General features: G+C 71.7%; 107 protein-coding genes and 1 pseudogene (2 of these 108 cut by a window edge). 49 read left to right on the forward strand and 59 right to left on the reverse strand.

The annotated features are described in order from the left end of the window. Positions 1-75: the 3' end of a TetR/AcrR family transcriptional regulator gene (locus tag JYK18_RS24875; RefSeq protein ID WP_206805407.1), read on the forward strand. It extends 534 nt beyond the left edge of the window; 75 of the gene's 609 nt are visible here — the last part of the coding sequence; the start codon falls outside the window, past its left edge; it ends in the stop codon at positions 73-75. Positions 76-78: 3 nt separating this feature from the next. Here JYK18_RS24875 and JYK18_RS24880 read toward each other — a convergent pair whose 3' ends face one another. After that, entirely contained in the window at positions 79-912 is an 834-nt protein-coding gene (locus tag JYK18_RS24880) for a metalloregulator ArsR/SmtB family transcription factor (protein WP_206805417.1), read from the reverse strand. A gap of 101 nt (positions 913-1,013) precedes the next feature. On the opposite strand from JYK18_RS24880, the gene JYK18_RS24885 reads away from it, so the two are divergent. Then, on the forward strand, positions 1,014-2,390 hold the full coding sequence (locus JYK18_RS24885; protein WP_206805428.1) for an FAD-dependent oxidoreductase: 1,377 nt from the start codon (positions 1,014-1,016) through the stop codon (positions 2,388-2,390). Here the strand turns inward: JYK18_RS24885 and JYK18_RS24890 are convergent. Together JYK18_RS24890 and JYK18_RS24895 are read right to left on the reverse strand one after the other, a co-directional pair. Further along, entirely contained in the window at positions 2,273-2,668 is a 396-nt protein-coding gene (locus JYK18_RS24890; RefSeq protein WP_206805430.1) for a low molecular weight phosphatase family protein, read from the reverse strand. The two genes, JYK18_RS24885 and JYK18_RS24890, sit on opposite strands and share 118 nt — an antisense overlap. Before the next feature lie 13 nt (positions 2,669-2,681). Continuing rightward, positions 2,682-3,560, reverse strand: coding sequence for a LysR family transcriptional regulator (locus tag JYK18_RS24895; RefSeq protein WP_206805431.1), 879 nt, complete (start codon positions 3,558-3,560; stop codon positions 2,682-2,684). A 145-nt stretch (positions 3,561-3,705) separates the two neighbouring features. Here JYK18_RS24895 and JYK18_RS24900 point away from each other — a divergent pair, with 145 nt between their 5' ends. Then, a complete protein-coding gene (locus tag JYK18_RS24900) occupies positions 3,706-4,581 on the forward strand; it encodes a DMT family transporter (protein ID WP_242582699.1) in 876 nt (291 codons plus the stop codon). Here JYK18_RS24900 and JYK18_RS24905 read toward each other — a convergent pair. Further along, complete coding sequence (locus JYK18_RS24905) at positions 4,562-5,587, reverse strand: helix-turn-helix transcriptional regulator (RefSeq protein ID WP_307796044.1); 1,026 nt, start codon at positions 5,585-5,587, stop codon at positions 4,562-4,564. The two genes, JYK18_RS24900 and JYK18_RS24905, sit on opposite strands and share 20 nt — an antisense overlap. A gap of 138 nt (positions 5,588-5,725) precedes the next feature. Between JYK18_RS24905 and JYK18_RS24910 the strand changes: the two genes are divergently transcribed. Then, positions 5,726-6,208 carry an RICIN domain-containing protein gene (locus JYK18_RS24910; protein WP_206805438.1) on the forward strand — a complete coding sequence of 161 codons (483 nt, stop codon included), beginning with the start codon at positions 5,726-5,728 and terminating at the stop codon, positions 6,206-6,208. Between the two features lie 105 nt (positions 6,209-6,313). Here JYK18_RS24910 and JYK18_RS24915 read toward each other — a convergent pair whose 3' ends face one another. Together JYK18_RS24915 and JYK18_RS24920 are read right to left on the reverse strand one after the other, a co-directional pair. After that, on the reverse strand, positions 6,314-7,291 hold the full coding sequence (locus JYK18_RS24915) for a patatin family protein (protein WP_206805449.1): 978 nt from the start codon (positions 7,289-7,291) through the stop codon (positions 6,314-6,316). Between the two features lie 12 nt (positions 7,292-7,303). Then, on the reverse strand, positions 7,304-7,888 hold the full coding sequence (locus JYK18_RS24920; RefSeq protein ID WP_206805450.1) for a TetR/AcrR family transcriptional regulator: 585 nt from the start codon (positions 7,886-7,888) through the stop codon (positions 7,304-7,306). A 92-nt stretch (positions 7,889-7,980) separates the two neighbouring features. On the opposite strand from JYK18_RS24920, the gene JYK18_RS24925 reads away from it, so the two are divergent. Then, complete coding sequence (locus JYK18_RS24925; protein WP_206805452.1) at positions 7,981-8,148, forward strand: hypothetical protein; 168 nt, start codon at positions 7,981-7,983, stop codon at positions 8,146-8,148. Next, the gene (locus JYK18_RS24930; RefSeq protein WP_206805459.1) at positions 8,141-9,163 is read left to right on the forward strand and encodes a zinc-binding dehydrogenase; all 1,023 of its coding nucleotides are present in this window, start codon (positions 8,141-8,143) and stop codon (positions 9,161-9,163) included. The genes JYK18_RS24925 and JYK18_RS24930 overlap by 8 nt, the downstream gene beginning before the upstream one ends. Here JYK18_RS24930 and JYK18_RS24935 read toward each other — a convergent pair. Both JYK18_RS24935 and JYK18_RS24940 read right to left on the reverse strand, forming a co-directional pair. Next, a complete protein-coding gene (locus JYK18_RS24935) occupies positions 9,140-10,276 on the reverse strand; it encodes an FAD-dependent monooxygenase (protein WP_206805469.1) in 1,137 nt (378 codons plus the stop codon). The genes JYK18_RS24930 and JYK18_RS24935 overlap by 24 nt on opposite strands. Before the next feature lie 40 nt (positions 10,277-10,316). Next, positions 10,317-10,913: a TetR/AcrR family transcriptional regulator gene (locus JYK18_RS24940; RefSeq protein ID WP_206805471.1), complete on the reverse strand. Its 597-nt coding sequence runs from the start codon at positions 10,911-10,913 to the stop codon at positions 10,317-10,319. A 101-nt stretch (positions 10,914-11,014) separates the two neighbouring features. Between JYK18_RS24940 and JYK18_RS24945 the strand changes: the two genes are divergently transcribed. Further along, a complete protein-coding gene (locus tag JYK18_RS24945; RefSeq protein ID WP_307796045.1) occupies positions 11,015-12,166 on the forward strand; it encodes an FAD-dependent oxidoreductase in 1,152 nt (383 codons plus the stop codon). A 12-nt stretch (positions 12,167-12,178) separates the two neighbouring features. Here JYK18_RS24945 and JYK18_RS24950 read toward each other — a convergent pair whose 3' ends face one another. Continuing rightward, positions 12,179-14,818, reverse strand: a complete 2,640-nt coding sequence (locus JYK18_RS24950; protein ID WP_206805475.1) for an FtsK/SpoIIIE domain-containing protein — start codon at positions 14,816-14,818, stop codon at positions 12,179-12,181. A 90-nt stretch (positions 14,819-14,908) separates the two neighbouring features. Between JYK18_RS24950 and JYK18_RS24955 the strand changes: the two genes are divergently transcribed. Continuing rightward, complete coding sequence (locus tag JYK18_RS24955) at positions 14,909-17,272, forward strand: cation-translocating P-type ATPase (protein ID WP_206805477.1); 2,364 nt, start codon at positions 14,909-14,911, stop codon at positions 17,270-17,272. Here the strand turns inward: JYK18_RS24955 and JYK18_RS24960 are convergent. The 4 genes from JYK18_RS24960 to JYK18_RS24975 are packed head-to-tail and all read right to left on the reverse strand — an operon-like array spanning position 17,256 to position 22,619. Next, entirely contained in the window at positions 17,256-17,645 is a 390-nt protein-coding gene (locus JYK18_RS24960) for a VOC family protein (protein WP_206805488.1), read from the reverse strand. The two genes, JYK18_RS24955 and JYK18_RS24960, sit on opposite strands and share 17 nt — an antisense overlap. 47 nt (positions 17,646-17,692) lie before the next feature. Next, on the reverse strand, positions 17,693-19,435 hold the full coding sequence (locus tag JYK18_RS24965; protein WP_206805489.1) for an ABC transporter ATP-binding protein: 1,743 nt from the start codon (positions 19,433-19,435) through the stop codon (positions 17,693-17,695). Beyond that, positions 19,432-21,939 carry an ABC transporter ATP-binding protein/permease gene (locus JYK18_RS24970; protein WP_206805499.1) on the reverse strand — a complete coding sequence of 836 codons (2,508 nt, stop codon included), beginning with the start codon at positions 21,937-21,939 and terminating at the stop codon, positions 19,432-19,434. The genes JYK18_RS24965 and JYK18_RS24970 overlap by 4 nt, the downstream gene beginning before the upstream one ends. Next, on the reverse strand, positions 21,939-22,619 hold the full coding sequence (locus JYK18_RS24975) for a TetR/AcrR family transcriptional regulator (protein ID WP_206805501.1): 681 nt from the start codon (positions 22,617-22,619) through the stop codon (positions 21,939-21,941). Before JYK18_RS24975 ends, JYK18_RS24970 begins: the two co-directional genes overlap by 1 nt. Before the next feature lie 139 nt (positions 22,620-22,758). On the opposite strand from JYK18_RS24975, the gene JYK18_RS24980 reads away from it, so the two are divergent. Next, positions 22,759-23,037: a hypothetical protein gene (locus JYK18_RS24980; RefSeq protein ID WP_206805503.1), complete on the forward strand. Its 279-nt coding sequence runs from the start codon at positions 22,759-22,761 to the stop codon at positions 23,035-23,037. Positions 23,038-23,042: 5 nt separating this feature from the next. Here the strand turns inward: JYK18_RS24980 and JYK18_RS24985 are convergent, their stop codons facing one another. The 3 genes from JYK18_RS24985 to JYK18_RS24995 are packed head-to-tail and all read right to left on the reverse strand — an operon-like array spanning position 23,043 to position 24,984. Continuing rightward, complete coding sequence (locus JYK18_RS24985; protein WP_206805505.1) at positions 23,043-23,789, reverse strand: SDR family oxidoreductase; 747 nt, start codon at positions 23,787-23,789, stop codon at positions 23,043-23,045. After that, positions 23,786-24,469 (reverse strand): TetR/AcrR family transcriptional regulator, encoded by a 684-nt coding sequence (locus tag JYK18_RS24990; protein WP_206805507.1) that lies wholly within the window; start codon positions 24,467-24,469, stop codon positions 23,786-23,788. Before JYK18_RS24990 ends, JYK18_RS24985 begins: the two co-directional genes overlap by 4 nt. Before the next feature lie 32 nt (positions 24,470-24,501). Beyond that, on the reverse strand, positions 24,502-24,984 hold the full coding sequence (locus JYK18_RS24995) for a transcriptional regulator (RefSeq protein ID WP_206805509.1): 483 nt from the start codon (positions 24,982-24,984) through the stop codon (positions 24,502-24,504). A gap of 56 nt (positions 24,985-25,040) precedes the next feature. On the opposite strand from JYK18_RS24995, the gene JYK18_RS25000 reads away from it, so the two are divergent. Beyond that, positions 25,041-25,898, forward strand: a complete 858-nt coding sequence (locus JYK18_RS25000) for a S41 family peptidase (RefSeq protein ID WP_206805511.1) — start codon at positions 25,041-25,043, stop codon at positions 25,896-25,898. Here the strand turns inward: JYK18_RS25000 and JYK18_RS25005 are convergent. The 3 genes from JYK18_RS25005 to JYK18_RS25015 are packed head-to-tail and all read right to left on the reverse strand — an operon-like array spanning position 25,835 to position 30,113. Then, on the reverse strand, positions 25,835-27,565 hold the full coding sequence (locus JYK18_RS25005; protein ID WP_206805513.1) for an ABC transporter ATP-binding protein: 1,731 nt from the start codon (positions 27,563-27,565) through the stop codon (positions 25,835-25,837). The genes JYK18_RS25000 and JYK18_RS25005 overlap by 64 nt on opposite strands. Then, positions 27,562-29,217 carry an ABC transporter ATP-binding protein gene (locus tag JYK18_RS25010; protein WP_206805515.1) on the reverse strand — a complete coding sequence of 552 codons (1,656 nt, stop codon included), beginning with the start codon at positions 29,215-29,217 and terminating at the stop codon, positions 27,562-27,564. The genes JYK18_RS25005 and JYK18_RS25010 overlap by 4 nt, the downstream gene beginning before the upstream one ends. Further along, complete coding sequence (locus tag JYK18_RS25015) at positions 29,217-30,113, reverse strand: alpha/beta hydrolase (RefSeq protein ID WP_206808105.1); 897 nt, start codon at positions 30,111-30,113, stop codon at positions 29,217-29,219. Before JYK18_RS25015 ends, JYK18_RS25010 begins: the two co-directional genes overlap by 1 nt. A 95-nt stretch (positions 30,114-30,208) precedes the next feature. On the opposite strand from JYK18_RS25015, the gene JYK18_RS25020 reads away from it, so the two are divergent. Next, positions 30,209-31,246 (forward strand): helix-turn-helix domain-containing protein, encoded by a 1,038-nt coding sequence (locus tag JYK18_RS25020; protein ID WP_206805523.1) that lies wholly within the window; start codon positions 30,209-30,211, stop codon positions 31,244-31,246. Between the two features lie 175 nt (positions 31,247-31,421). After that, positions 31,422-32,618: a lipase family protein gene (locus JYK18_RS25025; protein ID WP_206805525.1), complete on the forward strand. Its 1,197-nt coding sequence runs from the start codon at positions 31,422-31,424 to the stop codon at positions 32,616-32,618. A 4-nt stretch (positions 32,619-32,622) separates the two neighbouring features. On the opposite strand, the gene JYK18_RS25030 is transcribed toward JYK18_RS25025, so the two are convergent. The 4 genes from JYK18_RS25030 to JYK18_RS25045 are packed head-to-tail and all read right to left on the reverse strand — an operon-like array spanning position 32,623 to position 37,810. Continuing rightward, entirely contained in the window at positions 32,623-33,090 is a 468-nt protein-coding gene (locus tag JYK18_RS25030; RefSeq protein ID WP_206805527.1) for a (2Fe-2S)-binding protein, read from the reverse strand. Continuing rightward, on the reverse strand, positions 33,083-35,344 hold the full coding sequence (locus JYK18_RS25035; RefSeq protein WP_206805533.1) for a molybdopterin cofactor-binding domain-containing protein: 2,262 nt from the start codon (positions 35,342-35,344) through the stop codon (positions 33,083-33,085). The genes JYK18_RS25030 and JYK18_RS25035 overlap by 8 nt, the downstream gene beginning before the upstream one ends. Then, positions 35,344-36,564, reverse strand: coding sequence for an oxygenase MpaB family protein (locus tag JYK18_RS25040; protein ID WP_206805534.1), 1,221 nt, complete (start codon positions 36,562-36,564; stop codon positions 35,344-35,346). Before JYK18_RS25040 ends, JYK18_RS25035 begins: the two co-directional genes overlap by 1 nt. 22 nt (positions 36,565-36,586) lie before the next feature. Beyond that, on the reverse strand, positions 36,587-37,810 hold the full coding sequence (locus JYK18_RS25045) for an oxygenase MpaB family protein (RefSeq protein WP_206805535.1): 1,224 nt from the start codon (positions 37,808-37,810) through the stop codon (positions 36,587-36,589). A gap of 173 nt (positions 37,811-37,983) precedes the next feature. Here JYK18_RS25045 and JYK18_RS25050 point away from each other — a divergent pair, with 173 nt between their 5' ends. The 3 genes from JYK18_RS25050 (at position 37,984) to JYK18_RS25060 (ending at position 41,183) form a co-directional block, all read left to right on the forward strand. Next, positions 37,984-38,652, forward strand: a complete 669-nt coding sequence (locus tag JYK18_RS25050) for a TetR/AcrR family transcriptional regulator (protein ID WP_206805536.1) — start codon at positions 37,984-37,986, stop codon at positions 38,650-38,652. A gap of 73 nt (positions 38,653-38,725) precedes the next feature. Then, the gene (locus JYK18_RS25055) at positions 38,726-39,919 is read left to right on the forward strand and encodes a DUF1800 family protein (protein WP_206805537.1); all 1,194 of its coding nucleotides are present in this window, start codon (positions 38,726-38,728) and stop codon (positions 39,917-39,919) included. A 10-nt stretch (positions 39,920-39,929) separates the two neighbouring features. Beyond that, positions 39,930-41,183, forward strand: coding sequence for a DUF1501 domain-containing protein (locus JYK18_RS25060; RefSeq protein ID WP_206805545.1), 1,254 nt, complete (start codon positions 39,930-39,932; stop codon positions 41,181-41,183). Here JYK18_RS25060 and JYK18_RS25065 read toward each other — a convergent pair. From JYK18_RS25065 to JYK18_RS25100, 8 genes are all read right to left on the reverse strand, one after another. Then, positions 41,164-42,438: a HAMP domain-containing sensor histidine kinase gene (locus JYK18_RS25065; protein ID WP_206805548.1), complete on the reverse strand. Its 1,275-nt coding sequence runs from the start codon at positions 42,436-42,438 to the stop codon at positions 41,164-41,166. The two genes, JYK18_RS25060 and JYK18_RS25065, sit on opposite strands and share 20 nt — an antisense overlap. After that, the gene (locus tag JYK18_RS25070; protein ID WP_206805549.1) at positions 42,435-43,109 is read right to left on the reverse strand and encodes a response regulator transcription factor; all 675 of its coding nucleotides are present in this window, start codon (positions 43,107-43,109) and stop codon (positions 42,435-42,437) included. Before JYK18_RS25070 ends, JYK18_RS25065 begins: the two co-directional genes overlap by 4 nt. A gap of 4 nt (positions 43,110-43,113) precedes the next feature. Next, the gene (locus JYK18_RS25075; protein WP_206805551.1) at positions 43,114-44,478 is read right to left on the reverse strand and encodes an amino acid permease; all 1,365 of its coding nucleotides are present in this window, start codon (positions 44,476-44,478) and stop codon (positions 43,114-43,116) included. Between the two features lie 58 nt (positions 44,479-44,536). After that, a complete protein-coding gene (locus JYK18_RS25080; protein ID WP_206805558.1) occupies positions 44,537-45,604 on the reverse strand; it encodes a hypothetical protein in 1,068 nt (355 codons plus the stop codon). Next, positions 45,601-45,939 carry a PadR family transcriptional regulator gene (locus tag JYK18_RS25085; RefSeq protein ID WP_206805560.1) on the reverse strand — a complete coding sequence of 113 codons (339 nt, stop codon included), beginning with the start codon at positions 45,937-45,939 and terminating at the stop codon, positions 45,601-45,603. The genes JYK18_RS25080 and JYK18_RS25085 overlap by 4 nt, the downstream gene beginning before the upstream one ends. Positions 45,940-46,138: 199 nt before the next feature. After that, a complete protein-coding gene (locus JYK18_RS25090; RefSeq protein ID WP_206805570.1) occupies positions 46,139-48,040 on the reverse strand; it encodes a Calx-beta domain-containing protein in 1,902 nt (633 codons plus the stop codon). A 104-nt stretch (positions 48,041-48,144) separates the two neighbouring features. Next, entirely contained in the window at positions 48,145-48,483 is a 339-nt protein-coding gene (locus tag JYK18_RS25095) for a hypothetical protein (RefSeq protein WP_206805572.1), read from the reverse strand. A 29-nt stretch (positions 48,484-48,512) separates the two neighbouring features. Then, positions 48,513-49,118: an SRPBCC family protein gene (locus JYK18_RS25100; RefSeq protein WP_206805580.1), complete on the reverse strand. Its 606-nt coding sequence runs from the start codon at positions 49,116-49,118 to the stop codon at positions 48,513-48,515. Between the two features lie 95 nt (positions 49,119-49,213). Here JYK18_RS25100 and JYK18_RS25105 point away from each other — a divergent pair, with 95 nt between their 5' ends. Beyond that, on the forward strand, positions 49,214-49,867 hold the full coding sequence (locus JYK18_RS25105) for a TetR/AcrR family transcriptional regulator (protein ID WP_206805582.1): 654 nt from the start codon (positions 49,214-49,216) through the stop codon (positions 49,865-49,867). Here JYK18_RS25105 and JYK18_RS25110 read toward each other — a convergent pair. Then, positions 49,856-51,151 carry an aspartate aminotransferase family protein gene (locus JYK18_RS25110; RefSeq protein ID WP_206805584.1) on the reverse strand — a complete coding sequence of 432 codons (1,296 nt, stop codon included), beginning with the start codon at positions 51,149-51,151 and terminating at the stop codon, positions 49,856-49,858. The genes JYK18_RS25105 and JYK18_RS25110 overlap by 12 nt on opposite strands. A gap of 80 nt (positions 51,152-51,231) precedes the next feature. Here JYK18_RS25110 and JYK18_RS25115 point away from each other — a divergent pair, with 80 nt between their 5' ends. Then, the gene (locus JYK18_RS25115; protein WP_307796046.1) at positions 51,232-52,176 is read left to right on the forward strand and encodes a GntR family transcriptional regulator; all 945 of its coding nucleotides are present in this window, start codon (positions 51,232-51,234) and stop codon (positions 52,174-52,176) included. A 194-nt stretch (positions 52,177-52,370) separates the two neighbouring features. Here the strand turns inward: JYK18_RS25115 and JYK18_RS25120 are convergent, their stop codons facing one another. Next, positions 52,371-53,102, reverse strand: coding sequence for a MerR family transcriptional regulator (locus JYK18_RS25120; RefSeq protein WP_206805586.1), 732 nt, complete (start codon positions 53,100-53,102; stop codon positions 52,371-52,373). A gap of 233 nt (positions 53,103-53,335) precedes the next feature. Here JYK18_RS25120 and JYK18_RS25125 point away from each other — a divergent pair, with 233 nt between their 5' ends. Continuing rightward, positions 53,336-54,133: a CPBP family intramembrane glutamic endopeptidase gene (locus JYK18_RS25125; protein WP_206805588.1), complete on the forward strand. Its 798-nt coding sequence runs from the start codon at positions 53,336-53,338 to the stop codon at positions 54,131-54,133. 4 nt (positions 54,134-54,137) lie between these two features. Here the strand turns inward: JYK18_RS25125 and JYK18_RS25130 are convergent, their stop codons facing one another. Both JYK18_RS25130 and JYK18_RS25135 read right to left on the reverse strand, forming a co-directional pair. Beyond that, positions 54,138-55,946, reverse strand: coding sequence for a sialidase (locus JYK18_RS25130; protein WP_242582055.1), 1,809 nt, complete (start codon positions 55,944-55,946; stop codon positions 54,138-54,140). Positions 55,947-56,152: 206 nt separating this feature from the next. Beyond that, on the reverse strand, positions 56,153-57,364 hold the full coding sequence (locus JYK18_RS25135) for a sodium:proton exchanger (RefSeq protein ID WP_307796047.1): 1,212 nt from the start codon (positions 57,362-57,364) through the stop codon (positions 56,153-56,155). 260 nt (positions 57,365-57,624) lie between these two features. Between JYK18_RS25135 and JYK18_RS25140 the strand changes: the two genes are divergently transcribed. Then, a complete protein-coding gene (locus tag JYK18_RS25140) occupies positions 57,625-57,990 on the forward strand; it encodes a helix-turn-helix transcriptional regulator (protein WP_206805590.1) in 366 nt (121 codons plus the stop codon). 74 nt (positions 57,991-58,064) lie between these two features. Here JYK18_RS25140 and JYK18_RS25145 read toward each other — a convergent pair whose 3' ends face one another. Together JYK18_RS25145 and JYK18_RS25150 are read right to left on the reverse strand one after the other, a co-directional pair. Continuing rightward, a complete protein-coding gene (locus JYK18_RS25145; protein ID WP_206805591.1) occupies positions 58,065-60,971 on the reverse strand; it encodes a CARDB domain-containing protein in 2,907 nt (968 codons plus the stop codon). 123 nt (positions 60,972-61,094) lie between these two features. After that, positions 61,095-62,801 carry a sodium:proton antiporter gene (locus JYK18_RS25150; RefSeq protein WP_206805592.1) on the reverse strand — a complete coding sequence of 569 codons (1,707 nt, stop codon included), beginning with the start codon at positions 62,799-62,801 and terminating at the stop codon, positions 61,095-61,097. Positions 62,802-63,004: 203 nt separating this feature from the next. Here JYK18_RS25150 and JYK18_RS25155 point away from each other — a divergent pair, with 203 nt between their 5' ends. Continuing rightward, the gene (locus JYK18_RS25155) at positions 63,005-64,228 is read left to right on the forward strand and encodes an MFS transporter (protein ID WP_206805593.1); all 1,224 of its coding nucleotides are present in this window, start codon (positions 63,005-63,007) and stop codon (positions 64,226-64,228) included. On the opposite strand, the gene JYK18_RS25160 is transcribed toward JYK18_RS25155, so the two are convergent. After that, on the reverse strand, positions 64,219-65,088 hold the full coding sequence (locus JYK18_RS25160) for an RNA polymerase sigma-70 factor (protein ID WP_206805594.1): 870 nt from the start codon (positions 65,086-65,088) through the stop codon (positions 64,219-64,221). The two genes, JYK18_RS25155 and JYK18_RS25160, sit on opposite strands and share 10 nt — an antisense overlap. 171 nt (positions 65,089-65,259) lie before the next feature. On the opposite strand from JYK18_RS25160, the gene JYK18_RS25165 reads away from it, so the two are divergent. The 8 genes from JYK18_RS25165 (at position 65,260) to JYK18_RS25200 (ending at position 70,761) form a co-directional block, all read left to right on the forward strand. Beyond that, on the forward strand, positions 65,260-65,730 hold the full coding sequence (locus JYK18_RS25165) for a carboxymuconolactone decarboxylase family protein (RefSeq protein ID WP_206805595.1): 471 nt from the start codon (positions 65,260-65,262) through the stop codon (positions 65,728-65,730). Between the two features lie 93 nt (positions 65,731-65,823). Next, positions 65,824-66,270: a hypothetical protein gene (locus JYK18_RS25170; protein ID WP_206805596.1), complete on the forward strand. Its 447-nt coding sequence runs from the start codon at positions 65,824-65,826 to the stop codon at positions 66,268-66,270. Continuing rightward, on the forward strand, positions 66,267-66,554 hold the full coding sequence (locus JYK18_RS25175; RefSeq protein WP_206805597.1) for a transcriptional regulator: 288 nt from the start codon (positions 66,267-66,269) through the stop codon (positions 66,552-66,554). Before JYK18_RS25170 ends, JYK18_RS25175 begins: the two co-directional genes overlap by 4 nt. A 20-nt stretch (positions 66,555-66,574) precedes the next feature. Further along, a complete protein-coding gene (locus tag JYK18_RS25180; protein ID WP_206805599.1) occupies positions 66,575-67,489 on the forward strand; it encodes a VOC family protein in 915 nt (304 codons plus the stop codon). 216 nt (positions 67,490-67,705) lie between these two features. Further along, positions 67,706-68,143, forward strand: coding sequence for a DUF1778 domain-containing protein (locus JYK18_RS25185; RefSeq protein WP_206805608.1), 438 nt, complete (start codon positions 67,706-67,708; stop codon positions 68,141-68,143). Positions 68,144-68,180: 37 nt separating this feature from the next. After that, positions 68,181-68,963 carry a DUF4097 family beta strand repeat-containing protein gene (locus tag JYK18_RS25190; protein ID WP_206805611.1) on the forward strand — a complete coding sequence of 261 codons (783 nt, stop codon included), beginning with the start codon at positions 68,181-68,183 and terminating at the stop codon, positions 68,961-68,963. 35 nt (positions 68,964-68,998) lie between these two features. Further along, positions 68,999-69,949, forward strand: coding sequence for an ATP-binding cassette domain-containing protein (locus tag JYK18_RS25195; protein ID WP_206805620.1), 951 nt, complete (start codon positions 68,999-69,001; stop codon positions 69,947-69,949). After that, positions 69,946-70,761, forward strand: a complete 816-nt coding sequence (locus tag JYK18_RS25200; protein ID WP_206805631.1) for an ABC transporter permease — start codon at positions 69,946-69,948, stop codon at positions 70,759-70,761. Before JYK18_RS25195 ends, JYK18_RS25200 begins: the two co-directional genes overlap by 4 nt. Positions 70,762-70,773: 12 nt before the next feature. On the opposite strand, the gene JYK18_RS25205 is transcribed toward JYK18_RS25200, so the two are convergent. Further along, positions 70,774-71,385, reverse strand: coding sequence for a helix-turn-helix domain-containing protein (locus JYK18_RS25205; RefSeq protein ID WP_307796048.1), 612 nt, complete (start codon positions 71,383-71,385; stop codon positions 70,774-70,776). A 61-nt stretch (positions 71,386-71,446) separates the two neighbouring features. Here JYK18_RS25205 and JYK18_RS25210 point away from each other — a divergent pair, with 61 nt between their 5' ends. Then, entirely contained in the window at positions 71,447-72,361 is a 915-nt protein-coding gene (locus JYK18_RS25210) for an NADP-dependent oxidoreductase (RefSeq protein ID WP_206805633.1), read from the forward strand. 158 nt (positions 72,362-72,519) lie between these two features. Here JYK18_RS25210 and JYK18_RS25215 read toward each other — a convergent pair whose 3' ends face one another. After that, positions 72,520-73,332, reverse strand: a complete 813-nt coding sequence (locus JYK18_RS25215) for a VOC family protein (RefSeq protein ID WP_206805635.1) — start codon at positions 73,330-73,332, stop codon at positions 72,520-72,522. 68 nt (positions 73,333-73,400) lie between these two features. Between JYK18_RS25215 and JYK18_RS25220 the strand changes: the two genes are divergently transcribed. Together JYK18_RS25220 and JYK18_RS25225 are read left to right on the forward strand one after the other, a co-directional pair. Next, complete coding sequence (locus JYK18_RS25220; RefSeq protein WP_206805645.1) at positions 73,401-73,826, forward strand: pyridoxamine 5'-phosphate oxidase family protein; 426 nt, start codon at positions 73,401-73,403, stop codon at positions 73,824-73,826. Positions 73,827-73,901: 75 nt separating this feature from the next. Next, on the forward strand, positions 73,902-74,693 hold the full coding sequence (locus JYK18_RS25225) for an alpha/beta hydrolase (RefSeq protein ID WP_206805648.1): 792 nt from the start codon (positions 73,902-73,904) through the stop codon (positions 74,691-74,693). Here JYK18_RS25225 and JYK18_RS25230 read toward each other — a convergent pair whose 3' ends face one another. The 3 genes from JYK18_RS25230 to JYK18_RS25240 form a co-directional block, all read right to left on the reverse strand. Then, the gene (locus JYK18_RS25230; protein ID WP_206805650.1) at positions 74,694-77,657 is read right to left on the reverse strand and encodes a family 16 glycoside hydrolase; all 2,964 of its coding nucleotides are present in this window, start codon (positions 77,655-77,657) and stop codon (positions 74,694-74,696) included. It lies immediately after the preceding gene. A gap of 121 nt (positions 77,658-77,778) precedes the next feature. Continuing rightward, positions 77,779-79,230, reverse strand: a complete 1,452-nt coding sequence (locus JYK18_RS25235) for a glycosyltransferase family 39 protein (RefSeq protein ID WP_206805652.1) — start codon at positions 79,228-79,230, stop codon at positions 77,779-77,781. 33 nt (positions 79,231-79,263) lie between these two features. Beyond that, complete coding sequence (locus JYK18_RS25240; protein ID WP_242582057.1) at positions 79,264-80,097, reverse strand: LysR family transcriptional regulator; 834 nt, start codon at positions 80,095-80,097, stop codon at positions 79,264-79,266. A gap of 70 nt (positions 80,098-80,167) precedes the next feature. On the opposite strand from JYK18_RS25240, the gene JYK18_RS25245 reads away from it, so the two are divergent. The 4 genes and pseudogenes from JYK18_RS25245 (at position 80,168) to JYK18_RS25260 (ending at position 83,892) form a co-directional block, all read left to right on the forward strand. Then, positions 80,168-80,869: an SDR family NAD(P)-dependent oxidoreductase gene (locus JYK18_RS25245; protein ID WP_206805668.1), complete on the forward strand. Its 702-nt coding sequence runs from the start codon at positions 80,168-80,170 to the stop codon at positions 80,867-80,869. 142 nt (positions 80,870-81,011) lie between these two features. Then, positions 81,012-82,082, forward strand: coding sequence for an SGNH/GDSL hydrolase family protein (locus JYK18_RS25250; protein WP_206805669.1), 1,071 nt, complete (start codon positions 81,012-81,014; stop codon positions 82,080-82,082). Positions 82,083-82,223: 141 nt separating this feature from the next. Then, positions 82,224-83,255: pseudogene (locus JYK18_RS25255) on the forward strand (PHB depolymerase family esterase); the annotation flags it as partial. Positions 83,256-83,352: 97 nt separating this feature from the next. Continuing rightward, entirely contained in the window at positions 83,353-83,892 is a 540-nt protein-coding gene (locus tag JYK18_RS25260; RefSeq protein ID WP_206805673.1) for a hypothetical protein, read from the forward strand. A 577-nt stretch (positions 83,893-84,469) separates the two neighbouring features. Here JYK18_RS25260 and JYK18_RS25265 read toward each other — a convergent pair. Together JYK18_RS25265 and JYK18_RS25270 are read right to left on the reverse strand one after the other, a co-directional pair. Then, positions 84,470-85,759, reverse strand: a complete 1,290-nt coding sequence (locus JYK18_RS25265) for an MFS transporter (protein ID WP_206805675.1) — start codon at positions 85,757-85,759, stop codon at positions 84,470-84,472. Further along, positions 85,756-87,444 carry an amidohydrolase gene (locus tag JYK18_RS25270; protein WP_206805677.1) on the reverse strand — a complete coding sequence of 563 codons (1,689 nt, stop codon included), beginning with the start codon at positions 87,442-87,444 and terminating at the stop codon, positions 85,756-85,758. The genes JYK18_RS25265 and JYK18_RS25270 overlap by 4 nt, the downstream gene beginning before the upstream one ends. Before the next feature lie 208 nt (positions 87,445-87,652). Between JYK18_RS25270 and JYK18_RS25275 the strand changes: the two genes are divergently transcribed. Further along, complete coding sequence (locus tag JYK18_RS25275) at positions 87,653-88,549, forward strand: Lrp/AsnC family transcriptional regulator (RefSeq protein WP_242582059.1); 897 nt, start codon at positions 87,653-87,655, stop codon at positions 88,547-88,549. On the opposite strand, the gene JYK18_RS25280 is transcribed toward JYK18_RS25275, so the two are convergent. Further along, positions 88,542-89,477 (reverse strand): GlxA family transcriptional regulator, encoded by a 936-nt coding sequence (locus tag JYK18_RS25280; protein ID WP_206805679.1) that lies wholly within the window; start codon positions 89,475-89,477, stop codon positions 88,542-88,544. The two genes, JYK18_RS25275 and JYK18_RS25280, sit on opposite strands and share 8 nt — an antisense overlap. 70 nt (positions 89,478-89,547) lie before the next feature. Here JYK18_RS25280 and JYK18_RS25285 point away from each other — a divergent pair, with 70 nt between their 5' ends. Then, positions 89,548-89,883 (forward strand): cupin domain-containing protein, encoded by a 336-nt coding sequence (locus JYK18_RS25285; protein ID WP_206805681.1) that lies wholly within the window; start codon positions 89,548-89,550, stop codon positions 89,881-89,883. On the opposite strand, the gene JYK18_RS25290 is transcribed toward JYK18_RS25285, so the two are convergent. Both JYK18_RS25290 and JYK18_RS25295 read right to left on the reverse strand, forming a co-directional pair. Further along, positions 89,880-91,013, reverse strand: coding sequence for a serine hydrolase (locus tag JYK18_RS25290; protein ID WP_206805682.1), 1,134 nt, complete (start codon positions 91,011-91,013; stop codon positions 89,880-89,882). The genes JYK18_RS25285 and JYK18_RS25290 overlap by 4 nt on opposite strands. Before the next feature lie 75 nt (positions 91,014-91,088). Continuing rightward, a complete protein-coding gene (locus tag JYK18_RS25295) occupies positions 91,089-91,436 on the reverse strand; it encodes a VOC family protein (protein ID WP_206805691.1) in 348 nt (115 codons plus the stop codon). Positions 91,437-91,527: 91 nt separating this feature from the next. Here JYK18_RS25295 and JYK18_RS25300 point away from each other — a divergent pair, with 91 nt between their 5' ends. Beyond that, entirely contained in the window at positions 91,528-92,460 is a 933-nt protein-coding gene (locus tag JYK18_RS25300; RefSeq protein WP_206805693.1) for a YafY family protein, read from the forward strand. Here the strand turns inward: JYK18_RS25300 and JYK18_RS25305 are convergent. Next, positions 92,457-93,044, reverse strand: a complete 588-nt coding sequence (locus JYK18_RS25305) for a hypothetical protein (protein WP_206805695.1) — start codon at positions 93,042-93,044, stop codon at positions 92,457-92,459. The genes JYK18_RS25300 and JYK18_RS25305 overlap by 4 nt on opposite strands. Positions 93,045-93,190: 146 nt before the next feature. Between JYK18_RS25305 and JYK18_RS25310 the strand changes: the two genes are divergently transcribed. Continuing rightward, entirely contained in the window at positions 93,191-93,838 is a 648-nt protein-coding gene (locus JYK18_RS25310) for a dihydrofolate reductase family protein (RefSeq protein ID WP_206805704.1), read from the forward strand. 18 nt (positions 93,839-93,856) lie between these two features. Further along, positions 93,857-94,300, forward strand: coding sequence for a VOC family protein (locus JYK18_RS25315; protein WP_206805720.1), 444 nt, complete (start codon positions 93,857-93,859; stop codon positions 94,298-94,300). 4 nt (positions 94,301-94,304) lie between these two features. Here the strand turns inward: JYK18_RS25315 and JYK18_RS25320 are convergent, their stop codons facing one another. Continuing rightward, positions 94,305-95,120 (reverse strand): LLM class flavin-dependent oxidoreductase, encoded by an 816-nt coding sequence (locus JYK18_RS25320; RefSeq protein ID WP_206805722.1) that lies wholly within the window; start codon positions 95,118-95,120, stop codon positions 94,305-94,307. A gap of 18 nt (positions 95,121-95,138) precedes the next feature. On the opposite strand from JYK18_RS25320, the gene JYK18_RS25325 reads away from it, so the two are divergent. The 3 genes from JYK18_RS25325 to JYK18_RS25335 all read left to right on the forward strand — a co-directional run bounded on the left by JYK18_RS25325 (position 95,139) and on the right by JYK18_RS25335 (position 96,658). After that, on the forward strand, positions 95,139-95,447 hold the full coding sequence (locus JYK18_RS25325) for a helix-turn-helix domain-containing protein (protein ID WP_307796049.1): 309 nt from the start codon (positions 95,139-95,141) through the stop codon (positions 95,445-95,447). 54 nt (positions 95,448-95,501) lie between these two features. Then, positions 95,502-96,284 carry an NAD(P)-dependent oxidoreductase gene (locus JYK18_RS25330; protein ID WP_206805724.1) on the forward strand — a complete coding sequence of 261 codons (783 nt, stop codon included), beginning with the start codon at positions 95,502-95,504 and terminating at the stop codon, positions 96,282-96,284. Between the two features lie 68 nt (positions 96,285-96,352). Further along, positions 96,353-96,658 carry a DUF3040 domain-containing protein gene (locus JYK18_RS25335; protein WP_206805726.1) on the forward strand — a complete coding sequence of 102 codons (306 nt, stop codon included), beginning with the start codon at positions 96,353-96,355 and terminating at the stop codon, positions 96,656-96,658. Between the two features lie 315 nt (positions 96,659-96,973). On the opposite strand, the gene JYK18_RS25340 is transcribed toward JYK18_RS25335, so the two are convergent. Both JYK18_RS25340 and JYK18_RS25345 read right to left on the reverse strand, forming a co-directional pair. After that, positions 96,974-97,564: a TetR/AcrR family transcriptional regulator gene (locus JYK18_RS25340; protein ID WP_206805728.1), complete on the reverse strand. Its 591-nt coding sequence runs from the start codon at positions 97,562-97,564 to the stop codon at positions 96,974-96,976. Next, the gene (locus tag JYK18_RS25345) at positions 97,561-99,048 is read right to left on the reverse strand and encodes an FAD-dependent monooxygenase (RefSeq protein WP_206805730.1); all 1,488 of its coding nucleotides are present in this window, start codon (positions 99,046-99,048) and stop codon (positions 97,561-97,563) included. The genes JYK18_RS25340 and JYK18_RS25345 overlap by 4 nt, the downstream gene beginning before the upstream one ends. A gap of 62 nt (positions 99,049-99,110) precedes the next feature. Here JYK18_RS25345 and JYK18_RS25350 point away from each other — a divergent pair, with 62 nt between their 5' ends. The 6 genes from JYK18_RS25350 to JYK18_RS25375 all read left to right on the forward strand — a co-directional run bounded on the left by JYK18_RS25350 (position 99,111) and on the right by JYK18_RS25375 (position 103,801). After that, entirely contained in the window at positions 99,111-99,965 is an 855-nt protein-coding gene (locus tag JYK18_RS25350; RefSeq protein ID WP_206805732.1) for a helix-turn-helix domain-containing protein, read from the forward strand. Between the two features lie 59 nt (positions 99,966-100,024). Further along, a complete protein-coding gene (locus JYK18_RS25355) occupies positions 100,025-100,471 on the forward strand; it encodes an SRPBCC family protein (protein ID WP_206805734.1) in 447 nt (148 codons plus the stop codon). A 66-nt stretch (positions 100,472-100,537) separates the two neighbouring features. Then, complete coding sequence (locus tag JYK18_RS25360; protein ID WP_242582061.1) at positions 100,538-101,272, forward strand: SGNH/GDSL hydrolase family protein; 735 nt, start codon at positions 100,538-100,540, stop codon at positions 101,270-101,272. 14 nt (positions 101,273-101,286) lie between these two features. Next, complete coding sequence (locus tag JYK18_RS25365; RefSeq protein ID WP_206805743.1) at positions 101,287-101,961, forward strand: response regulator transcription factor; 675 nt, start codon at positions 101,287-101,289, stop codon at positions 101,959-101,961. Then, positions 101,958-103,322, forward strand: a complete 1,365-nt coding sequence (locus JYK18_RS25370) for a HAMP domain-containing sensor histidine kinase (protein ID WP_206805746.1) — start codon at positions 101,958-101,960, stop codon at positions 103,320-103,322. Before JYK18_RS25365 ends, JYK18_RS25370 begins: the two co-directional genes overlap by 4 nt. Continuing rightward, complete coding sequence (locus tag JYK18_RS25375; protein ID WP_206805747.1) at positions 103,319-103,801, forward strand: hypothetical protein; 483 nt, start codon at positions 103,319-103,321, stop codon at positions 103,799-103,801. The genes JYK18_RS25370 and JYK18_RS25375 overlap by 4 nt, the downstream gene beginning before the upstream one ends. Here JYK18_RS25375 and JYK18_RS25380 read toward each other — a convergent pair. From JYK18_RS25380 to JYK18_RS25410, 7 genes are all read right to left on the reverse strand, one after another. Next, the gene (locus tag JYK18_RS25380) at positions 103,740-104,930 is read right to left on the reverse strand and encodes an acyltransferase (protein ID WP_307796050.1); all 1,191 of its coding nucleotides are present in this window, start codon (positions 104,928-104,930) and stop codon (positions 103,740-103,742) included. The genes JYK18_RS25375 and JYK18_RS25380 overlap by 62 nt on opposite strands. A 67-nt stretch (positions 104,931-104,997) precedes the next feature. Continuing rightward, positions 104,998-105,963 carry a serine hydrolase gene (locus tag JYK18_RS25385; RefSeq protein WP_242582063.1) on the reverse strand — a complete coding sequence of 322 codons (966 nt, stop codon included), beginning with the start codon at positions 105,961-105,963 and terminating at the stop codon, positions 104,998-105,000. A 10-nt stretch (positions 105,964-105,973) separates the two neighbouring features. After that, positions 105,974-107,449: an MFS transporter gene (locus JYK18_RS25390; protein ID WP_206805758.1), complete on the reverse strand. Its 1,476-nt coding sequence runs from the start codon at positions 107,447-107,449 to the stop codon at positions 105,974-105,976. Positions 107,450-107,542: 93 nt separating this feature from the next. Next, positions 107,543-108,463 carry an NAD(P)-dependent oxidoreductase gene (locus JYK18_RS25395; protein WP_206805759.1) on the reverse strand — a complete coding sequence of 307 codons (921 nt, stop codon included), beginning with the start codon at positions 108,461-108,463 and terminating at the stop codon, positions 107,543-107,545. Then, positions 108,460-109,065 (reverse strand): dihydrofolate reductase family protein, encoded by a 606-nt coding sequence (locus tag JYK18_RS25400; protein ID WP_206805761.1) that lies wholly within the window; start codon positions 109,063-109,065, stop codon positions 108,460-108,462. The genes JYK18_RS25395 and JYK18_RS25400 overlap by 4 nt, the downstream gene beginning before the upstream one ends. After that, positions 109,062-110,234, reverse strand: a complete 1,173-nt coding sequence (locus tag JYK18_RS25405; protein ID WP_307796051.1) for an FAD-binding protein — start codon at positions 110,232-110,234, stop codon at positions 109,062-109,064. The genes JYK18_RS25400 and JYK18_RS25405 overlap by 4 nt, the downstream gene beginning before the upstream one ends. Positions 110,235-110,244: 10 nt before the next feature. After that, positions 110,245-111,087, reverse strand: the 3' portion of a protein-coding gene (locus JYK18_RS25410; RefSeq protein WP_206805772.1) for a DUF6597 domain-containing transcriptional factor. The gene runs 30 nt beyond the window's last position; only the last 843 of its 873 coding nucleotides appear in the window; its start codon lies off the right edge, out of view; the stop codon is at positions 110,245-110,247.

The raw sequence follows: 111,087 nt of genomic DNA on the forward strand, positions 1-111,087 counted from the left end.
GCGCTGTACGTCAGCCTGGGCGACGACCCCGCCGCCTGCCGCGCCTCGATCGAGCGCGGCTGGGCGTTGCCGTAGGCCCTACCGCGAGTTCCGGCGTTCGAGGAGCAGGGTGTCGTGCCAGACGCCGTCGCGTTCGGCGATGCGTTCGCGGACGCCGACGGTCCGGTACCCGGCGGACTGGTGCAGCCCGATGCTGGTGCGGTTCTCGGTGAAGACGGCGGTTTGCAGGGTCCAGAGGCCGTCGCGGTCGGCGGCGGTGACCTGCTTGTGCAGCAAGGCTTTCCCGACACCGCGGCCGCGGAACCGGGCGTCGACGTAGACTGAGGTCTCGGCGACGCCGGTGTAGCAGTCCCTTGTGGACACCGGCGCGGCGGCGGTCCAGCCGACCACCTCGCTGTCGAGCAGGGCGACCCAGCGGTGGTTCGGCAGCCAGTGCGCGTCCAGCGATTTCCGGCTGGGCACGGTGGTTTCGAAGGTGGCGATGCCGGTCTCGATGCCTTCACCGTAGATGCGCCGCACGGCGTCCCAGTCGTCGTCGGTCATGGCGCGCACGGTGATGTCGGCGGGCAGGTCGCTCGGGCAGCACGGGCGCGGCGGGAGCAGGCCCATCACCGCGTCGGCGGCCTGGGGGAAGCCGGTGCAGCAGGCGGGGTTGACCGTGACGACGGTGGCGGTGCGCTCCCGGCGCAGCCGCACGAACCCGATATCGGCGAGCTTGCGGACGTGGTGCGAGCAGGTCGACTGGCTGATGCCGAGCGCCTCGGTCAGCTCGCCGACGGTGACCCCGTCCGGTGCCGCGGCCACCGTGTGCAGCAGGCGCACGCGGGTCGGCTCGGCCAGGCAGGAGAACCACTCCGCGTAGGTGGTGGCTTCGGTGGCCGGCAGCACCGGCAGGTCGGGGGCGAGCGTCATGCCGGACATTATCGACGTGCATCGATGGTTGCGTCAATCGATGGCCGTCGATACTGTGCTCGGCATTGCATCGACGAGCATCGATAGAAGGGTGACCGGGCATGGGCGAAGAGCCGGTGGTGGTGGTCGGAGCGGGGCCGGTGGGCTTGGCGGCTGCGGCGGAACTGCTCGAACGCGGGCTCGAGCCGCTGGTGTTCGAGCGCGGGGAGCAGGCGGGCGCGGCGGTGGCGCAGTGGCACCACGTGCGGTTGTTCTCGCCGTGGTCCGAACTGGTGGCCCCGGCCGCCGAGCGGTTGCTGGCGCCGACCGGCTGGTCGCGCCCCGAGGGCGGGGTGTACCCGACCGGTGCCCAGTGGGCGGCGGAGTACCTGCGGCCACTGGCGGCGGCGCTGGGCGAACGAGTCCACTGTGGAGTCGAGGTGGTCGGCGCCGCCCGCCGCGGCCGGGATCGAGTCGTCGACGCCGGGCGCGACAGCGAGCCGCTGACCGTGCACCTCCGCGAGGCCGACGGCGCCGAGCGGCGGGTCACCGCCCGGGCGCTGATCGACGCGTCGGGCACGTGGACCGGCCCGAACCCGCTGGGTGGGGACGGCTTGCCCGCACTCGGTGAACGGGCCGCCGCCGACCGGATCGCTTACCGGGTCCCGGATCTGGACGACCCGGAGGTGCGTGCGCGGTACGCGGGCAAGCACGTGGCCATCGCCGGGAGCGGGCATTCGGCGTTGACCGCGCTGGTCGCGCTCGTGCAGCTGGAGGACACGAGGATCAGCTGGATCCTGCGCCGCGGCGAGGTCGGCAACGTCTTCGGCGGCGGTGAGGCGGACGAACTCCCGGCACGGGGAGCGCTCGGCCTGCGCGCGAAGCAGGCGGCCCGCGACGGCCGGGTGCGGGCGATCACCGGCTTCCGGGTCGAAGCCGTCGAACCCGGGCTCACTTTGGTTTCAGGTCAGGGGGAACGCGTCGAGGGGATCGACGAAGTGCTGGCGCTGACCGGGTTCCGGCCGGACCTGTCGTGGCTCTCCGAGCTGCGCCTCGAACTGGATGCCCGGTTGCAGGCGCCGGTGCGGCTCGCCCCGCTGATCGATCCGAACGTGCATTCGTGCGGCACGGTGTACCCGCACGGGGTCAAGGAGCTGGCGCAGCCGGAGCCGGGCGTGTTCCTGGCCGGGATGAAGAGCTACGGCCGGGCGCCGACGTTCCTGGCGATGACCGGGTACGAGCAGGTGCGCAGCATCGCCGCCGCGCTGGCCGGGGATCAGGACGCCGCCGAACGCGTCGAGCTGGTGCTGCCGGAAACCGGGGTGTGCGGCGGATCCGGGGTGTTCGACGCCGAACCCGACGGCGGTGGCTGTTGCGGGGCTCAGCCGTCGAGCAGTTCGGCCAGCAACCCGCGCACCCTCCTGTCGATCTCGTCGCGGATGGGGCGTACGTCCTCGACCGACCGGCCCGCCGGATCCGCCAGCTCCCAGTCCAGGTAGCGCTTGCCGGGGAACACCGGGCAGGTGTCGCCGCAGCCCATGGTGATCACCACGTCCGCGGCTTCGACGTCCTCTGTGGACAGTTTCATCGGCACCCCGTCGGTGATGTCCAGTCCCCACTCGGCCAGCGCCTCGGCCGCGGCGGGATTGACCGAAGCCGCGGGCGCGGAACCCGCCGAACGCACGGCGACCCGGCCGAGCGCGTGGTGCCGCAGGAGCGCGGCCGCCATCTGCGACCGTCCGGCGTTGTGCACGCAGACAAAAAGGACTTCGGGCATGGGGTTCCTCCGGTCAGCCTTCGTCGATCAGGGACTTCAGCAGCGCGACGGTGCGTTCGGCGGCCGGGTGCGCCACCGCCGACTTCTTCACCGCGACGCTGATGTGCCGCACCGGCCGTGGTGCGACCACCGGGACCGTGGTCAGCCCGGCGGGCAGCTCGCGGATGCCCAGCTCCGGGATCACCGTGATGCCGATTCCCGTGACCACGAACGAGATCGCGGTCCGGTAGTCGTGGGTCTCCACGGTGAACCGCGGGGCGAACCCGGCCTGGGCGCAGGCGGTGACCAGGATCTGGCGGCAGGCGCCCTGCCGCAGGTCGTTGTCCACCCAGGAGCGTTCGGCCAGGTCGGCGAGCGGGACCTCGGCCGCGCCGGCCAGCGGGTCGTCGGTGCGGACCACGGCCAGGTACGGGTCGTCGACCAGCCGGTGCACCTCGACGTGGGCGGCCCGCTCGACGGCGCTGTCCTCGACGAAGATGTCCACGTCGGGATCGCCGCCGCTGAACTCGGTCAGCCGCAGGTCCAACCGCAGTTCGGGGAACTCGGCGCGCAGCGTGGCCACCACCGGCGCGAGCCAGGTCTCGCCCGCCGAGCCGAAGTAGCCGATGGACAGGCTGCCCACCCGTCCGGCCCGCAGGTCGCCGACCACCTGCTCGACCTGGCTCAGCGCCTCGAACAGCGTCTCCGCCTCGGCGGCGAGCGTGCGGCCCGCCGTGGTCGGCTCGATGCCGCGACCGGCCTTTTCGAACAGTCGCAGGCCGGTTTCCCGTTGCAGCGCGGCGAGTTGCTGGCTCACCGCGGACGGGGTGTAGCCGAGCGCGGTGGCGCTCGCCCGGATCGAGCCGGTGGCGATGACGGCCCGCAGGACGCGGAGCCGGAGGACGTCCAGCATGCCGCCGACTGTACAGTGTGACTTAACGATTGTGTAGAACTAATCGCTTGTGCTGTCGAAACCCGCTGGCGACGATAGCGGGGTGACCGAACTCCAGACCGCCCCCGTCGCCGCCGAAACCCAAGCCGGCCGATCTCCCGGCAACCTGAGGACCGCCGCCGCGGTGGTGCTCACCGTGGTGCTGTGGGCCTCGGCGTTCGTGGCCATCCGTGACGTCGGGCACACGCTTTCGCCCGCGCCGATGGCGCTGGCCCGGCTCGCCGTCGCGGCCGTCGCGCTCTCGGTGCTGGTGGCCTTCCGGCACCGCCGCTCGCGCATCGTGCTGCCCCAGCGCAAATCGCTGCTGCTGATCTCCGTGTACGCGGTGCTGTGGCTGGCCGGGTACACCGTGGCGCTCAACGCCGCCGAGCGCCACGTCGACGCGGGCACCGCGGCGCTGCTGGTGAACATCGCGCCGCTGCTGGTCGCCGTGGCGGCCGGGAAGCTGCTCGGGGAGGGCTATTCGCGGCCGCTGCTCATCGGTTCGGTGGTGGCGATGGGCGGGGTCGCGGTGATCGCGGCGGGCGCGGACTCGCAGCGCGACTGGCTCGGCGTTGTCCTTTGTGTACTGGCGGCGCTGCTGTACGCCGCCGGGGTGCTGGTGCAGAAGCTGACCCTGCGCTCGGTGGACGGGCTGACCGCGATCTGGCTCGGCTGCGTGATCGCCACGGTTTCCCTGCTGCCGTGGGCACCGCAGTTGATCGGCGAACTGCGTGCCGCGCCCGCCGGTGCCGTGCTCGGAGTGGTGTACCTCGGCCTGTTCCCGACCGCGATCGGGTTCACCGCGTGGGCCTACGCGCTGCGCCGGATGGACGCCGGTCGCCTCAGCGCCACGACCTACGCGGTGCCCGCGGTGTCGGTGCTGCTGTCGTGGGTCGTGCTGGCCGAGGTGCCGACGATCTACGGCCTGCTCGGCGGGGTCATCTGCTTGGCAGGCGTGGCCATCTCACGCCGCCGCACGGTCAGCCACTCAGTGCGGTGATCAGCTCGTCCCGGCCGTGCACGCCGGTTTTCCGGAAGACGGCCCGGAGGTGGTCGTTGACGGTGTGCACGGACAGGTCGAGCCGCCGGGCGATCTGCTTGGGGGCCGCCGCGTCGCAGAGCTGTTCGACGACCTGCCGTTCGCGGGCGGTGAGCCCGTACCAGGAGCACAGCACGGGCAGCAGCTGCGCGGCGGTCGCCGCCTGGATGATCACGGACACGTCCTCGCCGAGGCGTTCGGCCTGGCAGGCGATCCACCGGCCGTAGAAGGCAGGCGGGCCGACCACCAGCGGGGTGGCCCCGGCGCGGGTCGCGGCGGACAGGCCGCCGAAGAAGGCCTTGCCGGTCCACGCCGGTGCGGCCTGCCGGTCGGCCAGGCACGCCCGCCATTCGACGGCGTTCGCCGTGGCCGCGCGGACGTCGTGGTCCGGCCCGACGAGGAGCACCCCCGGCGACGGGCTCGGCGAGGCCGGGCACAGCGGGACGGCGGTGACGTACTCGCGCAGGAACGCGACCAGCGCCGGCGTCAGCCGCGCCGCCGCGGTGATGTCGTCCGCATCGAATTGCCTGCCGCCTTCGGCTCGAAGCAGGCCGAGCGTGCCCCACACGCCACGCGCGTCCCGGAGCAGCAGGCGCAGCTCGCTGCCGACGCCGTGCCCGGTGAACAACTGCCTCGCCGCCAGATGCCGCCGATCCCGCCCCGGGTTCAGCCCGACCACGGCGGCGGGGACCTGGCGAGAGGCGAGATCCGCCCACTGGTACGGATCGTTCCCGGTGTGGCAGCCGCGCAGCAGGGCCCGGCTGAAGTCGGCTTCGTAGCCGTGCCAGAAGGAGAACGAGCAGATGGCCAGGTCGGGCCGCGGATCGGCGCCGGCCAGCCGCATGGCGTCGTGCGGCACCGCGGCCGCGAGTGCCTGTGAAAGCGCCGCGCCCGTCTCGACCCAAGTAGCCCCGCCCCCGGCTGCCGCGACCAGTTCCCGCAGCGGCCGTCCCCCCGATCGGCTCACGTGCTCGAGCATGGCCCGTTCGCGCTCGTGAGCGCAAGACCGCTTTAGGGGCAACCCCGAGCTTTGGGGATGTGCGGCCGGTGACGCCGTGACCATCGTGGGAGTGGACAGAGCAGAACAGCTGGAGAGGGGATGGACATGCGTGGATTCACGGCGAAGCGCGTCGGTGCGAGCCTGGGTGCGCTGGTGCTGGCGGGGGCCGGCCTCGGCACGGCGTCGGCGGCCGGGCAGACCGAGCAGGCCGGGGTGCTGCTCGTGTCGAAGATGAGCAACCAGTGCCTCGAGGTCCGCGGCGGCAACCTGGGCGACGGTGGCGCGGTGGCGATGTGGTCGTGCACCGGCAATCCCAACCAGCGGTGGTCCAGATCCGGTTTGGACTACCGCAACGACAACAGCGGGAAGTGCCTCGACGTCAACGACGGGAACGGGGCCACCGGCGCCGGGCTCAACCAGTGGGTGTGCCACGGCGGCTCGCCGCAGCAGTGGACGTTCCACGGCAGCGAGCTGCGCAACGCCAACAACCTGTGCCTGACCATCCCGGCCGGGAACCGGTACAACGGGGCGGCGGTGGTGATGTGGGAGTGCGTCGGCGGCGCCGACCAGCAGTGGCAGATCGGGTGACGCCCGGGACCGATCCCCGGCGGGCACCTTCGGGATCGCCCCGGAGGTGCCCGCCGAGCGCCTCACCCGCGCCGACCGGGACGAGGAACGCCGACTACGCGGCGACTAGGTACTGGGCAGGGGGCCCAGCAAACCGGTGCGCAGCACGGCTTCCCGTCCCGCTTCGAAGGCGGTGCGCAGCACACCGCCGTTGGATTCGAGGCGGCTGATCCACGGTGACGCGTCGGACGGCCGGATCGACAGCAGGGCCGGACCCTCGTGGTCCTCGTCCGCGTCGTACCGGGCGAGCAGCAGGTCGGCGGCGGCGAGCTGGGCGTCCCCGGTGAGGAACACGGCCTTCAGCTCGCGGTAGCGGCGCATGCCGAACCGGGCCACCAGCCGGTACGCGAGCGACGGCCGTTCCCGTTCGGGCGCCCGGTCCACCCGGCGCCGCGACCGCAGCACCAGCACGTGCGTGGCCCCGTCGCGCAGCGCCTGCCGGAACGGGATCGACTCGGCCACCCCGGCGTCGTAGTAGAGCGCGGAGCCGATCGCCACCGGCCGTCCCGCGAGCACCGGCATCGCCGCGCTCGCCCGCAGCGCGAGCCGCAGGTCGCGTTCCTCGGTGAGCCGGTCGTGCAGGTCCACCGGAGCGCCGTCGGCCACGTCGGTGGCCAGCGGGTGGAACTCGATCGGGTTCGCCAGCACCGAGCTGTAGTCGAGCGGGAACTGCTGGGTGTACACCACTTCGACGAGCTGCTCGACGTCGACCACCGGCCGGGCGCGCAGCAGGTTGCGCTTGCGGATCAGCGCCCGCGCGAAGGTCGGGTCGGTCCAGCCGTGCAATCCTTCCGGCCGGCTGGACAGCAGCCACGCCCCGGAGATCGCGCCCGCCGACGAGCCGTAGACCGCGTCGAACGCCGGCAGCAGCCCGAGTTCCTGGAGCGCCAGCGCCATGCCCGCCGACACCGTGCCGCGCATGCCGCCGCCCTCGATGGCCAGCGCCACGCGGTACCCGTCCCGGCGGGCACCCGGTCTGCTGCCCCCGGCCACCCGTTCGGCGAGCACCGACAGCAGCCGGTGCCCGGATTTCCTGTTCGTCACCCCAGTGTCCCCTCAACCGTCGATCGCCTTCCCCACCAGTATTTCGAGTTCGGCGGCCACGCGGTCGAGCGGACGGGTGTGGTGCTGGGCACGGCACATGGCCACCGCGCCCTCGGCCGCGGCGACGATGAGGGTGGCCACACTCCCGGCCGCGTCGGCGTCGGCCCCGTGGTGGCGCATCGAGTCGGCGAGCTGCGTTTCCCAGCCGGTGAACGCGGCGGTCGCGGCGTCGAGGACCTCGGGGCGTTCCCCGTCCGGTGGCGCCTCGACGGCGGCGGCGAGCACCGGGCAGCCCGCCTGGAAGTCGGTGCTGGTGAGGATTTCGCGCCACAGCTGGAAAAAGGCGCGCAGCCCGGCGACGGGTCCGGCTTCGAGCTTCGCGGCGAGGATCCCGGCCACGCTGTCCCCGGCGAAGCGGACCGCTTCGGTGGCCAGCTGCTGCTTGCCGCCGGGGAAGTAGTGGTAGGTCGAGCCCTGCGGTGTCCGTGAGTGCTTGGCGACCTCGCGGACGCTGGTCGCGTTGAGCCCGCGGCGGCGCATCATGTCGGCCGCTCCGGCGACGAGCTGGTGCCGGGTGGGCGAGGTCGACTCGGTCATGCGGGCCCTTCCTTGATTATAGCGACCGTCATAGAGTACCGTCAGCTGACGTTATAGCGATCGCTATAACGTGCCGACGAGCGGAGGCCCCGATGCCGATGATCCAGTTGACCGCCCCGGGCGGGCTGACCGACACCGACGCCTCGCGGGTGTGGGTCCTCGTCCACGAGCAGCCCGAAGGCACCTGGGGCGCCGGTGGGGCCCTCCTCCGCTACGCCGATCTGGTCACGCCGGCCCAGGGGGCCCGGGCCGATGCGTGAACTGACCTACGTCGCCAAGCGGACCGTCGAGTGGCGCGAGGTGCCCGACCCGGTGCTCCGGTCGGACCGCGACGCCGTGGTGGCGCCGGTCGCGGCGACCCCGTGCGATGTCGATTCGGCGATCCTGGCCGGGCACGGGCCGATCGCGCCGCCCTTCGCCATCGGGCACGAATGCGTGGCGCGGGTGGTGGAGACCGGCGACGCGATCACGCACGTGGCACCCGGTGACCTGGTCGTCGTGCCGTGGGCGATCAGCTGCGGTGCCTGCGACCGCTGCCGCGCCGGGCTGACCGCGCACTGCACCGCGGTCCCGCACATGGCGATGTTCGGCGCCCCCATCGGCGGGAGCTGGGGCGGGTTGTTCTCGGACCTGGTCCGGGTGCCCTGGGCGGACGCGATGCTGGTGCCGCTGCCCGCCGGGCTCGACCCGGTGGCGATGGCCTCGGCGAGCGACAACTGGTCGCTGGCGTGGCGGCTGGTCGCCCCGCACCTGCGCGAGAAGCCGGGCGCGCGGGTGCTGGTCGTCGCCCGCGGCAGCATCGGGCTCTACGTCTGCGACATCGCCCGCGCGCTGGGCGCGGGGGACGTGCTCTACGTCGACCCGGACCCGGCGCACCGCGCGCTCGCCGAGACCTACGGCGCGCGCACCGCCGAGGCGATCGAACCGATTCACCACGGCTTCGAGCTGGCCGTCGAGTCCACCGGCCGGGTCGACCAGCTCGCGCTGGCGCTGCGATCACTGGTGCCGGAAGGGTTCTGCGAAAGCGCGGGCAACCACTTCCGGCCGGGCGAGTTGCCGCTGCTGGAGATGTACCTGACCGGGGTCTCGCTGCGCATCGCCCGCGACAACGTCCGGACGCACCTGCCGCGGGCGCTCGACCTCGCCCGGTCCGGCGAGGTCGACCCGCGCCGGGTGGTGTCCGACGTGCTGGACTGGGAACAACTGCCCGAAGCCCTGCCCGAGCGCCACCTGAAACCGGTGTTCGTCCGGTCAGGTCCGCAGGGCGGGGGGTGACCACGCCGCGTACCGCATGACCGCGCGTGCGCTCAATCCCGGTGGCACCAGGCGCAAAGCAGTGTTGCGCAGGGCTACCCCCACCGGGTGCGTCAGTTGCTGGCCCATCCGGCTCGCCTGCCTCGCGGCGCGGGCGATGGCCTGGCTGCGGGGACGGCGTTCCGCGTCGTAACGGTCCAATGCGGCGTCGACGTCCGGGGATTCGGCGAGCGCGGCGGCGAGCACGACCGCGTCCTCCAAGGCCTGGCACGCGCCCTGACCCAGGTTCGGCACCATCGCGTGGGCGGCGTCGCCGAGCAGGACCACACGACCGGCCCGGTAGCTCGGCAACGGCGTGCTGATCTCGTGGATGTCGTGGTGCAGCACGGTTTCCGGGTCGGTCGCGGCCAGGAACGCGGAGATCGGCTCGTGCCAGCCGTCGAACCGCCGCCGCAGTTCGGCGATCGGGTCGGTGAAACGGGTCCCGGCGGGTTCGGTGAGCACGGCGTGCCACTCGGTCAGGCCGTCGGCGAACACGATGTGGCCGAACTCCGCGCCGCGGCCCCAGGTCAGTTCGAAGTCGCTGGCCAGCTCGACGGGCTGTGCGGTGATCGCGCGCAACACGGTCGAGCCGCTGTAGACCGCGCCCGGGTGGCCGGGGAACAACTGCGCGCGCAGGCGGCTGTGCACCCCGTCGGCGGCAACGATCACATCGGCGTCGAGGACTTCGTCGGCCAGCTTCACCGAACCGGATGTGTCCACAGAGGACACCTCGGCGCCGATGCGCAGTGCGTCGGCGGGAAGCGCGTCCCGAAGCGCGCGATGCAATGCGGCGCGGGGAAGGCCGAGCGGCATGTAGTCCGGATCGGTCACGGTCAGGCGTGCGAGCACCTTCCCGGCAGGGGTGAGCGTGGATGTGGCGCGCTGCTGCCAGCCCGCCGCCCGCACCGCCGCGCCGGCGCCGAGCTCGTCCAGCGCGCGCAACCCGTTGAGGTGCAAGGAGATTCCAGCGCCCACGTCGGCCAGTTCGGCGGCGCGCTCGACGACGGTCACGTCCCAGCCCACGCGCCGGAGCCCGAGCGCGGCGGCCATGCCGCCGATTCCCCCGCCGACGACAACAGCTTTCCCGGTCATGTGCCCGGTGTCCCTCCGTTCACTCCCGCCGGAGCCGACTCTAACCGAGCGGGGTGGCGGTGGTGACCGGATCCAGCAAGGCGGTGACGGTCGCGCGGACTCGGGCTTCGGTGTCCGTGGCGGCGTCGAGCGTGATGCGTTGCAGCACACCGACCGCCGCGAGCGCCAGTGCGCCCGGGTCCGCCCCCGCGGTGAGCCTGCCGAGGCGTTGTTCCTCGGCGAGATAGGCACCCGCGGCGTTCTCGACGGCTTCGAGTCCCGCCGTCCGGTCACCGAGGACCGCGCGGACGAGGTCCGGCAGCTGCGGCCGGGCCACGATGAGCCGGGTCAGGGCGAGCAGGGTCGTCGGCGGGGTCGACAGCAGGGCGTCGGCCACGTTCCCCGAGACCGAGCCCGTGCCGGCCCGCTCGGGCAGCGCGGCCGCCGCGGCGGAAATCAGGAAGCTCCGGTCGACGGCGTAGGCGGCCAGGAAACCGTCGAAGTCGGTGAAGTGCGCGTACAGCAGGCCGGTGGCCACCCCGGCCTCGCCGGTGATCGCCCGGCCGCTGAGCTTGCCCGGGCCGTCGCGGACCACCACCTGCTCGACCACGGCGAACAGCTGCTGCCTGACCTCGGGAATGGCAACGCCTCTGGGCACGCGGACCAGTCTAACCACCGGGGTTGCGCCCACAATGAGCAAGTGCTCATACTGCGTTTGAGCACATGCTCATACCTCGGACGGCATGCGGGAGAACAGTGGTGGAGAACGGGCGAGTGGTGGTCGTCGGAGCGGGGATCGCCGGGCTGGCGGCGGCGTTGAGGCTGCACCGGGACGGCCGGGACGTGCTCGTGGTGGAGCGCGCCCCCGGCCGCCGCAGCAGCGGGTACATGGTGAACCTGGCGGGCATCGGCTACGACGCGGCCGAGGCACTGGGGCTGGGGCCCGCGCTGGCCGAGCGCGACCTCGGCGCGTTCACCTCGATCCTGGTCAAGGCGGACGGGCGCAAGAAGTTCACCGTGCCGGCCGCGGTGGCGCAGGCCGCGGTGGGGCCGCGGATGCTCACGGTGTTCCGCGGCGACCTGGAATCCGTGCTGTACGAGCAGGTCCGCGACACCGTCGAGATCCGGTTCGGCACCACGGTCACCGGGATCACCCAGGACGAGCACCAGGTGCGGGTGTCGCTGAGCGACGGCACGACCGAATCGGCGGACCTGCTCGTCGGCGCGGACGGCCTGCACTCCCGGGTTCGCGAACTCGTCTTCGGCACGGACTTCGAGGTGGATCTGGGGCACGTGGTCGGCGCGTTCCCGCTGGCCGAGGTGCCGGTGGACGTGCCGCCCGGCGCGGGGACCACGTTCATCGGCCCTGGTCGCACGGCGGCGGTGCTGAACCTCGGGCCGGACCGGTCGTCGGCCTTCTTCACCTACCGCGCCGAGGATTCCGAGGCCGAGCTGGCGCTGGGACCGGCGGCCGCGCTGTCCCGCGCGTTCGGCGACCTGGGCGGCGGTGTGCCCGGCGCGCTCCGGCAGCTCGACGAGAACGCCTACTTCGATTCCGTGTGCCAGGTGGTGATGGACCAGTGGCACCGCGGGCGGGTCGTGCTGCTCGGTGATTCCGCCTGGTGCGTGACCTTGTTCGCCGGTTACGGCGCTGCGCTCGCCCTCGCCGGCGCCGACCGGCTGGGGTCCACTTTGGATGAACACGCCGAGGTGCCCGCCGCGCTGGCCGCGTGGGAGGCGGGCCTGCGCGCCGAGGTCACCAAGCGGCAGGCACTGGCGCGCAAGGGGATCAGCCAGTTCGTCCCGTCCGGCAAGGCGGAGATCTGGGGCCGCGACCTGATGATGCGGGCGATCCGGCTCCCCGGCGTCAGCACCCTGATCCGGCGGTCGATCGAACGGGCGAACCGCTGAAGGCGAGTTCGTCTACCGCGTCCAAGGCAGGCGGACGGGCTGCTTCCACGGCAGCAGCTCACCGCGGCCGACCGCTGGGATCGGGGGCAGTTCGCCGACGGCCGTGCCGGGGTGGGGGGCCTCGTCCAGGAACAGGCGTGGTGCCCCCAGGTCCATCAGGTCGGCGACCTCGGGGCGCATGACGATGCCACCGCTCCCGGCGACGAGGAGGTGCAGGCCGACTTCCCGGGCGTGCGGCAGCACCTCGCGCATCGCGGCCAGCGGGTCCTCCTGGGCGGAATACCGGTCCAGGTCGTCGATGACCACGAACAACCGCGGCCCGCTCCAGGCGTTCCCGATCCGGCGCCGCAGGCCGCCGAGTAGGTCGGTGACCACTTCGCCGGGATCTTCGAAGCAGGTCGACCCGGCGACGTACTCGGCTGGGAGCACATCGCGGGTTTCCAGGTCCCGCAACAGCACGACCAAGCAGTCCGAAGCGGTGTACCGCCGCGCGATGCCGCGCAACAGGGTGCGCAGCACCGTCGACCGCCCGGTGCGGGGTTCGCCCAGGACCAGGAGGTGTTGGTGCTGCTCGATGTCCACGCCCACCGGCCCGCTGCCCGACGTCCCGAGCGGCAGGCCGGCGCAGTCGCCCTGCCGCTCGAGTTCGTCGTAGCCGAACACGCCCGGCGGCGGGCTCAGCGGCAGGGCGCGCACCGCCGGACCGCGCACCCGTGACGCGGCTTCGGCGAACTCGTCGGGGGACACCGGCTGGAAGCGGAACAGCCGCGGCTCCCCCTCACCGACGCGCAGGTAGGCCTGGCCGTAGATCGTGTACGCCATCCTCGGCGGCGTCGATACATGCAGGTAGCGCGCGAGTTGCTCCTCGCTCAGCGCCTGCAGCGCGATGCGCGTGGTGATCGCCTGCTCCAGCGCGGCGAAGTCGGGTTCGCCGGAGCCGTCGAACCGGTCGGTCACCACCAGCGACATGCCGAGTCGCTTGCCCAGTGCGACCACCTGGCGCAGCGTCTTGCCGAACGCGGGCAGTGCCGCGTGGACGAACCGCGGCCCGTCGGCGAGCACGACCAGTTGCGGTGCCCCGGCCAGCAGTCCGTCCGCTTCGAGCCGCAGCCGCCGCCGGAGCTCGTCGTCGAGCAGGGCCTGGAACCGGCGCATGTCCGGGACTTCGCCCAGGCTCAGGTACGCGGCGGTGTTCGGCAACGCGGCCAGGCCGGCCAGCGAACCGGCGTCGTACTCGGCCACCAGCAACTGCACGGTTTCCGGCGGGTACCTGGTCGCCAGGCTGACCGCGATCCGCCGCAGCACGGTGGTCTTGCCCGACCCGACGTACCCCGCGCACCAGGTGTGCGTGGTGACATCGAGCCGGACCGCGTCGGCGATGCCGGTCCGGCCGAGCACCGCGGTCAGTTCCCGGGCGGGCGGCCGCGGCAGGTCGCGCAGCGAACCGAGTTCGCCGACCGGCTCGGTGACGTCCAGCGCGATCTGGGCCTGGCCGCGGTTGCTCCCGACGCGGTATTCGGCGCGGCCGCCGGGGTTCGCCCGGAGCTCCAGCCGGTCGTCTTCCGGCAGTTCGCGCAGCAGCGGGTGGTCCCCGGTCGAGGCGATCACGTGGACCCCGATCGACGAGCCGTGCCGCAGCAGGTCCGCCAGTTCCAGCAGCCGGTCGGCGTCTTCGACCACGAGGAACAGTTCGGGGCCCTGCCAGGACGTCCGGTTCCGCAGGCGCGCCAGCAGGATCGGCTTGACGCGGTCCAGCTCGTCGGCGCCGACCAGCACCGCTCCGGCCGGGCCGTAGACATCGGCGATCCGCCGCAGGAGGGTGTGCCGCACCTGTTCGACCGCGCCCCGCAGGATCACGTGCGAGAGCGTGCCGAAGTCGAACTTCAGCGTGGTCGACTGGGTCACGCCGAGCAGGATCTCGCCGTTCGCGGGCTGTTCGTGCACCAGCAGGCGTTCGTAGGTCAGCCCGTCCGGCGGGTCGAGCAGCGACCGCACCGGATGCCAGTAGTGGAGGAAGGAGTACGAGATCTCGGCGATCTGCTCGGGCGACAGGGCCGCCACCTCGAACTCCGCCGCCCCGAGCACACCGCGGCCTCGCCCGTCCAGCGAGAGCCGCTGCGCGGGCAGGGTGCTCAGGCTCGCCGGGTCGGTGGTGGTGAGGAGCAGGTGCATTCGCAGCGGCGCGCCCTCGCGGGCGACCCGGTGGAGCACGTCGAGCAGGCCCGGCACCGCGGCGACCGTCGCGTCGGCCTCCTCGAAGACCAGCACGAGCGCGGGGTCGGGTTCGCTCAGCCTGCTCCGGCGCCACAGCTCGTCGTCGATCGCCCGCACTGCCCGGGTGAGGTCGGGTCCGAGCAACGCGGTGCCCACGTGCGGTGCGGCGATCAGCTCGTGTCCCGGGGAGGCGACGAAGAACTGCACCGAGTCCGGCGAGTAGTTGTCCGCCAGCCAGGCCTGCGCGGACCGCGACAGCGCGGTACCGCCGGGACCGCTGATCACCAGGTGCCCGGCCAGATCGGCGGACACGGGACCGTGGCCGACCGGGACGCGCAGCAGGTCCGGTCCGGGGTCGGCGAGCCAGCGCGTGTGCGGGTCCAGTGTGCTGGCGCAGCCGTCCATCGGGCCGCAGCCCCACCGCGCGTCGTCATTCATGTGACGACGATATTGGACGTGTCACTCCTGGTGGGGTGAAACCGTCGCGGGCCGCCCGCCTCCGCGCTCCGGCGTGGGTAGGGTCGCGGCGTGGTGGTCGATCAAGCCGTAGCGGCGGGACTCAGCAGGGCCGAGGTCGAGGAGCGCGTCGCGCAGGGGCGGTCCAACGACGTACCGGCGCGTGCCAGCCGGAGCGCGTGGGACATCGTGCGCGCCAACGTGTTCACCCGGATCAACGCCATCTTCGGCGTGTTGTTCGTCATCATCATGTCCACCGGCTACCTGCTCGACGGGCTGTTCGGCGGGCTGATCGTGGCGAACAGCGTGATCGGCATCATCCAGGAACTGCGGGCCAAGCGGACGCTGGACCGGCTGTCCATCGTCGGGCAGGCGCGGCCGCGGGTGCGCCGGGACGGCGAGAGCGTGGAACTGGCGCCGAACCAGGTGGTCGCCGACGACGTGATCGAGATGGGGCCCGGCGACCAGATCGTCGTCGACGGTGAGGTGCTCTCCGGTGAGGCGCTGGAGGTCGACGAGTCGATGCTCACCGGCGAGTCCGACCCGGTGGTGAAGGAGGCGGGGGAGCAGGTGCTCTCCGGCAGCTTCGTGGTGGCGGGCTCCGGCCTCTACCGCGCGACCAAGGTCGGCCGCGCCGCCTACGCCGCGCGCCTGGCCGAGGAGGCGGGCAAGTTCACCCTGGTCGACTCCGAACTGCGCAACGGCATCAACAAGATCCTCAAGTTCATCACCTACCTGCTCATCCCGGCGGGCGCGCTGTCCATCTACAACCAGCTCTCCGGCGACCAGGAACTGCCGGAGGCGTTGCGCGGCATGGTCGCCGCGCTGGTGCCGATGGTGCCGGAGGGGCTGGTCCTGCTCACCTCGATCGCCTTCGCGGTCGGGGTGGTGCGCCTGGGCAAGCGGCAGTGCCTGGTCAACGAGCTGCCCGCGATCGAGGGCCTGGCCAGGGTGGACGTGGTGTGCGCGGACAAAACCGGCACGCTGACCGAGAACGCCATGCGGCTGGCCGAAGTCCGTCCCGTCGGGGAGCACGGCGACGTGTCCGGGGTGCTGGCGGCGCTGGCGGCCACCGACCCGCGCCCGAACGCGAGCCTGGCGGCCATCGCCGAGGCCCATCCCACCTCCCCCGGCTGGCCGGTGACGGCCATCGCCCCGTTCTCCTCGGCCCGCAAGTGGAGTGGCGCGTCGTTCGGCGAACACGGGGACTGGGTGCTCGGCGCACCGGACGTCCTGCTCGCCGCCGATGACGAAGTACGCGCCGAAGCCGATCGCGCGGGCTCGGGCGGTCTGCGCGTGTTGCTGCTGGCGCGGGCGGAGGGCGCGGTGGACCGCGCGGGCGCGCCGGGTGCGGTGGAACCGGTCGCGCTCGTCGTGCTGGAGCAGAAGATCCGGCCGGACGCCAAGGACACTTTGGACTACTTCGCCGGTCAGCAGGTGACGGTGAAGGTGATCTCCGGGGACAACGCGGCCTCGGTCGGCGCGGTGGCCGCCTCGCTCGGGCTGCCCAACGCCACCTCACCCACCGACGCGCGTTCGCTGCCCGAGGACCGGGAGCGGCTGACCGCGGAACTCGAGCGGGGGTCGGTGTTCGGCCGGGTGACCCCGGCGCAGAAGCGCGCGATGGTCGGCGCGCTGCAGTCCGGCGGGCACACCGTGGCGATGACCGGCGACGGGGTCAACGACGTGCTGGCGCTCAAGGACGCCGACATCGGCGTGGCCATGGGCGCGGGCAGCCCGGCCACCCGTTCGGTGGCGCAGATCGTGTTGCTGGACAACAAGTTCGCCACCCTGCCGCATGTGGTGGCCGAGGGCCGCCGGGTGATCGGCAACATCGAGCGGGTGGCGAACCTGTTCCTCACCAAGACGGTGTACTCGGTGCTGCTGGCGCTGATGGTGGGCGTGCCGGGGCTGATCGGGCTCGACGCGCTGCCGTACCCGTTCCTGCCGCGGCACGTCACCATCACCGGCTGGTTCACCATCGGCCTGCCCGCGTTCGTGCTGTCGCTGGCGCCGAACAACGAACGGGCGCGCAGCGGTTTCGTGCCGAGGGTGATGCGGATGGCGGTGCCGGCCGGGGTGATCATCGCGGTGGCCTCGTTCGTGGCCTACGTGCTCACCTATCCCGGGGCCACCGGCAGCCCGGCCGAGCAGGTGCAGGCCAGCACCACGGCGCTGATCACGCTGATGGTGATCGCGCTGTGGGTGCTGGCCATCGTGGCGCGCCCGTACCAGTGGTGGAAGGTCCTGCTGCTGGTGGTGATGGCGGGGGCGTCGGCGCTGATGTTCCTGGTCCCGTTCACCAGGGAGATCTTCCAGCTGGACCCGACGAACACCGGGGCCACGCTGACCGCGTTCGCCTGCGCCGCGGCCGGCATCGTGCTGGTGGAGATCGCCTGGTGGGCGGGCCGGTTCGTGGTCAGGCCGCCGTCGTGATCTTCCAGAGGTAACCGTCGGGGTCGGCGAAGTAGCCGGAGTAGCCACCCCATTCGACGGCCTCGGCGGGTTTGACGACGGTCGCGCCCGCGGCCTTCGCGGCCTCCATCACCTCGTCGACGGCGGCGCGGGAGTCGGTGATGAAGTGGTACGAGGAGCCGCGGAAGCCGGAGCCCTCGGGTGACACGCCGGCGTCCGCGGCGGCGGCGTCCCATTCGTAGAGCGCGAGGTCCTGGGTCCCGATCGCACACGTGACGAAGCCGGGGTGGTCCTGTTTGATCTCGCAGCCGAGCCCGTCCGCGTAGAACGCCTTGGCCTTGTCGACGTCCCTGACGCCCAACATGATGGTGCTCACCTGCAGTTTCACGGTCATGCCAGAAGCCTAGGGACGCCCGATCCGGCCCGCTTCTCGATTCCTGATCAGCTTGCACCCAAGGGTGGCGCCACCTGCCAGCCCGCCGCGTCGTGCTGGTGGCGCCAGAACTCCGCGAACCGGTGGCCGTAGGCGCGCAGTCCGTCGACCGTGCCGTCTTCGACGATCCGGCCGCGCTCCAGGAACAGGACCCGGTCGGCGCGGGCGATGCTCGACAGCCGGTGGGCCACGATGACGCGCGTGCGGGCGCGGGCGTCATCGGCGAGCGCGTGCACCACGGCGGCCTCGTTCTCCGTGTCGAGCGCGCTGGTGGCCTCGTCGATGAGCAGGACGGGCGCCGGTTTCAACAGCGCGCGGGCGATGCTGACGCGCTGGCGCTCGCCACCGGACAACGCCGTGCCCGCCTCGCCGACGACCGTGTTGTCCCCGGCGGGAAGTCGCCGGGTGAGCTCGCCGACCCTGGCCGGGCCGACCGCGGCCGCGTACTGCGCGTCGTCCGCCTCCGGGTGCCCGGCGAGCACGTTGTCCCGCACCGAACCGTCGAACAGGTACGGGTGCTGGAACACCACGCTGGTGAGCGCGCGCCGGGTGCCCGCGTCGAGCGTGGCGGCGTCCACCCCGTCGATCAGCACCTGACCGCCGCTCGGCTGGTGCAGTCCGGCGATGAGCGCCAGTATCGTGCTCTTGCCCGCGCCCGACGGGCCGACGATCGCGGTGGTGGTGCCGGGTTCGAGGGTGAAGCTGAGCCCGTCGAGCACCTGGGTTTCGCCCAGCCGCAGGGAAACCTGGCGGAACTCGATGCGGGGTGCGTCCTCGGTCCGGACCACCGCGTCACCGGTCGGGACCACCGGGGCGGCCAGTACCGCGCGGATCCGGTCGAGCGTCCCGCGAATGGTCTCCAGTGCCGGGGCGAGGTCGCCGAGCGTGGTGATCGGCTCCAGGTACCGGGCGATCACCACGATCAGCGCGATGGCCTCCGGTGCGGTCAGCGAGCCGCGCACGGTCAGCAGCGTGGTGGTGCCCGCCAGCGCGATCAGCGCGAACTGGCTGGCGACGCTGAACAGCACCTGCCCGGGGATCTGCATCAGCACCAGGCGCAGGGTCGCGCCGTGCTGGGTGGCGAGCGCGGCACCCGCGCTGCTGCGGGCGGGTTCGACCCGGCGGGCCGCGCGCAGCGCCTGCTGGGTTCGGGCGAACTCGACGATCCGCTCGGTCAGCTCGGTGTTGGCGTCGGCGGCGGCCGCGTCGGCGCGCCGGGTGATGCGGCCGGTCGCCCACAACGCGCCCAGCAGCACCGGAACGCCGGCGAGCGCGGCGAGACCGAGCGGCCACGAGAGCGGGAGCAGCGCCAGCGCGATGGCCGCGGGCAGCAGGACCGCGCCGATCATCGGGGTGAGCAGGTTGACCACCAGCCCGACCAGATCCGGCCCGGTCGCGGCGACCGCCTGCCGCGCGGTCGCGGTGTTGGCGCCGGAGAACCAGTCCAGCCGGATCTCGGTCAGCCGGTCGGCGAGGTCGCGCTGGCCGCGGTCGAGCACGGCGAACCCGAGGTCGAAGCCGAGCCGCGCGGTCACCGAATCCACCGCCCAGCCGGCGACCGTGGCGGCGGTGAGCGCGCCGAGCCAGGGCACCGCGTCCGCGGGGGTGGTGGTGAACAACGCCGAGACGAGCGGGACCAGCAGTACGGCACCGGTGGCCCGCAGCAGCACCGAAACCACGGTGAACCCGGCGTAGGTCACCACCCGGCGACGCTGGTCCCACGGCAGGAGGCCGAGCATGGTGCGGATCATCGGGCGGTCCCTTCGAGCACGCGCGGGGTTTCCCAGAGCCGGTGGTAGCGCCCGCCGGCGGCGAGCAGTTCGGCGTGGGTGCCGGATTCGGCGACGCGGCCGTGGTCGAGCACCACGATCCGGTCGGCGCCGGTGATCGTGTGCAGGCGGTGCGCGATGACCAGCACCGTGCGGTCGCGGGCCAGCCGGCTCAGCGCCCGCTGCACCTGGTATTCGGATTCGGGGTCGGCGAAGGCGGTCGCCTCGTCGAGGATCAGCACCGGGGCGTCGGCGAGGATGGCCCTGGCGATGGTGAGCCGTTGCCGTTCCCCGCCGGAGAGCCCGGAGTCGAGGACGGTGTCGTACCCGTTGGGGAGCTTGAGGATCCGGTCGTGGATCTGCGCGTCCTCGGCGGCGGCGACCACCTGCTCGATGGTGGCGTCGGGGACGGCGAGCGCGATGTTCTCGCGGACCGTGCCGTGCACGAGCTGGGCGTCCTGGAAGACAAAGCCGATCCTGGCGTACAACTCGTCCGGGGTCAGCGCGCGGATGTCCTGGCCGTCCAACCGGATCGCGCCGGTGCCGACGTCGTGGAAGCGGGCGAGGAGCGCGGCGAGCGTCGACTTGCCGGAACCGGAGGGGCCGACGAGCGCGGTCACCGTGCCGGGTTCGAGGGTGAGGCTGACGTTCTGGATCACCGGAACCCCTGGCCGGTAACCGAAACCCACCTCCTCGAACACCACGTGCCCGGCGGCGGGGTTCGCGGTGCCTTCGTGCTGCTCCAGTTCCGGCTCGTCCAGCGCCACCTGGATGTTCCGCGCGGCGAGGAGGCCCTCCCGGATCCCGCTGAGCCCGTACCCGATGCCCAGCAGCCGTGCCCCGAACGTGGTGCCCAGCAACAGGAACGGCAGCAGGGCGACCGGGGTCATGCCACCCGAGACGACCAGCGGCGTGCCGACCGCGGTGATCAGCCAGAGAAAGGTCATCGGGCGGGTGGCCAGGTCCATCATGGTCTTGGTGCTGGTGAACGGCCGCTGCCAGCCGACGAGGAAGGCGAGGTACTCGTCGAGGCGCCGCCGGAAGGGCGAGGCCGCCGCACCGCCGAACACCCGGATCACCGGCTGTCCGTCCAGGTAGGCGGCCGCCTCCCCGCTCATCCGCTCGGCCCAGCGCTGCGCCTGGCCGATCTTCGAACCGGACCGCATCATCATGATCGACATGCTGACCAGGTAGACCAGCACCGGGACGAAGAGGACCAGCGCCAGTCGCCAGTCCACTGTGCACAGATAAACGAGGACCGCCACCGGGGCGACGACCGCGGCCACCGCGTCGGGGATCGCGTGCGTGACGAGGTAGTGCAGCGAGAGCGTGTCGTCCTGGACGAGCTTCTTGACCGCACCCGAACCGCGGGCGGTGAACCAGCCGAGCGGGAGCCGCGCGAGCTTGCCGAGCAGGCTGGTGCGGAGGGTGCGCTCGAACCGCGCGTCCACCACGTGCAACCACACCAGCAACGCGGCCCCGAGCAGGGCACCCGCGCCGAGCAGGGCGACCGCCCAGCTGCCGACGGCCGTGGCGTCCGCGCCGGCGAGCAGGAGGCGGGCCAGTTCGACCAGCAACACGAACGGTGCCAGCTGGACCAGCGTCAGGAGCGCCTGCAGCACACCGGCGAGCAGGAAGGTGCGCTTGAGCGGGGCCAGCAGGCGCCCGGCGGCTTGGGCTCGCCACGCGCCCTTCTTGGCCGCCGCCGGTGCCGCTGGGGTGGTTTCCTCCGCGGGCTTCTCCTCGCGGAGCTTGCCCATGGCGCGGCCGTGGATCCAGTACGCCTGGGCGTGCACTTCGGACTTGGGGAAGCCGAACTCGTCCTTGAGCCGGGCGCGCACGTGCCTGAGCGAGGTGGATTCGGCGGCGGCCCAAGTGTACCAGTCGGACCAGTCGCGGGCCTCGATCGCGGCGGCGAGCGCGCGCCCGTCCCCGCGCGGCACCCAGTGCGTGGTCAGCCGGGGGTGCTCGGCCAGCGGTAGTTCGCGATCGGTTTCCTCGTGCAGTTCGAGGTACAGCTCGATCGGCACCTCCGGCGGTACCGCGCCGAGAATGCCGTTGATCGCCGGGACCGAGGCCGGATCGCCGATCAGCAGGTAGCCGGCGGGCAGCGGGTCCGGTACGGAGAAACCCTTGGAGCCCAAGGACATCACCGGGATCGTGGTGCCGGGTTCGGTCCGCCGCGCCCACTGCGAGGCCGGCCCGGCCGGTTCGTGCAGCACCACGTCGATCGCGAAGTGCCCGGTTTCCTCGTCGGCCTCGGAAATGGTGTAGGCGCGCTGGAACTCGGTGGCCGAGCCCGCCGGGTCGGGGAACCAGAAGCGCAGCCACGCGGTGGGTTCGGGGACGGCTTCCTGGAACAGCGTGGCCGAATGCAGTCGGATGCGGAGGAAGTTGGGGGAGAGGGTGTGCTTCCCGGTGACGGTCGCCTGGTGGTCGCGGGCGCCGAAGCCGCGCAGCACCGCGCCCTGGAATCCGCGTGCCATCAGAGTTCGCCTCCCAGATCGGCGATGATCTCGGCCGGTGGACGTCCCGGCGGCGCGACCGACACGAGCCCGCGGATCGCGGCGGTCAGCAGGAGCCGGTAGAAGTCCTCGGGCTTGACCTCCGGCAGCGTCGAATGCGCGGGACCGAAGTCCTTGGTGAGCAGTGAGATGACGGCGTTGCGCTGGTCGAGGTACCCGGCGCTCTCGGCGGCGGCGGCCTCGCGTTCCTCCGCGGCCGCCGACCCGATCGCCAGCGTGGCGACGGCTCCGCTGAGCACGATCGCCGCGTCCGTGGTGTACCCGCGCCGTTCGAGCGCGGCCACCTCGCTCGCGAGCAGGCGGGCCCCGGCGTCGCCCCGGGGGAACAACACCTGCAGGTACGCGGCGAGGCCGGGATGCGCGCGGACGAAGGCCCTGAGCTGCCCGGCGAAGGACAACAGGTGCCGCGGGATGTCGTGGTCGGGTTCGTCGTGGAGTTCGAGGTCGGCGAGGATGCTCTCGCCGACCAGCTTCTCCAGCTCCCAGCGGCCTTCGACGTGGCGGTAGAGCGCCGTCGCCGACACACCGAGCGCGGTCGCCACCGCGTTCACGGAGAGCCGGGCCATCCCCAGCTCCCGCCCCACCTCGACGATGTCCGCCCGGTGAACCAGCGGTCGTCGTCCTCCTGCGCGTGTGCTCATCGGCCTCCTGCCCAAAGTTACCCCCCATAACTTAGGCAAGCCTCACCATCGGCGCAAGCCCGGCCGCGGACGACTCAGCGAATTCCGCGGAGGAATACGCCCGCACCTCGATCACGAGGGCAAGATCGCAAGGAATCCCATGACCCATCACGGAACCCGGCCACCGTCCGTCGCGCAGTGGACCGGGCCGGACGACACCACGCGTTATCTGTGCGCGGCGACCCACCTGGACGCCGGATACGCGAACGCCGCGCTCAAGGAGTACCTCGTCGAGCCCACCCGGCCGGTGCCGCCCGCCCCGGGCGTGGACGCGGGCCGGGTCCTCAGCGAGGCGGTGCAGGCACGCGGGCGGCGGAAGTGCTTCGACGCGCTGGTCTTCCTGGTGGTGAGCTGGCGGAGCGTCCTGCTGTTCGGCTGAGCCGCCTACTTCGTCGTGCGTAGGAAGTCGGCGCCGCCCACGTACACCGTGTGGCCGCTCACCACGGGCATCTCCGCCGCCGTCACGATCTCCCTGGCGAAGCCGTTGACCGTGGGCAGGCCGCCGCCCCGGGTGCGGCGGTCTTCGATGGCGCCGGGGTGGACGCGGTCCAGGAGGGTGGGGGTGATCGTGCCCTCGACCATGTCGCCCGAGACCACCACCAGGCTGATCCCGCGCGAGGCCAGTGCCGGGATCCGCGCGCGCAGGGCGTCTTCACCGGCCCGCTTGCTCGCGGCGATCGGCTCGTACTCCTGGTAAACCGGCTGCACGCCGTGGAAGTGCGCCTGGTGGCTGGTGACGAACACGATCCGGGACCGCGGCACCAGCAGCGGCCTCGAAGTGTCCACAAGGGACAACTGCGCGTCGCGGTTCAGGCGGAGGGCGTAGTCCGGGGCGGCCTCGCGTTCCATGCCACCGGAAGCGTTGAGCACCAGCAGGTCCAGCCGTCCGCTCCGGGCCCGGATCTCCTGGACCATGGCGGTGATCGCGCCCTGGTCGGTGAGGTCCGCCCCGATCGGCCACGCCGTGCCGCCCGCCGCGGTGATTTCGTCGGCGACCTTCCGCGCGCGCCGCGCCTTCTCCCGGTAGTTCACGAACACGACGGCACCCGCGGCACCCAGCAGCCGTGCCGTTTCCGCGCCGATTCCGCGGGAACCCCCGGTCACCAGCGCGATCCGTCCGGCCAAGCTCATTTCCGCCCCCTCATCCGCGCGGCCATCTGGTCCGCGCCCTCGGCCACCGCCGTGCTGCGCGCCACCGTGGTCCGCGCCAGCCGCGTGCTCACCGACGCGCCGAGACCGGCCATCCTGACCACGTTGTTGACGAACTCGTCGAGATCGTCGGGCCACGGCAGCGACGGCTGCGTGATCAGCAGCGACGCGCAGCCGTGCATCGCCGACCACAGTCCCAGCGCCAGCGTGCGCGGGTCTCCGCGCAACACGCCGTTGTCCACGCACGCGCCGACCGCCTCCACCATGTAGGCGAACCCGGCGTTCGACGCGGGGGAGAGTTCGTCGGCCCGGCGCAGCATCAGCACGCTGTACTGCACCGGGTTGTCGAGCGCGAACCGGATGTAGGCGCGTCCACATTGGCCCAGCGCGATGAACGGGTCCGTCAGCCGCGCGCACGCCTCCTGGATCCGGCTGCCCAGCCCGTCCCACGCCCGCAGGCAGACCGCTTCGACCAGCTGGTCCTTGCTGCCGAAGTGCCGGTACACCGACGGCGTGGTGACCCCGGCGCGCTCGGCGACCGCGCGCAGGGTCAGCGCGTCCTCGGTACCCGCCTCGACCAGCATCCGCTCGGCCACCTGCAGGATCTCCTCCCGCAGCCGCGGCCCTTCACCGGGGTTCGCCCGTACTCGCCTGCCTGCCACGAGACGAGAGTGACAGCGTCACGGTGACGTTGTCAACCTCGCCGGTAGAGGCCGACCAGCACCCCGTACTCGGCTTCACGCGGGGCGTTCGGCAGGTCGTTGACCAGCTTTTCGAGGTGCTCGTGCAGGGCGCGGGCCTGCGTGGCGGTCAGCCGGAGCACCCGGTGGACCAGCAGCGATCGGTCGTCGTCGGGGATCTCGTCGGCGATGGTGCCCAGCATCGCCTTGGTGGCCTCCCCGTTCTCCCCGGGCGCGAACTTGACCCGGCGCGCGGTCTTGACGAAGTACTGCTCGGTGCCGCCGCGCACGGTCCGCGTCGGTCCTTTTCGGACCAATCCGGCCTCGACGAGCACACCGAGGTGGTGCGCGATGTTGCCCTTGTTGATGTTCAGCCGGTGGGCCAGCTGGCTGATGGTCGCGCCGTCGGGGCCGATGTCGCGCCAGATCCGGTGCCGCGTCGGGTGGGCGAAGGCACGCATCTGCGCCGGGCTGGTGGCGTGGAGGACCTCGGTCATGAATCAAGCGTCAAGGACAGTTGTCGCTTGCGCAAGCACCCCCGTTGACTGGAGCCATGACCGACCTACTCGAAGAACTCGCGACCCTGGTGCGCGAGCGGTACGTCCTCGAACCCGACGCCGCGAAGATCGCCGCAGACCTGGAAGACTTGGATCTCGCCGGGCTCGGCCCCGAAGTGACCGCCGAGGTGCTGACCCGGCGGCTCCAGCGCACCAACCACGACCGCCACCTGCGTGTCCGCCACAAACCCGAGGGCGCGGCGACGGGCTTCGACAGCGCCGCCTACGAAGCGCACTACGCTGCCGAAGCCCTGGTCAACGCCGGTGGCATGCGCGAGGTGCGCTTGCTCGGCGACGGCGTCGGCTACCTGCGGATCGCCCCGTACCTGTCACCCGTCCACCTCGCCGAACCGTACGTCCGCGCCGCGTTCACCCTGCTCGCCTCGGCCACCTCGCTGGTGATCGACCTGCGTGACGGGCGCGGCGGCACCCCCGAGACCGTGGCACTGATCTGCGGGTACCTGCTCGGCGGTGAGGCCGTGCACCTCCAGACCCTCGAACAGCGCGACGGACCGCCGCGCCAGTTCTGGACCTCGCCCGCCGCCACCCGGATCGACGCCCCGATCCGGGTGCTCACCAGCGCCACCACCTTCTCCGGCTGCGAGGAACTCGCGTACAACCTGCAGGCGCTCGGGCGCGCGGAGGTCGTCGGAGAGGTGACGGGCGGTGGTGCGCACCCGGTCGAGGCGGTCGCGCTGACCGACGTGCTGGAACTGCACCTGCCGATCGCCCGCTCGGTCAACGCGGTCACCGGCACCAACTGGGAGCAGGTCGGCGTGGTGCCCGACCGTCAGTGCCCCGCCGAGGAGGCATTGGCGGGCGCGGTCAGCGCACTGGACCAGAAGTCGGCGTAACGGCCACCGCGGCGGAGCAGTTCGCCGTGGCCGCCCTCCGCGACGATCCGGCCGCGATCGAGGAACACGACGCGGTCGGCTCGTTCGACGGTCCGCAGCCGGTGCGCCACCATCACCACGGTCCGCCCGGCCATCAGCCGCTCGACGCCGTCGTGCACGGCGGCCTCGTTCACCGGGTCCAGCGCGGAGGTCACCTCGTCCAGCAGCACGATCGGCGCGTCCTTGAGCAGGGCCCGCGCGATCGAGACGCGCTGGCGCTCGCCACCCGAGAGCAGCGCGCCGCCCTCGCCGACGTTCGCCGCCCAGCCACCGGGCAGCCGGTCGACCACCTCGTCCAGCCGGGCCGCGCTCGCCGCCGCCCGCACCTCGGCCTCGGTGGCTTCGGGACGGCCGAGTCGCACGTTCTCCTCGATCGTGCCGTCGAAGAGGTAGACGTCCTGGAAGACGAAGGCGATCCGCGACATCAGCACCTCGGTGCGGACGTCGCGGACGTCCAGCCCGCCCACCCGCACCACACCCGCGTCCACGTCGTAGAACCGGGCGAGCAGTTGCAGCAGCGTGCTCTTGCCCGCCCCCGACGGCCCGACGACGGCGAGCCGCTGCCCCGACGGCACCGACAACGACACCTCGTCCATCACCACGCGGTCGCCGTGCCGGAACGACACCGAGTCGAACTCCAGGTCGTAGCGGTCGGGCTGCTTCGGCTCACGCGGTTCCGGCAGCGGTTCGGTGCGCAGGACCGTGTCGAGTTTCGCCAGCACCGACCGGGCCCCGCGCAGTTTTCCGCCGATGTCGGCCAGTGACAGCAGCGGATCCGCGCAGCGGGCGGCCAGCACGAGGATCGCCAGCACCTCCGCGACGCCGATGTCCCCGCCGAGCGCGAGGTGTGCGCCGAGCACCAGCAGGACGGTGAACACCGCCTGCACCACGAGCGCCAGGCCGACCACCCCGGGCAGCGCGGTCAGCGTCGACCGGCGGGTGGCGCGCTGGACCTCGTGCAACGAGTCGTCGAGCAGGCCGAAGCGTTCCGCGGTCCGGCCGCCGGCCCGCAGCACCGGCTGGGCCTGGAGGTACTCGATCACCCGGCCGGTGGCCTGGTGGTCGCGTTCGGCGCGGTCGGTGTCGGCGGTGGCCATCGAGCGGCCCGCCCAGACCTGGACCAGCACCACCAGCGGCACGGCGAGCAACGCGGCCAGCCCCAGCGGGGTGTGGTAGGCGAGCAGCACGGCGACGATGGTCAACGGGGTCACGCAGGCGGATATGAAGGGGGACAACAGGTGCGCGATGACGCCCATCGCCTCCAGCACGCCGTGGCTGGCCGTGGCCGAGACCTCGCCGACCCGTGCGGCGCTGTACCAGCCGATGGGCAGCCGGGCCAGGTGGTCGCCGAGGCGGTGGTACATCCCCCGCAGCAACGTGGTCCCGGCGCGGAAACCGGACAGGTCGCTGGCGTAACGCAGGACCGCGTAGGCCGCGACCGCGCCACCGAAGCCGAGCAGCCAGGGCCACGCGTCTCCCGGCGCCGGCCCGAAGAGCGCGCTCAGCACGGGGACCAGCAGGGCGTACGACAAGCCCTCGGTCACCGCCGTCACGGTCATCAGCACCACCGTGCGCCGCACCGGCCGCGCGTACTCGTTCCCCAGTACGCGCAACAACATCCGGATCATCGGGACACCTCCTGTCGACGTTCGGTCAGCACGCCGTTCTCCAGCGCCACCACCGTGTCGGCGTCGGCGATGGTCTCCTGCCGGTGGGCGATGACCAGGATCGTGCGCTCGCCGGCCAGCGTCGCCAGCGCCCGGCGGACGGCCTGTTCGGTTTGCGGATCGGCGAACGCGGTCGCCTCGTCGAGCACCAGTACCGGCGCGTCGGCGAGCAGGGCGCGGGCGAGCGAGATGCGCTGCGCCTCCCCACCGGAGAGCCCGATTTCCTCCCCCAGCACGGTTTCGTAGCCGTGCGGCAGTTCGAGGATCCGGTCGTGGATGTTCGCCAGCTCGGCCGCGCGGACCACGTCGTCGAGCCCGGCCCGCGGTACCGCCAGCGCGATGTTCTCGGCGACCGTCGCCCGCAGCAGGCGGACGTCCTGGAAGACGAACGAGACCCGCCGGTACAGCTCCTGGCTGCTGATCTCACGCAGGTCCACACCACCGATCCGGACCGAACCCCCGGTGGGGTCGAAGAAGCGGGGCAGCAGTTGGACCAAAGTGGACTTGCCGCTGCCGGAGGCCCCGGTGAGCGCGGTGACCGTGCCCGGTTCGAGCACCAGATCGACCCCGCGCAGTACCTCGTGCCCGCTGTCGTAACCGAACCGGACGTTACACAGTTCCACCCGGTTCCCCTGCGGTACCAACGGCTTCTCCGGTTCGGGCAGCGGTTCGACGCCGAGCACCTCCCGGATCCGGCCGATCGCGCGGCGGGCCGCCTGCAGGTCGTCGAACCCGTGGCCCAGTGCCGCCACCGGCGCGGTCAGGCCGAGGCCGAGCAGCAGGAACGGCAGCAGGTCCGCCGGGGCCAGCCCGCCGCCGGTGATCAGCAGCGCGCCCCCGATCAGCACCACCAGCAGCACGAACGGTGGCGACAGCGCCAGTTGCATCCCGGCCGCGGGCACCGACATGCCGTGCACCCACCGGTTGAAGGTGCCGACGAAGTCGTCCGCCGCGGTGCGGAACCGGCGGTGTGCGCGGTCGCCCCCGCCGAACGCCTTGACCACCGCGATGCCCTGCACGAACTCGACCACCGAGTTCGAGATCCGGCCCATGGCCGCGTCGAACTCCTCCTGCTCGCGCAGCCGCGCCGGGGTCATCATCAGCGGGACCGCGGCCACCGCCAGCACCACCGGGATCAGCGTGATCAGGGTCAGCCGCCAGTCGATGGTGACCAGGTAGACCAGCGAAACCAGCGGCACAACGAACGCGGCGACGAGTTCACCGGGGGCGTGGGCGATGACCGGGTGCACCGCGCCCACGTCCTCGCCGACCACCTTCGCCAGCTCACCGGTCCGGCGCCGGGAGAACCAGCCGATCGGCACGCGGCCGAGATGCTCGGCCAGCCGGCGGCGGAACGACAGCTGCACGCGGCCGTCGAGCGCGTGCCCGATGCCGGAGGACGCGGCGGTGAACAGCAGGCGGACCAGGAGCCCCGCCGCGCCCGCGAGCACCACGGTCCACACCCGGTCGTGGTCGGCGGGCCCCGGGGACAGCAGCACCCGGCCCAGTTCGACGACCGCCAGCAGCGGTGCCAACCCCGCGAGGGCACCGATGACCTGGAGCACCACCACCGCGGTGAAGCCGCGGGCGTGCGGTCTGAGCAGTCCGTCCATCAGTCCGCCAGCGCCCGGCGCAGCACGCCGCCGAGTTCGGCGATCTGGCGCTGCGACACGTCGGCGGTGATGATCGCCTGCGACCCGTGGAAGGTGCCCGGCCACTGGTGCAGTTCGACCGAGACCCCGGCCTGGAGCAGGCGCAGCGCGTACTCGATGTTCTCGTCGCGGTTGGGGCAGAACTCCGCGCTGGCGACGTAGGCCGGCGGCAGGCCGGACAGGTCGGTGGCGCGCGCCGGGGCCGCGTACTGGGTGGCGGTCCGGCCGCTCAGGTAGTGGCCCCACATGGACGACACCTTCGCGCGGTTGACCCAGGGCGTGTCGGTGAAGGTGCGGGCCGACCACGACTGCTGCCGGTCGTCCAGCCCCGGCTGGTTGAGCAGCTGGAACCGGATCGCCGGGCCCTGTTCGTCACGGGCCCGCAGGGCCACCCCGGCGGCGAGCCCGCCCCCGGCGCTGTGCCCGCCGACCGCGACGCGGGCCGGGTCGACGCCGAACTCGGCCGCGTGCTCGGCCGTCCAGGCCAGTGCCGCGTAGCTGTCGTCGAGCGCGGCCGGGAACGGGTTCTCCGGGGCCAGGCGGTACCCCACCGAGACCACCACGACGCCGGCGGCTTCGGCGAGCCGGGCCGCCCAGGGGTGCTCGGTGTCCAGCGTGCCCATCACCCAGCCACCGCCGTGCAGCCAGACCAGGGCGCCCTGCGCCTCGTGCGGGCGGTAGACGCGCACCGGCACGTCCGGCTCACCGGGCACCAGGTGGTCCTCGACGGTCATGCCGCTGGTGTCCGGCTGGGGCACGGAGGTGGCGAGATCGGCGAAGTTCTTGCGGTCGACGGCCGGGTCGTTCAGGTTGGCCGGCGGGAAGAGCGGGATGAAGGCTTCGAGTTCGGGATCCATGACGGTCAGCCTGCCCGGGGTGGCCGCCCGGATCGTCCGCCAAGCGTCGCGCGTTCCGGCCACCTCGCGCAACGAATGCCGCGTACGCTGCGGTCATGGAGGCTTTGGTCGCGCGGTTGTCGCACCTGGACCCGGACGCGGAGGGCGTGCTCCGGGTGGTGATGTTCTACGACACGCTGATGCGGCGCCGGGTCGACCTGCCCGCGCTCGCCCGTGCCTCGGCGGGGCTGGCCGGGTGCGTGGCGGCCATCCGGCTCCACGGCACCGGCCGCACGATCCGCGTGTCACCCGACGGCGGGGCGGTGACCGGTGAGCCGCTGCCCGTGTCCACCACGATGCCGGTCACCCTCGACGACGAGGAGATCGGCTCGGTGTGGCTGGAGCGCGCCGGTGAGCCCGGCACGCTCGACGAGGCGCTGCTGGACCGGCTCGCCATCGCGGTGGCGACGGTGGTCGAGCGGTACAGCCCGGCGCGCACCACCATGGCCGACCCGGCGCTGGTCGAGCTGGTGGTCAGCGCCGCCACCGACGACGCGGCCAGGAACCGGGCGCTGCGGTTGCTGGGTTTCGGGGCCGACGTGCCGATCCGGGTGGTGGCCGTGCGGTCGTCGCTGCCGCTGGACCAGCTCGGCGGCCTGGTCTGCCCGGCCCGTCCGGTGAAGGCGGCGCCGCTGGCCGACGTCGGCATCATCCTGGCCGCTTCGGTGGATCCGGCACGCTTCCCGGACGGGGTGTGCGCGGGCATCGGGGCGGCCGGGAGCCCGGACCGCTCCTGGCAGGAGGCGCGGACGGCGTTGCGGTTCACCACCGCGCGCCGGCCGGTGGTCCACTTCGCCGAGCTGGGGGCACTGGCGTTGCTGGCGCAGGTACCCGCGGAAACCGTGCGGGACAACGCGGACGTGACGGCGGTCGGCGCGCTGGCCCCGGATGATTTGTCTACTTTGGACGCCTACTGCACCACGGGCTCCCTGCGGCGGGCGGCGGATCTGCTGCACCTGCACCACAGCAGCGTGAGCAGGCGGCTGGAGCAGATCGGGAAGGTGCTGGGCATCGAACTGACCGAACCCGCGGGCCTGGTCCGGGCCCAGGTGGCCCTGACCGCCTGGCGATTGTGCGCAGAGGCGGGCCACTAGGGCTTGGGGCGCGCGCCGGGCGGCGCCAGGAATCCTTGCATCCCGCGGGTTTGCGCTTCGGGTCGCCGCGCGGGTTCGTCCGCCGTAGGCCCAGTGTTCGGTAGGGCTGGCCCCAGGGCCACCCGGGGGGAGCGCCCGATGGTCCCCGGCGGCCGCGAAAGCCAAAGTTGATCAAGTGAAAATCAACCAGCTCAAAATCGCCGCGGTGGGCGCCGTTGCCGTCGCCGGTCTCACCGCGGCCTGCGGTACCGCCCAGCAAGCGCCCGCGAGTGAACCGGGCCGCGGCACCGTGGTCTCGGTGACGCCCGTGGCCGATCTCGCCCCCGCCGAGGTCACCGCCCGGTTGCGGGCGGCCGGGATCGACGCGGCCCAGGTCCGCTTCGGGGTGAGCGCGCAGCGCGTGGTCTACCGGACTATCGGCACGAACGGCGAACCGACCACGGCCAGCCAGCTGGTCGCCTTTCCCCGGAACGAGCGGAGCGACCTGAGCGTGGTGTCCTGGCTGCACGGCACCACCGTCTACCGGGGAGACGTCGCGTCGGTGAAGGAGGAGTCCACCGACCGGGCGGCGGCGCTGTTGTTCGCCTCCACCGGGCAGGCCGTGTCCGCCCCCGACTACCTCGGGCTCGGCGAAGGGCCGGGCACGCATCCCTACGGGCATCCCGAAGCCACCGTTTCCGCCGCGCTGGACGCGTTGCGGGCGGCCAGGGACGTCGCGAGCGGTCAGGGGAGGACCTTCGACGAACGCGTGCGGGTCAGCGGTTTCTCCCAGGGCGGCCCGGCCACCATGATGTTCGGCCGGGCGCTGCGGGACGGCGCCGATCCCGCGTTCTCGCTGGGCGGGCTCGCGCCGATCGCCGGGCCGTTCCACCTGAGCCGGTTCGAAGCGGCGGCGGCCGAGGACAAGATCGACAAGGCGGCGCTCTACCTGGCGTACTTCGCCACCGCGTGGGACCGGATGTACGGCCTCTACGACTCGCCGTCCCAGGCGTTCCGCGCGCCGTACGACGCTCAGGTGGAGACGTTGTTCGACGGTGAGCACCAGACCGGGGAGATCGCGACGGCGCTGCCACCGGTGGCGAAGGACCTGTTCACCGAGCAGTTCCTGGCCGAGGTGCGCAACCCGGCCGGGGTGCTGCGGGACCGGTTGCGGCCATTGGACACCACCTGCGACTGGAAGCCGGAGGTACCCGTGCACCTCTTCCACGCCGCCGGTGACCGGGACGTCGACTTCGCCAACTCCGAGCACTGCCGCGGGCAACTCCTCGCCCACGGTGCCGAGCCGCGGCTGACCGACGTCGGAGCGGTCGATCACAACGGCAGTGTGCGGGTGGCCCTGCCCCAGGTGGCACGGGAGTTCACCCCGGCGTGACCGGTCACATCCGCGCGGCGCCCGCTCTGATCGCGTCGCGGATGCGCGGGTACGTGCCGCAGCGGCAGATGTTCCGCAGCCCGTCGAGGTCCGCGTCGGTGAGGACGCGGCCTTCGGCGGCGGCGCGGCGCGCCAGCACCACGGCGGCCATGATCTGACCCGGCTGGCAGTAACCGCACTGGGCGACGTCGTGGTCCAGCCAGGCCTGCTGCATCGGGTGCAGCTCCTCGCCCGCCAGACCCTCGATGGTGGTCACCTCGTCGGTGGGCCGGAGCTCGCCGACCGGGATGGCGCACGGGTTCACCGCCTCCCCGTTGAGGTGGCTGGTGCACGCCTTGCACACGTTGATGCCGCACCCGTACTTCGGGCCGGTGATGCCGAGCAGGTCGCGCAGCACCCACAGCAGGCGCACCTGGTCGTCGACGTCCACCGTCACCTGCTCGCCGTTGACGCGGAAGGTGTGTTCAGGCATGGGTCCTCCCGTCCACAGGGGACTCGGGGATGGGCGGGATGGTCGGCTTCGGCTCGAACGAGAGCGTGCCGTGGTTGATCGGGAACGTGGTCGGCATCGTGCCGGTGGCGCGGCCGTAGGCGCAGGCGACCGCCGCCATCGCCGGAGCGACACCGAGTTCGCCCGCGCCGCCGGGATCGTCGGAGGTGCTCGGCAGGACGATGACCCGGAAGTCGGTGGGCGTGTTCCACTGGCGGGTGTAGAAGTAGTTGTCCCAGCTGGCTTCCAGGAAGTAACCGTCGCGCAGGTGCAGGCTCGCGGTCAGCGCCAGCGCGATGCCGTCCATCGCCCCGCCCATCAGCTGCGCCTCCAGCCCGCGCGGGTTCACCGCCAGGCCGACGTCCACGGCGACCACCATCTTGGTCACCCGCGGCCCGCCGACCCCGTCGCGAATGGGCCGGTTGACCGTTTCCGGGCGGCAATCGAGCTCCACCAGCACCGCACTGGCCGATTTGTACTCCGCGTGGAAGGCGATGCCCTGCGCGAAACCGGACGGCATCGACCGGCCCCAGCCACCGGCTTCGGCGGCCTTGTCCAGCACCGCGCGGTGCCGGTCGTCGCGCAGGAACTCGCGCCGGAACTGGTAGGGGTCCTTCTTCATCCGAGCGGCCAGCTGGTCGACCACGAGCTCCCGCGCACAGGTCACGTCGGGGGAGTAGACGTTGCGCATGCTGCCGGTGTTGAAGCCCTTGGCGGTCTCGCTCAGCAACCGGCCGCTCACCCCGAAGTTGTACGACATCTCCTGGCTGAGCTGGAAGAACGTCTCGGAGAAGCCGATGTCACCGACCGGCAGCCGGGCGGCCATCGCGGTGAACAGCTCGCCGAGCCCGTGCCCGAAATCGGTGGACACGCTGGTGTGCCGCTGTTCGTAACCGAGCACCACCCCGCCGAGATAGGCGGCCCGCACCCGCGAGGTGGCCATCGGGTGGGTGCGGCCCTGCCGGGAGTCGTCGGCGCGGTGCCACATCAGCTTGACCGGCTTGCCGATCCGCTGCGACACCTCGGCGGCTTCCAGCGCGGCGTCGAAGAACAGCTTGCGCCCGAAGGAACCGCCGCCCTCGGTGACGTGCACGGTGACCTTGTGCGGGGGCAGCCCGAGCTTCGCCGCGATCGTCTGCTTGGCCACGATCGGCGACTTCAGCGCGGAGAAGATCTCGGCGCGGTCGGCCCGCACGTCGGCGATCGCGCAGTTCGGTTCCAGCGCGCTGTTCCCGCGGAACTGGAAGGTGAACTTGGCCTCCACCACCGGGGTCGGCGGCCTCGGCCCGAGCGGCAGTTCGGCGGCGGCCAGCTGCCCGAGCACCGACTGGTCGGATTTCCCTTCGGCCGTACCGGGTTTCCAGTTCACCCGCAGCGCGCGCACACCGTCGATGCACTGGCCGAAGGTTTCCGCGCGCACCGCCACCCCGGTGGAGATCACCACCACGTCGGTGATCCCCGGCAGGGCCAGCACCTCGGCGGTGTTGGCCACCGAGCCGACCTTGCCGTTGATGGTCGGCGGGCGGCACACCATGGTCGGCTTCGCGCCCGGCACGGCGAGGTCCATCGCGAACTTCTTGCGCCCGGTCACCGCGTCCAGCGCGTCGATCCGGTTGTGCGGCTTGCCGATGACGGTGAAGCTCTCCCGCGAGCCGAGTTCCACCGCCACCTGCTCGGTCCGCGTGCTCGCGGCTTTCCCCGCGAGCGCACCGATTTCCACGCGGTGCCCCGCCCGGCCGGTGATCACCCCGTCCCGCAGCGACAGCTCGGCCACCGGCGCGCCTAGTGACGCCGAGGCCGCCGCCAGCAGGCGGGACCGGGCGAGCGCGGCGGCGACCCGGATCGGGGTGTAGGTCGCGATGGTGGTGTTCGACCCGCCGGTGAGCTGGTTGAACAGCAGTTCCGGGCGGGCGTCGGCGAGCGAGACGCGCACGCGGTCCACGGCTACGCCCAGCTCCTCGGCGATCAGCATGGCCGACGAGGTGGTGATGCCCTGGCCGACCTCCGCCCTGGGCAGGGCGAACGACACCGTGCCGTCGGTGTTGACCTCCACCGAGATCAGCCCGGCGGTGGGCAGGGCCGCGGCGGTCAGCACGTCGTTGAGGTCGACCAGCCGGGTCAGTTCCGGCGACGGCACCTGGGCTTCCGCCTCCGGGGTGAGACCGGCGGCGGTGACCAGGGTCGGTGCCGCCAGCACGTAGCCCAGGAACCGCCGCCGCCCGAAGTCCGCGCCCATCACTCCGGCCGGTTGGTGGTCGGGATCTCGATCTTCGTCTCCTTGCCCTTGGTGAGGTAGAACAGGATGTACTGCCGCGCGGCCTCGTCGAGCACCCACGCGGCCTCGGGCACCAGCGGCAGCGGGACCAGGCCCTCGCGGAACTTCACCAGCGCCGGCCAGGCCGCGGTGACCAGCGGGCCCCACACCGGTTCGCGGCCGATGCCGTCCCAGTCGGCCACCTGGTCGCCCACCAGGTAGCGCGCCAGCGCGTTGCACAGCGGCCTGCTGATGCTGCCGGGGCTGGTCTGCTCGGCGAGCTGGCCCAGCAGCACGTCGGTCAGCTCGACGCCCTCGGGGGTCGGGCCCATGTTCGGCGGCAGCACCTGGTCCGACTGGGCTTCCGCGGCCGCCCAGGTGGCCGGGATGTACTCGTCGCGGATGCCGAGCAGGTGCGCGGTCACCTGCCACACGTGCAGGTAGGCGGTCGACTGCGCCGGGGTGATCGGCACCTTCCAGTCCCGCATCCGGCGCATCGCGAACGTGGGCAGCGTGTGCCAGGTGACCAGCATGTCCTCCTGGCTGATCGGGATGTCGCCGGTCCACTGTGGAGACTGCTGCAGCAGGTGGCGCACCGCCGCGTGCACCAGCCGCGTCTTCACCGCCTCGACGATGCACGACCCCTCCGGCCGGTAGGCGTCCAGCGCGCCGACCGCGAAGCCGAGGATGCTGGTCTTGGCCACGCGGTCCTCCATGTCCGCGCCGCCCTTGGAGTAGTAGACCGACCGGGCCTCCTTGGGAATGGCGGTGCTCAGCATGCCGCCGCCGACCCCGTTGAGCAGGTTGAGGTACAGGCCCCTGGACTTGTTGAACTCGGCCGCGGTCTCCAGCTTCCCCCTGTCCGCCCACGACGGCAGCTGGCGGGCCTTCTCCATGAACGCCCGCAGGTCGGCGGGCAGCCCGGCGGGCAGCGGCTGGTCGTTGCGGGTCCAGTTCCACAGCAGCTTGTTGACCTCGGGCACCGCGCCGCCGTCGAGCAGGGACGCGACCAGTGGATCGGCCTCGGCGTCCCACACCCACCGCGGGTCGGCGCCCGCACCGGCCCCGGCCACCGAACCGCTCGGTGACCAGGTCCAGTCCAGCAGCGAACGCGCGTGTGCCGGGGCGGCCGCGCCGAGTGCGCCGAGCGCGCCCAGCGCCCCGCCCGAGACCAGCATCCGGCGCCTGCTGAGTTCCGCCATGCCTGCCTCCTTCCTTGACTGTCTACTCAGGACGGTTGGTGTCGGGGATCTCGATGCTGATCGGTTTGGCCTCGGACAGGAACAGCAGGGCGGCCTTGCGCAGGAATTCGTCGAACAGCCAGTACGCCTTGGGAGCCAGCGGCAGCGGGAGCAGGCCTTCGCGCACCTTGATGAACGGTTCCCAGGCCACGTCGAGCAGCGAGTCCCAGAGCGGTTCGTGGCCGATCTTCAGCCAGCCGGCGATCTCGTCGCCGAGCATGAACCGGGTGAACGCGCCGAGAATGGGCTTGCTGAGGATGCCGCCGTCGACCGAGGAACCCAGGTTGAGCAGGATGTCGGCGAGCTTGACGCCCTCCGGCGTCGGGGCCAGCACCGGGTCCAGCACTTCCTTCGCCTGCGAGTTCGCCTCGTCCCAGGTCGCCGGGATGTACTCGTCCTTGATGCCGAGCATGTGCGCGCCCAGCTGCCACGAGTGCAGGAAGGCGGTGGATTCGCCGGCCGGGATCGGCACCTTCCACGCGGCCAGCTTCTGCATCACCGTGGTCGGCAGGCTGTGCCAGGTGACCATCATGTCCCGCTGGCTGATCGGGATCTCCTCGTCGGCCACGCCGGGCCAGTGCGCGGACTGCGGCAGCAGGTGGCGCACCGCGGCGTGCACCAGCCGCGTCTTGACGCAGGTGACGATCATTTCGCCGTCGGGGGAGTAGGCGTTGCGGGTGCCGATGTCGTAACCGAGCTTGGCGGTCTTGGAGATGCGGTCCTTCATGTCCGCGCCGCCCTGCGAGTAGTAGACCGCGCGGGCTTCCTTCGGGATGACCGTGCTCATCATGCCGCTGGCCAGGCCGTACAGCACGCCCAGGTAGAGGCCGCGCTTCTCGTTGAACTCGTACGCGGTGGCCAGCTTGCCGTGGTCGGCCCAGGCCGGGAGCTGGCGGGCCTTCTCCATGAACGCCCGCAGGTCGGCGGGCAGCCCGGCGGGCAGCGGCTGGCCGTTGCGGGTCCACGTCCGCAGCAGCTGGTTGACCATGGGCACGTCACCGCGGTCGAGCAGGGAGGCGACCAGTTCGTCGGCCTCCGGGTCCCACACCCACCGCGGATCGGCACCCGCGCCGGTGCCTGCCACCGAGCCGGAGGGCGCCCAGGTCCACGCCGACTGGGCCTGCGCCGGGGAGACCACACCGAGCGCGCCGAGCGCACCCAGGGCCCCGCCGGCCTTCAACACGTTGCGCCTGCTGAATTTGTCCATGCTTTCGCGCTTCCTCCTTGAAGACGGAGAGCATTCGATGGCGAGCGTTGATACGATGAAACGCGTAGTGATTCTGCGTATCACCATAAGAGCACACCGGGTCAAGCCCTCACAAGGGCGACTTGGCGCAGGCTCGGCGGCTGGGGCAGAATCAACCGACTCAGGAGGAGAACTTGGAACCTGCGCTGTCCGTCCTCATGGCCGCGGGTGCGGAGTCGCTGCTGGAACGCGCGTACACCGACGCCGTGGAGCGGGTGGACGACCTGGACGAGGCCCGCGCGCGGGTGCTCGACGCCGCCTACGAGCAGTTCTGCCGCCTGGGCATCCAGCGGTCGACGATGGAGGACGTGGCCCGGCGGGCCGGGGTCTCGCGGATCACCGTGTACCGGCGGTTCGCCACCAAGGACGCGCTGGTGGAGCAGGTGGTGCGGCGCGAGTTCCGGCGCTACTTCGACCAGTTCCTCGTCGACATCGAGCAGGCCGAGACCGCGGCCGACCGGGTGGTGCTGGGTTTTGTCAGTTCCCTGCGGGCGATTCGCGGCAACCCGCTGATCGGCGGCCTGATGCAGGCGGAGCCCGACCTGCTGGTCCCGTCGATGATCAGCGACGGCGGCCGGACGCTGGCCACCGTGCGGCAGTTCGTGGCGGGCCAGCTCCGGCGCGAACAGCGCGCGGGCACCGTCCGGGCCGACCTGGACGCCGACGTGGTGGCCGAGCTGATGGTCCGGGTGTCGGCCTCCTTCCTGGCCATCCCGAGCCACGTCATCGACCTGGACGACGACGGGCAGCTGGCCGAGGTGGCCAGGAAGTTCCTGGTCCCGATGCTGGACGTGACGGGCTGAGCAACCTGCGGGTCACCTGAAGATCGGCCCGTGTTCCTGGCGGGTCGCCGCCCGGGCTGCCCACAATCGGGGCATGGCTGTTCTCGACGAACGGGCCGCCGCCCGGCGGCTGGCGGAGCGGTTCGGCTTCGGGCCCCGGCCGGGGCAGCCGGTCCCGGGGCTGGACGAGCTGCTCGCGCCCGGTGGGCCCCGCCAGGCGCCGCAGTTGTCCGGCGACAACAAAGACAAGAAAGACAAGAAAGCCCGAGCGGATCAGGAACGCGAGCTGGCGATCTGGTGGCTGGACCGCATGGTCGCCGACGACGCCGAGCGCCTCACCTGGTTCTGGCACGGGCACTTCGCCACCAGCGAGCAGAAGGTCCGCGACCCCGCACTGATGCTGGCCCAGAACGAGACCTTCCACCGCCTCGGCCGCGGCGGGTTCACCGAGCTGGCCAGGGCGCTGGTGGTGGACGCCGCGATGCTCAAGTGGCTGGACGGCAACGACAACGAGGTCGGCTCACCGAACGAGAACCTGGCCCGCGAGTTCCTCGAACTCTTCGCGCTGGGCGTCGGCCACTACACCGAGCAGGACGTGCGCGAGTCCGCCCGCGCGCTCACCGGGTGGACGCTGAAGTCCGGCGAGGCCAAGCTCAACCCCAAACGGCAGGACCGCGAACCCAAGCAGATCTTCGGCCAGACCGGCGACTTCACCGCGGAGTCCTTTGTGGACCTCGTGCTCGCGAGGCCGGAGTCCGCCGCGTTCGTCACCGGTCGCTTGTGGTTCCGTCTGGTCTCGCCGACGCCACCACCACCCGACGCGCATCAGCGCATCATCGCCGCTTACGGCCCAGGCCGGGACATTCACGCCGCCCTACGGGCGATCGCCGCCGAACCGGCGTTCCGCGACGAGACAGCGACGATCGTCAAGCAACCGGTCGAGTGGCTCGTCGGACTGCTCCGCGCGACCGGCCTCAAAGCGAGCGATCTCGACGCGAAGAAGCTGCTCAACGGCCTGCGCGGGATGGGCCAGCTGCCGTTCCGCCCGCCGAGCGTCGGCGGCTGGCCCGCCGGTGGGGCGTGGCTGACCACGTCCGCGGGCGTGGCGCGGCTGAACCTCGCGCGTCTCGTCGCCCAGAAGGCGGAAGCGCTGGACCGGATACCGGAAACGCTCGGCGTGGACACCTGGTCGGACCGCACCAAGGGCGCGCTCGACCGCGTCGCCCGGGACCCGCGCACCCAGCTCGCGGTGGCCGCCTGCGCCCCCGAGTACGTGGTGAGCGGATGAGGAGGACAGCATGAACACCGTGACCCGGCGCCGTTTTCTCACCCTGACCGGGGTGACCGCGGCCGGTGCGCTCGCCGTCGGCGCGACCAGGGTGGACTGGGACGCCCTGATGACCGCCGCCGCGGAGAACCCGCTCGACCCCGGCGCCGGCGTGCTGGTGGTGGTGACCCTCTACGGCGGCAACGACGGGCTGAACACCGTGGTGCCGGCGGCCGACCGCGCCTACCAGGACGCGCGCCCCGACCTGGCCTACGAACCCGGCGAGGTGCTCGACCTCGGCGAGGGGCTCGGGCTCAACCCGGGCATGAAGGGCCTGAAAGGCTTGTGGGACAACCGGAAGCTGGCGATCGTGCGCGGCGTCGGTTATCCGGAACCGGACCACAGCCACTTCCGGTCGATGGCGATCTGGCAGACCGCCTCGCCGGACACCTCCGTGCCCAGCGGCTGGCTCGGGCGCTGGCTGGACGCCTCCGGCGCGGACCCGCTGCGCGCGGTGTCGGTCGAGCCGGTGCTGCCGCCGTTGCTGGCGGGGGAAAGCACCGCGGCGGCATCGATGCCGGTCGGCGGGCTGGCCCTGCCCAAGGGCGCGCTGGGCGAGGCGTTCGCCGCGCTCGGAAACCCGGTTCCCGGCGAGGATCCCTGGCGTGCCAGGGCGACCAAGTCGATCGGCGACCTGCACAACGCGGTCAAGGTGCTCGGCGGTGCCGCACACGACGAGTCCGATAAGGACGATGAAGACGAGAAGCGGAACAAGGGTGCTTCGGCGGGCGGCAGTTCCGGGCTGGCCGCCCAGCTGGACCTGGTCGCCGGGCTGGTCGAGGCCGGGGTGCCGACGCGCGCGTATTCGGTGTCACTGGGCGGTTTCGACACCCACTCCGACGAGCGCGGCACGCAGGAGCGGCTGCTCACCGAACTGGACACCGCGCTCACCCCGTTCGTCCAGCGGTTGCAGGGCAGCGATCGCGGCAAGCAGGTCACCGTGCTGGTGTACTCGGAATTCGGGCGGCGCGTGCGCGCGAACGCCAGCGACGGCACCGATCACGGCACCGCCGGCCCGATGTTCCTGCTCGGCGAGAACGTGCAGGGCGGCTTCCACGGCGAACAGCCGAGCCTGACCGACCTCGACAACGACGATCTCAAGACCACCACCGACTTCCGCGACGTCTACGCCACCGTGCTCGGTGACGTGCTCGGCACTGACCCGGAGCGGGTCCTGCCCGGCCACACCACCCGGTTGGACCACCTCATTCGCGCGGCAGGGTGAGCCGGAAAGCCGCGCCGTGGCAGGTCAGCTCGCCGCCGTGGGCCCTGGCCAGGCCACGCGCGATGGTCAGGCCCAGCCCGGACCCACCGCGGTCGCGGCCCCGGCCGGTGTCCAGGCGCACCAGGCGGCCGAAGATCCGTTCCCGGTCCGCCTCGGGCACGCCGGGGCCGGAATCGGTGACCGTCAGCGAAACCCCGGCCGCTGATTGTCCACAGTGGAACTCGATGGTGCCGTCGTCGCCCGCGGCGTTCCTGGCGTTGTCCGCGAGGTTCGCCAGGATCTGGGTGATCCGGCCTTCGTCCGCGCTCACTTCGAGCTCCGGCCCGGTGACGGTGACGGTCAGGGACGGCGCCAGCAGCCGCAGCCGGTCGGCCTGGGTGTGCGCGAGTTCCCGCAGGCGCACCGGCCCGTGCTCCAGCCGCACCCCGGCGTCTATCCGCGCCAGGTCCAGCAGGTCCTCCACCAGCCTTCCGGCCCGCTGGGATTCCCGCACCAGCAACAGTTCGAGCCGTTCCCGCTGGTCGGGTGCGGCCTCGGGACCCAGCTCCAGCACGGCTTCCGCGGCCGCCCGCACCCCGGCGATCGGCGTCCGGAGTTCGTGCGCGGCGTCGGCGACGAAGGTCCGCATCCGGTCCTCGGACGCCTCCAGCGCGTCGAGCATCTCGTCGAACGCCTCGGCTGTGCGCCCCAGTTCGGTGTCCGGCCGGGACGGGGACAACCGGCCACCACGGCTGCCCGAAGCGATCGACCGGGCCAGCGCGGTCATCCGGTCCAGCGGCCGCAGCGCCACGCGCATGCCGAGCAGCAGCGCCAACCCGGTCACCACGATCGCCACCAGCCCGCCGATCACCAGCACCCGCGCCAGCGTGCGTTCGGCACCGGCGAGCAGCGAGGTGTCGGCGGTGAGCACCAGTTCGGCGCCGTCGACCCGCGGCCCGCCGTTGAGCACGGCGGTCACCCGCCTGCCCTCGGCGGGCTCGGGCGCGCCGATGGTGTCCCCGGACGGCAGGCGCAGGCTGACCACCACGCCGCGCGCGTCGATGCGGCGCACCAGGTTCGCCGGGGCCACGTTCTCCCGCGCGAGTTGCTGTGCCAGTTGCACACGGCCGGTGAGCAACGCGTTCAGGTTCCGCTCGCCCTGCGCGGTGAACACGGCCGAGACGGTGAACCCCAGCGCCACCAGCACCACCCCGACCACCAGCAACGCGGTCAGCGTGACCCGGCGGCGCAGCGAGGTGGTGCGGAGGGAGCTCATCCGTCGCCGTCGCGCAGGACGTATCCGAGGCCGCGCACGGTGTGCAGCAGGCGCGGGCCGTGGGCTTCGAGCTTGCGGCGCAACGCGCTGATGTGCACCTCGACCAGGTTCGCCGCGTAGTCGTCGTACCCCCACACGCCGGTGAGCAGCTGCGCCTTGCCGACCACGCGGTCCCGGCGGTGCGCGAGGAAGGTGAGCAGCTTCAGCTCGGTCGCGGTCAGCTCGATCGCCGTCCCGGCCCGGCGCACCACCCCGGAATCCACGTCGACCACCAGATCGCCGACCTCCACCACCGGCCGGGTCCGGCCCAGCCGCCGCAGCACCGCCGCCACCCTGGCCACCAGTTCGGCCAGCACGAACGGTTTGGTCACGTAGTCGTCGGCGCCCTCGCCGAAGCCGCGCAGGCGGTCGTCGACCGCGTCGCGCGCGGTCAGCAGCACCACGCCGGCGGTGGTGGCGCGGCGCACCACCTGGAGCAGCTCGAAACCGTCGCGGCCGGGCAGCATCACGTCCAGCACCACGAGATCGGGCCGGAAGTCGAGCAGGGTTCGTTCCAGTTGCTCGCCGTCGGGCCGGGCGAGCACGCGGTGCCCGGCGCCGGTCAGCGCCGACTCGACGGCGGCGCGGATCGCCTCCGCGTCCTCGACGAGCAGCACCCGCGCCGGTTCCATGCGCTCATTGTGCCCGTTTGCGCCGGAGAAGGGCGTAAACCCCGAGGATCACGGCGAGGCTGATCAGGCTCAGGAAGAGTTGCGCGCGGGTGGAGTTGTCGACGAACAGCATCGACGCCGCGACGCCCAGCGTGGCGATCAGGGTGAGCCAGGTCAGCCACGGGTAGCCCCACATTCGCAACTGCAGCCGGTCCGGCGCTTCGGCTTCGAGCTTGCGCCGCATCCGGAGTTGCGAGCCGCAGATGATGGCGTAGACGAACAACGCGACCGCGCCCGCCGAGTTGATGATGAAGTAGAAGATCTTGTCGGGGGAGACGTAGCTCATCACCACCGCGACGTAACCGACCGAAGTGGACACCAGGATCGCCTTCCACGGCACCCCGCGCCGGTTCGTGTCGGCGATCCACTTCGGCGCCCAGCCGTGGCGCCGCAGGGCGAAGAGCATGCGGGAAGCCGTGTACAGCCCCGAATTCAGCACCGACAGCGCGGCGGTGAGCACCACCGCGGAGACGATGGTCGAGGCGGCGGGCAGGCCGAACCGGTCGAACGCGGCGGCGAACGGGCTCGTCTGGCTCGGCACGTCCGGCCACGGCGTGATCATCACCAGCAACGCCACGGAACCGACGTAGAAGACGATGACGCGCCAGACGATCGTCGAGGTCGCCTTGCGGACCGCGGTCGCCGGTTCCCGCGACTCGGCGGCGGCGATCGTGACGATCTCCGCGCCGAAGTAGGAGAAGATCACGATCACCACCCCGTGGATCACCGAGAACGGCCCATTCGCGACAAAGCCGTCCAGGCCGATGTTGCCGACCGAGAAGCTCGCGCCCGGCCAGAAACCGAGCACGAAGAGCAGGCCCACCACCAGGAAGACGATGATGGTGGCGACCTTGACCGAAGCCAGCCAGAACTCGGTTTCGCCGAACGAGCGCGCGGACGCCAGGTTGGTGCCAGTGAGCAGGAGCATCAACAGCAGCGAGAACACCCACTGCGGCACGCCGGTGATCCACTCCTGGAGGATCTTCGCGCCCGCGACCGCCTCGAAGGCGACCACGCCGACCCAGAAGTACCAGTACAGCCAGCCGATGGTGAACCCGGCCCAGCCGCCGAGCGCCTCGCGCGCGTACTCCATGAACGAGCCGAGCGCCGGGGACGCGGTGGCCATCTCGCCGAGCATGCGCATCACCAGCACCACGAGCAGCCCGCCCAGCGCGTAGGACAGCACCGCCGCCGGGCCGACCGTGTGGATCACCGCGCCGCTGCCGATGAACAGGCTCGCGCCGATGATGCCGCCGAGCGCGATCATCCGCACGTGCCGCTGGCGCAACGCGGGCCGGAGCCCGTCGGTGTCCTGGTCGGACTTCGTCATGGCCACCTCCGGGAAACGCTCCGGCGATTGTGGCAGCCACCGGCCCCGGGCGCAGCGCTCAGCGAGACTTGCGAACTTCGTCCTTTTCGGCCCGGCGCAGGCGATCGGCGGCGGCCAGCGGCAGTGCGACCACGAAGAGCAGGCCGAGGCCGCGGGCCAGGGTCCGGTCGTCGTCCTCGCGGGGGAGCGCCGTCCGCGTGGCGCCCGCTTCCCAGGCCACGCCGTCCGGGCTGACCTCGTGCTCGGCGAGCAGCGCCACCCCGATCGGCGCGGCCACGATGGCCGCCGCGACAAGAACCTTGGTGAGCAAGGGAAGTCCGCGGTGCACGAGCAGCATTCCACCGGCTGCCAGTAGGACCGCCGCGCACGCCAGCGCGGTGGTGAGCAGCGGCGTCTCGACCATGTCGCCGACCGAGGTGCCGAGGCGGGAACCGGACAGCAGCAACGCGGCGGACAGTCCGACGGCGGGAGCGAGCACCAGGGCGAACGTACCGAGGAACACGCGGGTGTCCACCGCGGTTTCCGGGCGGCGCAAGCGAAGTCCGGCGAGCACGGGCAGGCCGAGGCCCAGCGCGAGCATCGCCACCTGGCCGAGCGCGGCCACCCAGGAGTCGGTGGTCAGCGCGTACTGGTAGGCGCGGCCGGGTTCCTGTGTCATCAGGCTGCCTGCCTGGAACACCTTGTCCAGGATGCCGCCGAGCCCGGCCAGCGGCGGGGCGAGCGCGCCGATCGCACCGAGGACCTTGGTGCCCGGCGACCCTTCGGCGCGCAGGACCAGGGTCAGCACGGTGCTGGAGGCGGCCACGATGACCAGCAGGTTGAGCGGGCCGGGCGGGAGCGCCGGGGTCAGGTAGAGCAGGCCGGTCAGCGGCAACAGGAGCAGGCCGAGTGCGGCGCGGGCGCGGGCCGGTGAGACCGGCGGAAGTCCTTCGGCGGCAACGATTTCCGCCGGATCACCGAGCCGCTCGACGGCGGTGGCGGGATCTTCACCGGACTCGATCACCGCTTCGAGGTGTTCGGCGAGTTCCTGGCGCAGCTCGCCCCGGCGGGGCTGCGGGAGCACGGCGGCGGCGCGGTCGAAGCGCTGCAGCCACTGCTCGGCGGCTTCGTGGGTCACGGCGTTCATTGGTCTCCTTCGAGAACCTCGTCCACCGCGGCGCGGAAACTGCGCCAGTGGCGGTGGAACACTTCCAGTGCGGTGCGGCCTTCCGCGGTCAGCTCGTAGTAGCGGCGGGGCGGGCCCTGGTCGGACGGTTGCCAGTGGGTTTCGAGCAGGCCCTCCTTGCGGAGGCGGGAGAGCAGCGGGTAGATCGTGCCCTCGGTGGTGCCGAGCCCCTCGGCCGCGGCGAGCACCCGGACCAGGTCGAAGCCGTATCTGGGGCCGCGTTCGAGCAGGGCCAGCACACAATGCTCGATCACCCCGCGGCGGAGCTGGGCGAGCAACTGGGCGTCGGTGGTCACGAAGGCAAGGTACCTTGTGTCGCAAGGTAGCTGTCAAGCCGGGTGCCCCGGGCACACGAGTGTGGCCCTCGGGGCGGATTTCGCCTCGAAAGCCACACTCGTGTCCACCTTCGAACCGGCCACGGGTCGCCTCGCTTGGGTGAGGAAGGTGGCTTTCCTGGCAGCTGGTGCCAGGAAAGCCACCTTCATCGCCTGGGGGCTACCTGGTGCAGGGTGAGCCACCGGGGTGGGCCGCGCTGCCGTGGACGTCGGCTTGCGCCTTGGCCAGCACGACGTGTGCGAGCGGCGTGTCCACCGCGACGGCTTCCTGGGTCACCACACCGTTCTCCACCACGGTGCTGTTCAACTTCAGCGAGCCGATCAGCAGCGGGATGGTCAACGGCGCCGAACCGACCGTCACCGCGACGCCGTTGATCTTCAGCGAAGCGATGTTCGAGCTACCCGCGAAGGACGGCTGCAGGCCACCGGGCCCGGCCACGCACGAAGCGCTCGCCTGCGCTTCGATGACACCGAGTTCGATGTTCAGCCCGAGCGCGCTGACCGTCGTCTTGTCGACCTTCGCCGTGGACAGGGCCCGGTCGCCGGCCGCGGGCGGCAGTGACTGGTCGTCCGGGGTGAGGTCGGTGCTCGCGGTCAGCGTGTTCGACTTGACGTTGAGCAGCCCCGCGTTCAGCGAGATCGACGCCACCGTCTCGCTGTCGTCGGCGCACGGCAGGTTGGCGGGATTCGCCACAGCCACGGTGATCCCGGCGACGTCGGCGGCGGTCGCGGTGCACGAGAACGTGCCGTCCCGGTCGTCGTCGATGATCGTGCCGATGCCCTGACCGTCCACAATGCCCACTCCGGTGCTCGGCGAGGACAGGTTGACCGTGAAGTTCTCCGTCACCTCGTCGATCGCGTCGGACACGATCGGCACGGTCACCTGGGCGGAGGTCTGTCCCGCCGGGACGGTGACGGTGCCGTTGCCCGCGGTGTAGTCCGCCGGTGCGGTCGCGCTGCCATTGGCCGTCGCGTAGTTCACCGTGATCGGGTCCGGGCTCGCGCCGCCCAGCAGTGAGACGGTGAAGTTCGCGTTGCCCGCCCCCTCGGACACCGTGACGTCGTCGACCGCGAGGCCGCGCACGTGCACGGTTGTGTTCTCGATGAATCCGCGCGAAACCCCGTCGACCAGGTAGTCGACCGTGCAGTGGTACGTGCCGGGCGCGGTACCGGCGGCGACGGCGATCGTCTCGGTGAAGGTCGCCGTGGAACCGCTGTCGACGGTGACGCTCGACGGCGCGTTGGTCACCGTCAACTGCGGGTCGCAGTTCGCCACCGGGCTGACGGTGGACTTGACCGCCTGGATGCCCTCGATGATCTTCTGCGCCACCTGGTCGTCGGCCGCGTTGAGCAGCACACCGCCGGTGGCGTTGACGATCTGCGTGGCCTGCCCCGCGGGCACACCGCTGTCGGCGGCGTCCAGCCCGGGCCTGCCCGGCTGGCCGTTGCCGACGTTCACCGCCACGACGCGGATCTTCGCCGCCTGCAACGCGGCGATGGTGTCCGCCAGGGTGTGGCCGTTGCTCGGGTCGTGCGACGGCGCGTCCCCGAACCAGGCGACGATCTTGGTGTCGTCCGGGCGGTAGTTCATCGCGCCGGTGGCGAGTTCGTGCAGCGCGTTGATCGCCGACTCCGGGGTGTCCCCGCCGTTGCCGATCTGCCACTCGGAGATCCCGGCCGCCACCTCCGCGGTGTCGGCGGTGATGTTCCGCTCGACCCGGAACAGGTAGGTGGAGTCCTTCGTGTCCTGGTACGAGGCGACGCCGAACTGCGCGGTCGGCTGGGCCTGGAGCACGGTGTTGGTGACCGCGCCGGCGTTGGCCTTCACGTTGCCGAGTGCGTTTTCCATGCTGCCGGTGGTGTCGGCCAGCAGCACCAGATCCGGGTTCGGCGGGATCGGCGCGGTGGTGACGTTCTTGGTGATCGTGGTGCTCTGCCCCGGCAGCAGGTTCAGCTCCACAGTGGACGGATCGACGCCGGGTGGCGCGGCCAGCGCGGCCGCGCCCGGGGTGAGCAGCGCGGCCGCCGCGGTGAGTGCGAGCAGGGTGCGTCTTCGATTCATCTTTCCCCCTCCGAAAGAAACGAACACCACGGAAGAGGCGACTGGGCCGGACCGAATACCGCTTACCCCCGAACGTAGTAACGAGCCTGCTCCATCGGCCAGGTTCAGCCGCGGTTCCGCCGCCGCAGGACGTGACAGGCGATCGCGGTGCCCGCTGCCGTGGCCACCACCAGCACCATCAGCGCCGGGTGCATGTCCTTCGACAGGCTCGGCGCGCGTTCCGGGCCGATCGCCCACAACGCCAGCGGCAGGGCGTAGGCGGCGCCGAGGGCGATCGCCCACCAGCGGAGTGGGCGTAGTCGCCGGGTGGTCAGGATGCCGATCACCGCGATCGCCACCGGGACGATGGCGATCATGGCGAACTGCCCGGCGATCATCACGGCCGCGGCCCAGGCCGCGATGACGACGGAGCGTGAGCCCCTGGTGTGCTCGATCGTGGTCATGGCGTTTCTCCTCGGGTGGCAGCGAAAAGTCAGCAGGGGCGGGCTTCGGCGGTGGTCTCGAGCTCGTCGAGCCAGGTTTCGAGGCCCATGCCGAGGAACTTGGTCGCGGTGGGCACGTCGGCCTCCACCTGCGCGCCGGTCCACGTTTCCTCGGTCTGCACCAGCACCCCGCCCGGGACCCGGCGGAAGTTCCACACGTGCACGCCGTCGTCGATGCTCAGCCCCTCGCCGATCGCCGGGCCGCTCCAGCGGAGGCACTGGTTCCGCTGCACCTGGTGCACGGTCGAGGTGATCACCAGCGTGGTCTCGGGCGTAGTGGGCGTGGCCGGGGCCGGCGTCGTCCACCGGAACCGGGAACCGCTCCGGAACGGGCCGTGGTCGAGGCGCTCGGCGCTGGTGACCGGCTTCTGCCACGACGACCACCGCTCCACGTCGGTCTGCAGCCGGTAGATGGTGCTCATCGGCGCGTCGATCAGCCGCTCGGTGCGGTAGCGGATCTTCGCGGCCGGGTCCACGCCCTGACCCCGGCAGGTCAGCTGGTGCGTGGTGCTGGTCTCGGCGGCCTGCACCGGTGCGGCGAAGCCGAGCAGGGCCAGCGGCAGGGCGAGCAGGGCGGCGCGGCGGGCGGTCTTCATGAGTTCTCCTCGCGATAGTGACAAGCTCTTGCAGTGGTTAGAAGCTATAACGCCACTGAAGTGAGTGTCAATAGCGGGAGTGATAACCTCTAACAATGGAGACCACCGGGAAGACCTCGCGCGAGCGCTACCGGGCCCAGGTGCGCGCGGAGGTCAAGGAACAGGCGTGGGAGCAGATCGCCACGGCCGGGGTGACCGCGTTGTCCCTCAACGCCATCGCGAAGAGCCTCGGCATGAGCGGGCCCGCCCTCTACCGGTACTTCGCCAGCCGCGACGAGCTGATCACCGAACTCATCCGCGACGCCTACCGCAGCCTCGCCGAGAAGCTGCGCGCCGCCTTCGACGCCGGTGCCGACGTGAGCGGACTCGCCTACCAGGTCAGGGAATGGGCCCTGGCCGACCCGCACCGGTACTTCCTCATCTACGGCACGCCCGTGCCCGGCTACCACGCGCCGGACGACACCACCGCGATCTCCAACGAGATCATGACCGTGCTGCTCGACGCGCACGCGGCGGCACAGGTCGACCCGGAGAACCCGATGGGCACCACCTTCGAGCGGCACCTCGACCAGCACCGCGACTGGACGGGCGCGCATCCCGCGTCCACTTCGGACGTGCGCCGCGCGCTGGCGTTCTGGACGCGCCTCCACGGCGTGCTCTCGCTCGAACTCGCCGGTCAGTTCGCCGGGATGGGCTTCGACCCGGCCCTGCTGTTCGACGACGAACTGGACGACTTGCTACGCGACTGACCGCAGCGCCGCTTCGAGGATGTCCACCCCCGCGTGGAGGTCCGCCGTCTCGATGGTCAGCGGCGGCGCGATCCGGAAGATACCGCCCATCCCGGGCAACTGCACGATGTTCAGGTGCAGCCCGCGCTCCAGGCAGGCCGTGGTCACCGCGCGCCCGAGTTCGTCGGCGGGTGCCTTGCTTTCCTTGTCCGCCACCAGTTCCACGCCCTGCAACAGCCCGCGCCCGCGCACGTCGCCGACCACCTCGTAGCGGTCTCGCAGGTCCAGTAGGCGATCGGTCAGCTCCTTGCCGAGCACCTGCGAGCGGTCCACCAGCGCGTCCCGCTCGATCACGTCCATCACGGTCAGCGCCACCGAAGCGGCGAACGGGTCCGAGACGTGCGTGGTGAAGAAGAGGAACCCGCGCTCGTGGCAGGTCTGCTCGATTTCCGCGGACGTCATCACCGTGGCCACCGGGAACCCGGCGCCGAGCGTCTTCGACAACGTCAGCAGGTCCGGCACCACGCCGTCGCGTTCGAAGGCGTACATGGTCCCGGTGCGCCCGAGCCCGGTCTGCGCCTCGTCGAGGATCAGCAGCATTCCCCTGGCCGCGCAGTGTTCCTTCAGGCGGGCGAGGTAGCCCTCCGGCAGTTCGATGATGCCGCCGGAGGACAGGATCGGCTCGACGATGCAGGCCGCGAGGCTGCCTGACGACTGCTGGTCGACGAGCCGGAACCCGTAGTCCAGCTCGGTTTCCCAATCGTGTGAACCGTCCGCGTGCCGGAAGGGTGAACGGTAGGCGTCGGGCGTCGGCAGGGTGAGGTTGCCCGGAACCGCCGGCCCGTACCCGCGGCGGCCCGCGGAGAAGGTGGCCGCGGCGGCACCCGAGGTCATCCCGTGCCACGAACGGTCGAAGGCGACGATCTCGTAGTTCCCGGTGTACAGCTTGGCGAGCTTGATCGCGGCTTCGTTGGACTCGGCGCCGGTGCTGAGCAACAACATCCGGCTCAACGGGGCCGGGAGCGAGTCGGCGAGCTGCTTGGCGAGGTCGACCACGGGACGGCTCAGCATGCCGGAGTAGAGGTGGCTGAGCGTGCCCAGCGCTTCGCCCGCGGCGCGGACGACGTCCGGGTGCGAATGGCCCAGCAGTGCGCTCATCTGCCCCGAGGTGAAGTCCAGGATCGCCCGGCCTTCGCTGTCGTAGACGTGCGACCCGGCGGCGCGCTCGATCACGCGCGGGGTGAACGCGCCCCCGTACCGGACGAGGTGATCGGCCGCGTGCTGCCAGAACCGCTGGTCGTCCATATGCCCTCCCGCGCTTGTTTGGCCCATTGAACTAGGCCAAACTGGCTTAGGTCAAACTTGGGCGCGGAGGTGGGGCACCGGTGGAGCGGAACCTGCAGGTCAGCCGGGACTCCGACGTGCCCATCTACCGGCAGCTCGTCACGCAGCTGTCGTTCATGATCGAGAGCGGCGAGCTGGCGGCCGGGCAGGTGCTGCCCAGCTCGCGCCTGCTGGCCGACAACCTGCACATCAACCGCAACACGGTGGCCCGCGCGTACGCCGATCTCGGCGAGCGCGGCCTGGTCGAGACCCGCGGGCGCGGCGGCACGGTGGTGACCGGGTTCGGGCAGGGCCGGGCGGGGGCGCGGGATCGGGCGCGCTCGATCCTGGCCGAGGCGACCCGGGCGTGCGTCGACCTCGGTCTCACGGCGGCCGAGATCCAGGCGCTGGTGGCGAGCCTGGCCCTCCGTGCCGAGGACGACCTGCTCAAGGTCGCCTTTGTCGAGTGCAACGCCGACCGGGCCAAGTACTTCGCCGGCGAACTCGCCGAGCACCTCGGGCTGAAGGTGAAACCGCTGGTGCTGGGGGAGTTCGAGCCCGGGCCGGCGGACCTGGTGCTGACCACCTTCTTCCACCTCGCCGAGGTGCGCGGCCTGTGGCGCCGCACCGGCACCGAGGTGGTCGCGATCGTGGCCGCGCCCCACGTCCGGACCCTGGTGCGGATCGCCGCCGTGGCCCCGGACCGGACCGTCGGCATCTGGTACTCCACCGAGGACCAGGCCGTCAGCATCCGGGACTCGCTGGCGCAGTCGGGCCTGCGGAACATCAAGGTGCTCCACGGCGTCGCCGACGAGGACATCGAGGACGTGGACCTGGTGGTCATCCCGAGCGAATCGCCGGATCTGAAGGCCCGGCTGGACGGCCGGGTGGAGGTGATCGAGTTCGGCAACGTGCTGGACGCGGCGTCCATCCGGATGGTCAGCGAGGTGGTCGATGACCTGCGGACGGCCAAGCGCGGAGGCGTGGCGGAACCACCGGCGACCTAGCGCGGACGCGCAACGGATCCGCGGGCGGCCAAGCGCGGAAGCGTGGCGAAACCTCCGGCGATCTGGAGCGGAGGCGTGGCGGAATCGCGGGCGATTTGGCGCGGGCGTGTGGCGGAACGCTCGGCGATCTGGCGCGGAGGCGTGGCGGACTCGCGGGCGATTTAGCGCGGGCGAGTGGCGAAGCTTCCGGCGACCTACCGCGACTCCTCAGCGAGTAGGCGGCGCAGCCGGTGGATCACGTCGACCTGGGCCGGGTTGTAGAGGTCGGTCAGTGCCAGGTCGATCGTCTTCGCGGCCTGCCGGACCCCCTTGGGCGTGCTGGTCCCCGGATCGACCAGGTCGGGGTACTCGCCGAGGAGGGCGCGGACCTTCGGGGCCATGGCTTCGGCCAGCGCCCGCCGGGTCTCGGCGTCGGCGTCGGCGGGTAGGTGGTCGAACTCAGCGCCCGTGCCGTAGTCCGCGGTCCGCCGCATCAGGTCGCGGTAGGCGTCCATCGCCGACGGGCCGAACACCCGCGACATGACCACGACGAACGAACGGTCGGCCTCGGTGAGCTTCGCGTCGGCGGCGACCGAGGCGATCTCCGGCGGAAGATCGGTCGGCACGGACTCGCGCAGGATCATCGCTAGTTCGAGGCGCGCCCGCTTCAACCGCTCGATGGTCGTGGCCAGTTCGCTGTCCAGCACGCGCAGGGCCTCGCCGGGGTGTTCGTCGGCGTCACCCATCTCGGCGATCTGCGTGAGCGAGAAACCGAGATCCGCCAGCCGCTTGATGCGCAGCAACCGCACCAGGTGCGCGACGCCGTAGCTCTTGTAACCGTTGGCGCGTCGTTCGGGTTCGGCCAGCAGGCCGACCTCGTGGTAGTGCCGCACCGCGCGCAGGCTCGTGCCGGCGAGTTCGGCGATCTGCCGGGTGCTCCACGCCATGTGACCGCTCCTCCAACCGGGTCCGCCGGTGCGGGCGCACCGGTGAAACCCAGTGAAGACCGTGCCGTCGCGGCATGGTCAACCGTGTTCGGCCGCCGCGGGGCTGTGAGCTGGCTCACCACGCTTCCGCCGATCGGTGGGCGGTGGATTGCCGACGGCGATCACGCGAAGCAGAATCGGCTCTTCGGGCGCTGCCGGTCCGGCACCACCCTCGACCGCAGGGGAGCGGGGCGATGGACCAGCACGCCAGCACCGCACGCCGGCTGCCGCTGTGGGGTTTCTTCCTCCTCCTGGCCGGCTACCTCGCCGTGCTGCAGGTGCTCGGCGTGCTGCTGACCCGGGGCCTGGACGTCCAGTACGCCGCGCCGACCACGATCACCGAGCTGTGGCGCGGCATCACCGTGCCGGTCGGCGTCTCGCTGCTGCTGGTCGTCGCCGCGATCACCGCGCTGCGCTGGTGGCGGCCGGTGCTGGTCGAGGACCACCCGGTGCGGAGCTGGGTCATCGTGGTGCCGGTCGTCCAGTTCGCCGCCATCGCGGCGGCCACCAACTACGGCGGGCTCGCCGAGCGCGGCCTCGGCTTCACGCTCCTGCTGTTGTGCAGCACGCTGTTCGTCGGCTTCGGCGAGGAGCTCATGTTCCGCGGCATCGGCGTCACCGTCTTCCGCCACAACGGGTTCAGCGAAGGCAGGGTCGCGCTGTGGTCCACGGTGACCTTCGGCCTCGCGCACGCCACCAACCTGATCAACACCGGTTTCGGCGCACTGGCGCAGGTGCTGCTCGCCGCGGTGTCCGGCTACTTCTTCTACCTGGTCCGCCGTCGCAGCGGCGGCATCCTGCTGCCCGCGGTTGTGCACGGGCTCTGGGACTTCTCGCTGATCTCCGGCGCGGTCGTGCCGGGCGAGTCGTACTTCGGCGTGGTGGCCAGCCTGCTCGCGATCATCGGGCTCGCCGTGGTGCTGGTGGTGCGCCGCCACCGGATCCACGACGACCGACGGGCCCGCACCGCCGCGGGCCCGTCGGACGACTGACGCGTTACTGCGGGTACTTCGTCACGTACGAGACCTGGTTCGGCTCGTTCGCGGTGGCCCCGGTGGTGTTGATGACGTTGGTGATCGTGCCGACGCCGCCGAGCGAGACCGCGACCAGGCCCTGGAAGCGGACCCCCGGTTTGTCCGGCACCTCGAAACCGCGGCTGGCCACCACCGCCGGGTTGACGTTGAAGAAGCTGTAGCTCCCCACGCCGTAGGCCTCGTGGGTGTTCACCTGGTCGCCGACCTTGTACGCAGCCCAGCCCTGCGTGCCGCCACCCGGGCTGCCCCAGGTCTGGTTGTCCGGCGGGTCGTAGGGCAGTTCGTTCTGGTAGAAGAAGGTCTTCCCGTTCTCGCCGTTCCAGATGGTCTGGTACTGCTGGTAGTGCTCGACGAACAGGCCGTACATGGTGACGTTGTCGCCTTCGACGATCAGCCCGTTGCGCGCGGTGTTGACGTCCCAGCCGATGCCGTCGCCGTGATCCCCGCGCCACAGCCACATGTGGTCGCCGATCACGTCGTTCGAGTGCACCTGCAGGCTGGTGGTCGCCTTGCCGACGCCGGGGCCGCCGATGCGGAAGAACACGTCGTGCAGCGAGGTCGGGTTCTCCGCGTGGCTCGCCGAGGCGCCTTCCTGCCCGACCTCCATCAGCGAGGGCACGTTGACCGGACCGGCGTCGAACATCATGCCCGCCACCTTCACCCCGTCCACGTCGGCGACGGTCATCGCCGTCTTGCCGGTGTCCGGGGTCAGCGTGGCCAGGCCGAGGCCGAGCACCACGGTGTTCGGCTTGGTCACCCGGATCGTGTCGTCGAGGTGGTGCACGCCGGGGGTGAACAGCAGGTGCTTGCCCTGCTCCAGCGCGGCGTTGACGGTGGCCACCGAGGTGTCCGGCTTGACCACGAGGAACTCGCTGAGCGAGATCGACTCACCCGGCGCGTTCCCGCCGCCCCAGCTGGTGCCCTTGGTGTCGTTGCGCAGGGAGGGCACAAAAACGTTGTAGCTGCCCGAATCGTCGACGTGGAGGAAGGGCTTCTCGCGGATCTTCGGCGTCGTGTCGAGCACCGTGTGCGAGGGGTTGGGGAAGTTCTGCGGCGGGGTGCCGGTCGAACCCTGGAACACCATGTTCCACACCGAGCCGCCCCAGCCGCCGCCGAGTTCGCTGTTGCGGGTGTAGAACTGCTGCTGCGAACCGGATTCGGTGAAACCGTCTATTTTGGAGTCGGCGATCAGGCCGCCGGAGGCCCAGCCGTCGTAGCCGTTCCACAGCTGGACCTGGCCGCGCAGGTGCATGCGGCGGTAGGGCGCCGCCTGCGAGACCGCCCAGCGCTCGATCTGGCCCTGCGGAATGGTCACCGACAGGTTTTCCGCCGCCCGCCAGAAGTTCTGCGTGGCGTTGCCGAGGTTGTTCGGGTCGTCGCCCTGCTGGAGCCAGTCGGCCTCGACGCGCACGTGGCCGTTGAGGTTGACGTCGTCCGGGTGCCGGCCGAGGCCGGCCACCTGGGTGAAGAACCGCAGGTTCACGTCGGCGTCGTACTGGCCGGGCTTGAACAGCACGGCGTAGCGCTCGGGCCCGAACTGGTTGGTCTTCTGCCCGGCGGCGATGGTGTCGACGCGGCTCTGGATCTCCGCCGGCGGGGTCGACGGGTCGAAGACGAAGGTGTTCGGGCCGAGGTCCGGGTTCATCGGGTCGGTCACCGGCACGGCGATCTCGGCGCCCTGGGCGCTCAGCACGTTCACCGTGCCCAGCGCGGTCGCGGCGGCGAGCGCGAGCACGAGCCAGCGACGGCGTGGGGGACTGGGGTTTCTCATGGTCCTGCCTGACGGGTGGGGGACGTCGGAGGGAGCGCTCGCGTAACCGGTACCTGGTGAGTTCTTAACAACCGGCTCACCGGGGCGTCAACCCGCTGTAACGAGCGATGACCGCTGGGTAACCCCGTTCAAGGCGCTCTGACCTGCGGAAATGCCGTCGGCGAATTTGTTGCGCCTGACCACAAATTACCGACGACGGTAGGTGGTCAGGCCTGCTGCCCGACTTTGGCGGCGGGCCGGAAGGGCGCGGCCAGCGTCGGCAGGAGGTGGTGCCGGTTGCGCCAGGCCGCGGCGAGCGCGAGGGCCGCGTAGATTCCACAAAGGACGTAACGCGCGGTCTGCCCGGGCAGGGCGAACTGCACGGCGAACAGGCTCAGCAGGGTCCACGCCAGCCAGCGGGGGAAGCGCAGGGCGAGCAGCGCGGTCACGCCGAGCAGGGTTTGGGTGGCGGTCAGCAGGAACTCCTCCACCTGCCGCGCCTCCAGGGCGAGCGCGGTGCCCCCGCCGCCGAACAGGTAGGCCACCGGCAGGCTGCCGACCAGCAGCGTCCACTGGTTGACCTTGGCCGAGACCAGCATGCCGAGCGCGGCGGCGCCGTTGCCGCGGACCGCGAACAGGATCGCCACGATGAACTCCGGCGCCTCGGAGGCCAGCGGCGCCAGCCACTGCACCAGCAGGAACTGGTCGACGCCGAGCTGCGCGCCGGTGGCGATCAGGTTGTGCGCGAACGGTTCCGCGCACAGGAGGATGGCCACCGCGGCCGAGGCGAACAGCGCGATGACGGTGAGCCGCCGGGTGCGTGCCGGCAGGGCGCCGATGGTGGCGGCCGGGCCGACGAGGTGCGGTTCGCCGACTTCGGCGCGCGACACCTTCCACAGGTAGAAGGCGAAGAACCCGAGCAGCGCGAAGCCGAGCGGCAGCGAGATCTGCCCGGAAACCGGGACCACGAAGGCGACCAGCGATGCGATCGCGAGAAAGCCGAGTTCCACGCGGTATTCGGAGTCCAGGGTCAGTTCGCGCACGGTCCGGCCGGTGCGGCGCCGGGCCACCGCGAGGGCCAGCAGCACGACCACCGACCAGCCCAGGCCGAGCAGCAGCCGGTTCGAACCGGTCATGTTGGCCGCCGCGTAGGCGACGTACTCGGGGTTCGACCCCGCGGTGTAGGCGAAGTAGAGGTCCACGGCGTACTCGGGCAGCACGGCGATCACGGCCAGGATCGCGATGGCCAGCCCGCCGGAGATGTCGACCTGCGCGGCCTCGGCCGCCCAGGCCAGCACGAACGACGCGGCCACCACCGCGGCGCCGAAGACCAGCAGCCCCGCCACCGGCGCCGGGGTCAACCCGGTCAGCCGGACGACCAGGGCGGGCAGCACCAGCGCGGTGCACAACAGCAAGGGGCGCCACAACTTCGCGACCACGGACAGTCCTTTCCGGCCTCGGCCGGTCCGGGGACCTCGGCCAGGCGCGACGGCTGGCCGAAGGTCTCGCCCACCCGCGGTGTCGCGGGCCCTGTCGCCGGAGGACCACCGGGTCCTCAGCGTGTCGACGAACAGGTCGTGGGCTACTCCCCTTCGGAACGGGGACCAGCCTGCGCGACGTTTCGTTGTTTTCGCAACAGTCGAAGCTTTTGCGGCCGGGCGCGCGGTGCGTTGACGCGTGGGGGAAACTGGACTTCGCCATGCCGAAACCACAGCCGGGGACCACCGAAGAACCCGCGCCCGCCAGGGCCGACGGGGAGCCGACGACGGCCCAGCTGCGGGGTGGGGCGGCGACGTTCGCGTTGCTGGGCAGCCCGGTCCGGCTGCACCTGGTGTGGCTCATCACACACGGTTCGTACGACGTCGGGACGCTGGCGCGGCACGCCGGGATCAGCATCGCGACGGCCTCGCAGCACCTGGCCAAACTCCGGCTGGCGGGCGTGATCACCGTCCAGCGCGAGGGACGGCGCCACCTCTACACCGCCGACGACCCGCACGTCGTGGCCCTGGTCGAGCAGATCTTCGACCACATCGCCCCGGACGGCACGGTGGCCCCGGACCGGTGAACCCCGGGTAGGTGTCACGAATGTGGCTTTCGAGACGCCTGACGTCTCGAAAGCCACATTCGTGACATCGGGGGTTACTGGTTGAACACGAAGGTGGAGCCTGGTTCCCGGACCACGTCGCCGGTCTTCGAGTTGGTGATCGTCACGCCGGACAGGGTGGCGCTGCCCCTGGCACCGCCGTGCGCGAGGATGCCCGCGCCGTTGTTGGACTTGTCGATCCGGACGTTGGTGATCGTCGCGCCGGGGATCGAGCCGCCGCCTGCTTTGAACTGGATGCCGTCGTAGGTCGAGTCGTGCACCTCCGTGTCCCGGATGACCACGCCGGGGATGTCCGGGCCCTGGGCGAACAGGGTGATGGCGCCGAACTTCTGCGCCTCGCCCCAGAACACCCCGCCGCAGCGGTAGAGCGCGTTGTTCGCCAGCACGGTCTGCCCGGAGAACGGCAGCGGGTCGTGGTCGGTCGCCAGCATGATGCCCGGGTAGTTCGCGGTGTCGTAGATCAGGTTGTTCTCCGCCTTGTTCCCGTAACCGCCGTAGATGGCGATTCCGTTGGCACGCCACGGCAACTGAATCGTATTGTTCACGAAGTGGTTGTCGTGCGCGATGTCGACCGCCTGGTTCTTCACGTACTTGTTGGCCCACACCGCGAGCGCGTCGTCGCCGGTGGTGCGGAACGAGGAGTTGAACACGCGGGAGTTCCGCGTCCCGTTGGTGAAGTTGATGCCGTCGGCGTAGGTGTCGCGGATGCGCATGCCGCTGAACTCGAGTCCGTCGGCCGGGCCCCACAGCTCGGGGATGTTGTCGTAGTCGCGGCCCACCCAGACCCCGACGTTGGCGTGCTCGATCCACACGTTGGTGATCTTCGTGCCCTGGCCGAACCGGCCGTTGAGGCCGACCCCGCCCTCGGCACCGTCCGGCCCGCCGCGGATCCGGCCGGAGCCGAAGATGGCGAGGTCCGAGATCTGCGTGTTGCCGTCGATGTCGAAGCCGAAGTTGCCCTCGTGCGGGTGGTTGATGCTGCCGACGGCCTTATGCGGTTCGGTCAGCGTGTACAGCCGCGAATGCCACATCCCGGCACCGCGGATCTTCACGTTGCTGATCCCCACCTGGTTGTACTGCCCGCGGTCGAGCGGGTCGTCGGTGAGGATCTTCTTCTCCTGCCGCCACTGCCCGGCCGGGATCCACACGCAGCCGATCGCCCCGTTCTGGTCGGCGGTCACCGCCGCCTGGATGGCCGCGGTGTCGTCGTTCCCGTCGTCGGGCACGGCACCGTACTCGGTGATCGAGGTGCACTCCGCCGGCTTGCTGCTCGGCGGTGCGACCTGCTCCAGATCGATCAGGTCGATGATGTAGAACGCCGCGGTGTCACCGGAATCGCGTTGCAGCCGGAACTTCGTGCCCGCCGGGAAGGTCGACGGCAGCAGCGCGTTCGCCTCGTCGAACAGCCTGCGCGCGTCGGCCTGCGGGGTGTTCGTCAGCGCCTCGGGCCCGTCGGTGTTGCCGTAGAGCCAGCTGTGCTTCGACGACAGGTTCAGCTTCTGCACGAACTCGCCGTCGGCGTAGAGGCTGAGCGTGGCGTCGATGCCCCCGCCGCCAGGCGCGTCCGGGATCGAGTTGCGCACCACGATCGAGTTCGTCGAGCTGACCGAGGTGAACTCGACGAACTGGCCCTGGTTGTCCAGCCGGACCGACTTGCGGCCGGACGACTCGGTGGCGAAGTTGGTGTGCCCGAACGTCCTCAGTGGATCCGCTTCGAGCAGGGTTCCCTGGTAGGTACCGGCTTCGGCCTCGTACTCGACATAGGGCACGGCGGCGCCGCGGCCGACCACGATGGTCTGGCCGAAGCTGTTGTTGCCCTCGTTCGTCTCGGCCACCAGCTCGGTCGCGTCGGCGGTCGCGGTCACCGTGGCACCGCCACCGGTCGCGGTCCACGAACCGCTGGTGGTCACGTTCACCGTGGCACCGGCCGGAATCTGCGGCGTCTGGGTGTCCAAAGTGGTCGAACCGGCGCTGACCCTGGTGACCGTGCCCGCGGCGACGGCGGTGGTCCCGCGGTTGCGCACCGCCGCGGTGAACTTGACCGGGGTGCCCTCGGCCGGGTTCGACGGGTTGGCGGTGAGGCCGAGCACCTGCAGGTCCGGCCCGGGCGCCTGGGTGACGACCAGCGGTGACGCGGCGGTGAAGGTGTTGTTGCCCTCGTTCTGCTCGGCGACGGTGCCGGCCGGGTCGGCCACCGCGGCGGCCGCGTAGCTGCCCATCGGCCGCTTGCCCGCGTCCAGGGTCACCACGGCCGAGGCGCCGGGGGCGAGCGCGCCCACCGGGGCACTGCCCGCGACCGCGCCACCGAGGGTGAAGTCGACCGTGGTCGCGCCCGCGGGCGCTGATCCGGTGTTGCGCACGGTCGCCGCCAGGGTGACCGAGTCGCTCTCGGACGGACTGGCCGGAGCCCAGGTCAGCGCGCTCACGACCAGATCGGGATTGGGCGCGGGCGTGCCGAAGACCTGGAGTTCACCGATCTGCCCGCCGGGTGCGCCGGTGTTGCCGAAGAACGCCAGCCGCAGGTCGGCGGCCCGGCCGGTGACCGGGATGGTCACCGAGTTCTGCCCGGAGTGCGGGCTGAACTGGTAGTCGGCGCGGGGCCGCAGGGTGGTGAAGCCGGTGCCGGCCTGGTCGCGGCCGAGCACCTCGATGCTCTGCGTTCTCGGCCCCCAGATCGGATCCGGGTTGAGCTTGACCACTACGGACGACAGGTCGGCGTTGGCGCCGAGCTTCGTGGTCAGCGTCGCGGGGAAGCCGGCGGACTCCCAGTAGCTGCCGATGTTGCCGTCCGTGGCGTTCGGGCCGACGAACGAGAACACCGAGGACGAGGCCTCGACCGGTTTCCCGGCGGCGAGATCGATGTCCGCGGCGTGCGCGGGGGCGGGTAGGAGGGTGCCGAGCAGGCAGGCGGCGAGCAGGCCGCCGAGGCGTTTCCGGTGCATGGGGACCTCGGTTTCGATGGGTGATCCCGGCAAATTTCGTGATCTTGTCGAGTTCTTGCGAGGTAGCGAGTAAATATTTCAGCACGATGACGCGTTAGTCAACGGCGGATTACCCCGGCGTGCTCAGCTGGAGAAGCGAGCGGCCTCGATGTCGATCAGGTTCTGGGCCCGGTCCAGGGTGTGCGAGCCGTAGGTGCCCCCGGCCCGCGCGTCGAGCAGGGCGTTCTGCATCGCGTCGATGAGCAGGCGCTGCAGTTCCCGGCGCTGCTGGAGCGGGCTGTCCGGGTCGCGCTCGCCGAGCATCTTGTCGATCACCTCGGCGGTGGCGAGGCTGCGCTTGCGCGTCTTGTCCAGTAGCGCCGCGTCGAAGGGCTTGCCGTTTTCGCGGGTCAGCGCCGGGTTGTCGACCAGCGCCTGGGCGGCGGTGTGGATCTCGGTCGCCAGCCGGGCCAGTTCGCGGCGTTCGTGCTCGGCGTCGGTGCCCTGGATGCCGAGCAGTTTGATCAACGCGGGCAACGTGCCGCCCTGCAGGATCAGCGTCACGATCGCCACGGTGAACGCGATCAGCACCAGTTCGGCCCGGTGCGGCACGTCGGTGGGCAGCGACTGCGCGGCGGCCACCGTGACCACCCCGCGCATCCCGGACCAGGCGAGCACCCCGCCGCCGCGCCAGCCGAGCCCTTCGCTGGCGAAGAAGGCGGCGTCGGCGTGACGTCGTTGCAGGGCGCGCGTCGCCTTCGCGTACCGGCGCTCGTGATCGGGATGCGGACCGCGGGCGGTGAGCCGGTCCAGCAGTGACTCGATCCGGTCGGTCATCGCGCCCGCGCCGCGCTGCTGCCGCCGCAGGGCCGCGATGAGCGGGATGACGAAGACCACGCGCAGCAGGATCAACGCGGCCGTGGCGAGCAGGCCGAGGCTGATCGCGGTCCACACACCCTGTCCCGCGGCGTGGACGTCGGCGATCACGGCGGTGATCTCGAAGCCCATCAGCAGGAAGACGCCGTTTTCCAGCAGCAGCTGGATGGTCCGCCAGTTGGTGCGCTCGGAGATCCGGTCGTGCGCGGTGAACCGCTTGGCGCTCTGGTGCCCGGTGATCAGCCCGGCCGTGACCACGCCGATCACGCCCGACGCGTGCAGTTCCTCGGCGGGGAGGAAGGCCAGGAACGGGACCACGAGGGAGATCGCGGTGGTGAGCACGGGCTGGTTCCGGATCCGGGACCGCGCCCACACCGACACCACGCCGACGACCGCGCCGGCCGCGACGCCGACGAACACCGCGTAGGCGAAGTCGCCGAGCGCGCTCCAGAAGGAGACCGTGCCCGCGATCGCGGCGACGGCCGTGCGGAGCAGCACCAGCGCGGTGGCGTCGTTGACCAGCCCCTCGCCCTCGAGAATGGTGACCAGCCGGGGCGGCAGCCCGAGCCGCTTGCCGATCGAGGTCGCGGCGACCGCGTCCGGCGGGCTGATCACCGCGCCGAGCGCCACCGCGGCGGCCAGGTCGAGATCGGGGATCAGCCACCAGATCAGCAGGCCGGTGCCGAACGCGGAGACCACCACCAGCAACACCGACAGCGCGCCGATGGTGCCGAGGTCGCGGCGGAAGTCCACCACCGGCACGTTGACCGCCGCCGCGTAGAGGATCGGCGGCAGCACCACGACCAGGATCCAGTCCGGTTCGACGAAGAGTTCCGGCGCACCGGGGAGCTGGCTGCACGCCATGCCGACGATCACCAGCAGCACCGGCGCCGCGACCTTCAGCTTCGGCGCGGTGTACGACACCACCACGATGATCAGCACCGCCACCACGGCGAGCAACGCCAGCTCCTGCATACCGGGCAGTGTGCGGCACCCGGCGCGGATCGGGCTGCTTCTACTCGATGGTGGGCGCTGTTACGATCACCGCCGTTGTTCCCGCGACGCGAGAGGGGAGGCGGTACCCGTGGACCTGCGACCTGTCCTGCGTTTCCGCGCTTCCCGGGGGCCGATCGCCGCCTGAGCGGAAACGACGCTTCGTTTCCGAAGGTGGGAATCCCTTGCCCCGGCGTTTCGCCACATCGCTCGATCGTTCGTTCTGGAAGTTGTTCGCCGCTTCGGCCACGGCCACCTGCGCCGACGGCATCGTCAAGGTCTCGCTGCCCCTGCTCGCCGCTTCGCTGACCAGTGATCCGGTGCTCATCTCCGGGCTCACCGCGTTCGCGTTCCTGCCGTGGCTGCTGTTCGGCCTGCCCGGCGGCGCGCTGGTGGACCGGGTGGACCGGCGGCGGGCCATGGCGGTGGTCAACGCCGTCCGGGCCGCGCTGCTCGGCGTGCTCGTGGTGCTGCTCGCCACCGGGGCGGGCAGCGTCCTCGTGCTCTACGCCGCCGCGTTCGCGCTCGGCGTCTGCCAGGTGGTCTACGACTCCGCCGATCGCGCGATCCTGCCCCAGGTGGTCGGCCGTGCCGGGCTGGACGAGGCCAACAGCTGGCTGACCGTCGAGGAGACCGTCGGGAAGGACTTCGTCGGACCGCCGGTGGGCGCGGCGTTGTTCGGCTGGTTCCGCGCGGCCCCGTTCCTCGCCCCGGTGCTCGGTTTTGTCGTGGCCGCCGTGCTGGTGCTGGCCATTCCCGGGCGGTTCCGGGCCGAACGCGCCGAGCCGACGACCCTGCGCGCGGACGTCCGCGAGGGCCTGCGCTGGCTGTGGCGCCACCCGGTGCTGCGCCCCCTGACCATCTACAGTGGACTGATCGCCGCGCTGATGTCGATGGGCACCTCGCTCACCGTGTTGTACGCGCTGGACTCCCTGGCGCTGAGCCCGTCGTTGTACGGCTTGTTGTTCGTCGCCATGGGGATCGGCGGGCTGGCCGGATCCGCGGTGGTGGGGCCGCTGACCCGGCGCCTCGGCCGGCCGAAGGCGATCACGCTCGCGGTGTCGATCGCGCCGGTGATGTCGGTGCTGCTCGGTACGGTCACGGACCGCTGGGCGGCGGGAGCGTGGTTCTTCGGCGTCGCGCTCGGCGTGACGATGTGGAACGTGCTGTCGATGTCGTTGCGGCAGGCCATGATCCCCGCCGAACTGCTCGGCAGGGTGCTCGGTGCGTACCGCGTGGCGTTGTGGGGCGGCATCCCGCTGGGCGCGGTGCTCGGTGGTGCGCTGGCCGGGGCGACCGGCGTGCCCGCCGTGTTCGCGGTTTCGGGCCTAGCCCAGTTTGTCCTCGTGGTGCTGATCCACCGGCTGGTCCACCGGCACCGGCGGCTGATCGAAGATTCCTACGCCTGACGACTCAGCGCGGTTTCGCTGGCCATGCGCGACAGCTTCTCCGGGTTGCGGACGGCGTAAAGCCCGGTGATGCGGCCGTTTTCCAGGTGCACGGCGATGACCGTGTCGAGTTCCTGTCTCAAGTGGACGGTCAGCGCGGGGTGGCCGTTCACCTGGGCCGGGCGCAGCGACGCGGTCCCGGTCAGCCTGCCCAGGACCTCGGCCACCCGGCCGGCCCCGGTGATCGGCACCAGCGCGGCCTGCGCGACGCCGCCCCCGTCGGTCAGGAGCACGACCTCGGGGGCGAGCACGTCGAGCAGGCGCTGGAGGTCACCGGTTTCCACCGCGCGCTGGAAGGCCGCGAGCGCGTCCCGGCTTTCGGCGGGGGAGACCACGCCGTGCGGCCGCCTCGCGGCGACGTGCGCCCGGGCCCGGTGCGCGATCTGGCGCACCGCGGCCTGGTTCTTGCCGACGGCGTCGGCGATTTCGCCGTACGGCAGGTCGAACACCTCGCGCAGCACGAAGACCGCGCGCTCGGTCGGTGCCAGCGTTTCGAGCACCAGCAGCATCGCCATCGAGACGCTGTCGGCGAGTTCGACGTCCTCGGCCACGTCCGGCGCGGTGAGCAGGGGCTCGGGCAGCCACGGCCCGACGTAGGACTCCTTGCGCCTGCCGAGCGTGCGCAACCGGAGCAACGCCTGGCGGGTGGCGATCCGGACCAGGTAGGCACGCTGGTTCCGCACGTGGTCGAGATCGACTTCGGCCCAGCGCAGCCAGGTTTCCTGGAGCACGTCCTCGGCGTCCGCCGCCGAGCCGAGCAGCTCGTAGGCGACGGTGAAGAGCAGGTTGCGATGGGCGAGGAAAACCTCGGTGGCGGACATGGCAGCTCCTCTGCTCCGGCGAGTACCGCCCACCAGACACCGGCCGCCGCGTCGCTGTGACACCGGGACCGCTGTGGCATGGGTCACCCGACGTGCTGTCACAGGCCGGGGCGGTCGCGGCATCTGGTGGCCGTTCGCAGAAACCATTCGCGGAAACCAGAGGAGATCACCATGGAAGCCCGGTTCGACCTGAACGCCAACGAGATCGGTGCCAAGTTCGCCAAGCGGTTCTTCACCGCCAGCCTGGTGCTCGCGCAGGCGCTGCCCAAGGCGGTGCAGGAGCTGGTGTCGTTGCGCGTCAGCCAGATCAACGGCTGCGGCTGGTGCACCGACGTGCACACCAAGGAAGCCGCGGCGGCGGGGGAAAGCGCGGCGCGGATCAACCTGGTGGCCGCCTGGCGGGAAGCGGGCGTGTTCACCGAGGCCGAGCGCGCCGCGTTCGCGCTGGCCGAGGAAGGCACCCGCCTTGCCGACGCCCACCAGGGCGTCTCCGACGACACCTGGGCGCTGGTGCGCGAGCACTACGACGACAACGAGGTCGCCGCGCTGGTTTCGCTGGTCGCCCAGATCAACGCGGCGAACCGGCTCGGCGTGATCCTGCGCCAGGCGGGCGGTGCGTACCAGCCCGGCCTGTTCGGCTGAGCGGCAAGGCCCGGGAGTTCCCGCTCCCGGGCCTTGTGGTCCGGTCGCCGGGCGGCGTACTTTCTCAGTGGAAAGTAGTTTCCGGGAGGGCAGATGGAACCCGAAGCCGCGTTCGCCGAAATCGCCCGCCAGCGCGAACAGCTGGCCGCCCGCATCCGCCTGCCGGGGTGGTACCTGGCCCTCAACGCGCTCGCCGTCGCCGCGCTCGCGGCGCTGCCGGCGCTGACCCTGCCGGTGTTCGCCTACTTCCTCGTCCCGGTCGCCGCGGTGCTGGTGCTCGGCGCGTTTTCGTGGCTGCTCAGCGGGCGGCGCGGGGTGAAGCTGGCCACCGGCTACCCGTCGCTGACCCGGCCCGCCGTGCTCCAGCTGGTGGTCACCGCGGCCGGGATGATCGCGGTGGTGCCGCTCGCGCTGTCCGGCTGGACCGCGCTCGCGCTCGGCGTCGCCGTGCTCACCGGGGTGCTGGCCGCCGACCAGCTGCGGCGGCAGTTGCGTGCGATCCGGCACGACGTGCGGGCGGGCCGGGTGGGCGCCGGGTGAGCACCGGGGGACTGGACCCGGTGGTGCACCCGATCGCGCGGTTGTCGATCTGCGCCCTGCTCGCGAGCGGCGCGGACTGGCTGGACTTCGCCGCGGTCCGCGATTCGACCGGGCTCAGCGATTCCGCGTTGTCGAAGCATTCGCGCGCGCTGGAAGACGCCGGCTACCTGGAAGTGCGCAAGGGTGCGGTGGGACGACGACCGCGCACGTGGTTCCGGCTCACCCCGGCCGGTCTGCGCCGGTACACCGCGCACGTGGCCGCGCTGCGCGCCCTCACCACCTGAACCCGCCCTAGAGTGGGGCCATGGTCCCCGAACGCCTTCGCCTGCACCACGTGGGGCACGTCGTCCGTGATCTGGGGGCGGCGCTGGAACTGCACCGGCGGCTGGGCTTCGCCGTCCACCCGCCCGTCTACCCCGCGATGGCACCGCGGGAGGGGGCCGAGCCCGAGCCGTTCGGCGCGGTCAACACCCACGCCGACTTCGCCCGCGACTTCCTCGAACTGGCCACCGTGGCCGACGGCGCCGCCCTGCCGCCGGACGCGCGGATCGTCCCGTTGCAGGCCCCGCCCGAGGTGCTGCCGACGCTGCTGGCCCAGATCAGCGAAACCACCAGCGGCCTGGCCGGTTTCCTGGACCGCTTCGAGGGCCTGCACATCCTGATGTTCTCCTCGGCCGACATCGAGGCCACCGCCGACCGGCTGACCCGGTCCCGGGTGGCCCACGGCGGCGTGCACACGGTCCGGCGCCCGGTGGGTGACGCCGTGGAAACCGTGCGGTTCCTGGAAATCGAGAACGCGGAGGGCCGGATCGGGGTCGCCGCGGACCTGGACGAGGCGATCCAGGCGACCCGGGTGCCGGCACACCCCAACGGCGCGGTGGGCCTGGTCGACGCGACGCTCTGCACCGCCGACGCCGAGCTGGACGCCGTCCAGGCGCGTTACGAGCGCTACCTCGGCCGGGTGCCCCGCTGCTCCGGTGCCGCCCGGATCTTCGACCTCGACGGGGCGACGCTGACCCTGGTCCCCGCCGCCGACCTGGCGAACCGGCTGCCGGGGGCGGAGGCGCCCGCGCTGCCCGCCGTCGTCGCGTGCACGGTGGCCGTGCGCAATCTGACCGACGTCCGCGACCTGTTGTGGGACAACGGGATGTCCGCCTGCGAAACGCCGTCGAACGAGTTGTTCGTCCCCGCCGCGTCGCTCGTCTTCCGGCAGGCGTAAGCACCCGTCTCCTGCGGTGGCTCACCAGTGGTGCCACAGCCCCGCTGAAGCACCCTCCTGAACCCCTGGGGTGTGCTGTGAAAGCCACGTTCACAGCACGTCCCAGGGCTATTTCGCGCGTGAAACCGCTGTTCAAAGCAATGTAGCGCCGAGCTGGCGTCGATAATGCGCCAAGGTGGCTTGCAAGTGGTGCCATACATGTGCCATAGTACTGCCATGGACCTGACGCCGTACGTGAACGACCTCCGCCGAGAGCTCGAGGCGGCGTTGGAGACCAGTGGGACGGAATCCGGTGAGCTGGTCGAGCGGCTGACCGGAGCGCTGGAACCGGCGATCCGGCTCACCCTGCTGGACGCGCTGGCCGGGGCCACCGGCGAGATCACCCGTGACCTCGCCCCCGGTTCGGTCGACCTGCGCCTGCGGGGCCGCGACGCGACGTTCGTCGTGACGCTGCCGCCGCCGGAGCGGTCGGCCGCCGTCGAGCGCTTCGGCGGGGAGGACGGCGCGATGGCGCGCATCAACCTCCGCGTGCCGGAACAGCTCAAGGCGGCCATCGAACGGGCGGCGGCCCAAGCGCACCGATCGGTCACCGCCTGGCTGGTGGAGGCGGCTTCGGCCGCTCTGCCGCCACGGGGATTCCGTCCCGCCCACTGACCAGAAACCCCAGTACCGCACAGAAACGAGGACCACCATGTCCATTTTCGACACCCCCGCCCCGATCAACGCCGTCGTCGAACTCGCCGTCGGTGAGGTGCGCTTCGTCGCCGGCGACCGGACCGACACCGTGGTCGAGGTCCGCCCGGCCAACCAGGCCGACGCCTCCGACGTCAAGGCGGCGGCGGAAACCCGCGTCGACTACACGAACGGCGAGCTTCGGGTCACCGGCCCGAAGCGCAGCCCGCTCGACCTGTCGAAGAAGACCAGGTCGATCGCGGTGACCATCGAACTGCCCACCGGCTCCCGGGTCCGCGGCGACGCGGCGATGGGCGACTTCCACGGCACCGGCGTGCTCGGCGACAGCCGGTTCAAGACCGCCGCCGGGCACGTCCGGCTGGAGGCCACCGGCTCGCTGCGGGTGGACACCGCCGCCGGGCACGTCGAGGTCGGCCACGTGGCGGGCGACGCGGAGGTCACCACCGGCACCGGGCGCGTTTCCCTCGGCGAGGTCGACGGCACCGGTGTGGTCAAGAACGCCAACGGCCCCACCACGATCCGCCAGGCCGGGGGCGAACTCAGGCTCCGCGCCGCCAACGGCGACATCTCGGTGGACCGCGCGGACGGCGGCGTGGACGCGGAGTCCTCGCTCGGCGACATCCTCGTCGGCGTCGCGGAGACCACGGCGGCGCGGCTCGAGCTGAACACCAAGTTCGGCCGCGTGCGCAACACCATCGCCGACCGGGTCCCGCGGCAGCGCGAGACCGTCGACGTCCGCGCGCACACCTCGTTCGGCGACATCACCGTCCGCAGCGCCTGACCGGCGAACCCGTTCTCCTGGAAGGAAACCAACCCATGACCACGTCCGCCATCACGGCGACCGGACTGCGCAAGTCGTTCGGGGACAAGACCGTGCTCGACGGCATCGACCTGGACGTGCCGCGCGGCACCATCTTCGCCCTGCTCGGCGCGAACGGCGCGGGCAAGACCACCACGGTCAAGATCCTGTCCACGCTGATCAACGCCGACCAGGGCACCGCGCGGATCGCCGGCCGCGACCTGGCGGGTGACCCGGACGGGGTCCGTGCCGCGATCGGGGTCACCGGCCAGTTCTCCGCGGTGGACAACCTGCTCACCGGCGAGGAGAACCTCCTGCTGATGGCCAAACTGCACCTGGTCGCCCGTGGTGAGCGCAAGCGGCTCGCGCACGGCCTGCTGGAGCAGTTCGACCTGACCGAGGCGGCGAAGAAGCCGGTGTCCACCTACTCCGGTGGCATGCGGCGGCGCCTCGACCTGGCGATGACGCTGGTCGGGCAGCCGAGGGTGATCTTCCTCGACGAGCCGACCACCGGGCTGGACCCGCGCAGCCGCCGCGGCATGTGGCAGATCGTCCGCGAGCTGGTGGCCGGTGGCGTGACCGTCTTCCTCACCACGCAGTACCTGGAGGAGGCCGACGAGCTCGCCGACCGGATCGCCGTGCTCGACCACGGCAGGCTGGTCGCCGAGGGCACCGCGGACGAACTCAAGCGCCGCATCCCCGGCGGGCACGTGGAACTGCGGTTCGCCGACCCCCGCGGGTTCGACGCGGCGGTGCGGTCGGTGGCCAACGGCACGCCCGACGCCGACTCGCTGACCCTGCGCGTGCCCAGCGACGGCAGCCTTCGCTCGCTCAAGGCCCTGATCGACCGGCTCGACGCCGACCGCATCGAGGTCGACCAGCTGGGCCTGCACACCCCCGACCTCGACGACGTCTTCCTCGCCCTGACCGGCACCAACCCCGCGAACGAGAAGGTGGCCACCCGATGACCCACACCCTGCCGCGCCCGGTGAGCACCCGCTCCCGCGCGCTGACCGACTCGGCGACCATGCTGGGGCGCAACCTCCAGCACATCATCCGGTACCCGTCGATGACGGTGCTGCTGGTCGGCATGCCGATCGTGTTCCTGCTGCTGTTCGTCTACGTGTTCGGCGGCACGCTGGGTGCCGGGCTCGGTGGTGCGTCCGGCGGGCGCGCGGAGTACGTCAACTACGTGGTGCCCGCGATCATCCTGATGGCGGTCTGCAGCGCCGTGCAGGGCACCGCGATCTCGGTCGCGATGGACATGACCGAGGGCATCATCGCCCGCTTCCGCACCATGGCGATCGCCCGCGTCTCGGTGCTGACCGGGCACGTGCTGGGCAGCGTGATCCAGACCATGCTCACCGTCGGCGTGGTGCTCGGCGTGGCGCTGCTGATCGGGTTCGACCCGGCGGCGGACCTCGGCGGCTGGCTGGCCGCCGGCGGGGTGGTGCTGGCGCTGGCGTTCGCGCTCATCTGGCTGTCGGTCGCGCTGGGCCTGGCGAGCGGCAGCGTGGAGACGGCGAGCAACGTGGGCATGCCGCTGGTGCTGCTGCCGTTCCTCGGCAGCGGGTTCGTCCCGACCGACTCGATGCCTGCGGCGATCCGCTGGTTCGCCGAGTACCAGCCGTTCACCCCGGTGATCGACTCCCTGCGCGGCCTGCTGATGGGCACGCCGATCGGGAACAGCGCGTGGATCGCGCTCGGCTGGTGCCTGGTGATCACGCTGGGGAGCTACGTCTGGGCGAAGAAGTTGTACAACCGCGAGTACAGCCGCTGAGCGGGTTCGTGGTCAGAGCCTCGACAGGGGAAGCCGGACAGCCGGTGGCAGGGGTCCTGCCACCGGTTTCGCTTGGAAGGACTGGAGCATGAGCGCGGCGAAGCGGCGTGAGGCGGCGGCACGCAGCTCCGGCGACTCGGTGCGGATGCCCTCGTTCGCCATCAGGGCCAGCGCGAGGTCCTCCAGCACGAAGTCCTCCCGCAGGGAACCGGACTTCTTCGCCCGCGCCACCAGTTCGAGCATGCTGCGCAGGGCGCGGTCGCGTTCGGCGGCGAAGTCGAGCGAGCGGGGGAGTTGCGAGGTGAAGGCGCGGGCGAACCCCCGGTCGAGCGCGTGCACCACCATCACGTTCTCGATCACCAGGCGGAAGCCGTCCCACGGATCGCTCGCCGCCAGTCCCTCCTCCACCACCGCCGAGCACAGCACCATCTGCTCGGCGAAGGCCTCCTCCAGCAGGTCGTCCTTGGTGGCGAAGTGCCGGTAGACCGTGGCCACGCCGAGGCCGGCGCGCCGGGCGATCTCCCGGATCGGCACGTCGAGCCCTTCGGCGGCGAAGGCGAGCCGGGCCACCGCGAGGATGCGCGCGCGGTTGTCCCTGGCGTCGGAGCGGAGCTTCGTTCCCACTTGAGCCGTCACCCCTCTCACTTTAACTAACCGGACGGGGTGTTCCGTTAACGTCCGGGGCATGAGAGCCATCCAGATCACCGAGTACGGCCCGCCCAGCGTCCTGCGCGTCGCCGAAGTTCCCGTCCCGCACGCCGGGCCGGGGGAGATCCGCATCGAGGTCCGGGCTTCCGGGCTGGCCGCCGGGGACGTGCGGATCCGGTCCGGGGAGTTGCGCGAGGTGGCGCCGATCGAACTGCCCTACCTGACCGGTTTCGACGCCGCGGGAGTGGTCGACGAGGTGGGCGAGGGGGTGACCGGCGTGCGCGTCGGCGACGAGGTGTTCGGGGGCACCTCGTCGGCGGCGCGGGGCGCCAACTCCGACTACGCGGTCCTCGGCATGTGGGCGCCCAAACCGGCGGCGTGGAGCTGGGAGGAAGCGGGCGGTGCGGCGGGCAGCGTCGAGACGGCCACCCGGGTGTTCGACCGGCTCGCGCTGGGCGCCGGGCAGACCGTGCTCGTGCAGGGGGCGGCCGGGGGAGTGGGCACCGTCGCCGTGCAGCTCGCCGTTGCCCGCGGGGCGAAGGTCGTCGGCACCGCACGCGAACAGAACCACGACCTCGTGCGGTCGCTGGGCGCGGAACCGGTCACCTACGGGCCGGGGCTGGCCGGCCGGTTGCCGTCCACTGTGGACTTCGTGCTCGACTGCGCCGGCCGGGACCTGCCCCAGCTGGTGGCGATCACCGGCGACCCGGCACGCGTGGTGACGATCGCCGACCTCGCCGCGCACGAGCACGGTGTGTACCTCTCGCACACGGCACCGATGGCCGGGGCGGACACGCCGGCACCGCACGGTCTCGCCACCGCGACCGCGCTCGCCGCCGAGGGTCGCTTGCGAGTACCGGTCGCGGCGACCTTCCCGCTGGCCGACGCCGCCGCCGCGCACGAACTGAGCGAAAACCGCCGTGCGGGCGGGAAAATCGTGTTGCTTCCCTAGGCGGTGTCCGGCAAGTCACGCTCGCGGTCTTCGCGCCCAGGCGGTCCCTGGCGGCACCGGGCCTTCGGCCGAGTACGGCCAGTACGAGGCCGAACGCCCGGCACCGCCAGGAACCACCTGGATCACGAAGCCCATCGAGCAGACTTGCCGGACACCGCCTAGTTGTCGTACGGATCGTCGGCGGCGGAGCGGTAGTCCCAGTCCGACGCCAGTGCCGGGTCGATGATGGCGAAGCGGGTGCCGAGCGGATCGGACAGCACGGCGACCTTGCCCAGCGCCGAGGCGTAGGGCCGGAACCGCAACCGCGCTCCCGCTTCCCTGGCGCGGTTCAGGGTCTGGTCGAAGCCGAGATCGGGGTCCACTTCGAAGTGCGCGATCCAGCGGGGTGGGACCTCGGGCGGGGTGGCGGGATCCATCCGGACCCGGCCGAACACCGAGTCGTCGCCCAGCGAGTGCACCACGTAGTCGGTGGCTTTGCCGTCGCCGAACTGGCGCTGGGTGTAGCCGAACAGGGCGCCGAAGAACCGGTCCGCGAGATGGGCCTGCCGGGTGACGAACTCCGCCCACACCAGGGTGCCCGGCAGGCCCGCGGTGAAGCCGTGCTCGGGTTGCGCCAGGCCGAAGGTGGCGCCGCTGGGGTCGTCGACCAGCAGCTTGGCCCCGACGCCGGGCACCACGTGGGGCCGGGTTTCGAGCACGCCGCCGCCGAGGCGGTAGGCCTGGGCGCTGGTCGCCGCGAGGTCCGGGGTGGCCAGGTACAGCGTCCAGTCCCGGACCGCGTCGCGGTGCCCGCGGAACCCGGCCACGGGCTCGTCGAACAGCGACGCGACGACGTAACCCCGGCCGTCGCCGTCGGTCACCTGCTGGTAGGTCCAGCCGAACACGTCCTGGTAGAAGCGCGTGCTCCGGTCCAGGTCCGCGGTGGCGAGTTCCAGCCAGCCCGGACCACCGGGCGCCGGGCTGATGATCATGAACCCACTCTAGCGGTTCACCGCGGGTGGACGAGCCCGCTCGCCGTCATGCTGCCTAAGCTGAGCCGGTGGAACGGCAGGAACTGGTCGAGTACGTGCGGGCCCAGCGCGCGGGTGTGGTGTCGACGCTCGGGCCGGGCGGGGAACCGCAGGCCGCCTATCTCACGCTCGCCGCGACCGATGCCGGTGACCTCGTCTTCGACGCGAAACCGGACTCCCGCAAGGTCGCCAACCTGCGCCGCGACGGGCGCGTCGCAGTGGTCGTCGGCGGATCGGACGGCACCACGCTGCAGTGCCAGGGCATCGCCGACTTCCCGGACGGGGACGCGCTCGACCACTGCACGGCCACCTACCTGGCGGCGTTCCCGGAGTTCGCCGGTTCGTTCGGCGACGGCGGCGTGGTCGTGGTGCGGGTGGCGCTGGACTGGGCGCGATTCGGCGATTTCCGCGGTGCTCAGCCCTCGCTGCGCGAGGTCCGGCTCGAACTGTCCTAAGACACTGGCGGTGCGCCGGTTCCGCTGGTGGCGTAACCGATTCCCGGCCGACCGCCGCGGATCTACCGTGGTCGCATGCACCCACCGATCACCGGCACCGCCGCCGGCGTGCCGTTCACCGCGTTGCCCCCGGCCGGGGACGGCCCGGCCCCGCTGATCCTCACCTGGCACATGCTCGACGCACCCCGCTCGGACGCCGCGTTCGCCGCCGCGCTGCCGATGCACGGCCTGCCCGCGTGGCGCGTGCACCTCGGCATGCCGATGTGCGGCGCGCGCATGGTCGACGGCAGCATGGACGCCGGAATGGCGTTGGTGCGCGAGGACGTGCTGATGTCCTTTTTGTACCCGTTCGCCAAGCAGGCGGCCGAGGAGTTCCCGGCCGCGCTGGCGTCGATCCGGGACCAGCTGCCCGTCGACGACGGCCCGATCGGCGTGCTCGGTGGTTCGCTGGGCGGGGCCGTCGCGTTGCAGGTGCTGGCCGGCACCCAGGTACCGGTGTTCGCGGGCGCGCTGGTGAACGCCTGCATCCGGATGCGGTCGGTGGTGGAGCTGTTCCCCGGGGACTACCCGTACGACGCCGAGTCCGAAAAGGCCGTGGAGAGCATGGATTTCCTCGCCGGGACCAAGACCGACGCGCTCACCGGTCGCGCGCCGCTGCTCGTGGTCAGCGGTGAGGAGGACCACCCCGGCCTGCGCACCGACGCGCTCAGCCTCGCCGACGCCACCGGCGCCGAACTGCTGTCGATCCCCGGCCTGGCGCACCCACTCGCCGAAGAGCCGGGAATCGAACCCGCGCCCCAACTTCCGCTGGCCAGGGAGGTGGACGCCGGACTCACCGAGTTCTTCCGGCGCCACCTCCCCGGCTAGCTACATCCGTTCGATCCAGACGTTGCGGAACCTCGGGTTGTCCCCGGGGTCACCGTGGTCCTGCAGCCGGATGTGGCCCTGCGACGGGTCCTCCGGCCGCCCCGCCCCGGTGCTGCCGTTGATCGCGACGTCGTTGTGCACCAGGATCCCGTTCCACCACAGGCTCACCCGCGCGTCGGCGATCTTCTTGCCGGTGTTGTCGTACCGCGCGGCCCGGAAGATGATGTCGTAGCTCTGCCACGTCCCCGGTGCCGTCGCGGCGTTCACGTCCGGTGCCTTCTTCGTGTAGATCGCCCCGGCGTCGTTCGTCTTCGGCGGGTTGATGCCGAACGAGTCCAGCACCTGGATCTCGTAGCGCTCCTGGATGTAGACACCGCTGTTGCCGCGCGCCTGCCCGGTCTGCTCGGGCGGGAGGTGCGGCTGGTACCACTCGGCGTGCATCCGGAAGTCACCGAACTTCTCCTTGGTGCGGATGTCCCCGCCGAACGACTCCATCGAGCCGTTGGCCACCGGCCACTTCGCCGGACCGCCCGCGGTCGCCTCCCACGCGTCCAGGTTCGTGCCGTCGAACAACGTGGTCCGCTTGGTCGGCGTGACGGTGAGCTTGTCGAGGTTGACGTGCCCGGTGTCGGTGGCTTCGTAGACGAACGAGATCTTGTTCGCGCCGGTCCGCAGCGGCACGGATTCGACGTGCGTCGCCCACTGGTTCCAGGCCCCGGTGCTGGCGAGCCAGACCTGCTTCTCCTTGCGCCCGTTGACGTACAGGCTCAGCGACTTGCTCACCGGGTTCGGGCTCGGGTTGAGCCCGTTCGCGTACCGCAGCGCGATGTCGTGCCTGCCCGCCCGGTCCGCGGTGACCGCGAAGGTGGTGCTGGTGCCCGGTTCCCAGTTGCGGTCGATGAACCCGGACCCCGAGTAGCCGCTGTGGTTGGTGTTGAACCCGGTGCCACCGGCCAGCTGCGCGGATTCCGCCTCGTACTCCGGCGGCGCGGTCGAACCGTCCGGCAGCGTGTTGAGCGTGTACCAGGCTTCCGTGCTCCACAGCTCCGTGCCGGAGGCCGAGGCGAACGGGCGCGGGGACTGGACGTGCACCACGCGGCCCGGCTTCAGCCCGGCCACCTCCAGCGTCACCGTCTTGCGGTCCGCGGACAGCGCCGCCGAGGTCACGCCGAGGGTTTCCTCGTCCACCTTCGGGCCGCCGTACTGCGGGGAAGCCACGTACCGCCACTGCTCGGCCCGGTACTTCGACGCCAGGTCCTGCGCGGTCGCGTCGGACAGCGGCTCGGTGTACTCGATCTCGAACCCGCCGTCGACCGCGCGCATGGCGAGCATGTCGAAGCCGCTGGTGCCGTTCGGGGTGAGCTTCTGCAGGCCGTGCTTCAGCTTGCCGGCCTGGCCCCAGTTGCCCTCGGAACCGATGCCGCCGGTGTAGATCGCGCCGTCCGGGCCGAGGCTGATCCGGCTGACCCCGGACTCCAGGCCCTGCGTCATCCGGAACACCGCGCCCTGGTAGTCGTCACCGACCTTCTCCAGGTACGCGCGCTGCAGCCCGCCGTAGGTCACGTCGCCGAAGACCATCTGCCCGGCGAACACCCCGTCGGGCAGCACCAGCGGGTTGCTCGGCGAGTTCGAGATCTCGCCGTGCGGCAGCCAGAGCACCGGCTCGGTCACCGGCTGGTCGTCGTACGGGCCGTCGGGATTGGTGTGGTGGTTGAAGAAGCGGCCCTGCTTGATCCGCACCAGCTTCGAGGTCGGCAGGTAGGCGCCCTGGTTGTCGGTGACGAAGATGTCGCCCTCCGGGCCCCAGCCGAGCCCGTTCGGCGTGCGCAGCCCACCGGCCACATAGGACACCTTGCCGGTGGCCTTGTCGATCTTGATGGTGGAACCGCGGTTCGCCGCGGGCTGCGGGTCGAGGCTCGCGCCACCGGGCACCATGGCGATGCCGGTGGAGACGTAGAAGGAGCCGTTCTGGTAGAGCAGGCCGAAGGCGAACTCGTGGTAGTTGCCGCCGAACGGCCAGGTGGCGATCTTGCGGTACTGGTCGGTGACCTCGTCGCCGTTGGTGTCGTTCAGCTCGGTGAGTCCGTCCTTTTCGGACACGTAGAGCTTGCCGTCGACGTACTTGATGCCCATCGGCTCGCGGAGCTTCTCGGCGATCTTCTTCGGCTGCACCTGTGCGGCGTCGGTGGTGCCGGTGACGTTGTCGATCAGGTACACCTCACCGCTGACGGACTCGCGCGAGCCGCCCCAGGTGGAGATCGCCAGCCGGCCGTCCGGCAGCCAGTCCATGCCGGTGACCTGCGGCTCGAACCCGGCCGGGCGCAGGTCGGTCAGCGTGTAACCGGGGTGCACGCCGGTCAGCGGCAGGCCGTCGCCGGGGGATTCGGTGACGCCCTCGCACTCCTTGCGGCCGGGGGAGGTGACCCGGGTGACGCCGGCGTCGGTGCTCAGCGCGGAGGTGGGCACCAGGGTGAACGCGGTCGCGCCCGGCGGCTTCCACTCCAGCTTGAGCCGCTGGTCGAAGTCTCCGTCGAAGTGGTCGATGTGCAGGGCGTGCGGCCCGGCGGTCAGCTCGATCGAGCCGTCCTTGGGGGTGGCGCCGTGCTTGCCGGGGTGATCGATCACCTGGGTGCCGCCGAGGAAGAGGCGGGCGCCGTCGTCACTGGTGAGCCGGAAGTCGTACCGGCCGGCGGTGGTGGGGTTGAGGTAGCCGGTGACCTCGGTGACGAACCGGTCGGCGATGCCGAAGTCGGCGTTGGTGGTCCAGTCGATCGTCGGCTTCAGCACGTCGATGTTGGGGGTCTGGCTGGGTTTGAGCGTGCAGTACTCGTCCAGTGGGACCTGGACGTCGAAGATCCGCATCGTCACGCCGGGTTCCTGCGGCGGGATCTCGGACTGCGCCAGTGCCGGGGCCGGGAAGACCACGGCCACGAGCAAGGCGAGCAGGGCGACGAACAGCCGCATGGGCGTTCCTCCTCGGTGGGGACACGGCTCGTGCTCCACTGCGCGAAACCGCGTTGCCCCAACGTAGCCAGCCCTTTTGTGCAAGGTCAACGAAAGAGTGCTGGAAATTTGCGAAAGAAGGTCACGGTTCGAGTGCGAGACCACGCAGGGCGGGCCAGATCTCCGTCCACGGGGTGTTCCGGCCACTGAGCAGCCAGATCGTGGTCGCCTCCGGCACCAGTCCGCCGTAGGTGCCCAGCGGTGTGGTCGCGTGGACCGTCGTCAGCGCGCGGAGGTGGGTGAACCACGGGCGCAACTGGTCCGGTTCACCGGCCAGGAGCAGGTGGTCCTGGCTGTCCGGGGGCGGCGGGAACCAGCCGTAGGCGCGGTTCGGGCTGGCCGCGGCGGGCAGTTCCAGCTCCGGTGCGGCAGCGTCCAAATAGGCCGCGTAGACGTAGGGGTTAGCCCCGATGGCTGTGCGTTCTCGTTGCCACGGCGGAAGATCGTGGTACGCGCGGGCGGTCGCGGCGACCAGCGGGTCGGCGAACTTGGGCGACGCCAGCACAACCGAGGACGCGAGCCCGGCCACGGCCAGCACCACGCTGAGCGCGACCACCGGCCACGCGGCGCGCCGCCGTCCCGCTTCCCGCCGGTGCTGCAACGCCACCGCGCCGAGTGCGACGAGAACGCTGTACAGGGACAGCAGGTAGTAGTGGCGACCGGAAGTGATCACCACGATCGCGAACAGGATCGCAAACGTCACACCGAGGAAGCGGAGTTCGCGCCACCGCGGCTCGCGGTACAGCGCGACCAGTCCGCACACCGCGAGCCCGAGCGTGAGCGGGCCGGTGACGGCGAGTCCGTGTCCCGCGACGAGCAGCGGACTGCCGTAGATGAGCGAGTTCTCGGCCGAGACCACCTCCGCCATGGCGAGCTGGGGCCAGCCGTTCGCCGCCTGCCAGAGCAGCGTCGGGGCCGCGATCGCCAGCGCGATCGCCGTGCCCGCCCAGAAAGCCGGGCGGCCCAGCAACGCGCGCGGCCCGGTCAGCACGATCGCGGTGACCACCACGAGCGCCAGCGCCATCACCTGGAACCGGGTCTGCGCGGTGAGTCCGGCGAGGACACCGAGCGCGAGCAGCAGCCGGTCGTCGCGGAGCCGGAGCCAGCGCAGCAGCAGCCAGAAGATTCCGGCCCACAGCGCGGGTTCGAGCGAGTACGGGGTCAGCCAGTGGCCGAACTGGGCGGCCGCGACGCAGGTGCCCTGGCCGAGCGCGGCCAGCGTCTGCGCCCGGGAATCGCCGCCGAGTTCCCTGGCCATGAGCGCGGTCAGCAGCACCGCGCCGGCCGCGGCGAGGACCGCGGGCAGGGCCAGCACGAACTGCGAGCCGGGGGCGATCGTGTCGGCGAGGCGGGCCAGCAACGGGGTCAGCGGCGGCTGGTCGACCGCGCCCCAGTCGAGGTGGTGGCGGCCGATCGCCAGCATCAGGTCCTCGTCGAACCAGGCGCGGGGCACGGCGGCCAGCACGAGGTGGACCACGGCGACGGTGGCGGCGACCAGCGCGACGGGGCCGGTGGCGAGCCGCGGAACTGCCATGGGCACAGGAGAAACTGTGCCCCTGCGGCATGCTCAAGCGCTCGCTGTGGTGATCCGGGTCACGGCTCGCACGAACCGGCGGAGCTCCGGCGAGCGGCTGCCCGCCCGCCAGATCAGCAGCGTCCGGTACGGCGGCGCGTCGGGCACCGGGCGGTAGGTCACGTCGGGACGGACGTTCCGCGCGGCCAGCGAGGCGGGCACCAGCGCCACACCTTGGCCGAGCGCCACCACTTCCAGCAACTGGGCGCTGTCCCGGACGACCGGCCCGTTGGGGCGGTCGCGCGCGCCCAGCCAGTGCCCGTGACCGGCGACCCGCGGCGCCGGTTCGGCCACGAGATCGGCGGCGCTGAGGACTTCGCGTCCGGCCAGTTCGTGCCCGGCGGGGAGGGCCGCGACGCGGGGTTCGGTGGTGAGCAGTTCGGTGTCGAGGCCGTGGCCGTCGACGCAGGCGGCGACCGCCACGTCCGCGCGGCCGTCGCGCACCATGTCGGCCTGCTCGCCGAAGCCGCTCACCACGATCCGGACTTCCGACGGCAGCCGCGTTCGGATGCGGTGCAGCAACTCCGTGGCCACGCCCGGTTTCGCGGTGACCACCAGGCCGGGCGCGCTGGAGTGCCGCGTGTGCCGCACGGCGGTGTCGAGCGCGCCGAGCACCACGGCGCTTTCCTTGAGCAGGGTCTCCCCGGCCGGGGTCAGGGCCAGGCGCGGGCCGGTGCGGTCGAAGAGCGCGACCCCGAGCCGTCGCTCCAGCTGCCGCATGGCCCGCGACAGCGGCGGCTGCGCGATGCCGAGCCGCGCGGCGGCGTGCGTGATGTTCAGGTCCTCGGCGACGGCGCGGAAGTACCGCAGTTCCCGGATCTCCGGCATACCGACAGGGTATGCCGGACCACCCGATCGGTCTTTCCGTTCCGGTGGGTGAGCGGCTGGACTGGGTGCCATGACCGAAGCAGCACTCGTCACCGGCGGTGGCAAAGGTATCGGGCGGGCGATCGTCCAGCGGCTGGCCGAGCACGGGTTCACCGTGTACCAAGGAGTCCGCGGGGAGGCGGAAGGCGGGCCGGGCATCCGCCCGGTGCGGTTGGACGTCACCGACCCGGATTCCGTGGCGGCGGCCGTCTCCACGATCGAGGCCGAGTCGGGACGACTGGACGTGCTGGTGAACAACGCCGGGATCATGACCGAATGGGGGGTGCGGGCCGACCAGGTCACCGCCGAGCACCTGCGCGAGGTGTACGAGGTCAACGTTTTCGGGGTGGTCACGGTGACCTCGGCGTGCCTGCCGCTGCTCCGCCGCTCGGCGGGCGCGCGGATCGTGAACGTCTCCAGCGGGCTCGGTTCATTGGGTGTCCTCAGTGGACTCTCCGGGCGGGGGTTCCTGGCATACAGCTCGTCGAAGGCGGCGCTGAACGCGCTGACCCTGCTCTACGCCGATGCCCTGCGCGCCGACGGGATCAAGGTCAACGCCACCAGTCCCGGGCTGGTGCCGACCGACCAGAACGCCGAGGCGCCCTTCCCGCGCGGGACTCGCACTCCGTTCGATGGCGCAGTGGTCCCCGTCGCCCTCGCGACCCTTCCACCGGACGGCCCGACCGGCACCTTCCGCGGTCCGAACTCCCTGGACGAGGTCATCCCCTGGTGACCGGGTACCGGGTCCGAAGCCGGTCGTGGAGGCGTGTCCGCTCGCCTCGGAGGCCGTCCGGGTGAAACGCGTTGACGGGGGTGGGCCGGTGGCGCCACGGTGCATTGGGAGCGCTCCCAACGCACCGTGGAAGTGAGGCTCGATGAAGCGTTTCGCCGGAATTCTCGCGGTGGTGCTCGTGGTGGCCGGGGCCTCGCCCGCCGCCGCGGTGTGTGCGCTCGACCAGGTCCACACCCCCGGCCGCGTTCAGGAAGCCGGGTCGTCGCTCAGGTTCAGCTGGCCCGGGGTCCACTTCGAGGGGCGGTTCCGCGGCACCGGCATCGGCGTCACCCTGCAGGATCCGGCGGCCGACTACGAGATCCAGGTCGACGGGAGCACCCGGGCCACCCTGGTGACCCCCGCGCCCGGCACGCACTGGGTGCACGGCCTGCCCGACGCCGAGCACACCGTCCGGCTGGTCAAGCGCAGTGAAAGCCCTTGGGCCACCAGCACCTTCGGCGGGTTCGCCGCCGCGCCGGGCGGGGTGCTCCTCGGCAAGCCCGCCGCGCGCACCCGGCAGATCGAGTTCATCGGCGACTCCTACACCGCGGGCTACGGCAACCTGTCCACCAGCCGCGACTGCACCGGCGACCAGGTCAACCGGACCACCAGCGCCGACCGGGCCTTCGGCGCGCTGACCGCTCGCCGGCTGGGCGCCGACTACCAGCTCAACGCCTTCTCCGGCCGCGGCATGGTGCGCAACTACAACGGCGGTGAGCCCGGCACCGACTACCGCACCTACTACGACCGCGCGCTGCTCGCCGTCGCCGGTGACGTGTGGCGGAAACCGGCGAGCTGGCGGCCGCAGCTGGTGGTGGTCGGCCTGGGCATCAACGACTTCTCCACCGCGCTCAACCCCGGCGAGCCGTGGACCCCCGAAAGCCTTGTCGCCGCGTACAAAGCCGCCTACCACGGGTTCCTCGACAAGCTCCGCGCCCGCTACGGCCCGGACACGATCATCGTCGTCAGTTCCACCCACCTGTCCAACACCTCGGTGTTCACCCAGACCGCGCAGCAGATCGTGACCGAGCGCGGCGACCGCGTCCGCCACTGGTACTACGCCGAAACCGGCTTGGACTACCTCGGCTGCCACTGGCATCCGTCCGCCCACGACCACGAGGTCATCGCCCAGCGGCTCGGCGATTTTGTCGCCACCCTGCCGCTGAACTGGTGACAGAACGGGACCACGATGAGGATTCTCGGCGCTCTGCTGGCCGCCGCCATGCTGGTGACGGGCCTGTCCACCACCCCGCCCGCCGCCGCGGCGGCGCTCACCGAGGTGACGAACTTCGGCCCGAACCCGAGCGGCCTGCGCATGCACGTCTACGTGCCCGACCAGGTCCAGGCGAAACCGCCGGTGCTGCTGGCGGTGCACTGGTGCACGGGCTCGGGACCGGCGATGTTCAGTGGCACGGACTTCGCGCAGCTGGCCGACCAGCACGGGTTCGTCGTGGTCTACCCGTCCGCGACCCGGAGCGGGAACTGCTTCGACGTCTCCTCCCCGCAGGCGCTCAAACGCGACGGCGGCAGCGACCCGGTCGGGCTGGCGTCGATGGTGCGGTACGCGCTCCAGACCTACCAGGGCGACGCGTCGCGGGTGTTCGTCACCGGCATCTCGTCCGGCGCGATGACCACGAACGTCATGCTGGCCAACTACCCTGACCTCTTCGCCGCGGGCGCCGCTTTCTCCGGTGTGCCGGCGAGTTGCTTCGCCACCACCGATGGTTCGGGCTGGAACAGCCAGTGCGCCAACGGTTTGGTGCTGAAGACCCCGCGCGAGTGGGGCGACCTCGTCCGCGCCGCCTACCCCGGTTACAGCGGGCCGAGGCCGCGAATGCAGACGTGGCACGGAACGCAGGACGAGACGCTGCGTTACCCCAACTTCGGTGAGCAGATCGACCAGTGGACCGACGTCCACGGCGTGTCCACCATCCCGACCGCGACCGACTACCCGCGGCCGAACTGGACCCGCACGCGGTACGGCACCGGGGTCGAGGCGATCTCGTTGCAGGGGGTGTCGCACAACCTGTGGACCTCGGGCATGGGCGCGGAGGCTGTCCGTTTCTTCGGCCTCGACCAGGGCGGCCCGAACCCGCCCGCGGCGGACTGCGCGATCACCTATCGGGTGAACGCGTGGAACACCGGCCTGACTGCTTCGATCACCATCGCCAACACCGGCACCGCCCCGATCAACGGCTGGAGCCTGGTGTACACGCTGCCCGCCGGGCAGGAGTTCGTGTCCGGGTGGAATGCCGTCTACACCAAGGCGGGCGCCACGATCACCGCGAAGAACCCGGCCTACCAGCCGGTGCTCCCGGCGGGTGGTTCGGTGGAGATCGGCTTCCAGGCCGGGCACACCGGCAACACCGGCAAGCCAGCGGCGTTCACGCTCAACGGGACCGCGTGCGCGGAAACTGTCGGTGGCCCCGCCTAGCATCGGGGCCATGACGACCAAGGCGCAGTTGCGCAAGACAGCGCTGACCTTCGAGGAGGTCGAAGAGCGCGAGGTGGACGGCGGGCTGCGCTATTCCGTCCGGGGCAAGGAGTTCGCCGCCCTCACCCGGGACGGCCTGGTGCGGATCCGGCTGCCGGACGAGGAGGCGGACAAGGCCGTGGCGGCCTACCCGGCGGCCGAACGGCTGCTGCACGCCGGGCGGCCGGTCGGCTTCCAGGCGCCGCTGGCCGACGTCGGCGGGCAGCACCTGTGGGCGCTGGTGATGGCCGCCTGGCGGCACCGCGCCCCGAAGCGACTGGCGGCGAAGCTGGACGCCGTCGTGGCCTCCCCGGTGCGGCCCGGCAGTGATCTGCCCGCTGCCATCGGCGTCCCGGCCACCCGGGCGCTGGCCAACGCTGGGGTGACTACGCTGGCGCAGGTCGCCACCCGCACCGAGGCCGAGCTGCTGGCCCTGCACGGCGTCGGGCCGAAAGCCGTGCGCCTCCTCGCCGAGACTCTGGCGGAGACGGGGAGGTCTATGAAGGGGTAGCCCGCGACAAGCGTCCTGCTCGATCTGCAAGGCTGGGACCCTCGCCTAGAGATCGGCGACGTCGGGACTTTTACTCCGAGGTCGGTGACGCTGGGACTTTCGCTGGCTCAACCAGCCGGACCCCGCCCGCACCGGCGACTGCGCGCTCGACTGCACCCGCCGGGCAGTCGCACGTCCGCACTCGTCGGCAGGCGTTCGACCGCGCCTGCCGGGTAGCTGCGCGTCCGCATCCGTCGGCAGGCGTTCGACCGCACCCGCCGGGTAGCCGCACGTCCGCTGGGCGCCGCGCGAACGGGCTCGGCCCGGCACCCGCGCCAACCTGACCGGCGGTGGCGTCCCCCATCGTCAGCACCCGGAGCACGATGTTCAGCTCGTCCTCCGCGTCACTCCTCGCGATCACCGGCATCAGCGATCTCGGCCCGATCTCGTGCCAGCTGTCGCGGCGATCGCTGTCCCGCAGGCCCGCGTTGGTGAAATCCGTCAGCGTCAGCACCGGTCACCTCCAACCCGTCGCGGGCGCCATCACGGCAACCTCACCGGTGATTTCGCGAAGGCGAGCCCGGCCATTACGGCCGCGTCAGGTGGTGACCTCGTCGGTGTGCTGCGGGGCGAGCAGCACGCACACCAGGCTGAGCACGCACATCCCGATCAGCAACCCGATCACCGGCCAGATGCTGCCCGTCGCCTGGAACAGCAGCGTCGAGACCAGCGGCGACAACCCGCCGAAGAGCGCACCCGCCACCTGGTAGGACAGCGAGATGCTGGTGTACCGCGCCCGCGGCCGGAACATCTGCGACAGCACGGCCGCGATCGGCGCGTAGGTGGCCGTCATCGCCAGGCGCATCACCACGAACACGGTGATGATCAACAGCGAATCCTTCGTCGAGAACACCAGGAACTGCGGTGCGGCCAGCACGGCGACCGCCACCAGGCCGAGCACGACCACGCGCACCCGGCCGAAGCGGTCCCCGAGCCACGCCGTGCCGAAGGTGAGCACCAGTTCGACGAAGGCGGCGATGCTGAGCGCGTTGAGCACGAGCGATTCCGACACCCCCACCGAGGGATCGGTGGCGTACGCGGTGGCGAAGGTGGTGACCAGGTAGTACCCGCCGAGCGCGACGGGCAGCACGCACACGCCCAGCAGGATCGGCTTCCAGTTCGTGCGCAGGGCGTAGACCAGCGGCACCCCGGCCTCGGACTCGGCCGCTTCGGCGAACACCGGTGATTCCTCCACAGTGGACCGCACGATCAGGCCGACCACGATCAGCAGCGCCGAGGCGAAGAACGGAATCCGCCAGCCCCAGTCGTTGAGGAACTCCGTGCCGCCCAGGCTCAGCAGGCTGAACAGCCCGGTCGCCAGCAGCGCGCCCGCCGGGTTGCCCGCCTGCGCGAAGCTGCCGTAGAACGTCTTCTTCTCCGGCGGCGCGTGCTCGACGGCCATCAGCACCGCACCACCCCACTCGCCACCCACCGCGAGGCCCTGCACGAACCGCAGCAGCACCAGCAGGATCGGCGCCCACGCCCCGATCTGGCCGTACCCGGGCAGGCAGCCGACGAGGAAGGTGGCCGCGCCCATCATGGTCAGCGTCACCACGAGCGCGGTCTTGCGGCCCACCCGGTCACCGACGTGGCCGAACACGATGCCGCCGAGCGGGCGGGCGAAGAACCCGACCGCGTAGGTGGCGAACGAGGCCGCGATCCCGGTCAGCCGGTCGCCGGTCTCGGGGAAGAACACCGTGCCGAAGACCAGGCTCGCGGCGGTGGCGTAGATGTAGAAGTCGTACCACTCGATGGTGGTGCCGACGAAGGCGGCGAGCCCGGCCTTGCGGGCGCGCCGGAGCGGCGGGGTGCGGAGGTCGTGCGTCATGCGGTCTCCCGGCGGGCGTCGCGGTGCTGGACTTCGCCGCCGACCCAGGTCTCCAGCACGGGGATGTCCGCGAGGCGACCGGATTCGGTGGTGAGCGGGTCGGCGGCGAGCAGCACGAAGTCGGCTCGCTTGCCGGGGGTGATGGAGCCGAGTTCGTGCTCGCGCCCGAGCGCGCGGGCACCGGCGAGGGTGTGCGCGGCCACCGCCGAGCGCACGTCGATGAGCAGCTCGTCCCCGCCGAGGCGGTGACCGCGACGGGTCACCCTGGTCACCGCGGTCTGGATGGCTTCGAGCGGGTTGGGCTCGGCGACCGGGGCGTCCGAGCTGAGCGTGACCGGCACGCCCGCGGCCTGGAACTCGCCCAGCGGGTTGAACCGCTCGCCGGGCGTGCCGATCGCGTCGGTCACGCCCTCGCCCCAGTTGTAGTAGTGCTGGGGCTGGTTGACCGGGTGCACGCCGAGCGCGGCCATTCGCGCGATCTGCTCCGGCGTCGGGAGTCCACAGTGCTCGATGCGGTGACGGGCGTCGGGACGCGGGTTCTCCCGCTGCGCGGCCTCGATGGCGTCGAGCACCATCGCGATCGCGTCGGGGGACTGGGCGTGGGTCGCGGTCTGCAGCCCGGCCGCGTGCGCCTTCGCGATCAGCTCGGCGTAGTCCGCCGGGTCGTGGTAGAGCTGCCCGGTGCGGCACGGGTCGCCGACGTACCCGTCGGGGAAGTACGCGGTCCAGCCGCCGAGCGTGCCGTCGGCGTAGAACTTGATGCCGGCGAACGACAGGTGCGCGTTGCCGAAAGCGCCGTGCAGCCCCATTTCCAGCGCCTGGTCGAGCAGGTGCGACAGCAGGTACAGGTGCACTCGCGTGGTGAGCTGACCGGCTTCGGCCAGGCGCAGGTACATGTCGAACTCGCGGCGCGTGACCTGCGCGTCGCCGATCGACGTCACCCCGGCGGCGAGGAACTTCTCCTGCGCCACGGCGAGTTGCCGCAGGTGCTCCTCGGGTTCGTCGGCGAGGTGGAAGTTCGGCCCGTGGTGGCCGACCTTCACCCCGGACACCCCGGTGAGGATGTTGCACGCCGCGTCGGACAGTTCGCCGGTGAGTTCGCCGTGCTCGTCGCGGAAGAACACGCCGCCGTCGGGATCGGGGGTGTCGCGGGTGACACCGTTGCGCGCCAGCGTGTAGCTGTTGACCACGCCGCCGTGCCCGCTGGCGTTCATCAGGTAGACCTCGCGATCGGCCGCGACCGCGTCGAGTTCTTCCTTGCGGGGGTGGCGTTTCTCGGCGAGGTTGCGGTGCTCGTAGCCGTACCCGCGGACCGGCCTGCCGTCCGGCGTGCGCGCGGCGGCCTCGCTCAGCAGCGCGACGATCTCCGGAATGCTCGACGCCCGGCCGGGGCCGCAGTCCACCCAGGTCATCATCTGGCCGTACATCAGCGGGTGCGCGTGCGGATCGATGAACCCGGGCAGCAAGGCGCCGGGCAGCCGCCGTTCCTCCGGCGCCGGGTGGCCGAGCTTCACCGCGGCCTGACGGCAGTCCGCCACCGAACCCACGGCGGCGATCTCCGTGCCGAACACGAGCACCGCCTCGGCACCCTCGGTCGTCTCGTCCACGGTCACCACGGTGTCGGGGAGCAGGATCGTGGCGGTGGCGTCGAGAGCGGACCGTTCGAGGTGGTGCAGCGTGCGCATCGCGCGGACTCCTGGGGCTCGGCTGGGGAAGGCGTGGCGGTGAAGGTAACCAGGCGAACGGCCCGCGGCAACCAGATCGCGCGCTCTTCACCGTCAGGTGCAGTCGATCTGCTCAGTTGATCAGGCAGATGAGTTCATTCGAGCTGTGACAGTGCCTATCAGCGCGTGATATGACTTCCGGGGCCGACCGAAAAATCCGGGAGGGAATTTGGGCCTCGACGACGCGCTGGTCGCCGCGTTGCGCGCGGACGGCCGGATGAGCGTGGCGGACCTGGCGCAGCGCGTCGGCGCCTCGCGCTCGGCCGTGTCCGCCCGGTTGGAGCAGTTGAAGGCCGACGGCTCGCTCACCGTGATCGCGGCGGTCCACCCCGAATTCCTCGGCCTGACCGCCTACGCGCACCTGGCCATCCGCACCTCGGGCCGGTCCCGCGCGACGGCGGAGGCGATCGCGGCGCTGCCCGCGGCGGCGTTCGTCTCGGCGGTCAGCGGGGAGTACCAGGTGGTCGCCGAACTGCGGCTGCCGGACTCCGCGGCGCTCTACCGCACGGTGGCCGACATCCGCGGGCTGCCGGACGTGGAACTGGTCAACACCCTGCTCTACGTCGACGTGCGCAAGGGCCTGTTCATGCCCGGCCGCCCGCTCGCGCCGGGGCTGCGCATCGACGACCGCGACCTCGCCATCATGCTGCGGCTCCAGTCCGACGGGCGGGAGAGCTTCGCCCGCACCGCCCAGCACGTCGGCCTGTCACCCTCGGCCACCCGCACCCGGGTGGGTTACCTGGTGGAGCACGAGGTCATCCGGATCGCGCCGGTGCTCAGCCGCGCGCGCCCGGACGCCGGGCTGGTGTGCGGGATCGGGCTCAACGTGCGCGGTGCCGGTGACGCGGTGACCGAGGCGCTCGCGGTCAGGGACGACGTCGAGTTCCTCGCTCGCACCATCGGCCGGTTCGACGTGGTCGCCACGATCGCCGCTCGCGCCGCCCGTGAACTCGACGAAGTCCTCGAAGAGATCGGCGGGCGCGAGGACGTGGTCAGCACCGAGGCCTGGGTGCACCTGCGCATCGCCAAGGAGCGCTACGAATGGCCCCTGCCCGAACTCACGTGACGCGGAACGCCCGGCGGTAGGCACCCGGGGTGGTGCCGACCAGGGTGTGGAAGCGGCGGCGCAGGTTGACCGCCGAAGTCAGGCCGACGCGGGTGGCGATCGTGTCCACCGGCAGGTTCGTCCGCTCCAGCAACGTGCGTGCCTCGGCGACCCGGCGGGACAACAGCCACGCGCCGGGGCTCGTGCCGAGCTGCTCGGCGAAGCGCCGGGCCAGCGTGCGGGACGAGACGTTGAGGTGCGCGGCCAGATCGGCCACCGACAACGGCGTGCCGAGGCGGGCGCCCGCCCAGTCGAGCAGGCCGTCGAGCGCGTCCTCCGGTGGCGCGGGCGGGGCGTACTGCACCTGGCCGCCGTCGCGGTGCGGCGGCATCACCATGTGCCGCGCGACGAGTGCGGCGTGCGCGGCGCCGTGGTCCCGCCGGACCAGGTGCAGGCACAGGTCGATCCCGGCACCGGCCCCGGCGCTGGTGGCGACGTCGCCGTGGTCCACGTAGAGCCGGTCCGGTTCCACGCGCACCTCGGGGAACTCCTGCCGCAGCTGCTCGGCGCGTGCCCAGTGCGTGGTCGCCGAGCGGCCGTCGAGCAGTCCGGTGCGGGCCAGCGCGAACACGCCGGAGCAGATGGTGACGAGCCGGGCGCCGCGGGCGTGTGCCCGCAACAGTGCACGGCGCACGCGTGGCGACAGTGGCGCGTCGATCGGGGCCCAGCCGGGAATGATCACGGTGTCCGCGGCCGCAAGTGCGGACAACCCCCGTTTCACGGACATCGCGTACCCGGCCGAGGTCGGCACCGGGCCCGGCGTCTCCGTGCACACCTCGAAGGCGTAGTGCCGGGGAACGCCGGCCCGGTCGGTGCCGAAGACCTCGGCGGCGCAGCCGAGCTCGAAGGTCGACTGCACCGGCCGGACGAGGGCCACCACACGATGCATGGCAAGAAAGTACCCCATGGTGGCTTTGTCGACACTGTCCCGCGTGCCGTGGGCGCGGCACCGTGGGGACATGCACCCCGAAATCCTCGACCAGGACGGCTACACCTCCGTCGCGGTCACCGACGCGCCCGTCCGCGAACTCTTCCCCGGCATCCGCCTGCGTCCACTGTGGACCAGTCCGGCCGGTGCCCACGCCAACGTGCTGGAGATGGACCCCGGTTCGACCTGGCCCCACCGCGACGTCCACGAACCCGGCCCGGAGGAGGTGTACGTGGTCGCGGGCACCTTCCACGACGGCGCGCGCGACTACCCGGCCGGGACGTTCCTGCACGCCCCGGCCGGCACCTGGCACGTCCCGTCGAGCACCACCGGCTGCACCCTGTTCCTCTTCTACCCGGAGGGTTAGCAGAGGGCCCGGTCGACCATCCGCTCGCTGAGCTTCCTCGGCTTGTCGAGGTCGGCCGGGTTCTTCGCGGTCAGGCCGGTGAGGGACAACACGATGGACCGCTTGCCGTCGGCGGACACGCCGACCGTGCTGAGGTACCCGGTGGTCTGCCCGCCGTGGCCCCAGTAGACCCCGCCGCAGCTGAGCCGGTACGGGACGAGCCCGAGGCCGTACCCGGTCTGCAGGCCGTCCTCGACCGGCACCACCCGCTGCATTTCGGCCAGCTGGGCCGGTCGCAGCAGCCGCCCGCCGAGCAGGGCGCGGAAGAACTCGCCCAGGTCGGCGGTGGTGCTGATGATCGCGCCCGCCGCGTCGCTGCCGGTCCGGTTCTGCTCGGTCACGTCGGTGACCAGCGGGCCGGGGAACCACTGCTGGTAACCGCGGGCGGTGGGCTCGGGCATCGACGGGTCGTCGCCGGGCACGCTGGTCCCGGTCAGTCCCAAGGGGACGATCACCCGGTCGCGGACCTCGGCGGCCCAGGAGTTCCCGGTCACCGCGCGGATGATCATCCCGGCCACCACGTAGTTGGTGTTGGAGTAGGAATGCCCCCTCCCGGTCGGCGGGTGCTTCAGCGCGATGGCCACCAGTTCCCCGGGTTCGTAGTGGCGGTACCGGTTCTGCTCGAAGAACTCCGGCGTCGGCGGCCAGTCCGCCCGGTACTCGGCCAGGCCGCTGGTGTGCTGGAGCAACTGCCGGACGGTGATCGCGCGGCCGTCGTTGCCGTTGCCGCGGATCAGGCCGGGCAGGTGCCGCTCCACCGTGTCGTCGAGGCCGAGCTTGCCCTCGCCGACCAGCTGGAGCAGCACCACGGCGACGAACGTCTTGGTGTTGCTGGCGATCCGGAAGCTGCTGTGCGGGGACACCGGCCGTCCGGTGTCCACATCGGACTTACCGCTGGTCGCGGTCCACTGGCCGTGCCGGGTGCTGATCCGCGCCTGCACGCCGATGATCCCGTCCTCGTGCAGCGTGCGCACGTCACGGCGGAACTCGGCCGGGCGGTAGCCGGGTTCCGCGGCGGTGGCCGTTCCGGTGAGCAGTGCCGCGCCCAGCAGCGCGGTGGCGATTCTCTGGCCCGTTCGTGGGATTCGCATGGGAGAACGGTGTCAGCGCCGGAGCCGGCGAACATCGGACCCGGCTCCGACTTCCGGTCTCCACCCACGGTCTGATCAGCCGGCCGGCGGCCGGAAGAAGTTGACCAGGTTGCCGTCGGGGTCGCGGAAGAGCAGGGAGCGGTTGCCCCACGGCATGGTGGTCGGCTCCTGCACGATCTCCGGGGCCAGTTCGGCGAGCCGCGCGTACTCGCGGTCGACGTCGTCGACCTGGAATTCCACGATCGCGGTCCGGTTCGACGCGGGGACCGCGGCGTTCGTGGTCTCGGCACCACCGATGGCCAACCCGGCGAGCTCGGCGAACCGCTCGGCCCGCCAGTGCGCGGTCAGGCCGGTGGCCTGCTCGTAGAAACCGACGAGGCGGGCGACGTCGTCGGTGATGATGCGGACGGAGGTGAGGCGCACGGGTGGGTCCTTTCTCGGTGACTCGATGACGTGACCCACGCTAGGAGCAATACTGGACAGGAACCGCCCGGTATTCGACAGGAGTTCCCGCATGCCCCGGCCGACCGCTCGTGTGCTGGCCCTGCTGGAGATCCTGCAGGGCGGGGGCACGCGGACCGTCGCCGAACTCGCGGGCCGGCTGGGGGTGGACGAGCGCACCGTCCGCCGGTACGTCGACCACCTGCTCGACCTCGACATCCCGGTCCGCTCGATCCGCGGCCGCTACGGCGGGTACCGGCTGGCCGCCGGGTACCGGATGCCGCCGCTGATGCTCACCGGCGAGGAGGCGCTGGCCGTGCTGCTCGGCCTGCACGCGGGCCGGAGCACGGCGACCGCGGAGAGCGCGGCCGCCAAGGTCCGCCGGGTGCTGCCGGATCCGCTCGCCCGGCGGCTCGGCGCGCTGCTGTCCACCGCCAGCTTCACCGCCCCGGCCCGCGGCCCGCTCAGCGCCGAAGCCGGTGTGCTGTTCGAGGTCGCGGAGGCGGCGCGCGACCGCCGTCCGATCCGGCTCGCCTACACCGCGGGGCACGGCGGCACCAGCGAACGCGTCGTGCACCCGTACGGCATCGTGGCGCATTCCGGCCGCTGGTACCTGACCGGTGCCGACTCCAGCAGCGAGCAGGTGCGCACGTTCCGGATCGACCGGATCACCGCGCTCGGGGTGCTCGACGGCACCTTCGACGCCCCGGCCGCGTTCGACCCCGCGGAGCAGGTGCTGACCTCACTGGCCGAAGCACCGCACCGGTACGAGGTGTCCCTGCGGATCGAGGCGACGGCCGAGCACATCCGCACCCTCTTCCCGCCCGCCGTCGCCACGCTGGAGGCCCTCACCGAGGAGGAGGTCCGGGTGCGGATCCACGCGCAGCACCTCGACTGGGTCGCCGCCCGGCTCGCCGCGCTCGACCGGCCGTTCACCATCGAGCAACCGGAGGAACTGCGGGACGAGGTCCGCGCGCTGGCCCGGCGCCTGGGTGGTTACGTCTAGCCGCTCGCCCACATCGTTTCGAAGTCGAGCACGCGGTTGCTCCGCAGCGTGAGCACGCGTTCCACGGCGGCGAGCGCGCCCGCGAGCAGCAGCGCGACGTTGAGCCACGCGGGCAGGGCGAGCGGCGAGGTGAACGTGCCGAAGTGGGCGGCGACCTTCGGGATGCTGGTGAGGAGTTCGAGCGCGACCGGCACGGCCGTGATCAGGTTGACCACCAGGATCACGATCGCCGCTGCGCCGATCCCCCTGCTCACGCGCGGATGCCGCCGGGCGAGCTGGGCCCGCAGGTGTTCGGCGGTGCCCGCCACCGGGGCGAGGCGCCGCTCCTCGCCGGAGTCGAGCATGAGGTGGACCCGCGTCACGCCGTACAGCGAGCCGTCGACCTCGATCCGGCCGCCGGGCACGGGAAAGGCCGCGGGCATGTCGGCCGCCGCCTGGCGTTCGCCGTCGCGGTAGAGGCGCGCCTGCCAGTCGTCGTTGGTGTCGACCTCGACGGTGTAGACCGCCCCGGCGTGCTCGGTGGCGTGGAGCGAGCGGCTCAGCACCTCGGTGCGCCGGAGCGGGCGCAGGGCTTCGCGGGTCACGGTTCCTCCCCGGTCGTCGGTGTGCCACCGGAGTAAAGGCCGTGCCGCGACGGCACACTCAAGCCCGTGTGAGCCACGTCTCAGTGTTCGTGCGATGAGTTCGGCCGGCGGGCGTGGTCTACCCCGGCAACCAGAGTGGAGGAACGATGAACCAACTGCTGCGGGTCCAGAACTTCAACGTCTCGGCCGACGGCTTCGGCGCGGGGGAGAACCAGAGCATCGAGCGCCCGTTCGGCGACGCGGACCCCGGTGACATGTTCGCCTGGGCCGGGGCGACGGCGAGCTGGCCCAACCGCACCGACCCCGGCGGCAGCCGCGGCCTCGACGACTACCTCACCCGCGATTTCGCCCACAACATCGGCGCGGAGATCATGGGGCGCAACAAGTTCGGGCCGCAGCGCGGGCCGTGGACCGACCACGACTGGCTCGGCTGGTGGGGCGACGAGCCGCCGTTCCACACCCCGGTCTTCGTGCTGACCCACCACCCGCGGCCGTCGTACAGCCTGTCCGACACCACCTTCCACTTCGTCGACGCCGACCCGGCGACGGTGCTGGAGCAGGCCAAGGAAGCCGCTCAGGGCAAGGACGTGCGCCTCGGTGGTGGTGCCACCACGATTCGCGAGTTCCTCGACGCCGACCTCGTCGACACCCTGCACGTGGCCGTCTCGCAGGTGAAGCTGGGCTCGGGTTCGCGGCTGTGGGAGTCCCCGGACGAACTGCGGGACCGCTTCCACGTGGACATCGTGCCCAGCCCGACCGGAACGGTCACCCACCACCTGTTCTGGCGCAAGTGACCCGGTAGAACCGATGGGGTGAGCGACTTCTACCACCTGTGCTTCGTCGTCCAGGACATCGAGCGGGCGACCGCCGACCTCACCCGCGCCGTCGGCGTGCGGTGGAGCCCGATCCGCGACGGCGAGCTGGGGGAGTGGGCTTACCGGATCGTTTTCTCCGTGGAAGGACCGCCGTTCTTCGAGGTGATCCAGGGCGATCCGGGAAGTCCGTGGGACGCGACCGAGGGGTCCCGTTTCGACCACATCGGGTACTGGTCCGGGGATGTCACCGCGGACAAGCAGCGGCTGGCCGAGCGCGGGGCACCGCTGGAGTTCGACTCCTGCCCGTACGGCCGGTCCTTCACCTACCACCGCATCGACAGCATCGGCGCCCGGGTCGAGCTGGTCGACATGGCCGCGCAGGAGGGGTTCCTGCGCACGTGGAGCCCGGGTGGGGCGCCGATGCCGCCGCTCGAACCGTGAGCCGTCACCAGGGGCCGTCGCGGAGGGCGCCGCGGACCGCGTCCAGGGTGGTGCCGGGGTCGAACTCCGCCAGGTACCAGGTGGCACCCGCCTCGGTGTAGGGCTCCGGGTCGGTGCCGGGCGGGAGCGCGACCGCGATGTCGTACGGCGAAGTGGTGCCCTGGCGGAGGTCGGTGAGGGTGCCGACGGCTTCCGCGAGCTGGTCCGGGTGTTCGAGGTTGACCGGGAAGAACCCGTCGAGCCGGGCGGCGCGGCGCAACGGCTTGACCTTCCCCGGGAACCCCGCCGCCCACACCGGGACGCCGGGCCGCTGGACCGGCCGGGGCAGGAACCGGATGTCGTCGACGGTGTAGTGCTCGCCGCGGTGCCGCACGGGCTCGCCGGACCACGCGGCGGCGAGGATCTCCAGCGACTCGTCGAGCATCCCGGCGCGCACGCGGTCGTCGAGCTGCTCGCCGGTCTTGGCCAGCTCGCCGCCGAACCGGTCGCTCCCGAGCCCGACGCCCAGGGTGAGGCGGCCCCCGCTGAGCTGGTCCAGGCTGGCGGTCTCGCGGGCGACCTTGACCGGACGGCGGCGCGCGAGCGGGGTGACCATCGGGCCGATCCGCACCCGTTCGGTGGTGGCGGCCATCGCGGCCAGCGTGATCCACGGGTCGGCCACCTCCCGCACGGGCTCCCGCCAGCGCACGTGGTCCCACACGAACACCCCGTGCCAGCCGGCTTCCTCCGCCTCCGCGGCCAGTCGCGCGAGGGTCGCGGGGTCGGCGAGCTCGTCGAAGAGCGGGAGCCAGAGCGCGGACCGCGGTCGTTGGTTCGTCATGCGGCTAGGGTGCCGGGGGTGCGGACGAAATGCAGCCTGGACACCGTGCTGGGCATGGTGCGCGGGAAGTGGAAGGTGCTGCTGCTGTGGGAACTCCACGAGCGGCCGCGCCGGTTCGGTGAGCTTCGCCGCCGGGTCGGCGGCATCAGCGAGAAGGTGCTGAGCGCGCAACTGCGGGAGCTGGAGGCGGACGGCCTGTGCCGCCGCGTGGAACACCCGGGCGCCGTGCCGCACGTCGAGTATTCGCTGACCGGCGCGGGTGCCGAACTGCTCGAAGCGCTGGTGCCGATCACCGAATGGAGCCTGACCCACCTCCCGCGTGGGTGATTACCTTTTTGTGCGTACTTGCCGCTGGTCGGGGGCCCGTCGAAGATCTTGACCATGACAGTGAGCGTGCTGGGTCTGGGGGCGATGGGAACGGCGCTCGCCGCGGCGTTCGTGCGGGCGGGGCAGCCGACCACCGGCTGGAACCGGTCGCCGGAGAAGACGGAGGCGGCGGCCGGACTGGGTGTCGTCCGCGCGGAGACGGTGGCCGACGCGGTGGGTGACGCGGAGCTGGTGGTGGTGTGCCTGCTCGACCACGCCGCGGTGCGCGAGGTGCTGGAACCCGTTGCGGCGCAACTGACCGGGCGGGTCCTGCTCAACGTCACCAACGGCACGGCCGAGCAGGTGCGCGAGGTCGCCGCCTGGGCGGCCGAGCACGGTGCGTCCTATGTGGACGGCGGGATCATGGCGATCCCGCCGTCGATCGGGCAGGCCGAGTCGGTGGTGCTCTACAGCGGTTCGCGCGAGGCGTACGACCGGTGGGCGGGTCCGCTCGGCGCCTGGGGGACCGGCACCTTCCTCGGTGAGGACCCCGGCCTGGCGGCGCTGCACGACCTCGCGCTGCTCGGCGCCATGTACGGCATGTTCGCCGGCGCCTTCCACGCGACGGCCATGGTCGGCACGGAGGGCGTGGCGGCCGGGCGGTTCACCACCGAGTTGCTGGTGCCGTGGCTGCACTCGATGGTGGACGTGCTCCCGATGCTGGCCGACGCCGAGGTCACCGCGGAGCAGCGGCTGGTCGAGCAGGTGGCGCTGGCGAACATCATCGGCACGGCGGCGGCGCAGGGTGTGCCGGGGCGTCTGACCGCGCCGCTGAAGTCCCTCGTGGCCGGGATTTAACCCCGGCCGAGCAATTTTGGAGTTGCGGGGGCGTGCTTTCTGGTGCTTCATCAGCCATGCTGGTGGGTATGTTGTTCCACCACTGGTGGTTCGTCAGGCCCGCCGGAAGCGCGATGATGGTCCGCGCGGCCGAGGGCCTCAGCGAGCGCGAACGCCGTGAACTCGACCTGATCGAGCGGCACCTGGCCGCGGAGGACCCCGAACTCGCGCACACCCTGCGCACGGCGATGGGTTCGCCGGGGCTGGCGTGGGTGGTCGCGGCCGTCCTGCTGGGCGGGGTCGCCGTGGCCGGTGTGGTGACCGGCAGCTTCGGCCTGCTGGTGGCGGCCGCGCTGGCCGGTGGTGCCGCCTGGTGGCTGCGCCGGGTCAGCTGACCACCTGCGCGGGCCGCTGCCTGGTGGTTGCCGGGTCAGCTAGCTACCTGCGCGAACTGCCACTTGGTGGCTGCCGGGTCAGCGACCTGCCTGCGCGAGCCGCCTGGAGATTGCCGGATTAGCTAGCTACCTGCGCGAACTGCCACTTGGTGGCTGCCGGGTCAGCGACCTGCCTGCGCGAGCCGCCTGGAGATTGCCGGATTAGCTAGCTGCCTGCGCGAACTGCCGCCCCGGTGGTTGCCGGGCCGTCTGCGAGAGCTGCTGCCTGGAGGTTGCCGGGTCGGCTAGCCGCTGCCTGTGCGAGCTGCCGGTCGGTTATCGCAGCAATCCGGCCTGGCGGAACACCGCGCGCAGGTAGGCCCGCATCCCCTCCGCATCGGGTGGGTCGGGCTGCAGCGCCCGGTACGTGACCGCCCCCGCGATCATGTCGGTCAGCGCGTCCAGGTCGGCGTCGGCCGCCACCGTGCCTTCCTCCTGCGCGCGTCGCAGCAACGCCCGCGTCAGCTCCCGCCGCGGCCGGATGTAGTGCGTCCAGTAGACCGCCATCAGCTCCGGGTGGCTGACCGCCGAGCCCAGCACCCGGGCCGCCAGCGCGCGGAACTCCGGGCTCCCGGCCGTCTCCGCCATGCTGTCCAGCGCGTTCTCCACCAGCTCGTACGGCGACCCGGTGGCCACCAGCTCGGCCGACGGCCGGCTCACCTGGTCCGCCACCAGCACCTCCACCGCCTGCGCGAGCAGCTCCTCCTTGGTCGACCACCGCCGGTACACGGTGACCTTCCCGACGCCGGCCCGCTTGGCGATCTGCTCGATGCTCGCGCCCTCCACCCCGCGCTCGACGAAAACCTCGGCTGCCGCGCGCAGGATCGCCGTGTCCGTACCCGGGTCCCGGGGCCTGCCGCGGGTCATCCGGCCTCGCCACGCAGCGTGTTCGCCGGCCACCCGCCACGCAGCGCGGTCGCCAGCCATCCGCCGAGCCCGGTTTCCCCTCGCCAGGCCAGGTGCCCGTCCGGCCGCACCAGTGCCGGCACACCCGCCGCGTCCGTTCGCAGTACGACCACCCGTTTCCCCAGTCCTTCCCGCGCCGCTTCCACCACCCGCCCACCGCCGGACGCGGGCAGCAGCAGCGCCCACGTCCCGCCGAGTTCGGCGTGCAGTGTCGTCCTCCTGGCATCCTCGCGCACGCAGTCCAGGTCGGCGATCCGGTCCCCGAGCGGACGGCGTCCGCCGAGCGGGCCCTTCCGGTAGCTGACCCACAGCTGTGACGCGGTGTAGGTCGCTTTCCGTTGCACCCACGGCAAACCGCCCAGTTTGACGAGCACCTTGTCCCGCAGGAACCGGCCCGCCGCGCTGTCGGCGATGTTCACCCGCGTGGCCAGCGCCGTTCCGCGGAGCACGTTCTCGGCGAGCGGACGGCGTTCCGCTTCGTAGGTGTCGAGCAGCCCCGGCGCGGCCTGCCCGTCGATCACCATGGCGAGCTTCCAGGCCAGGTTCTCGGCGTCGCCCATGCCGGTCGGCATGCCCTGGCCGCCGAAGGGCGCGTGCACGTGCGCGGCGTCCCCGGCGAGGAAGATCCGCCCGTTGCGGTAGGTGTCGGCGAGCCGCCGGTGCACGCTGAACACCGAGGCCCAGTGGCACTCCCCGAAGGTGGCCGTCCGCCCGGTCCGCCGGGCGAGGTGCTGCCGCAACCGGTCGACGATCTCGGCGGGTTCCGGCCGCTCGGCGCCGCCTTCCGGGTCGTAGGAGAACAGGCGCCACGAGCCGCCGGGCATCGGCATCGCGGCGAACAGGCCCTCGGGATGCACCCAGCCGCTGGTGCCGTCGCGGCCGAGGTCCCAGTCGATGTCCAGGTCGGCGAGCAGGAACCGCTCGCTGAGCCTGGCCCCGGGAAAGCCGATCCCGGCCAGCCGCCGCACGGCGCTGCCCGAGCCGTCGCACCCGACGAGCCACGCCGCGGTCGACCGCCGCCCGTCACCCAGCCGCACCTCGACGCCGTCGCCGTCCTGCGCAACGCCGGTGACCTCGGTGCCCCATTCCGGCTCGACCCCGAGTTCGGCCAGCCGGGCGCGCAGGGCGCCTTCGACGCGTGCCTGGGAGACGACCATCGGCGGCGCCGCCGTGCGCAGCCCGGGATCGCCGAACCGGATGCGCATGATCGGCCGCGCCCCGGCGTAGGTGGTGATCCGCATCGCCCGGAGGGAGTCCTGCGGCAGCGTGCCCAACGCGCCGAGCCTGGCCAGCACTTCGGCACCGCGGGCGTGCAGGAAGTTGGCCCGCGAGGTCGCCGCGGGACCGGCGGCGCGATCGAGCACGCGGACTTCGACGCCGTGCAGGCGCAACGCGCAGGCCAGCGCCAGCCCGGTCGGTCCGGCGCCGGTGACGAGAACGGTCATGGTGCCTCCTTTTGTTTACGAAACGGTACCGTAAACAAAATGACGAAGGCTAGGCTGGACCCGTGTTCGACTCGCCTGACTTCGACCTCGCGCCCTACGCGGAGGTCGACCTCCCGGCGCAGGTGCGGCGCACCTACTGCAGCTGGAGCGACGCGGGCTGGCGATCGCTGCTGGTGCAGTGCTTCGACCACGCGCCGGAGGCCGAGCCGTTCCCGATGCCCGCGGTGGCCGACCTCCACCTCGTGCTCTGCGTGGGCGGGGACGTGGAGATGCGCACGCGCGCCGACGGCAAACCGGTGCGCCGCCGCTGGGTGCCCGGCACCCTCGAACTGATGGTCCCCGGCCTGGCCAGCGTGCGCGACTACCGGACCACCTCGCCGCTGCGCACGGTCCAAGTGACCGTTCCCTCGGTGACCGTCGAGCAGGTCGCCGAGGGCCGGACACCGGATTTCCCGGCGCTCACCGCCGATCCGCTGGTCGAACAGCTCGTGCGCGCGCTGCCACCCGCCGCCGGCGCGGGCGACCTCTACGCCGAATCCGCCGCCGCCTTCCTGGTGACGCACCTGCTGACCGGCGGGCGGCACGAACGCCTGCCCGGCCCCGAACACGCGGCGGTCCGCCGGGCCGTCGCCGAAATGCGGGAACGGCTGGCCGAACCGCTGACCGTGGCCGAGATCGCCGCCGAAGCGCATTTGAGCGTGTACCACTTCATCCGCGTTTTCCGGGACGCCACCGGCGAAACCCCGCACCGGTTCCTCACCCGGTTGCGGATCGAGCGGGCGCGGCGACTGCTTTCCGGCACCGACCTCACCGTCGCGCAGATCGCCGACCGGTGCGGATTCGCCAGCCCCGGCGCGTTGTCCACGGCGTTCCTCGGCCAGGTCGGCGTGCGGCCGTCGGTGTACCGCAAGAACTGATCGATCCTCGGCAATCCGGCGCATGGCCCGCGGCCGCGCGCGGGCGAGAGGGTGGCCCCATGCGCAAATACGACGCGACGGCCGCCACCACGGCACCCCCGGCGGTGGTCTGGCGCCTGCTGGCGGACGCCCGGACCTGGCCCACCTGGTCGGCGGTCGACGAACTGGTGCTCGACCGGTCCAGCGGCCTCGACCCCGACGGCCACGATCCCGTCGGGGCGGTCCGCGCGTTCCGCACCGGGAAGACGGTCACCGGCGAGCGCGTGACCGGTCTGGTCGAAGAGAAGCAGCTGACCTACGAGGACGCGTTCAACAGCACCATCCACGACTACCGCGCGGTCGTCGACCTCACGCCCACCCCGGACGGCGGCACGCTCATCCACTGGCACGGCACCTACTCCGCGCGCACGGGACTGGGCTGGCTGATGCAGGGCGTGATGCGGCGCGTCATGCAGCGGATGGCCGACGGCCTCGCCACCCACGCGGCGGAGATCACCCCGCGCTGACGCCTGCGACACAACAGCGACAAAGCGCGGATCGCGGGCGGACACGGGCCCGGCAGCGTGGGGCTCATGAGCAAACGACTGAAAACGCTGGCCGCGGCGTGTGCGGTACTGGCTGTCGCGGCGTGTTCCCCGGCTGAACCCGCACCGGCCGCGCCGCCGTCGAAACTGCTGTGGATGGGCGACTCCGTGGCCGAGGGACTGGCGGGACCGCTCGCCGCGGCCGCGCAAGCCGGTGGGCTGTCGATGGAGTCGATCGCGTCGACCGGCGGGGGCAACGTGTCCGGCATCGAGGAGCTGACCAAGTCCACTTGGGACCAGCTCACCGGCAAGCTGGGTTCCTTCGACCCGGACGTGGTCGCCTACCAGGTGTCCACTTACGACTGGGGCACCGAAGGAGAACAGCTGGCGGCGTACGAAAAACTGCTGGCGACCGTCACCGCCGCCGGGGCCACGCTCGTGTTCGTGACGATGCCGCCGATCAAGGCCGACGAGTTCTACGCCCCGCATCTGGCCGAACTCCAGCGCACCGGCGGGCTGGTGCGGCGGGTGGCCGACGGTTCGGGCGGCAAGGCCGTTGTGCTGGACAGCGCGGCGGTGTGGGGACCGGAGTACCGGCTGGACCGCGACGGCAAACGCGACCGCAGCCCCGACGGCATCCACACCTGCCCGCAGGGCGCGGCCCGGTTCACCGCCTGGCTGCTGGGCGAACTCGCCGCGCGCTTCCCCGGCTTCACCCCGGCGGCACCCGAATCGTGGGCCAACGCCGGCTGGGCGGGCGGCCCGGCGTTCCGCGACTGCTGACCCATACTGGCCGGGTGCCCGTGATCCTGCTCATCGAAGACGACCCGCTGGTCAGCCGCGGTCTGCAACTGGCGCTGACCAGGTACGGCAACACCGTGCGCACGGCGGGCACCGGCGAGGACGGCCTGCGCGCGTGCCACGAAACCGCGCCCGACCTGGTCGTACTGGACGTGATGCTGCCCGATCTGGACGGGTTCGAGGTGTGCCGCCGCCTCCGCGCGCGGGGGCCGGTCCCGATCATCATGCTCACCGCGCGCGGGGACGACTTCGACGTGGTCGCCGGGCTGGCCGCCGGTGCCGACGACTACGTGACCAAGCCCGTGCGGCCCGCCGTGCTGGACGCCCGGATCAAGGCGGTGCTGCGCCGGGGCGCGCCCCGCGAGGACGACACGCGGACGCACGGTGAGCTGGAGATCGACGCGGCGGGCGCGGTGGTGCGCAAGAGCGGGCAGCCGGTGGCGCTGACCCCGATCGAACTGCGGACGCTGCTCGCGCTGTCCGCCGCGCCGGGGCGGGTGTTCACCCGGCAGCAGTTGCTGGAACAGGTGTGGGAGCACGACTACCTCGGCGACTCGCGGCTGGTGGACAACTGCGTGCAGCGGTTGCGCGCGAAGATCGAGGACGTGCCCGCCGAACCGGTGTACGTGCAGACCGTGCGCGGCTTCGGCTACCGGTTCGGGCCGGTATGAGGTGGCCGCGCGGCCTGCGTGCCCGCCTGGTGCTGGCCTTCGTCGTGGTGGCCGTGGCCGGGGCGGCCGCGGCGGCGTGGGCCGGTGCCGCGTCGGCGGGCGCGTCGCTGGTCGCCGAGGCCGAACGGCGGCACACCGAGGACCTGGTGCACCGGATCGAGGCGCTGGCCCCCGACCTGAACCTCCCGCCGGACCAGGAACTGCTCGACCGCGTGCGCGACTCGCTCGGTGACCAGGCGCAGGTGACCTACCAGGGCCGCAGTTCGGGCGAACTGCCGCTGATCACCGGCGAACTGCGGACCGCGGCCCGCGATCGGCTGGTCTTCCAGCGCGTGGACACCGAGGACGGGCCGCGCCTGCTCATCGGCACGCCGATCATGAGCACCGGCCTCGATCTGGAGCGCACGCCGTCCGGTATCGAGGTCTACGTGGTGCGCGACCTGTCCGACGTCGCGCGGCAGGTGGACGCGCTGGTCGGCACCGCCGCCCTCACCAGTGCCGCCGCGCTGCCGGTCGCGGTGCTGCTCGCGCTGGTGGCCGCCCGCGGGGTGCTGCGGCCGGTGCGCCGCGTCCGGGACACCGCCGCGGCGCTGGCCGGGGGCGACCTGTCCGCCCGGATCTCCACCGGGGGCGCGGATGAACTGGCGGAGCTGGGAGAGACGGTCAACCACATGGCCGACTCGGTGCAGGAGGTGCTGGCCGAGCAGCGGCGGTTCGTCGCCGACGTGTCGCACGAACTGCGCACCCCGTTGACCACGCTGACCGCGGTGGTCGAGGTGCTGGCGGAGTCGGCGGACGACCGCCAACCGATGGCGCGGGAGTCCGCGGAACTCGCGGTCGCCGAGACCGAGCGGCTGGTCGCGCTGGTGGAGGACCTGATGGAGGTGTCCCGGTTCGACGCCGGGATGGCGCGGTTGCGGGCCGAGCCGGTGGAGGTGCCCGACGCGATCCGCGACTGCCTGCGTGCTCGCGGCTGGCTGGACGAGGTGCGGCTGGACCTGCCGGAACACCTGTCCGCCACGCTCGACCGACGACGGCTGGACGTGATCGTGGCGAACCTGGTCGGGAACGCACTGCGGCACGGCGCACCGCCGGTCCGGGTGGCGCTCCGCGAGGTGGGCAATCGGCTGGAGATCGAGGTCACCGACCACGGGCCGGGGTTGTCACCGGAGGCGCTGGCGCACGTGTTCGACCGGTTCTACAAGGCGGACAGCGCCCGGCCGCGGTCGCCGGGCAGCGGGCTCGGGCTGGCGATCTCACTGGCCAACGCGCGGCTGCACGGCGGCGATCTGGTGGCGGGCAACGCCGAGGGCGGTGGCGCGCGCTTTGTGCTCCGCCTGCCGCACGAGGAGGCGGAATGAAGCGGATCTTGCTCGGGGTGTTCGCGCTGCTCGTCGCGGGGTGCGGGGTGCCGCCGTCGGGGATCACCGGCGGGACCGACGCGCCCACCGGCGTGGCCGCCGAGATCTCGCTGTTCTTTGTGGACGGACAGCAGCGGCTGACGCCCCAGCCCCGCCCGACGGGCAAGCTCGGCACGATCACCGAGGCGCTGGCCCTCCTGCTCACCGGTCCAGGGCCGAATTCCCCGCTGCACACGGAAATCTCGGCCGCTGGGGAGACCAGGACGGTGGTGGACACCACGGCGGACCTGATCACCGTCCGCCTGCCGCTGACCGAGCGCGACGTCACCGCGCTCGGCGTGGACCAGGTCGTGTGCACCGCGCTGGGCGTGCACCTGCAGGGCGGTGGTTCGCCGTCGACCGTGGTGCGCGTGCAGTTCACGCTTCCCCACGCGGAACCGGCACCACCGCGGCGGTGCCCGGTGCTCCCGGCAGGCTGAGGCCGGTCACGTCGACCTGGACGACCGGGGGCCGGGGCACCGCGACCCACAACGCGGCGAGCGCGACCGTGGCGGCGGCGAAGGCGGCCACCCCGGTGCGGCCGCGGGCCCAGCGCGCGCGGAACCGGATCGGGTCCTCGACCAGCGCCTTCGACGCCACGGCGAGCGCGAGCGACACCGCGCACACGACGGCCGTGCGTGCCCAGCCCGTCAGGCCGAGCCGTTCTTCGGACAGGATCAGGAAAACCGGCCAGTGCCAGAGGTAGAGGCTGTAGGACACCGAGCCGAGCCAGCGCAACGGCGCCCAGTCGAGCGCGCGCGTCACGGGCGCGCCGGGTGTTTGCGCGCAAAGGGCGACCAGCACCGCCGCGAGCAGGGAGTGCGCGAACAACCCGCCGCGGAACAACCAGTGCGCGCTCTCGCCGTCCGCGACCAGCCAGAACACCGCGAGCGCACCGGCCAGCACCCCCACGACGTACCGATTGGCCACTTTGGACAGTAGGCGGGTCATCGGCGCGGTGGCCATCATCGCGCCCAGCAGCAGGGAGAACGTCCTGGTGTCGGTTCCGGTGTAGACCCGGGTGGAATCGCTGGCGCTGAAGAGGAAAAGCATCAGGACGAGCGAAAGCACCGAGGCGATCGCCGCGATCAGCGCGACCGCCTTGGCCGAGCGGGCGAACAGCACGACCACCGGCCACAGGAGGTAGAACTGCTCTTCGACGGCGATGCTCCACAGGTGGCCGAACACCCGTCCCGGGCCGAACCGGTTCCAGTAGGTGGCGGATTCGGCCAGGAGGTGCCAGTTCACCAGGTTCGCCTGGACCCACGGGCCGTCGGCCAGTGCCGTGTGCCAGAGGTTCTTGTCGCCCAGCGCCCACACCGCGAGCGTGGTGCCGGCGAGCATCACCGTCAGCGCGGGCAGCAGGCGCCGGACTCGGCGTCCCCAGAACGCACGCAGTGAGGTGCCGTTTCGCAGCAACAACCCGGTGATCAGGAAGCCGGACAACGCGAAGAACAGGTCCACGCCGAGGAAACCCCCGCCGAAGTGCCCGGCGTGGAACAACAGCACTCCGGCGACCGCGATACCGCGGAGCCCGTCCAGCCCCGCGAGTCTTTTCTCATCTGCCACCACTCCGACCCTGCGCGGCCAAGATCACCGCCGGGTCCGTGCTTTGTGGCAGTCGTGTCGCAGCGGCTCAGCTACCGGACAGCAGCGCGAATCCCTGGCGATCGACCGGGAGGGCGGTGGCCGAGAGGATGACCGCGGCGGTGCCGGCGTCGCGGTCGAAGCCGAGCCAGGTGCGGAATCCACCGGTGCCGCCGTTGTGCCAGGTGACCGTCCGGTCCTTCACCCGGATCGTCAGCCAGGCGGCCCCGATCCGTCCGGCCGCGCCGAAGCGGTCGACCGGGTCGAGCGCCGCGGTACCCGGCGCGCTGCCGTCGAGCACCGCGGCGGCGAAGCGGGCCATGGCGGTGATGGAGGCCCGGATGCCGCCGGCCGGTCCGATCGCCTCACCGGTCCAGGGTTCGCGCGGATGCCCTCGGCGGCTGCGGCCGGTGAGCGCGCCCGGCCGGAGGTCGGCGGCCGTTGCGGGCACGGAGAAATCGAGATCCAGCGGCTTCGCGAGGCGCTGGTGGACGAGGTCGGCATAGGTCGTCGAGGCGGCCTTGGCGAGGGCGTGACCGAGCAGTTCGAACCCGAAGTTGGAGTAGCGGGGGCGCGGTTTGCCCACCGCCACGCCCCGGGCCTGCTGCAGGAGTTGCCCGAGGTCCTCGCCGTAGGGATTGGTGCCGTGCCGCCACAGCGCGATGGTGCGGCGCAAGGGATGCGCGGACTTCGGCAGCCGGGGGAGGCCGGAGCGGTGGGTGCTCAGCGAACGCAGTGTCACCCGCGCGACGGGGGCGTCGCCGAGTGGCAGCAACTCGCCGAGCGTGGTGTCCCGGCCGATCTCGCCGCGGTCGAGCGCGTCGACGTAGAGCAAGCCGGTGATGCCCTTGGTGATCGAGCCGATCTCGAAGTCCGCATCGAGCGCGGCCCCACACCCCGCCGCCGCGACGCCCTGTGCCGAGACCAGGGCCGCCGCGGCGACCGGGTGGCGCGGGCCCAGCAACTCGCCGAGGCGGGCGGCCAGCCGTTCGTCACCGTGGATCGTCGCGTCCATGCGCCCCACTCTAGGCCGCGACCAGCTCCGGCTTCTTGCGCAGCACGGTCATGCCGATCACCGCGAACGCCACCACGATGAGCGCGCCGATGGTGGCGACGGTGTGCAGGCCGCTGGTGAACGCCTCCCGCGCGGCCGCCAGTACCGAGTTCTCACCCAGTGCCACGGCACCGGCGAGGCTCTCGCCCGCCTGGCCCGGAAGGTCCACTTCGGACCGGTAGACCGCGGTGCCGATGCTGCCGAACAACGCGATCCCCATGGCGATCCCGAATTCCCCGGTGGTCTCCGACATGGCCGAGGCCGCGCCCGCCTTCCGCGGCGGCACCGAGTTGATCACCATCTCGGTGCACAGCACGCCCTGCGGGCCCATGCCGAACGCCGCCACCGAGATGCCCAGCACCAGCAGCAGCAGCCCCTGCCCGGCGTCGATCAGGGTGAACAGCAGCATGCCGCCCGCCGCGACCAGCATGCCGAAGCCGAGCACGAACTCCGGCCGGAACCGCTTGGCCAGCCTCGGCGCCAGCATCGAACCGGCGACCACCGCGACGGCCTGCGGCACCAGCGCGAACCCCGCTTCACCCGAGGACAGCCCTTCGACCAGCTGCAGGTACTGGTTGACCAGCAGGAAAACCCCGCCCATGGTGAGCGCGCCGACCAGCATGATGCCCAGCGCCGCGGCGAACTTCTGGTCGCGGAACAGGCTCAGGTCCAGCATCGGGTGCTCGATCACCCGCTGCCGCCGCACGAACACCACGCCGACCACCGCCCCGGCCACCAGCGCCGCCAGGTTGACCGCGCCGGGCCCGTCCTTCGCCAGTTCCTTCAGCCCGAACACGATCGGCAGCACCGCGCCGAGCCATAACGCCACGCTGACCAGGTCCAGCCGGCCGGCGTGCTCGTCGCGGTACTCCGGCAGCAGCTTCGGGGCGGTGACCAGCAACAGCACCATCACCGGTACGGCCAGCAGGAACACCGCGCCCCAGTGCGCGACCTCCAGCAGCGCGCCGCCGACCACCGGGCCGATCACCATGCCGCCCATGAAGCAGCTCATCCACACCGCGATCGCCGTTCCGCGCTGGCGCGCGTCCTGGAACATGTTGCTGATCAGCGCCAGCGTCGACGGCATCAGGGTCGCCCCGGCGATCCCGAGCACGGCCCGCGCCGCGATCAGCATCTCCGGGCTGGTGGCGAACGCCGCCGCGATCGAGGCCAGCCCGAACGCGGCGCCGCCCGCCATCAGCAGCTTCCGCCGCCCGATCCGGTCACCGAGCGTGCCCATGGTGACCAGGAAGCCGGCGATCAGGAAGCCGTAGATGTCGATGATCCAGAGCAGCTGGCTGCCGCTGGGGTGCAGGTCGGCGGCCAGGTGCGGGACCGCGAGGTGCAGCACGCTCATGTCCAGCGAGAGCAGCAGGGTCGGCAGCGCCAGCACGGCCAGCCCAACCCATTCCCGCCGCCCGGCTCGCGTTGTCGTCTCCGTGTTCATCGGGGCCCGTCCTCGTGATCTGGTGATTTCCGCTTTCACCCACACGACGAACGGTCGGGCCTCGAACAGACACCCGTCCTGAAACTTTCTCGATCAGCGTGGCTGGGCCCGGCGCCAGGCCACGTAGTCCGCGACCGCGGCGTCCACATCGAAGGCCGGGGTGAAGCCGGTGTCCTCGGTGAGGCGGGTGATGTCGAGGTACGGGTCCTCGCCGGGCCCGTGCTCGCGGCCCGGCAGCAGGTCCAGGCGCAGGCCGGGCGTATGCCGCCGGAGCGCCTCGGCGAACTGGCGGTTCGTCGCCGGAACCCCGCTCGACACGTTGTAGGTGTGGTGCCGCAGCGTTTCCGCGGTCACCAGCAGGGCGATCGCCCGGCCCGCGTCGGGGGCGTAGCAGCGGTCGCCGCCGTCGTCGGCGTGCAGGGGTGGTGGCTCCTCGCCCCGCAGCGCGGCGCTGACGTAGGACGGGATGTGGAAGAACGGCGACTCGGGATCGACGAGCGGCCCCCAGATGGTCCCGATCCGGAGCACGACCGGCTGCACCCCGGTGTCCCGCAGGCTGTGCGTGGTCAGCGGTTCGACGGCCTTCTTGAACGCGATGATCAGGTGCGGCAGCTCCGCGGTGGGCAGCGCCAGGTCCTCGTGCCAGGGGATCTCCGGCCTGCCGAGGTACGCGCCGAGGCTGGCCGCGACGGCGAACCGGCGCACGCCCCAGGCGCGGGCCGCGTCCAGCGCGTTGAGCAGGCCCGTGGTGTCCGTGCGGAAGTAGGCCACCGGATCGTCGCCGGGAATGCTGCCCGCGAGGTGGACGATGTCATTGATCTCGTAACGCTCGCCGAGCTTCAGGAAGGCGTCCCGGTCGGTGACGTCGAGGGGTTCCACGGTCACCCGGCCCGCCAGGAACGAGGGCACCCCGGTCCGCCGGTGGGCGGTCACCACCACCTCCTGCCCCAGATCGGTGAGGGCGCGGGCGGTGTGGGCGCCGATCATGCCGAGGCCACCGGTGACCAGGATCATCGGACCACCTCGTAGCGCAGGTGGGTCACGCCCGGCGCCGGAACGGCTTCCAGCAGGCGGAGTTCCACGTGCTGGGGCAGTTCGCGGAAGAAGCTGTGCCCGCCACCGAGCAGGACCGGGATCTGGTGCAGGATCACCTCGTCGACGAGCCCGGCCTTGAGCGCCTCGGTGACCAGGCCGCCACCCATCAGCGCGACGTCCTTGTCCCCGGCGGCTTCGCGCGCCGCGGCGACGGCGTCCCCGACGCCGCTGGTGATCAGCGTCTGCCGCTCGCCGATCTCGGGCACGGGCCGGTGGCTGACCACGAAGAGTCTCGCGGTCGGGTGTGGACTGCCGCCGCTGAAGTGGCTGGAGTGCTCGTAGGTGGTGCGTCCGGCGACGCTCGCGCCGACGCGGGCCGCGGCGGCGTCGAAGAACCGGGCGCTGGGCTCGCTGAGCTTGAACCCGTCGAAGACCTCGCTCGGCGTGTCCCCGTTGAAGTACCAGTCGAAGAGCATGGGCGCGTCACCGAGACCGCGGCCGAACTCCTTTTCGCCGTCGCGGGGGCGTCCGCTGATGTACCCGTCGACCGAGACGGAATGGGCGCTGACGACCTTGCTCATTGTGCTCCTTGGATGGCTTGCGGGAAGTCGAAGAACTGGTGGGGGTCGTAGGTTTTCTTGATCGCGGCCAGCCGGGGGAGGTTGTCCGCGTGATAGGCCGTTGCCGGGTTTTCCAGTGCGAGATCGGGGAAGTTGGGGTAGACCCGGCCCGATCCTTCGGTGTGGGCGGTGGTCCAGGACTCGTCGACCCAGCCGTCGCCCTCGCCCGCGATGTGTTCGAGCAGGAAGTGCTCGTTCCGGTGTGCGAACGCGGTGGTGTGCCCGGCGACCCGGTTGTAGGCCCCGCCCATCGCGGTGAACGAGAGCTGCCGCGGCGTCGGCGCCGGGGTTAGTCCGTCCACAAGGGACTCGATGGTTGGGAAGGACATGGTGCGGGAGAAGAACTCCGATCGGATGCGCAGGGGCCCGACCGGATCCGAGTCGGCCAGCGTGCGCTTCAGCTGGTGGAACGGGACGCCCTCGGCCAGGTCGACCGGCCGGTCGGTGAACCCGCGCAGCAGGTCGCGGGTCGTTTCCCGGTCGAGCGTGGCGGCGCCGAGAAGGGTGGCGCCGGTGGGGTCGATCAGGAGGTTGGCGGTGATCTCGTCGGGGGCCTTCGGTGCCCATTCCTGCCACGCGGCGACCAGTTCCGCTTCTCCACCAGGCCAGTGCGCCTCGATGCGCGTGGTCACCGCCTCCGGCACGGTGGCGAACCGCAGCGACGTGACCACCCCGAACTGGCCGCCGCCCGCGCCCCGCAGCGCCCAGAACAGGTCCGGTTCGCGGTCGGCGTCACAGTCCACGACCCGGCCGTCCGCGAGCACGACCCGTGCTCGGACGAGCCGGTCGCAGGTCAGCCCGTACCGGCGGCCGAGCAGGCCGATCCCGCCGCCGAGGGTGAGGCCCGCGATGCCGACGGTGGCGCCACACCCGGCCGGGATGGTCCGCCCGCGCGCGTGCAGCGCGGGGTACACCCGGCCGAGTGAGGCACCGGCACCGATCGTGGCGGTCCCGTCGTCCGCCACGGTGATCCGGTTCAAACCGGACAGATCGAGCACGATCCCGTCCGTGGCCGACCGGCCGGCGAAGCAGTGCCCGCCACCGCGGGGCACGAGGTGTGCCCCGGTTCCCCAGGCGTGGCCGATGGCGTCGACGACGTCCTGGGTGGAGCGGCAGGGGAGTACGAGCACGAATCCGACGTTAGGGAGTTCGCGCTCCCCGCTCTTGAACAAAACGCGCAACCTCGGGCGGCGTGCGGCGACTCGCCAGGAACGGCCGGTAGGAGGCGGCGTGGTCGTGACCGCAGGCGCAGCGGTCGAGGTCGCCACTGAGCAGCCGGCGCGGGGTGAGACCGCTCAACCGCAGGCATTCCCGGCTGAGGTGGGCCTGGTCGGCGTACCCCACGTCGACCGCCAGCCCCGCCATGCCGTCGGCGCCACGGCGTCCGGACGCGGTCGCGCCCGCCTGCGCCAGCGCGAGGAAGCCCTGGAACCGCAACGTCCGCTGGAGGACCTTGGGGCTCATGCCGACCGCGTGCAGGCAGCGGCGGCGCAACTGGCTCGCCGACAACGCCAGGTGCCCGGCGAGCGCGTCGATGTTGACCGGGTGCCAGGGCATCAGCGTCCGGACGGCCGCGCCCACCAGCGGGTCCACCGGATTCGCGCGCCGGAATTCGCCGAGCAGGTGGGTTTGCAGGGCCAGCAGCGCGCGTTCCGGGGTGGCGGCGGTGGCCAGCACGTCCACCAGGCGGTCCGTGGGCCGCCACAGGTCGGTGAGGCCGAGTCGCTGGTCCACCAGTTCGTCGAGCACGGCGGGCAGGGGCGGCGCGGTGCCCGGCTGGAACCGCACGCCGACGATCGTGGTGCGGGCCGGGATGACCTCGATCTCCGGCCTGGTCAGCGGGCCGACCAGCTGCGGACGGCCGCCGAGCGGGAAGTGGACCTCCACCCCGCCGGTGGGCAGGTGCCGCTGCACGTACGGCGCGTCGCTGGTGCGCTGGATCCAGACGGTGCGCACCACACCGGCCAGTCCGGGCAGCGGCGG

It is taken from the genome of Amycolatopsis sp. 195334CR (assembly GCF_017309385.1).
Classification (GTDB): Bacteria; Actinomycetota; Actinomycetes; order Mycobacteriales; family Pseudonocardiaceae; genus Amycolatopsis.

Excerpts from the sequence above, each read along its gene's own strand:
- JYK18_RS24880 (WP_206805417.1), bottom strand. The coding sequence starts at position 912 with ATGACGCTCGCCCCCGACCTGCCGGTGCTGCCGGCCACCGAAGCCACC.
- JYK18_RS24885 (WP_206805428.1), top strand. The coding sequence starts at position 1,014 with ATGGGCGAAGAGCCGGTGGTGGTGGTCGGAGCGGGGCCGGTGGGCTTG.
- JYK18_RS24890 (WP_206805430.1), bottom strand. The coding sequence starts at position 2,668 with ATGCCCGAAGTCCTTTTTGTCTGCGTGCACAACGCCGGACGGTCGCAG.
- JYK18_RS24895 (WP_206805431.1), bottom strand. The coding sequence starts at position 3,560 with ATGCTGGACGTCCTCCGGCTCCGCGTCCTGCGGGCCGTCATCGCCACC.
- JYK18_RS24910 (WP_206805438.1), top strand. The coding sequence starts at position 5,726 with ATGCGTGGATTCACGGCGAAGCGCGTCGGTGCGAGCCTGGGTGCGCTG.
- JYK18_RS24920 (WP_206805450.1), bottom strand. The coding sequence starts at position 7,888 with ATGACCGAGTCGACCTCGCCCACCCGGCACCAGCTCGTCGCCGGAGCG.
- JYK18_RS24925 (WP_206805452.1), top strand. The coding sequence starts at position 7,981 with ATGCCGATGATCCAGTTGACCGCCCCGGGCGGGCTGACCGACACCGAC.
- JYK18_RS24930 (WP_206805459.1), top strand. The coding sequence starts at position 8,141 with ATGCGTGAACTGACCTACGTCGCCAAGCGGACCGTCGAGTGGCGCGAG.
- JYK18_RS24935 (WP_206805469.1), bottom strand. The coding sequence starts at position 10,276 with ATGACCGGGAAAGCTGTTGTCGTCGGCGGGGGAATCGGCGGCATGGCC.
- JYK18_RS24950 (WP_206805475.1), bottom strand. The coding sequence starts at position 14,818 with ATGAATGACGACGCGCGGTGGGGCTGCGGCCCGATGGACGGCTGCGCC.
- JYK18_RS24960 (WP_206805488.1), bottom strand. The coding sequence starts at position 17,645 with ATGACCGTGAAACTGCAGGTGAGCACCATCATGTTGGGCGTCAGGGAC.
- JYK18_RS24965 (WP_206805489.1), bottom strand. The coding sequence starts at position 19,435 with ATGATCCGCACCATGCTCGGCCTCCTGCCGTGGGACCAGCGTCGCCGG.
- JYK18_RS24970 (WP_206805499.1), bottom strand. The coding sequence starts at position 21,939 with ATGGCACGCGGATTCCAGGGCGCGGTGCTGCGCGGCTTCGGCGCCCGC.
- JYK18_RS24975 (WP_206805501.1), bottom strand. The coding sequence starts at position 22,619 with ATGAGCACACGCGCAGGAGGACGACGACCGCTGGTTCACCGGGCGGAC.
- JYK18_RS24980 (WP_206805503.1), top strand. The coding sequence starts at position 22,759 with ATGACCCATCACGGAACCCGGCCACCGTCCGTCGCGCAGTGGACCGGG.
- JYK18_RS24985 (WP_206805505.1), bottom strand. The coding sequence starts at position 23,789 with ATGAGCTTGGCCGGACGGATCGCGCTGGTGACCGGGGGTTCCCGCGGA.
- JYK18_RS24995 (WP_206805509.1), bottom strand. The coding sequence starts at position 24,984 with ATGACCGAGGTCCTCCACGCCACCAGCCCGGCGCAGATGCGTGCCTTC.
- JYK18_RS25000 (WP_206805511.1), top strand. The coding sequence starts at position 25,041 with ATGACCGACCTACTCGAAGAACTCGCGACCCTGGTGCGCGAGCGGTAC.
- JYK18_RS25005 (WP_206805513.1), bottom strand. The coding sequence starts at position 27,565 with ATGATCCGGATGTTGTTGCGCGTACTGGGGAACGAGTACGCGCGGCCG.
- JYK18_RS25010 (WP_206805515.1), bottom strand. The coding sequence starts at position 29,217 with ATGGACGGACTGCTCAGACCGCACGCCCGCGGCTTCACCGCGGTGGTG.
- JYK18_RS25015 (WP_206808105.1), bottom strand. The coding sequence starts at position 30,113 with ATGGATCCCGAACTCGAAGCCTTCATCCCGCTCTTCCCGCCGGCCAAC.
- JYK18_RS25020 (WP_206805523.1), top strand. The coding sequence starts at position 30,209 with ATGGAGGCTTTGGTCGCGCGGTTGTCGCACCTGGACCCGGACGCGGAG.
- JYK18_RS25030 (WP_206805527.1), bottom strand. The coding sequence starts at position 33,090 with ATGCCTGAACACACCTTCCGCGTCAACGGCGAGCAGGTGACGGTGGAC.
- JYK18_RS25035 (WP_206805533.1), bottom strand. The coding sequence starts at position 35,344 with ATGGGCGCGGACTTCGGGCGGCGGCGGTTCCTGGGCTACGTGCTGGCG.
- JYK18_RS25040 (WP_206805534.1), bottom strand. The coding sequence starts at position 36,564 with ATGGCGGAACTCAGCAGGCGCCGGATGCTGGTCTCGGGCGGGGCGCTG.
- JYK18_RS25045 (WP_206805535.1), bottom strand. The coding sequence starts at position 37,810 with ATGGACAAATTCAGCAGGCGCAACGTGTTGAAGGCCGGCGGGGCCCTG.
- JYK18_RS25055 (WP_206805537.1), top strand. The coding sequence starts at position 38,726 with ATGGCTGTTCTCGACGAACGGGCCGCCGCCCGGCGGCTGGCGGAGCGG.
- JYK18_RS25060 (WP_206805545.1), top strand. The coding sequence starts at position 39,930 with ATGAACACCGTGACCCGGCGCCGTTTTCTCACCCTGACCGGGGTGACC.
- JYK18_RS25065 (WP_206805548.1), bottom strand. The coding sequence starts at position 42,438 with ATGAGCTCCCTCCGCACCACCTCGCTGCGCCGCCGGGTCACGCTGACC.
- JYK18_RS25070 (WP_206805549.1), bottom strand. The coding sequence starts at position 43,109 with ATGGAACCGGCGCGGGTGCTGCTCGTCGAGGACGCGGAGGCGATCCGC.
- JYK18_RS25075 (WP_206805551.1), bottom strand. The coding sequence starts at position 44,478 with ATGACGAAGTCCGACCAGGACACCGACGGGCTCCGGCCCGCGTTGCGC.
- JYK18_RS25080 (WP_206805558.1), bottom strand. The coding sequence starts at position 45,604 with ATGAACGCCGTGACCCACGAAGCCGCCGAGCAGTGGCTGCAGCGCTTC.
- JYK18_RS25090 (WP_206805570.1), bottom strand. The coding sequence starts at position 48,040 with ATGAATCGAAGACGCACCCTGCTCGCACTCACCGCGGCGGCCGCGCTG.
- JYK18_RS25095 (WP_206805572.1), bottom strand. The coding sequence starts at position 48,483 with ATGACCACGATCGAGCACACCAGGGGCTCACGCTCCGTCGTCATCGCG.
- JYK18_RS25100 (WP_206805580.1), bottom strand. The coding sequence starts at position 49,118 with ATGAAGACCGCCCGCCGCGCCGCCCTGCTCGCCCTGCCGCTGGCCCTG.
- JYK18_RS25105 (WP_206805582.1), top strand. The coding sequence starts at position 49,214 with ATGGAGACCACCGGGAAGACCTCGCGCGAGCGCTACCGGGCCCAGGTG.
- JYK18_RS25110 (WP_206805584.1), bottom strand. The coding sequence starts at position 51,151 with ATGGACGACCAGCGGTTCTGGCAGCACGCGGCCGATCACCTCGTCCGG.
- JYK18_RS25120 (WP_206805586.1), bottom strand. The coding sequence starts at position 53,102 with ATGGCGTGGAGCACCCGGCAGATCGCCGAACTCGCCGGCACGAGCCTG.
- JYK18_RS25125 (WP_206805588.1), top strand. The coding sequence starts at position 53,336 with ATGGACCAGCACGCCAGCACCGCACGCCGGCTGCCGCTGTGGGGTTTC.
- JYK18_RS25130 (WP_242582055.1), bottom strand. The coding sequence starts at position 55,946 with ATGAGAAACCCCAGTCCCCCACGCCGTCGCTGGCTCGTGCTCGCGCTC.
- JYK18_RS25140 (WP_206805590.1), top strand. The coding sequence starts at position 57,625 with ATGCCGAAACCACAGCCGGGGACCACCGAAGAACCCGCGCCCGCCAGG.
- JYK18_RS25145 (WP_206805591.1), bottom strand. The coding sequence starts at position 60,971 with ATGCACCGGAAACGCCTCGGCGGCCTGCTCGCCGCCTGCCTGCTCGGC.
- JYK18_RS25150 (WP_206805592.1), bottom strand. The coding sequence starts at position 62,801 with ATGCAGGAGCTGGCGTTGCTCGCCGTGGTGGCGGTGCTGATCATCGTG.
- JYK18_RS25160 (WP_206805594.1), bottom strand. The coding sequence starts at position 65,088 with ATGTCCGCCACCGAGGTTTTCCTCGCCCATCGCAACCTGCTCTTCACC.
- JYK18_RS25165 (WP_206805595.1), top strand. The coding sequence starts at position 65,260 with ATGGAAGCCCGGTTCGACCTGAACGCCAACGAGATCGGTGCCAAGTTC.
- JYK18_RS25170 (WP_206805596.1), top strand. The coding sequence starts at position 65,824 with ATGGAACCCGAAGCCGCGTTCGCCGAAATCGCCCGCCAGCGCGAACAG.
- JYK18_RS25180 (WP_206805599.1), top strand. The coding sequence starts at position 66,575 with ATGGTCCCCGAACGCCTTCGCCTGCACCACGTGGGGCACGTCGTCCGT.
- JYK18_RS25185 (WP_206805608.1), top strand. The coding sequence starts at position 67,706 with ATGGACCTGACGCCGTACGTGAACGACCTCCGCCGAGAGCTCGAGGCG.
- JYK18_RS25190 (WP_206805611.1), top strand. The coding sequence starts at position 68,181 with ATGTCCATTTTCGACACCCCCGCCCCGATCAACGCCGTCGTCGAACTC.
- JYK18_RS25195 (WP_206805620.1), top strand. The coding sequence starts at position 68,999 with ATGACCACGTCCGCCATCACGGCGACCGGACTGCGCAAGTCGTTCGGG.
- JYK18_RS25200 (WP_206805631.1), top strand. The coding sequence starts at position 69,946 with ATGACCCACACCCTGCCGCGCCCGGTGAGCACCCGCTCCCGCGCGCTG.
- JYK18_RS25210 (WP_206805633.1), top strand. The coding sequence starts at position 71,447 with ATGAGAGCCATCCAGATCACCGAGTACGGCCCGCCCAGCGTCCTGCGC.
- JYK18_RS25215 (WP_206805635.1), bottom strand. The coding sequence starts at position 73,332 with ATGATCATCAGCCCGGCGCCCGGTGGTCCGGGCTGGCTGGAACTCGCC.
- JYK18_RS25225 (WP_206805648.1), top strand. The coding sequence starts at position 73,902 with ATGCACCCACCGATCACCGGCACCGCCGCCGGCGTGCCGTTCACCGCG.
- JYK18_RS25230 (WP_206805650.1), bottom strand. The coding sequence starts at position 77,657 with ATGCGGCTGTTCGTCGCCCTGCTCGCCTTGCTCGTGGCCGTGGTCTTC.
- JYK18_RS25235 (WP_206805652.1), bottom strand. The coding sequence starts at position 79,230 with ATGGCAGTTCCGCGGCTCGCCACCGGCCCCGTCGCGCTGGTCGCCGCC.
- JYK18_RS25240 (WP_242582057.1), bottom strand. The coding sequence starts at position 80,097 with ATGCCGGAGATCCGGGAACTGCGGTACTTCCGCGCCGTCGCCGAGGAC.
- JYK18_RS25245 (WP_206805668.1), top strand. The coding sequence starts at position 80,168 with ATGACCGAAGCAGCACTCGTCACCGGCGGTGGCAAAGGTATCGGGCGG.
- JYK18_RS25250 (WP_206805669.1), top strand. The coding sequence starts at position 81,012 with ATGAAGCGTTTCGCCGGAATTCTCGCGGTGGTGCTCGTGGTGGCCGGG.
- JYK18_RS25260 (WP_206805673.1), top strand. The coding sequence starts at position 83,353 with ATGACGACCAAGGCGCAGTTGCGCAAGACAGCGCTGACCTTCGAGGAG.
- JYK18_RS25265 (WP_206805675.1), bottom strand. The coding sequence starts at position 85,759 with ATGACGCACGACCTCCGCACCCCGCCGCTCCGGCGCGCCCGCAAGGCC.
- JYK18_RS25270 (WP_206805677.1), bottom strand. The coding sequence starts at position 87,444 with ATGCGCACGCTGCACCACCTCGAACGGTCCGCTCTCGACGCCACCGCC.
- JYK18_RS25280 (WP_206805679.1), bottom strand. The coding sequence starts at position 89,477 with ATGCATCGTGTGGTGGCCCTCGTCCGGCCGGTGCAGTCGACCTTCGAG.
- JYK18_RS25285 (WP_206805681.1), top strand. The coding sequence starts at position 89,548 with ATGCACCCCGAAATCCTCGACCAGGACGGCTACACCTCCGTCGCGGTC.
- JYK18_RS25290 (WP_206805682.1), bottom strand. The coding sequence starts at position 91,013 with ATGCGAATCCCACGAACGGGCCAGAGAATCGCCACCGCGCTGCTGGGC.
- JYK18_RS25300 (WP_206805693.1), top strand. The coding sequence starts at position 91,528 with ATGCCCCGGCCGACCGCTCGTGTGCTGGCCCTGCTGGAGATCCTGCAG.
- JYK18_RS25310 (WP_206805704.1), top strand. The coding sequence starts at position 93,191 with ATGAACCAACTGCTGCGGGTCCAGAACTTCAACGTCTCGGCCGACGGC.
- JYK18_RS25320 (WP_206805722.1), bottom strand. The coding sequence starts at position 95,120 with ATGACGAACCAACGACCGCGGTCCGCGCTCTGGCTCCCGCTCTTCGAC.
- JYK18_RS25330 (WP_206805724.1), top strand. The coding sequence starts at position 95,502 with ATGACAGTGAGCGTGCTGGGTCTGGGGGCGATGGGAACGGCGCTCGCC.
- JYK18_RS25335 (WP_206805726.1), top strand. The coding sequence starts at position 96,353 with ATGTTGTTCCACCACTGGTGGTTCGTCAGGCCCGCCGGAAGCGCGATG.
- JYK18_RS25340 (WP_206805728.1), bottom strand. The coding sequence starts at position 97,564 with ATGACCCGCGGCAGGCCCCGGGACCCGGGTACGGACACGGCGATCCTG.
- JYK18_RS25345 (WP_206805730.1), bottom strand. The coding sequence starts at position 99,048 with ATGACCGTTCTCGTCACCGGCGCCGGACCGACCGGGCTGGCGCTGGCC.
- JYK18_RS25355 (WP_206805734.1), top strand. The coding sequence starts at position 100,025 with ATGCGCAAATACGACGCGACGGCCGCCACCACGGCACCCCCGGCGGTG.
- JYK18_RS25360 (WP_242582061.1), top strand. The coding sequence starts at position 100,538 with ATGAGCAAACGACTGAAAACGCTGGCCGCGGCGTGTGCGGTACTGGCT.
- JYK18_RS25370 (WP_206805746.1), top strand. The coding sequence starts at position 101,958 with ATGAGGTGGCCGCGCGGCCTGCGTGCCCGCCTGGTGCTGGCCTTCGTC.
- JYK18_RS25375 (WP_206805747.1), top strand. The coding sequence starts at position 103,319 with ATGAAGCGGATCTTGCTCGGGGTGTTCGCGCTGCTCGTCGCGGGGTGC.
- JYK18_RS25385 (WP_242582063.1), bottom strand. The coding sequence starts at position 105,963 with ATGGACGCGACGATCCACGGTGACGAACGGCTGGCCGCCCGCCTCGGC.
- JYK18_RS25390 (WP_206805758.1), bottom strand. The coding sequence starts at position 107,449 with ATGAACACGGAGACGACAACGCGAGCCGGGCGGCGGGAATGGGTTGGG.
- JYK18_RS25395 (WP_206805759.1), bottom strand. The coding sequence starts at position 108,463 with ATGATCCTGGTCACCGGTGGCCTCGGCATGATCGGCGCCCACACCGCC.
- JYK18_RS25400 (WP_206805761.1), bottom strand. The coding sequence starts at position 109,065 with ATGAGCAAGGTCGTCAGCGCCCATTCCGTCTCGGTCGACGGGTACATC.